131 protein-coding genes, 2 tRNA genes and 1 riboswitch (2 of these 134 only partly in view) are annotated in these 106,466 nt (G+C 64.0%); of the genes, 92 read left to right on the top strand and 41 right to left on the bottom strand.

Annotation, left to right across the window (positions count from 1 at the left end; translation table 11 throughout):
• The 5 genes from odhB to brnQ all read left to right on the top strand — a co-directional run.
• Positions 1-33: the end of a 2-oxoglutarate dehydrogenase complex dihydrolipoyllysine-residue succinyltransferase gene (odhB, locus tag CCZ28_RS23610; RefSeq protein WP_058762468.1), read on the top strand. The gene continues 1,188 nt to the left of window position 1, outside the view; only the last 33 of its 1,221 coding nucleotides appear in the window; the start codon falls outside the window, past its left edge; it ends in the stop codon at positions 31-33.
• A gap of 80 nt (positions 34-113) precedes the next feature.
• A complete protein-coding gene (gene lpdA, locus CCZ28_RS23615) occupies positions 114-1,550 on the top strand; it encodes a dihydrolipoyl dehydrogenase (RefSeq protein ID WP_058783748.1) in 1,437 nt (478 codons plus the stop codon).
• 183 nt (positions 1,551-1,733) lie between these two features.
• Positions 1,734-2,900, top strand: coding sequence for an ADP-forming succinate--CoA ligase subunit beta (sucC, locus tag CCZ28_RS23620; protein ID WP_058762466.1), 1,167 nt, complete (start codon positions 1,734-1,736; stop codon positions 2,898-2,900).
• Positions 2,900-3,787 (top strand): succinate--CoA ligase subunit alpha, encoded by an 888-nt coding sequence (sucD, locus tag CCZ28_RS23625; RefSeq protein ID WP_058762465.1) that lies wholly within the window; start codon positions 2,900-2,902, stop codon positions 3,785-3,787. Before sucC ends, sucD begins: the two co-directional genes overlap by 1 nt.
• Before the next feature lie 204 nt (positions 3,788-3,991).
• Complete coding sequence (gene brnQ / locus CCZ28_RS23630) at positions 3,992-5,335, top strand: branched-chain amino acid transport system II carrier protein (RefSeq protein ID WP_140221150.1); 1,344 nt, start codon at positions 3,992-3,994, stop codon at positions 5,333-5,335.
• Between the two features lie 57 nt (positions 5,336-5,392).
• Here the strand turns inward: brnQ and CCZ28_RS23635 are convergent, their stop codons facing one another.
• The gene (locus CCZ28_RS23635) at positions 5,393-5,674 is read right to left on the bottom strand and encodes a hypothetical protein (protein ID WP_140221151.1); all 282 of its coding nucleotides are present in this window, start codon (positions 5,672-5,674) and stop codon (positions 5,393-5,395) included.
• 201 nt (positions 5,675-5,875) lie between these two features.
• Between CCZ28_RS23635 and htpG the strand changes: the two genes are divergently transcribed.
• The gene (gene htpG / locus CCZ28_RS23640; protein ID WP_140221152.1) at positions 5,876-7,780 is read left to right on the top strand and encodes a molecular chaperone HtpG; all 1,905 of its coding nucleotides are present in this window, start codon (positions 5,876-5,878) and stop codon (positions 7,778-7,780) included.
• 198 nt (positions 7,781-7,978) lie between these two features.
• Positions 7,979-8,716, top strand: coding sequence for a dienelactone hydrolase family protein (locus CCZ28_RS23645; protein ID WP_058762461.1), 738 nt, complete (start codon positions 7,979-7,981; stop codon positions 8,714-8,716).
• A gap of 53 nt (positions 8,717-8,769) precedes the next feature.
• On the opposite strand, the gene CCZ28_RS23650 is transcribed toward CCZ28_RS23645, so the two are convergent.
• A complete protein-coding gene (locus CCZ28_RS23650) occupies positions 8,770-9,273 on the bottom strand; it encodes a SprT family zinc-dependent metalloprotease (RefSeq protein ID WP_437179182.1) in 504 nt (167 codons plus the stop codon).
• Positions 9,274-9,292: 19 nt separating this feature from the next.
• Entirely contained in the window at positions 9,293-9,913 is a 621-nt protein-coding gene (locus CCZ28_RS23655) for a DNA-J related domain-containing protein (RefSeq protein WP_140221154.1), read from the bottom strand.
• Positions 9,914-10,010: 97 nt separating this feature from the next.
• On the opposite strand from CCZ28_RS23655, the gene ttcA reads away from it, so the two are divergent.
• The 9 genes from ttcA to CCZ28_RS23700 all read left to right on the top strand — a co-directional run bounded on the left by ttcA (position 10,011) and on the right by CCZ28_RS23700 (position 18,281).
• Positions 10,011-10,835 carry a tRNA 2-thiocytidine(32) synthetase TtcA gene (gene ttcA, locus CCZ28_RS23660; protein ID WP_140221155.1) on the top strand — a complete coding sequence of 275 codons (825 nt, stop codon included), beginning with the start codon at positions 10,011-10,013 and terminating at the stop codon, positions 10,833-10,835.
• Positions 10,835-11,506 carry a DNA-3-methyladenine glycosylase I gene (locus CCZ28_RS23665; RefSeq protein WP_140221156.1) on the top strand — a complete coding sequence of 224 codons (672 nt, stop codon included), beginning with the start codon at positions 10,835-10,837 and terminating at the stop codon, positions 11,504-11,506. The genes ttcA and CCZ28_RS23665 overlap by 1 nt, the downstream gene beginning before the upstream one ends.
• Entirely contained in the window at positions 11,503-12,267 is a 765-nt protein-coding gene (locus tag CCZ28_RS23670) for an SIR2 family NAD-dependent protein deacylase (RefSeq protein WP_140221157.1), read from the top strand. Before CCZ28_RS23665 ends, CCZ28_RS23670 begins: the two co-directional genes overlap by 4 nt.
• A 69-nt stretch (positions 12,268-12,336) precedes the next feature.
• Positions 12,337-13,002 carry a C40 family peptidase gene (locus tag CCZ28_RS23675; protein ID WP_140221158.1) on the top strand — a complete coding sequence of 222 codons (666 nt, stop codon included), beginning with the start codon at positions 12,337-12,339 and terminating at the stop codon, positions 13,000-13,002.
• Between the two features lie 96 nt (positions 13,003-13,098).
• Complete coding sequence (locus CCZ28_RS23680; protein WP_140221159.1) at positions 13,099-13,632, top strand: C40 family peptidase; 534 nt, start codon at positions 13,099-13,101, stop codon at positions 13,630-13,632.
• Between the two features lie 54 nt (positions 13,633-13,686).
• Positions 13,687-14,007: a hypothetical protein gene (locus CCZ28_RS23685; protein WP_058762453.1), complete on the top strand. Its 321-nt coding sequence runs from the start codon at positions 13,687-13,689 to the stop codon at positions 14,005-14,007.
• A 316-nt stretch (positions 14,008-14,323) separates the two neighbouring features.
• Complete coding sequence (locus CCZ28_RS23690; RefSeq protein ID WP_140221160.1) at positions 14,324-15,550, top strand: c-type cytochrome; 1,227 nt, start codon at positions 14,324-14,326, stop codon at positions 15,548-15,550.
• Positions 15,551-15,552: 2 nt separating this feature from the next.
• Positions 15,553-16,038, top strand: a complete 486-nt coding sequence (locus CCZ28_RS23695; protein ID WP_140221161.1) for a (2Fe-2S)-binding protein — start codon at positions 15,553-15,555, stop codon at positions 16,036-16,038.
• The gene (locus CCZ28_RS23700) at positions 16,035-18,281 is read left to right on the top strand and encodes a xanthine dehydrogenase family protein molybdopterin-binding subunit (protein WP_140221162.1); all 2,247 of its coding nucleotides are present in this window, start codon (positions 16,035-16,037) and stop codon (positions 18,279-18,281) included. The genes CCZ28_RS23695 and CCZ28_RS23700 overlap by 4 nt, the downstream gene beginning before the upstream one ends.
• A 1-nt stretch (position 18,282) precedes the next feature.
• On the opposite strand, the gene CCZ28_RS23705 is transcribed toward CCZ28_RS23700, so the two are convergent.
• From CCZ28_RS23705 to CCZ28_RS23720, 4 genes are all read right to left on the bottom strand, one after another.
• Positions 18,283-18,900 (bottom strand): DedA family protein, encoded by a 618-nt coding sequence (locus CCZ28_RS23705; RefSeq protein ID WP_140221163.1) that lies wholly within the window; start codon positions 18,898-18,900, stop codon positions 18,283-18,285.
• 129 nt (positions 18,901-19,029) lie between these two features.
• A complete protein-coding gene (locus CCZ28_RS23710) occupies positions 19,030-19,863 on the bottom strand; it encodes a metallophosphoesterase family protein (RefSeq protein WP_140221164.1) in 834 nt (277 codons plus the stop codon).
• Positions 19,864-19,983: 120 nt separating this feature from the next.
• On the bottom strand, positions 19,984-20,352 hold the full coding sequence (locus CCZ28_RS23715; RefSeq protein ID WP_058762447.1) for a YggL family protein: 369 nt from the start codon (positions 20,350-20,352) through the stop codon (positions 19,984-19,986).
• Between the two features lie 142 nt (positions 20,353-20,494).
• A complete protein-coding gene (locus CCZ28_RS23720) occupies positions 20,495-20,824 on the bottom strand; it encodes a four-helix bundle copper-binding protein (protein ID WP_140221165.1) in 330 nt (109 codons plus the stop codon).
• Between the two features lie 99 nt (positions 20,825-20,923).
• Positions 20,924-21,118: riboswitch (cobalamin riboswitch) on the top strand.
• Between the two features lie 96 nt (positions 21,119-21,214).
• Between CCZ28_RS23720 and cobO the strand changes: the two genes are divergently transcribed.
• The 11 genes from cobO (at position 21,215) to CCZ28_RS23775 (ending at position 32,283) form a co-directional block, all read left to right on the top strand.
• Positions 21,215-21,841: a cob(I)yrinic acid a,c-diamide adenosyltransferase gene (gene cobO / locus CCZ28_RS23725; RefSeq protein WP_140221166.1), complete on the top strand. Its 627-nt coding sequence runs from the start codon at positions 21,215-21,217 to the stop codon at positions 21,839-21,841.
• On the top strand, positions 21,835-23,133 hold the full coding sequence (locus CCZ28_RS23730; RefSeq protein WP_140221167.1) for a cobyrinate a,c-diamide synthase: 1,299 nt from the start codon (positions 21,835-21,837) through the stop codon (positions 23,131-23,133). Before cobO ends, CCZ28_RS23730 begins: the two co-directional genes overlap by 7 nt.
• On the top strand, positions 23,130-23,780 hold the full coding sequence (gene bluB, locus CCZ28_RS23735) for a 5,6-dimethylbenzimidazole synthase (RefSeq protein WP_140221168.1): 651 nt from the start codon (positions 23,130-23,132) through the stop codon (positions 23,778-23,780). Before CCZ28_RS23730 ends, bluB begins: the two co-directional genes overlap by 4 nt.
• Positions 23,777-24,685 carry an adenosylcobinamide-phosphate synthase CbiB gene (gene cbiB, locus CCZ28_RS23740; RefSeq protein WP_140221169.1) on the top strand — a complete coding sequence of 303 codons (909 nt, stop codon included), beginning with the start codon at positions 23,777-23,779 and terminating at the stop codon, positions 24,683-24,685. Before bluB ends, cbiB begins: the two co-directional genes overlap by 4 nt.
• The gene (gene cobD / locus CCZ28_RS23745; protein ID WP_140221170.1) at positions 24,678-25,667 is read left to right on the top strand and encodes a threonine-phosphate decarboxylase CobD; all 990 of its coding nucleotides are present in this window, start codon (positions 24,678-24,680) and stop codon (positions 25,665-25,667) included. Before cbiB ends, cobD begins: the two co-directional genes overlap by 8 nt.
• On the top strand, positions 25,664-27,115 hold the full coding sequence (locus tag CCZ28_RS23750) for a cobyric acid synthase (RefSeq protein ID WP_140221171.1): 1,452 nt from the start codon (positions 25,664-25,666) through the stop codon (positions 27,113-27,115). Before cobD ends, CCZ28_RS23750 begins: the two co-directional genes overlap by 4 nt.
• Positions 27,116-27,637: a bifunctional adenosylcobinamide kinase/adenosylcobinamide-phosphate guanylyltransferase gene (gene cobU, locus CCZ28_RS23755; RefSeq protein WP_140221172.1), complete on the top strand. Its 522-nt coding sequence runs from the start codon at positions 27,116-27,118 to the stop codon at positions 27,635-27,637. It abuts the gene before it with no gap.
• Positions 27,634-28,692: a nicotinate-nucleotide--dimethylbenzimidazole phosphoribosyltransferase gene (gene cobT / locus CCZ28_RS23760; RefSeq protein WP_140221173.1), complete on the top strand. Its 1,059-nt coding sequence runs from the start codon at positions 27,634-27,636 to the stop codon at positions 28,690-28,692. Before cobU ends, cobT begins: the two co-directional genes overlap by 4 nt.
• The gene (locus tag CCZ28_RS23765) at positions 28,685-29,236 is read left to right on the top strand and encodes a histidine phosphatase family protein (protein ID WP_140221174.1); all 552 of its coding nucleotides are present in this window, start codon (positions 28,685-28,687) and stop codon (positions 29,234-29,236) included. Before cobT ends, CCZ28_RS23765 begins: the two co-directional genes overlap by 8 nt.
• Positions 29,236-29,967: an adenosylcobinamide-GDP ribazoletransferase gene (locus CCZ28_RS23770; protein ID WP_140221175.1), complete on the top strand. Its 732-nt coding sequence runs from the start codon at positions 29,236-29,238 to the stop codon at positions 29,965-29,967. The genes CCZ28_RS23765 and CCZ28_RS23770 overlap by 1 nt, the downstream gene beginning before the upstream one ends.
• A gap of 162 nt (positions 29,968-30,129) precedes the next feature.
• Positions 30,130-32,283: a putative bifunctional diguanylate cyclase/phosphodiesterase gene (locus CCZ28_RS23775; protein ID WP_140221176.1), complete on the top strand. Its 2,154-nt coding sequence runs from the start codon at positions 30,130-30,132 to the stop codon at positions 32,281-32,283.
• Here CCZ28_RS23775 and CCZ28_RS23780 read toward each other — a convergent pair.
• A complete protein-coding gene (locus CCZ28_RS23780) occupies positions 32,273-33,220 on the bottom strand; it encodes a LysR family transcriptional regulator (RefSeq protein WP_140221177.1) in 948 nt (315 codons plus the stop codon). The two genes, CCZ28_RS23775 and CCZ28_RS23780, sit on opposite strands and share 11 nt — an antisense overlap.
• A 103-nt stretch (positions 33,221-33,323) precedes the next feature.
• Here CCZ28_RS23780 and CCZ28_RS23785 point away from each other — a divergent pair, with 103 nt between their 5' ends.
• Positions 33,324-34,343: a zinc-dependent alcohol dehydrogenase family protein gene (locus CCZ28_RS23785; protein WP_205894617.1), complete on the top strand. Its 1,020-nt coding sequence runs from the start codon at positions 33,324-33,326 to the stop codon at positions 34,341-34,343.
• Between the two features lie 57 nt (positions 34,344-34,400).
• On the opposite strand, the gene CCZ28_RS23790 is transcribed toward CCZ28_RS23785, so the two are convergent.
• On the bottom strand, positions 34,401-35,708 hold the full coding sequence (locus CCZ28_RS23790) for an OmpP1/FadL family transporter (RefSeq protein WP_140221178.1): 1,308 nt from the start codon (positions 35,706-35,708) through the stop codon (positions 34,401-34,403).
• A gap of 286 nt (positions 35,709-35,994) precedes the next feature.
• Between CCZ28_RS23790 and rnd the strand changes: the two genes are divergently transcribed.
• The 4 genes from rnd (at position 35,995) to CCZ28_RS23810 (ending at position 39,823) form a co-directional block, all read left to right on the top strand.
• On the top strand, positions 35,995-37,149 hold the full coding sequence (gene rnd / locus CCZ28_RS23795) for a ribonuclease D (RefSeq protein WP_140221179.1): 1,155 nt from the start codon (positions 35,995-35,997) through the stop codon (positions 37,147-37,149).
• Positions 37,146-37,448 (top strand): YcgL domain-containing protein, encoded by a 303-nt coding sequence (locus CCZ28_RS23800; RefSeq protein ID WP_058783728.1) that lies wholly within the window; start codon positions 37,146-37,148, stop codon positions 37,446-37,448. The genes rnd and CCZ28_RS23800 overlap by 4 nt, the downstream gene beginning before the upstream one ends.
• The gene (locus CCZ28_RS23805) at positions 37,445-38,395 is read left to right on the top strand and encodes a D-2-hydroxyacid dehydrogenase (protein ID WP_140221180.1); all 951 of its coding nucleotides are present in this window, start codon (positions 37,445-37,447) and stop codon (positions 38,393-38,395) included. The genes CCZ28_RS23800 and CCZ28_RS23805 overlap by 4 nt, the downstream gene beginning before the upstream one ends.
• A 516-nt stretch (positions 38,396-38,911) precedes the next feature.
• Positions 38,912-39,823 (top strand): LysR family transcriptional regulator, encoded by a 912-nt coding sequence (locus CCZ28_RS23810; protein ID WP_140221181.1) that lies wholly within the window; start codon positions 38,912-38,914, stop codon positions 39,821-39,823.
• A 13-nt stretch (positions 39,824-39,836) separates the two neighbouring features.
• Here the strand turns inward: CCZ28_RS23810 and CCZ28_RS23815 are convergent, their stop codons facing one another.
• Positions 39,837-40,562 carry an EthD domain-containing protein gene (locus tag CCZ28_RS23815; protein ID WP_140221182.1) on the bottom strand — a complete coding sequence of 242 codons (726 nt, stop codon included), beginning with the start codon at positions 40,560-40,562 and terminating at the stop codon, positions 39,837-39,839.
• A gap of 755 nt (positions 40,563-41,317) precedes the next feature.
• Positions 41,318-41,914: a nitroreductase family protein gene (locus tag CCZ28_RS23820; RefSeq protein ID WP_140221183.1), complete on the bottom strand. Its 597-nt coding sequence runs from the start codon at positions 41,912-41,914 to the stop codon at positions 41,318-41,320.
• Positions 41,915-42,051: 137 nt separating this feature from the next.
• Between CCZ28_RS23820 and CCZ28_RS23825 the strand changes: the two genes are divergently transcribed.
• Positions 42,052-42,501, top strand: a complete 450-nt coding sequence (locus CCZ28_RS23825) for a YcgN family cysteine cluster protein (RefSeq protein WP_140221184.1) — start codon at positions 42,052-42,054, stop codon at positions 42,499-42,501.
• Between the two features lie 8 nt (positions 42,502-42,509).
• Here the strand turns inward: CCZ28_RS23825 and CCZ28_RS23830 are convergent, their stop codons facing one another.
• The 9 genes from CCZ28_RS23830 to CCZ28_RS23870 form a co-directional block, all read right to left on the bottom strand.
• Positions 42,510-43,499 (bottom strand): oligopeptide/dipeptide ABC transporter ATP-binding protein, encoded by a 990-nt coding sequence (locus CCZ28_RS23830; RefSeq protein ID WP_140221185.1) that lies wholly within the window; start codon positions 43,497-43,499, stop codon positions 42,510-42,512.
• Positions 43,496-44,479, bottom strand: a complete 984-nt coding sequence (locus CCZ28_RS23835) for an ABC transporter ATP-binding protein (RefSeq protein WP_140221186.1) — start codon at positions 44,477-44,479, stop codon at positions 43,496-43,498. Before CCZ28_RS23835 ends, CCZ28_RS23830 begins: the two co-directional genes overlap by 4 nt.
• Before the next feature lies 1 nt (position 44,480).
• On the bottom strand, positions 44,481-45,356 hold the full coding sequence (ddpC, locus tag CCZ28_RS23840; protein ID WP_140221187.1) for a D,D-dipeptide ABC transporter permease: 876 nt from the start codon (positions 45,354-45,356) through the stop codon (positions 44,481-44,483).
• 1 nt (position 45,357) lies between these two features.
• Positions 45,358-46,374: an ABC transporter permease gene (locus CCZ28_RS23845; protein WP_140221188.1), complete on the bottom strand. Its 1,017-nt coding sequence runs from the start codon at positions 46,372-46,374 to the stop codon at positions 45,358-45,360.
• Positions 46,375-46,422: 48 nt separating this feature from the next.
• Positions 46,423-47,946, bottom strand: coding sequence for an ABC transporter substrate-binding protein (locus CCZ28_RS23850; protein WP_437179183.1), 1,524 nt, complete (start codon positions 47,944-47,946; stop codon positions 46,423-46,425).
• A 147-nt stretch (positions 47,947-48,093) separates the two neighbouring features.
• A complete protein-coding gene (gene ddpX, locus CCZ28_RS23855) occupies positions 48,094-48,669 on the bottom strand; it encodes a D-alanyl-D-alanine dipeptidase (RefSeq protein WP_140221428.1) in 576 nt (191 codons plus the stop codon).
• A gap of 41 nt (positions 48,670-48,710) precedes the next feature.
• Positions 48,711-49,562, bottom strand: a complete 852-nt coding sequence (locus CCZ28_RS23860; RefSeq protein WP_140221190.1) for a MurR/RpiR family transcriptional regulator — start codon at positions 49,560-49,562, stop codon at positions 48,711-48,713.
• 208 nt (positions 49,563-49,770) lie between these two features.
• The gene (locus tag CCZ28_RS23865; RefSeq protein WP_140221191.1) at positions 49,771-50,526 is read right to left on the bottom strand and encodes an SRPBCC family protein; all 756 of its coding nucleotides are present in this window, start codon (positions 50,524-50,526) and stop codon (positions 49,771-49,773) included.
• Positions 50,527-50,585: 59 nt separating this feature from the next.
• Positions 50,586-52,607, bottom strand: coding sequence for a S9 family peptidase (locus CCZ28_RS23870; protein ID WP_140221192.1), 2,022 nt, complete (start codon positions 52,605-52,607; stop codon positions 50,586-50,588).
• Between the two features lie 89 nt (positions 52,608-52,696).
• On the opposite strand from CCZ28_RS23870, the gene CCZ28_RS23875 reads away from it, so the two are divergent.
• The 4 genes from CCZ28_RS23875 (at position 52,697) to CCZ28_RS23890 (ending at position 54,739) form a co-directional block, all read left to right on the top strand.
• Positions 52,697-53,170 carry an MFS transporter gene (locus CCZ28_RS23875; protein ID WP_140221193.1) on the top strand — a complete coding sequence of 158 codons (474 nt, stop codon included), beginning with the start codon at positions 52,697-52,699 and terminating at the stop codon, positions 53,168-53,170.
• A gap of 98 nt (positions 53,171-53,268) precedes the next feature.
• Positions 53,269-54,042, top strand: coding sequence for a class II glutamine amidotransferase (locus CCZ28_RS23880; protein ID WP_140221194.1), 774 nt, complete (start codon positions 53,269-53,271; stop codon positions 54,040-54,042).
• Between the two features lie 18 nt (positions 54,043-54,060).
• A complete protein-coding gene (locus tag CCZ28_RS23885) occupies positions 54,061-54,573 on the top strand; it encodes a DUF2937 family protein (RefSeq protein ID WP_058783715.1) in 513 nt (170 codons plus the stop codon).
• Positions 54,574-54,662: 89 nt separating this feature from the next.
• Positions 54,663-54,739 (top strand) — tRNA-Val (locus tag CCZ28_RS23890).
• Between the two features lie 457 nt (positions 54,740-55,196).
• Here CCZ28_RS23890 and CCZ28_RS23895 read toward each other — a convergent pair.
• On the bottom strand, positions 55,197-55,904 hold the full coding sequence (locus CCZ28_RS23895) for a YfdX family protein (protein WP_140221195.1): 708 nt from the start codon (positions 55,902-55,904) through the stop codon (positions 55,197-55,199).
• 445 nt (positions 55,905-56,349) lie between these two features.
• Here CCZ28_RS23895 and CCZ28_RS23900 point away from each other — a divergent pair, with 445 nt between their 5' ends.
• From CCZ28_RS23900 to CCZ28_RS23945, 10 genes are all read left to right on the top strand, one after another.
• Positions 56,350-56,631: a hypothetical protein gene (locus CCZ28_RS23900; protein WP_140221196.1), complete on the top strand. Its 282-nt coding sequence runs from the start codon at positions 56,350-56,352 to the stop codon at positions 56,629-56,631.
• A gap of 206 nt (positions 56,632-56,837) precedes the next feature.
• The gene (gene thrS, locus CCZ28_RS23905) at positions 56,838-58,760 is read left to right on the top strand and encodes a threonine--tRNA ligase (protein ID WP_140221197.1); all 1,923 of its coding nucleotides are present in this window, start codon (positions 56,838-56,840) and stop codon (positions 58,758-58,760) included.
• Positions 58,761-58,780: 20 nt separating this feature from the next.
• Positions 58,781-59,314 (top strand): translation initiation factor IF-3, encoded by a 534-nt coding sequence (infC, locus tag CCZ28_RS23910; RefSeq protein ID WP_140221198.1) that lies wholly within the window; start codon positions 58,781-58,783, stop codon positions 59,312-59,314.
• 61 nt (positions 59,315-59,375) lie between these two features.
• Positions 59,376-59,570: a 50S ribosomal protein L35 gene (gene rpmI, locus CCZ28_RS23915; protein WP_058762411.1), complete on the top strand. Its 195-nt coding sequence runs from the start codon at positions 59,376-59,378 to the stop codon at positions 59,568-59,570.
• 30 nt (positions 59,571-59,600) lie between these two features.
• Positions 59,601-59,957, top strand: coding sequence for a 50S ribosomal protein L20 (gene rplT, locus CCZ28_RS23920; protein WP_058762410.1), 357 nt, complete (start codon positions 59,601-59,603; stop codon positions 59,955-59,957).
• A gap of 96 nt (positions 59,958-60,053) precedes the next feature.
• Positions 60,054-61,055 carry a phenylalanine--tRNA ligase subunit alpha gene (gene pheS, locus CCZ28_RS23925; protein WP_058767129.1) on the top strand — a complete coding sequence of 334 codons (1,002 nt, stop codon included), beginning with the start codon at positions 60,054-60,056 and terminating at the stop codon, positions 61,053-61,055.
• An 18-nt stretch (positions 61,056-61,073) separates the two neighbouring features.
• Positions 61,074-63,452, top strand: coding sequence for a phenylalanine--tRNA ligase subunit beta (gene pheT / locus CCZ28_RS23930; RefSeq protein ID WP_140221199.1), 2,379 nt, complete (start codon positions 61,074-61,076; stop codon positions 63,450-63,452).
• A 3-nt stretch (positions 63,453-63,455) separates the two neighbouring features.
• A complete protein-coding gene (ihfA, locus tag CCZ28_RS23935) occupies positions 63,456-63,758 on the top strand; it encodes an integration host factor subunit alpha (RefSeq protein WP_007159196.1) in 303 nt (100 codons plus the stop codon).
• Positions 63,739-64,098, top strand: coding sequence for a MerR family transcriptional regulator (locus CCZ28_RS23940; RefSeq protein WP_058762407.1), 360 nt, complete (start codon positions 63,739-63,741; stop codon positions 64,096-64,098). Before ihfA ends, CCZ28_RS23940 begins: the two co-directional genes overlap by 20 nt.
• A 64-nt stretch (positions 64,099-64,162) precedes the next feature.
• A tRNA-Pro gene (locus tag CCZ28_RS23945) sits at positions 64,163-64,239 on the top strand.
• 87 nt (positions 64,240-64,326) lie between these two features.
• Here CCZ28_RS23945 and CCZ28_RS23950 read toward each other — a convergent pair.
• The 17 genes from CCZ28_RS23950 to CCZ28_RS25255 form a co-directional block, all read right to left on the bottom strand.
• Positions 64,327-65,436 carry a phage integrase Arm DNA-binding domain-containing protein gene (locus CCZ28_RS23950; protein WP_140221200.1) on the bottom strand — a complete coding sequence of 370 codons (1,110 nt, stop codon included), beginning with the start codon at positions 65,434-65,436 and terminating at the stop codon, positions 64,327-64,329.
• Positions 65,436-65,648, bottom strand: a complete 213-nt coding sequence (locus CCZ28_RS23955; RefSeq protein WP_140221201.1) for a hypothetical protein — start codon at positions 65,646-65,648, stop codon at positions 65,436-65,438. Before CCZ28_RS23955 ends, CCZ28_RS23950 begins: the two co-directional genes overlap by 1 nt.
• Positions 65,649-65,833: 185 nt before the next feature.
• Complete coding sequence (locus tag CCZ28_RS23960; RefSeq protein WP_140221202.1) at positions 65,834-66,142, bottom strand: hypothetical protein; 309 nt, start codon at positions 66,140-66,142, stop codon at positions 65,834-65,836.
• Positions 66,139-66,612, bottom strand: a complete 474-nt coding sequence (locus CCZ28_RS23965) for a hypothetical protein (RefSeq protein WP_140221203.1) — start codon at positions 66,610-66,612, stop codon at positions 66,139-66,141. The genes CCZ28_RS23960 and CCZ28_RS23965 overlap by 4 nt, the downstream gene beginning before the upstream one ends.
• On the bottom strand, positions 66,609-67,115 hold the full coding sequence (locus tag CCZ28_RS23970; protein ID WP_140221204.1) for a hypothetical protein: 507 nt from the start codon (positions 67,113-67,115) through the stop codon (positions 66,609-66,611). Before CCZ28_RS23970 ends, CCZ28_RS23965 begins: the two co-directional genes overlap by 4 nt.
• A gap of 60 nt (positions 67,116-67,175) precedes the next feature.
• Positions 67,176-67,349 carry a hypothetical protein gene (locus CCZ28_RS24530; RefSeq protein ID WP_167509276.1) on the bottom strand — a complete coding sequence of 58 codons (174 nt, stop codon included), beginning with the start codon at positions 67,347-67,349 and terminating at the stop codon, positions 67,176-67,178.
• A gap of 229 nt (positions 67,350-67,578) precedes the next feature.
• Positions 67,579-68,796: a hypothetical protein gene (locus CCZ28_RS23975; RefSeq protein ID WP_140221205.1), complete on the bottom strand. Its 1,218-nt coding sequence runs from the start codon at positions 68,794-68,796 to the stop codon at positions 67,579-67,581.
• A 44-nt stretch (positions 68,797-68,840) separates the two neighbouring features.
• Entirely contained in the window at positions 68,841-70,352 is a 1,512-nt protein-coding gene (locus CCZ28_RS23980) for a DNA cytosine methyltransferase (RefSeq protein WP_140221206.1), read from the bottom strand.
• A 16-nt stretch (positions 70,353-70,368) separates the two neighbouring features.
• On the bottom strand, positions 70,369-71,214 hold the full coding sequence (locus tag CCZ28_RS23985; protein WP_140221207.1) for a phosphoadenosine phosphosulfate reductase domain-containing protein: 846 nt from the start codon (positions 71,212-71,214) through the stop codon (positions 70,369-70,371).
• Between the two features lie 9 nt (positions 71,215-71,223).
• Positions 71,224-71,718, bottom strand: coding sequence for a hypothetical protein (locus CCZ28_RS23990; protein ID WP_140221208.1), 495 nt, complete (start codon positions 71,716-71,718; stop codon positions 71,224-71,226).
• Positions 71,672-71,983 carry a hypothetical protein gene (locus CCZ28_RS23995; RefSeq protein WP_140221209.1) on the bottom strand — a complete coding sequence of 104 codons (312 nt, stop codon included), beginning with the start codon at positions 71,981-71,983 and terminating at the stop codon, positions 71,672-71,674. Before CCZ28_RS23995 ends, CCZ28_RS23990 begins: the two co-directional genes overlap by 47 nt.
• Positions 71,980-72,531: a 3'-5' exonuclease gene (locus CCZ28_RS24000; RefSeq protein WP_140221210.1), complete on the bottom strand. Its 552-nt coding sequence runs from the start codon at positions 72,529-72,531 to the stop codon at positions 71,980-71,982. The genes CCZ28_RS23995 and CCZ28_RS24000 overlap by 4 nt, the downstream gene beginning before the upstream one ends.
• Positions 72,528-72,746, bottom strand: coding sequence for a hypothetical protein (locus CCZ28_RS24005; RefSeq protein WP_140221211.1), 219 nt, complete (start codon positions 72,744-72,746; stop codon positions 72,528-72,530). The genes CCZ28_RS24000 and CCZ28_RS24005 overlap by 4 nt, the downstream gene beginning before the upstream one ends.
• Before the next feature lie 435 nt (positions 72,747-73,181).
• Entirely contained in the window at positions 73,182-73,556 is a 375-nt protein-coding gene (locus tag CCZ28_RS24010; RefSeq protein WP_140221212.1) for a helix-turn-helix transcriptional regulator, read from the bottom strand.
• Positions 73,557-73,565: 9 nt separating this feature from the next.
• Positions 73,566-73,778: a hypothetical protein gene (locus tag CCZ28_RS24015; protein WP_140221213.1), complete on the bottom strand. Its 213-nt coding sequence runs from the start codon at positions 73,776-73,778 to the stop codon at positions 73,566-73,568.
• The gene (locus CCZ28_RS24020; protein WP_140221214.1) at positions 73,775-73,999 is read right to left on the bottom strand and encodes a LexA family protein; all 225 of its coding nucleotides are present in this window, start codon (positions 73,997-73,999) and stop codon (positions 73,775-73,777) included. Before CCZ28_RS24020 ends, CCZ28_RS24015 begins: the two co-directional genes overlap by 4 nt.
• A gap of 9 nt (positions 74,000-74,008) precedes the next feature.
• Positions 74,009-75,523, bottom strand: a complete 1,515-nt coding sequence (locus CCZ28_RS25255; RefSeq protein ID WP_437179184.1) for a DUF7666 domain-containing protein — start codon at positions 75,521-75,523, stop codon at positions 74,009-74,011.
• 259 nt (positions 75,524-75,782) lie between these two features.
• Here CCZ28_RS25255 and CCZ28_RS24030 point away from each other — a divergent pair, with 259 nt between their 5' ends.
• Entirely contained in the window at positions 75,783-76,067 is a 285-nt protein-coding gene (locus CCZ28_RS24030) for a DUF1654 domain-containing protein (protein ID WP_140221216.1), read from the top strand.
• 384 nt (positions 76,068-76,451) lie between these two features.
• Here CCZ28_RS24030 and CCZ28_RS24035 read toward each other — a convergent pair whose 3' ends face one another.
• The 3 genes from CCZ28_RS24035 to CCZ28_RS24045 all read right to left on the bottom strand — a co-directional run bounded on the left by CCZ28_RS24035 (position 76,452) and on the right by CCZ28_RS24045 (position 78,080).
• Positions 76,452-76,832 (bottom strand): hypothetical protein, encoded by a 381-nt coding sequence (locus CCZ28_RS24035; RefSeq protein WP_205894619.1) that lies wholly within the window; start codon positions 76,830-76,832, stop codon positions 76,452-76,454.
• Complete coding sequence (locus CCZ28_RS24040) at positions 76,829-77,095, bottom strand: hypothetical protein (RefSeq protein WP_140221217.1); 267 nt, start codon at positions 77,093-77,095, stop codon at positions 76,829-76,831. The genes CCZ28_RS24035 and CCZ28_RS24040 overlap by 4 nt, the downstream gene beginning before the upstream one ends.
• A gap of 157 nt (positions 77,096-77,252) precedes the next feature.
• Positions 77,253-78,080 (bottom strand): XRE family transcriptional regulator, encoded by an 828-nt coding sequence (locus CCZ28_RS24045; protein ID WP_140221218.1) that lies wholly within the window; start codon positions 78,078-78,080, stop codon positions 77,253-77,255.
• Between the two features lie 87 nt (positions 78,081-78,167).
• Between CCZ28_RS24045 and CCZ28_RS24050 the strand changes: the two genes are divergently transcribed.
• The 44 genes from CCZ28_RS24050 to CCZ28_RS24265 all read left to right on the top strand — a co-directional run.
• Entirely contained in the window at positions 78,168-78,383 is a 216-nt protein-coding gene (locus CCZ28_RS24050; RefSeq protein WP_140221219.1) for a transcriptional regulator, read from the top strand.
• A gap of 182 nt (positions 78,384-78,565) precedes the next feature.
• On the top strand, positions 78,566-79,366 hold the full coding sequence (locus tag CCZ28_RS24800) for a hypothetical protein (protein ID WP_240795199.1): 801 nt from the start codon (positions 78,566-78,568) through the stop codon (positions 79,364-79,366).
• Complete coding sequence (locus CCZ28_RS24060) at positions 79,347-80,150, top strand: ATP-binding protein (RefSeq protein WP_140221220.1); 804 nt, start codon at positions 79,347-79,349, stop codon at positions 80,148-80,150. The genes CCZ28_RS24800 and CCZ28_RS24060 overlap by 20 nt, the downstream gene beginning before the upstream one ends.
• A gap of 118 nt (positions 80,151-80,268) precedes the next feature.
• Complete coding sequence (locus CCZ28_RS24065; protein WP_140221221.1) at positions 80,269-80,607, top strand: hypothetical protein; 339 nt, start codon at positions 80,269-80,271, stop codon at positions 80,605-80,607.
• Positions 80,604-80,825 carry a hypothetical protein gene (locus CCZ28_RS24070; protein ID WP_140221222.1) on the top strand — a complete coding sequence of 74 codons (222 nt, stop codon included), beginning with the start codon at positions 80,604-80,606 and terminating at the stop codon, positions 80,823-80,825. The genes CCZ28_RS24065 and CCZ28_RS24070 overlap by 4 nt, the downstream gene beginning before the upstream one ends.
• The gene (locus CCZ28_RS24075) at positions 80,822-81,133 is read left to right on the top strand and encodes a Ref family recombination enhancement nuclease (protein ID WP_140221223.1); all 312 of its coding nucleotides are present in this window, start codon (positions 80,822-80,824) and stop codon (positions 81,131-81,133) included. The genes CCZ28_RS24070 and CCZ28_RS24075 overlap by 4 nt, the downstream gene beginning before the upstream one ends.
• The gene (locus CCZ28_RS24080) at positions 81,130-81,480 is read left to right on the top strand and encodes a RusA family crossover junction endodeoxyribonuclease (RefSeq protein WP_140221224.1); all 351 of its coding nucleotides are present in this window, start codon (positions 81,130-81,132) and stop codon (positions 81,478-81,480) included. The genes CCZ28_RS24075 and CCZ28_RS24080 overlap by 4 nt, the downstream gene beginning before the upstream one ends.
• The gene (locus tag CCZ28_RS24085) at positions 81,477-81,908 is read left to right on the top strand and encodes a hypothetical protein (protein WP_140221225.1); all 432 of its coding nucleotides are present in this window, start codon (positions 81,477-81,479) and stop codon (positions 81,906-81,908) included. The genes CCZ28_RS24080 and CCZ28_RS24085 overlap by 4 nt, the downstream gene beginning before the upstream one ends.
• Positions 81,909-81,963: 55 nt before the next feature.
• A complete protein-coding gene (locus tag CCZ28_RS24090; RefSeq protein WP_140221226.1) occupies positions 81,964-82,185 on the top strand; it encodes a hypothetical protein in 222 nt (73 codons plus the stop codon).
• Positions 82,186-82,189: 4 nt separating this feature from the next.
• Complete coding sequence (locus CCZ28_RS24095; RefSeq protein ID WP_140221227.1) at positions 82,190-82,480, top strand: hypothetical protein; 291 nt, start codon at positions 82,190-82,192, stop codon at positions 82,478-82,480.
• Positions 82,477-82,863, top strand: a complete 387-nt coding sequence (locus CCZ28_RS24100; RefSeq protein WP_205894620.1) for an antiterminator Q family protein — start codon at positions 82,477-82,479, stop codon at positions 82,861-82,863. Before CCZ28_RS24095 ends, CCZ28_RS24100 begins: the two co-directional genes overlap by 4 nt.
• Before the next feature lie 121 nt (positions 82,864-82,984).
• On the top strand, positions 82,985-83,338 hold the full coding sequence (locus CCZ28_RS24105) for a hypothetical protein (protein WP_140221228.1): 354 nt from the start codon (positions 82,985-82,987) through the stop codon (positions 83,336-83,338).
• A gap of 499 nt (positions 83,339-83,837) precedes the next feature.
• Complete coding sequence (locus CCZ28_RS24110) at positions 83,838-84,137, top strand: hypothetical protein (RefSeq protein WP_140221229.1); 300 nt, start codon at positions 83,838-83,840, stop codon at positions 84,135-84,137.
• Positions 84,134-84,496, top strand: a complete 363-nt coding sequence (locus tag CCZ28_RS24115) for a hypothetical protein (protein ID WP_140221230.1) — start codon at positions 84,134-84,136, stop codon at positions 84,494-84,496. The genes CCZ28_RS24110 and CCZ28_RS24115 overlap by 4 nt, the downstream gene beginning before the upstream one ends.
• The gene (locus CCZ28_RS24120) at positions 84,493-84,723 is read left to right on the top strand and encodes a hypothetical protein (protein ID WP_140221231.1); all 231 of its coding nucleotides are present in this window, start codon (positions 84,493-84,495) and stop codon (positions 84,721-84,723) included. Before CCZ28_RS24115 ends, CCZ28_RS24120 begins: the two co-directional genes overlap by 4 nt.
• 17 nt (positions 84,724-84,740) lie before the next feature.
• Positions 84,741-84,935, top strand: a complete 195-nt coding sequence (locus CCZ28_RS24125; protein ID WP_140221232.1) for a hypothetical protein — start codon at positions 84,741-84,743, stop codon at positions 84,933-84,935.
• Entirely contained in the window at positions 84,932-85,180 is a 249-nt protein-coding gene (locus CCZ28_RS24130) for a hypothetical protein (RefSeq protein WP_140221233.1), read from the top strand. Before CCZ28_RS24125 ends, CCZ28_RS24130 begins: the two co-directional genes overlap by 4 nt.
• Entirely contained in the window at positions 85,177-85,437 is a 261-nt protein-coding gene (locus CCZ28_RS24135) for a hypothetical protein (protein WP_140221234.1), read from the top strand. Before CCZ28_RS24130 ends, CCZ28_RS24135 begins: the two co-directional genes overlap by 4 nt.
• A 37-nt stretch (positions 85,438-85,474) precedes the next feature.
• Positions 85,475-85,660 (top strand): hypothetical protein, encoded by a 186-nt coding sequence (locus tag CCZ28_RS24140; RefSeq protein ID WP_140221235.1) that lies wholly within the window; start codon positions 85,475-85,477, stop codon positions 85,658-85,660.
• Positions 85,660-85,992 (top strand): HNH endonuclease, encoded by a 333-nt coding sequence (locus tag CCZ28_RS24145; protein ID WP_140221236.1) that lies wholly within the window; start codon positions 85,660-85,662, stop codon positions 85,990-85,992. Before CCZ28_RS24140 ends, CCZ28_RS24145 begins: the two co-directional genes overlap by 1 nt.
• 115 nt (positions 85,993-86,107) lie before the next feature.
• Positions 86,108-86,677, top strand: coding sequence for a terminase small subunit (locus CCZ28_RS24150; RefSeq protein WP_140221237.1), 570 nt, complete (start codon positions 86,108-86,110; stop codon positions 86,675-86,677).
• A complete protein-coding gene (locus tag CCZ28_RS24155; protein ID WP_140221238.1) occupies positions 86,674-88,359 on the top strand; it encodes a terminase large subunit in 1,686 nt (561 codons plus the stop codon). The genes CCZ28_RS24150 and CCZ28_RS24155 overlap by 4 nt, the downstream gene beginning before the upstream one ends.
• Before the next feature lie 2 nt (positions 88,360-88,361).
• Positions 88,362-89,579, top strand: a complete 1,218-nt coding sequence (locus CCZ28_RS24160) for a phage portal protein (RefSeq protein ID WP_140221239.1) — start codon at positions 88,362-88,364, stop codon at positions 89,577-89,579.
• On the top strand, positions 89,563-90,207 hold the full coding sequence (locus tag CCZ28_RS24165; protein ID WP_140221240.1) for an HK97 family phage prohead protease: 645 nt from the start codon (positions 89,563-89,565) through the stop codon (positions 90,205-90,207). Before CCZ28_RS24160 ends, CCZ28_RS24165 begins: the two co-directional genes overlap by 17 nt.
• On the top strand, positions 90,204-91,424 hold the full coding sequence (locus tag CCZ28_RS24170; protein WP_140221241.1) for a phage major capsid protein: 1,221 nt from the start codon (positions 90,204-90,206) through the stop codon (positions 91,422-91,424). Before CCZ28_RS24165 ends, CCZ28_RS24170 begins: the two co-directional genes overlap by 4 nt.
• A gap of 54 nt (positions 91,425-91,478) precedes the next feature.
• Positions 91,479-91,781, top strand: coding sequence for a hypothetical protein (locus CCZ28_RS24175; RefSeq protein ID WP_240795200.1), 303 nt, complete (start codon positions 91,479-91,481; stop codon positions 91,779-91,781).
• On the top strand, positions 91,781-92,080 hold the full coding sequence (locus CCZ28_RS24180) for a head-tail connector protein (RefSeq protein ID WP_140221242.1): 300 nt from the start codon (positions 91,781-91,783) through the stop codon (positions 92,078-92,080). Before CCZ28_RS24175 ends, CCZ28_RS24180 begins: the two co-directional genes overlap by 1 nt.
• Before the next feature lie 38 nt (positions 92,081-92,118).
• Entirely contained in the window at positions 92,119-92,451 is a 333-nt protein-coding gene (locus tag CCZ28_RS24185) for a phage head closure protein (RefSeq protein WP_140214954.1), read from the top strand.
• Positions 92,452-92,453: 2 nt separating this feature from the next.
• A complete protein-coding gene (locus CCZ28_RS24190) occupies positions 92,454-92,888 on the top strand; it encodes an HK97-gp10 family putative phage morphogenesis protein (RefSeq protein WP_140214955.1) in 435 nt (144 codons plus the stop codon).
• Positions 92,888-93,253 carry a DUF3168 domain-containing protein gene (locus CCZ28_RS24195; protein ID WP_140214956.1) on the top strand — a complete coding sequence of 122 codons (366 nt, stop codon included), beginning with the start codon at positions 92,888-92,890 and terminating at the stop codon, positions 93,251-93,253. The genes CCZ28_RS24190 and CCZ28_RS24195 overlap by 1 nt, the downstream gene beginning before the upstream one ends.
• 63 nt (positions 93,254-93,316) lie before the next feature.
• Entirely contained in the window at positions 93,317-93,811 is a 495-nt protein-coding gene (locus CCZ28_RS24200; protein ID WP_140221243.1) for a phage tail tube protein, read from the top strand.
• A gap of 9 nt (positions 93,812-93,820) precedes the next feature.
• Positions 93,821-94,195 (top strand): phage tail assembly chaperone family protein, TAC, encoded by a 375-nt coding sequence (locus CCZ28_RS24205; protein WP_140214957.1) that lies wholly within the window; start codon positions 93,821-93,823, stop codon positions 94,193-94,195.
• A gap of 29 nt (positions 94,196-94,224) precedes the next feature.
• Positions 94,225-94,503 (top strand): phage tail assembly protein T, encoded by a 279-nt coding sequence (locus CCZ28_RS24210; protein ID WP_346764005.1) that lies wholly within the window; start codon positions 94,225-94,227, stop codon positions 94,501-94,503.
• Positions 94,504-94,761: 258 nt separating this feature from the next.
• Complete coding sequence (locus CCZ28_RS24215) at positions 94,762-95,631, top strand: BRO-N domain-containing protein (protein WP_140221244.1); 870 nt, start codon at positions 94,762-94,764, stop codon at positions 95,629-95,631.
• 100 nt (positions 95,632-95,731) lie between these two features.
• Complete coding sequence (locus CCZ28_RS24220; RefSeq protein ID WP_140221245.1) at positions 95,732-96,175, top strand: hypothetical protein; 444 nt, start codon at positions 95,732-95,734, stop codon at positions 96,173-96,175.
• Between the two features lie 55 nt (positions 96,176-96,230).
• Positions 96,231-99,026, top strand: coding sequence for a phage tail tape measure protein (locus tag CCZ28_RS24225; RefSeq protein ID WP_140214959.1), 2,796 nt, complete (start codon positions 96,231-96,233; stop codon positions 99,024-99,026).
• 24 nt (positions 99,027-99,050) lie between these two features.
• A complete protein-coding gene (locus tag CCZ28_RS24230) occupies positions 99,051-99,635 on the top strand; it encodes a hypothetical protein (RefSeq protein WP_140214960.1) in 585 nt (194 codons plus the stop codon).
• Positions 99,635-100,234: a hypothetical protein gene (locus CCZ28_RS24235; protein ID WP_140214961.1), complete on the top strand. Its 600-nt coding sequence runs from the start codon at positions 99,635-99,637 to the stop codon at positions 100,232-100,234. The genes CCZ28_RS24230 and CCZ28_RS24235 overlap by 1 nt, the downstream gene beginning before the upstream one ends.
• Before the next feature lie 4 nt (positions 100,235-100,238).
• Positions 100,239-100,637, top strand: coding sequence for a DUF6950 family protein (locus CCZ28_RS24240; protein WP_140214962.1), 399 nt, complete (start codon positions 100,239-100,241; stop codon positions 100,635-100,637).
• Complete coding sequence (locus CCZ28_RS24245) at positions 100,637-103,555, top strand: phage tail tip fiber protein (RefSeq protein ID WP_140214963.1); 2,919 nt, start codon at positions 100,637-100,639, stop codon at positions 103,553-103,555. The genes CCZ28_RS24240 and CCZ28_RS24245 overlap by 1 nt, the downstream gene beginning before the upstream one ends.
• Positions 103,556-103,832: 277 nt before the next feature.
• The gene (locus CCZ28_RS24250; RefSeq protein ID WP_140214964.1) at positions 103,833-104,504 is read left to right on the top strand and encodes a hypothetical protein; all 672 of its coding nucleotides are present in this window, start codon (positions 103,833-103,835) and stop codon (positions 104,502-104,504) included.
• A gap of 37 nt (positions 104,505-104,541) precedes the next feature.
• A complete protein-coding gene (locus tag CCZ28_RS24255; RefSeq protein WP_205894621.1) occupies positions 104,542-105,525 on the top strand; it encodes a hypothetical protein in 984 nt (327 codons plus the stop codon).
• 101 nt (positions 105,526-105,626) lie between these two features.
• Entirely contained in the window at positions 105,627-106,100 is a 474-nt protein-coding gene (locus CCZ28_RS24260; RefSeq protein WP_140214965.1) for a hypothetical protein, read from the top strand.
• A protein-coding gene (locus tag CCZ28_RS24265; RefSeq protein WP_140214966.1) for a lysis system i-spanin subunit Rz crosses the window boundary here: on the top strand, positions 106,100-106,466 show its 5' portion. 182 nt of this gene lie beyond the right edge of the window; only the first 367 of its 549 coding nucleotides appear in the window; the start codon lies at positions 106,100-106,102; its stop codon lies off the right edge, out of view. Before CCZ28_RS24260 ends, CCZ28_RS24265 begins: the two co-directional genes overlap by 1 nt.

A 106,466-nucleotide genomic window follows, 5' to 3' on the forward strand; every position in this document is an offset into this window, starting at 1 on the left:
GAAGATCCGGCCCGTCTGCTGCTGGACATCTGATCCGGCTCTCGCGGTGCGGGGCAGGGGCCACGCACCGCTTCAAGTTTCCATGCCTGAAGCTGCTCCAAGGGGATTAGTGTATGAGCGACAAATTCGACGTAGTGGTGATCGGCGCCGGCCCTGGTGGCTACGTGGCCGCCATCCGCGCCGCGCAGCTGGGCCTGAAGACGGCCTGTGTCGAGCGCTACAAGGGCAAGGAAGGCAAGATCGCCCTGGGCGGTACCTGCCTGAACGTGGGCTGCATCCCATCCAAGGCGCTGCTGGACAGCTCCTACAAGTACCATGAGGCCCACGAGGGCTTTAAGGTGCACGGTATCGATGCGCCGAACGTCACCATCGACGTACCCACCATGATCGGCCGCAAGGACCAGATCGTGAAGAACCTCACCGGCGGCGTGGCTACCCTGTTCAAGGCGAACGGCGTGACCCTGCTGGAAGGTAACGGCAAGCTGCTGTCCGGCAAGAAGGTCGAAGTCACCGGCCTGGACGGCAACGTGCAGGTGGTCGAGGCCGAGAACGTCATCCTGGCCTCCGGCTCGCGTCCCATCGACATCCCGCCGGCTCCGGTGGACCAGAAGGTCATCGTCGACTCCACCGGCGCCCTGGAATTCCAGAGCGTGCCCAAGCGTCTGGGCGTGATCGGTGCCGGCGTCATCGGCCTGGAACTGGGTTCGGTCTGGGCCCGCCTGGGTGCCGAAGTCACCGTGCTGGAAGCCCTGGACAAGTTCCTGGTCGCCGCTGATGACCAGGTCTCCAAGGAAGCCTATAAGATCCTCTCCAAGCAAGGTCTAGACATCCGTCTGGGTGCCCGGGTGACCGGCTCTCAGGTCAACGGCGAGGAAGTCACCGTCAACTACACCGAAGGCGGTGAAGAGAAGCAGATCACCTTCGATCGCCTGATCGTTGCCGTGGGCCGTCGTCCGGTCACTACCGACCTGCTGGCAGCCGACAGCGGCGTGGAAAGCGACGAGCGTGGCTACATCTACGTCGACGACTATTGCGCCACCAGCGTGCCGGGCGTCTATGCCATCGGCGACTGCGTACGTGGCCTGATGCTGGCGCACAAGGCCTCGGAAGAGGGCGTGATGGTCGCCGAGCGCATCGCCGGTCACAAGGCCCAGATGAACTATGATCTGGTGCCCTCGGTGATCTACACCCACCCGGAAATCGCGTGGGTCGGCAAGACCGAGCAGGCCCTGAAGGCCGAAGGTGTCGAAGTCAACGTCGGTACCTTCCCCTTCGCGGTCAGCGGTCGTGCTCTGGCAGCCAATGACACCGCCGGCTTCGTCAAGGTCGTGGCCGATGCCAAGACCGATCGCGTCCTGGGCGTCCATGTGGTCGGCCCGAGCGCGGCAGAGCTGGTCCAGCAGGGCGCCATCGCCATGGAATTCGGCTCCAGCGCCGAAGACCTGGGCATGATGGTGTTCTCGCACCCGACCCTGTCCGAGGCGCTGCACGAAGCGGCTCTGGCGGTGAACGGTCATGCGATCCACGCCGTGAATCGCAAGAAGCGTTAAGAGATTGATAGAACCACGGGGTCGCCGACCGCCGTGGAGCCCTTGGGCTCCACCGCAGGAAGGCGCTCCGGACCCCTGCGCAGTAGGGGTCACAGGTGGCGCGGTGCCCGCGACCGTCCGGAGGACGGCTCGGAGAACGCACAGCGTCTAATGCGCAATACCCAACGAAGACGGTAGACAAGCATGAATCTCCACGAGTATCAGGGTAAGCAGCTGTTCGCTGAATACGGCCTGCCCGTTTCCAAAGGCTTCGCTGTAGACACCCCCCAGGAGGCCTACGAGGCTTGCGGCCGTATCGGCGGCGACGAGTGGGTCGTCAAGGCCCAGGTACATGCCGGTGGCCGCGGTAAGGCCGGTGGCGTGAAGCTGGTCAAGAGCAAAGAAGAAGCCAAGGAATTCGCCGCCAAGTGGCTGGGCCAGCGTCTGGTGACCTACCAGACCGACGCCAACGGTCAGCCGGTCAGCAAGATCCTGGTCGAATCCTGCACCGACATCGACAAGGAGCTCTATCTGGGCGCCGTGGTCGATCGTTCCAGCCGCCGCATCGTGTTCATGGCTTCCACCGAAGGTGGCGTGGATATCGAGAAGGTCGCGCACGACACTCCGGAGAAGATTCTCAAGGCCACCATCGATCCGCTGGTGGGCGCTCAGCCCTACCAGGGCCGCGACCTGGCTTTCCAACTGGGCCTGAAAGGTGACCAGATCAAGCAATTCACCCAGATCTTCGTCGGTCTGGCCAAGCTGTTCCAGGACTACGACCTGGCGCTGCTGGAAGTGAACCCGCTGGTGATCAAGAAGGACGGCAACCTGCACTGCCTGGATGCCAAGATCAACATCGACAGCAACGCCATCTACCGTCAGCCCAAGCTGCGCGCCTTCCACGACCCGTCGCAGGACGACGCCCGTGAAGCCCATGCGCAGAAGTGGGAACTGAACTACGTGGCCCTGGAAGGCAGCATCGGCTGCATGGTCAACGGTGCCGGTCTGGCCATGGGTACCATGGACATCGTCAACCTGCACGGCGGCAAGCCGGCCAACTTCCTGGACGTCGGCGGCGGCGCGACCAAAGAGCGCGTGACCGAAGCGTTCAAGATCATCCTGTCCGACAGCAACGTGAAGGCCGTTCTGGTGAACATCTTCGGCGGCATCGTGCGCTGCGACATGATCGCCGAAGGCATCATCGGTGCCGTGAAGGAAGTCGGCGTGAAGGTGCCGGTCGTGGTTCGCCTCGAAGGCAACAACGCCGAACTCGGTGCCAAGGTCCTGGCCGAAAGCGGCCTGAACATCATCGCGGCAACCAGCCTTACCGACGCTGCCCAGCAGGTCGTCAAGGCCGCGGAGGGTAAGTAATGAGCGTCCTGATCAACAAAGACACCAAGGTCATCTGCCAGGGCTTCACCGGTAGCCAGGGTACCTTCCACTCCGAACAGGCCATCGCCTATGGCACCCAGATGGTCGGCGGCGTGACCCCCGGCAAGGGCGGCACCACCCACCTGGGCCTGCCGGTGTTCAACACCGTCAAGGAAGCCGTGGAAGCCACCGGCGCCGATGCCTCGGTGATCTACGTTCCGGCTCCCTTCTGCAAGGACTCCATCCTGGAAGCCGCCTTCGGTGGCATCAAGCTGATCGTCTGCATCACCGAGGGTATCCCCACCCTCGACATGCTGGATGCCAAGGTGAAGTGCGACGAGCTGGGCGTACGCCTGATCGGCCCGAACTGCCCCGGCGTCATCACCCCCGGCGAGTGCAAGATCGGCATCATGCCCGGTCACATCCACCTGCCGGGCAAGGTCGGTATCGTGTCGCGTTCCGGCACCCTGACCTATGAAGCCGTGAAGCAGACCACCGACGCCGGCTTCGGCCAGTCCACCTGCGTGGGCATCGGTGGCGACCCCATCCCGGGCTCGAACTTCATCGACATCCTGAAGTTGTTCCAGGACGATCCGAAGACCGAAGCCATCGTGATGATCGGCGAGATCGGTGGCAGCGCCGAGGAAGAAGCCGCGGCCTACATCAAGGCCAACGTGACCAAGCCGGTGGTGTCCTACATCGCGGGCGTCACCGCTCCGCCCGGCAAGCGCATGGGCCACGCCGGCGCCATCATCTCCGGCGGCAAGGGCACTGCGGACGAGAAGTTCGCCGCCCTGCAGGACGCCGGTGTGAAGACCGTGCGTTCCCTGGCTGACATCGGCAAGGCCCTGGCCGAGCTGACCGGTTGGGAAGTCAAGAAGGCCTGAGCCTGACTGATTGGAAAGAGGCCGCCTTCGGGCGGCCTTTTTCGTTGTGGGCGCCTTGACGCCTCATCGCCTGCCGGCTGCCTTTTCGCCGGTAATTCGTTAGGATGACAACCTTCCGCTCCATCAGCCACGGCGTGGCGCTATCAAGACCTGCTCCCAAGAGGGCGGGCTGCTCCGTTTTCCTCATTGCTGGTACTGCCTTCCATGAAAGCTTTGCAAAGCCGGGACGTCCTGGCCCTCGGATTCATGACGTTCGCGTTGTTCGTCGGCGCGGGCAACATCATCTTCCCCCCCATTGTCGGTCTGCAGGCCGGCGAACACGTCTGGAGCGCCGCGCTGGGCTTTCTGCTCACCGCGGTTGGCCTGCCGGTGCTGACCCTGATCGCTCTGGCCCGCGTCGGTGGTGGCATGGATGCCCTCAGCAAACCCCTGGGGCGCACGGCCGCCCGGGTGTTGGCCATCGTCTGCTATCTCTCGGTAGGACCGCTGTTCGCCACGCCGCGAACCGCTACGGTGTCCTTCGAGGTCGGCGTCGCACCGCTGCTGGGCAGTGGTCCGGTTCCGTTGTTCCTCTACAGCCTGGTGTACTTCCTGGTGGTGCTGGTGGTGTCCCTCTATCCGGGGCGCCTGCTCGACACCGTGGGACGCTTCCTCGGCCCGCTGAAGATCCTGGCGCTGGCGGTGCTGGGTGGCGCCGCGCTGTTCTGGCCGGCAGGCGGGCCCGCCACCGCGGCGCCCGAGTACGCCTCGCGGGCGCTGTCCCAGGGCTTCGTCAACGGCTATCTGACCATGGATACCCTTGGCGCCCTGGTGTTCGGCATCGTCATCGTCAACGCCATCCGCGCGCGGGGCGTGACCGCGCCGCAATTGCTGACGCGCTACACCATCATCGCCGGCCTGATCGCCGGGGTCGGCCTGGTACTGGTTTATCTGAGCCTGTTCCAGCTCGGCGCCGGCAGCGGCGCTCTGGTGCCCCACGCCAGCAATGGTGCCGAGGTCCTGCATGCCTATGTGCAGCACACCTTCGGCAGCCTTGGCAGCGACTTCCTCGCGGTATTGATCACCCTGGCCTGCCTGGTCACGGCAGTGGGCCTGACCTGCGCCTGCGCGGAATTCTTCAGCGAATTCCTGCCGTTCAGCTATCGCAGCCTGGTGGTCCTGTTGGCGGCTTTCTCGCTGCTGGTCTCCAACCTGGGGCTGACTCAACTGATCCAGGTCTCGGTACCGATCCTGACTGCCATCTATCCGCCCTGCATCGCCCTGGTGGTGCTGAGCTTCTTCAGCTCGCGCTGGGCGGCGCCTGGCCGCATCATCGGTCCGGTGCTGCTGGTGGCGCTGGCCTTCGGTATTCTCGATGGTCTGCAGGCCGCTCACCTGGCAGTGCCCTATCTGAATGCCGCCGTGCAGTGGCTACCCCTGGCCGACTCCGGCCTGGGTTGGCTATTGCCAGCGGTAGTGGTGGGAGTTGTGGCCCTGGTGCTGGAAAGTCTGCGGCCAAAGGGTGTTGCGGAAGAGGTTGATGGCGAGGTGCGTCCCTCGCGCTCCTGACTCGGCACTCAGCCACAAAAAAGCCCGCATCAGCGGGCTTTTTCATAGCCAATCCAATTACGGCTTGGGCTGGGTAGCCGGGGCGGTGCCGTTGGTGGTGCCAGTGGCCGGATTCACCGAGGTGGCTTCGCCCTTGGACTGCTCCTTGGCAGCCTCGTTGGCGGCTTCGTTGCGCTGCTCAGCAGCCTTGTTGCTCTGCTCTGCGGCTTTGTTCAGATTTTCCTGGGCTTTCTGTTCGGTCTTGGCAGCATCCTGAGCCTTGTTTTCGGAAGGCTTGTCACAGGCGGCGAGGCCGAAGGCGGCAGTGAAGAGCAGGGCGATGGCGAAGGGCTTTTTCATGTGTTTTCTCCTTATGAACTACACGACAGCCGTTCGAACGCACCGGCAAAAGCTAAGTTCCTCGCCCAATGTAAGCTCTGTGCAAATTCCTACCTGTATCGCGAACCGGGTCGATGAAGGTTGAAATGTCGTGTGGCGCCCCCATCTCCGCGTCATCGCCAGAGCGGCTGGCGCGTATCTATCGATTGCGGAGTTCGTAGCATGAGTGTGGAGACTCAAAAGGAAACCCTAGGCTTCCAGACCGAAGTGAAGCAGCTGCTTCACCTGATGATTCACTCGCTGTATTCCAACAAGGAAATCTTCCTGCGCGAATTGATTTCCAACGCCTCCGACGCGGCCGACAAGCTCAGATTCGAGGCGCTGTCCAAGCCCGAACTGCTCGAAGGCGGGGATACGCTGAAGATTCGCCTGAGCTTCGACAAGGAAGCCGGCACCGTCACCCTCGAAGACAACGGCATCGGCATGAGCCGCGAGGAAGTCATCGCCCACCTCGGCACCATCGCCAAGTCCGGCACCGCCGACTTCCTGAAGAACCTCAGCGGTGACCAGAAGAAGGATTCCAACCTCATCGGCCAGTTCGGTGTGGGCTTCTACTCGGCCTTCATCGTCGCCGACCAGGTCGATGTCTATACCCGTCGTGCCGGCCATCCCGCGTCGGAAGGCGTGCGCTGGTCGTCCAAGGGCGAAGGGGAGTTCGAGGTCGCGACCATCGACAAGCCCGAGCGCGGTACCCGTATCGTGCTGCACCTCAAGCCTGAGGAAACCGAATTCGCCGATGGCTGGCGGCTGCGTAACGTGGTCAAGAAGTACTCCGACCACATCGGCCTGCCCATCGAGCTGCCCAAGGAACACCACGGCAGCGACGAGGAAAAACCCGCCGAGCAGGAATGGGAAACCGTCAACCGCGCTAGCGCGCTCTGGACCCGTCCGCGTACCGAACTCAAGGACGAGGACTACCAGGAGTTCTACAAGCACGTTGGCCATGACTTCGAGAATCCCCTGACCTGGAGCCACAACAAGGTCGAGGGCAAGCTCGAATACACCTCGCTGCTGTACGTGCCGGCCCGTGCACCCTTCGATCTCTACCAGCGCGAAGCGCCCAAGGGCCTCAAGCTCTATGTGCAGCGCGTCTTCATCATGGACCAGGCCGACCAGTTCCTACCGCTGTACCTGAGATTCATCAAGGGTGTGGTGGACTCCAACGACCTGTCGCTGAACGTCTCCCGCGAGATCCTGCAGAAGGACCCGGTGATCGACTCCATGAAGTCGGCACTGACCAAGCGCGTGCTGGACATGCTGGAGAAGCTGGCCAAGAGCGAGCCGGAGAAGTACCAGTCGTTCTGGGGCCACTTCGGCCAGGTGCTCAAGGAAGGTCCGGCAGAAGACTTCGCCAACCGCGAGAAGATCGCCGGCCTGCTGCGTTTCGCCTCGACCCACAATGGCGACGATGCCCAGAACGTTTCCCTGGCCGACTACCTTGGCCGGATGAAGGAGGGCCAGGACAAGATCTACTACCTGACCGGTGAGAGCCACGCCCAGATCAAGAACAGCCCGCACCTGGAAGTCTTCCGCAAGAAGGGTGTCGAGGTGCTGCTGCTGACCGATCGCATCGACGAATGGCTGATGAGCTATCTCACCGAGTTCGACGGCAAACACTTCGTCGATGTCGCCCGTGGCGATCTCGACCTCGGCAAGCTGGATAGCGAAGAAGACAAGCAAGCCCAGGAAGAGGTGGCCAAGGCCAAGGAAGGACTGGTCGAGCGTCTCAAGCAGGCCCTGGACGCCCAGGTCAGCGAGGTACGCGTGTCCCATCGCCTGACCGATTCGCCGGCAATCCTGGCCATCGGCGAGCAGGACCTCGGCCTGCAGATGCGCCGGATCCTGGAAGCCAGCGGCCAGAAGGCACCGGACTCCAAGCCGATCTTCGAGATCAATCCGCAGCATCCGCTGATCGAGAAGCTCGACGGCGAGCCCGATGAAGACCGCTTCGCCGACCTGTCGCACATCCTGTTCGATCAGGCCGCGCTGGCCGCGGGCGACAGCCTCAAGGATCCGGCCGCCTATGTCCGCCGGTTAAACAAATTGCTGGTGGAATTGTCCGCTTAAAGATGCAGAAGCCCGTTTAGGGCCTGTTAAAAGCCTCGCGAGCTAGAGACAAACAAGGCGAAAAGACCTGAGGAAGCGGAGTTTACGCATGGTAAATGAGCATTCCGAAGGTCTTTTCAACGCAGTTTGGCCGACGCGCAGCAGGCTTTGAACAGGATCTTAGGCGGGCTTCTTTCTATCTACGCTCCGGAGGACCCCATGGTCGATGTCACTGTAAAACCCGTTCCCTACGAAATCGACGGCCAGCCGTTCGAGAGCCAACTGGTGTACGCCACCAGCGGTCATCCCACCCGGCCGGGCGTGCTGTTCGCGCCGAATTGGATGGGCGTCTCCAATGGCGCCGTGGAGCAGGCCAAGCAACTGGCCGAGGCCGATGGCCTGGCCTATCTGGTGGTCGATTTCTATGGCCGGGACGTGCGTCCGCAGAATGCCGACGAAGCCCTGGCGGCCATGACGCCGATCCGCGGCGACCGTGGCCTGCTGCGTCAGCGCATGCAGGCGGCCTATGCCGCGCTGGTCGCCCAGGCGGAAAGCGCTGCGGTGGACGTCCATCAGATCGCCGCCATCGGCTTCTGCTTCGGCGGTTGCGCGGCCCTGGAACTGGCACGCGATGGCGCGGCGCTGAGCGCCGTGGTGACCTTCCACGCCAATCTGGATACGCCCACGCCCGCCGATGCAGCGCGCATCACCGGCCCGGTGCTGGTGCTGCACGGCGCCGCCGATCCGCTGGTGCCGGACGAGCAACTCGCTGGCTTCCGTCAGGAGATGGACGCCGCTCAGGTGGATTGGCAACTGCTGAGCTATGGCGGCGCGGTGCACTCCTTCACTGATCCCGCGGCCAACAATCCGGGCAAACAGCAGTATCACCCGGTGGTGGCCAAGCGTGCCTTCCTGGCGATGCACAACCTGTTCGATGAGGTCTTCGCGCGGGGCTGAGCCTTGGTCCGACACCTGCCGGGTTTTTCATTGACCTCGGCGGGCCAGCAAGGTCATTCGCTGCGGATGACCTCGTCGGCGTAGCTCAGCGGTGCCCGGCAACGCCGGCATAGATAGCGTCGGCCCTTGTGGACCAAGGCATGGCGCTGGGCAGTGAATTCGAAGCGCCCATCCGGGCAACTGCAGCGATACAGGTAGAGGGTGCGTGCCCGTTGCGGCAGTTCGTAGGTATGGCAGCGATCCGGCGGCAGTCCATAGACGCCGCGCATGATCAATTGCCATTCCTCGCCATGGGGGCGAATGGCCCCACCGAACAGTTGATGCGCCACCAGATGAGCCACCTCATGAGCGACGGTCTGCTCGAGGAAATGGCTGCGGTTCTGCTGATAGAGCAGCTGGTTGAATCTCAGCCGATTCTCGGTGAGATGAGCGACTCCGGCGCGTTGGCCACGTAGGGCCAGGCTTACCTCGGGACGGGGAAAGCGACGTTGGAAGAAGGCCTCGGCCTGCCGATAGCAGTCTTCGACCCGGTCTTTGAGTTGTTCAGGCATGGGCAACCTCTGGCGAGGAAGGGGATTATGCCGAAGCTCGTGCCTGCTCCCTAGCGTCCGCGGTCGGCTGGTGGCCGTAGTGCCGCCTCAGGGTATCCATGGCCGCATTGATGGCCTGCAGCCGTCCCGTGCTGCCGCCGCGGTCCGGGTGATGCCGACTGGCGAGTTGCCGATAGCGTCGGCGGATCTGGCCATAGTCGGCCGAACGATCGAGGCCGAGCAGGCGCAAGGCGTCCAGCAGTTCGGACTCACCATTCACCAGGGCCCAGAAATGATTGAGCAGATTGGCCACGTCTTCGGGCGTGGTCATTTCCAGGTGGGTGAGGTCCAGATAATAGGCACGTAGCGGATCGGCGACGGTCAGACCGGCCTTGGCCCTTAGGTAGGGGCGCAATTCGATGCGTAGCGCACTGATGAGCAATTCGGCGCGCTCTTCCGCGCGCAGCCGGTCGCGGAGCCGGTAGAGAGCATTGAAGACGCGAAAATGCAGGCGAAAGAGTTCGTAGTTGTCGGTGACCGGGCTGGGCGGCACCAGCGGCGAGCCGGCCCGGCGCAAGGCTTGCAGCAACTCGTATTCGGACAGGCTGGTCCGGGCTTGCAGCAATTCGCGGTGCAGCGCCGCCATGAGATCCTGGGCGTCGTTCATGGTCGCTGGTCGCTCCTGGCTGACGTTCGGGGTAGGGCGCGGGACGCTTTGCGCGTAAAATGCCGGCCTTTCGTTTTTTCCTTTCGCGGATTCATCCATGGGCACCCTTTCGGTCAACCAGAACAAGCTGCAGAAACGTCTGCGCCGTCTTACCGGCGAAGCCATCGCCGACTACAACATGATCGAGGACGGCGACAAGGTGATGGTCTGCCTGTCCGGTGGCAAGGACAGCTACACCCTGCTCGACATGCTGCTCTATTTACAGAAGGTCGCGCCGATTCGCTTCGAGATCGTGGCGGTCAACCTCGATCAGAAACAGCCGGGCTTCCCTGAACACGTTTTACCCCAGTACCTGCAGGAACTGGGCGTCGAATATCACGTTCTGGAACGTGATACCTATTCGGTGGTGAAGGAAAAGATCCCGGAGGGCAAGACCACCTGCTCGCTGTGCTCGCGCCTGCGCCGGGGCATTCTCTATACCTTCGCCGACGAGATCGGCGCGACGAAGATGGCGCTCGGCCATCATCGTGACGACATGGTAGAAACCTTCTTCCTCAATTTGTTCCATGGCGGCACCCTCAAGGCCATGCCACCCAAGCTGCGCGCCGACGATGGTCGCAACGTGGTGATCCGCCCGCTGGCCTATTGCAGCGAGAAGGACATCGAAGCCTACGCGGTGTTGCGCGAGTTCCCGATCATCCCCTGCAACCTCTGTGGCTCCCAGGAAAACCTGCAGCGCAAGGTGGTCAAGGAGATGCTGCTGGAATGGGAGCGCAAGACGCCGGGGCGTACCGAGATCATGTTCCGCGCCCTGCAGAACGTGGTGCCGTCGCAATTGGCCGATCGCGAACTGTTCGACTTCGCCAGTCTCAAGGTCGATGACAACGCGACGCCGCGCTTCGTCCAGGTGATGAATCTCTGATGCGGGATTACGCCTGGCTGCACGAGTACGCCCTGAATCGCTGCGGCTCCCCCGCGGCGCTGGAGGCGCGCCTGCCGCGCCCGGTGGACGCCGCGACCTTGAAAGCGGTCGGCGATGACCGCTACCTGTCGCTGCTGACCCGGCGGATCTTCCGCGCCGGGCTCAAGCACAGCCTGGTGGATGCCAAATGGCCGGCCTTCGAGGAGGTCTTCTTCGGCTTCGATCCGGAGAAGGTGGTACTCATGGGCGGTGAGCGACTGGAGCGGCTGATGCAGGACGCCCGGCTGATCCGGCACCTGGGCAAGCTGCGCAGCGTGCCGCTCAATGCCCAGATGGTGCTCGATTTTCAGCGTAGCCACGGCAGCTTCGGCCAATTGCTGGCCGAGTGGCCCGAGCAGGACATCGTCGGGCTGTGGGAGCTGCTGACCAAGCGCGGCAATCAGCTGGGCGGTCTGTCCGCCCAGCGTTTCCTGCGCATGGCCGGCAAGGACACCTTCCTGGCGACCGATGACGTGGTGGCTGCGCTCAAGGCGCAGAATATCCTCGACAAGGCGCCTACCGCCAGGCGCGACCGGCAGAAAATGCAGGAGGCCTTCAATCTCTGGCAGGAGCAGAGCGGTCGGCCGCTGTGCCAGCTGTCGGTGATGCTGGCCCTGACGGTGAATCATTGAGCGACACCCTGGCGCGCGCCCGGCGGCTGCTGGAGCGGGCCGAGCGCGTGCTGTTCATCACCGGGGCTGGTTTGTCGGCCGATTCTGGACTACCGACCTATCGTGGGCTGGGCGGGCTGTACAACGGCCTCACCGACGAGGGTGTCCCCATCGAGGCGGCGCTCTCGGGCAGCATGCTGCGGCAGCGTCCCGACATCTGCTGGCGGTATCTGGCGCAAATCGGGCGCGCCTGCGTCGCGGCTGCACCGAACGCGGCGCATCAGGCCATTGCCGACTTCGGTCGACGCCAGCCTGCCGCCTGGGTGCTGACCCAGAACATCGATGGCTTTCATCGTCAATCGGGCTACCCGCCCGAGCGGCTGATCGAGATCCACGGTCAGCTGGAGCCGCTGGCGTGCATGACCTGTAGCCAGGCAGTGGCGAATTCTCCCGCCTATCTGGATGGAGCGCTGCCACCGCGCTGCCCGGAATGTGGCGGGATCCTGCGTCCTCCCGTGGTGCTGTTCGAAGAAGCGCTGCCGGTGATGGAATTGCAGCGCCTGCGGCAGGCCCTGGACGGTGGCTTCGACCTGGTGATCGCGGTAGGCACCACGGCGGCCTTTGCCTATATCCAGGAACCCATCACCCGGACCCTGGCCGCGTACGGCCATCTCATCGAGATCAATCCCGACCGCTCGTCGCTTAGCGACTCGGCGACCGTTCAGATCGAAAAAAGGGCCGTAGACGTCCTTCCTTGGCTTTTGAGTCACACGGAGCGATAAAAAAACTTGCCATCTGTGACTCAGGTCGGCAAGGTGTCGAAACTTTGAAAAAACGACACGGTCGTGCCCATGCCAAGGATTCGCCTCGCACCCCTCGTGCCCCTGTCTCTGGTTTGCTTGCTCGCCGCTTGCGCGAGTGCACCGCAAAGCCCGGACTCCGTCGTCAATCAAGATCACACTGGCCCTTCCCGGACCTTCCAGACCGCCTCCTTGCATGGCTCGGCTGCGAATGGTCTCGAACCGGCCGCCGTGGAAAGCCAAGGCAATTCGCAACGCCCGGTCTTCCCCCATACCCAGTCGCCGTACCGGCTCGATTGGGAGCGTGAAGTCGGCCCGCGCCAGGCGCTGCCGAATCTGGCGGACCAAATCCTCAATCGCGCGACCCAGCTTGTGGGTACCCCCTATCGTCGTGGCGGCAGCACCCTGGCCGGTTTCGATTGCAGTGGCTTCGTCAATTACGTGTTCCGCGAGCGAGCCGGCATGACGCTGCCGCGCTCGACCCGCGAGATCATCAACCTCGAAGTACCGGTGGTGAGCAAGAACGATCTGGAACCCGGCGATCTGTTGCTGTTCAATAGCAACGGCCGTGGTCGGGTCAGTCACACCGGTATCTACATGGGCGACGGCAAGTTCATCCATTCCTCCAGTCGTCGCAGTGGAGGCGTGCGGGTGGACAGCCTGGACGAACAGTACTGGAAGGTGAGTTTCCTGGAAGGCAAGCGCGTACTGCGCTGAGACGTACCTAGGCGATCGTCGCCGGTGCGTCTCGAGGACCCGTCGGTGCTGCGTGGCAGGCCGGCGGTGATCGATGGATAACTAAGGATCTTCCCCATGCCGCATGCGGCTCGCCTAGGATTGTATTGCGCCTTTCTGTTGCTGGCCGCCTGCGCCGGCAGCCCGCCCCAGGCACCCGCTCCAGCACCGGTCGTCTCCCGGCCCATGCTAGAGAGCCAAGCCCAGGCGGCCAACGATGTGCTGTTCCGCGCCATCGGTCTAGTCGGCACGCCTTATCGCTATGGTGGCAATACCCCTGCGGGTGGTTTCGATTGCAGTGGTCTGATCGGCTACGTGTATCGCGATGCGGCGGGTGTGACCTTGCCGCGTTCGACCCGCGAGCTGATCAGCCTGGGGTCGCCCAACGTGGCGCGTAACGCCTTGCAGCCCGGTGACCTGATCTTCTTCGCCACCGCGGGCGGGCGCGAGGTGAGTCACGCCGGCATCTACGTAGGGGAGGGGCGTTTCGTCCATGCACCTCGTACCGGCGGTACGGTGCGGCTGGACAGTCTGGCCAAGCCCTACTGGCAGAAGAGCTACCTGCAGGCCAAGCGGGTACTGGTCACGCCGAGCCTCGCCGGCGGCTATTGAACCCCGTTCCGTCCGGACCGCTCGAATAGGCATCCAGCCCGAGCGGAGCCCCTCATGCCCCAGGCGATACGTCTGCCGCCCCAGCCGGCTCGTTGCGAGTTGTGCGGTCGGGCGGCGCCGCTCACCCGCCATCACCTGATCCCCCGCTCGCTGCATGACAAGGCCTACGTGCGCAAGAAGTTCGACCGCGTCAGCCGCATCACCGCCACCCTTTGGGTCTGCCGACCCTGCCACAACCATATCCACCAGACCTTCGACGAAAAGACCCTGGCGCTGGAATACAACAGCCGCGAACTGCTGCTCAGCGATGCGCGCATCCGCCAATTCGTCGACTGGCTGGCGGCCAAGCCCGATGGCTTTGTGCCCAAACGTTGAATAATACCACCCCTTTAGCATGGTCCTTTGGTAGGGTTTTTCCTGCATTTTCTGAGTGGGGTGGTAGGTGTTAATCAAGGCCGCGGGGAGTCTGCGTGGCTGCCGGCGCTCTGGATGAGGGTGCCTCTGCTGTGGGGGTTTGAAGTGAGTCGGCTGTCGGCGGAAATGTAAAGACCAGCGCAAGGGTCATGACCAAAATTGTCGCCTGCATCCCAGCTCCGGGGTTGTGCGCCACGGCTGGCTGTCGCTGCGATTAGGATGACGGCAAAGCTAAGGCAGAACCGGCTGGTCCGGTTCGACCTCATGAGGAGAGTCGATGAGATCCTTTGCCCTGCCGTGTCTGGCGGGGGTGCTGCTTCTGGGTTCCGCTGGGCTGGCCCGCGCAGACGAGGCTGAGCTGGCTCGTGGTGAATACCTCACTCGCCTGGGTAACTGCCAAGGCTGCCATACCCGTCCCGATGGCGCGCCCTTCGCGGGCGGGGTCGCTTTCGATACGCCGTTCGGCCGCCTCTATTCGAGCAACATCACGCCGGATCGTCAGCACGGACTCGGTGACTGGACGGCGGAGCAGTTTCGCCGGGCGCTGCACGAGGGGCTCGGCCGCGACGGCGAGCAGCTCTATCCGGCCTTTCCCTACACGGCCTATACCCGCCTGAGCGACGCAGACGTCGCCGCCATCTTCGCCTTCCTGCGGATCCAGCGGCCGGTGCCCTATGCGCCGCCCGCCAATGCGTTGCGCTTTCCCTTCGACCAACGGGCGCTGATCCGCGGCTGGAAGTGGTTGAATTTCACGCCGGGTCCGCTGCCGGCCGTTGCGGATGCGCAGGTGGCCCGGGGCGCCTATTTGGCCGAAGCGGTGGGGCATTGCCAGGAATGTCATACCCCTCGTACCTGGAGCCAGGGCCTCGACAGCGGCCGCGCCTATGCCGGGGCGACCCAGCAGGGCTGGACCGCCTGGAATCTTACGACCGACCCGCGCGGCCTAGGCGGTTGGAGCGATGCCAAGCTCGCCAGCTATCTGCGCGAAGGCCATCAACGTGGCGAGGCGGTGGCGGCGGGCCCCATGGCCGAGGTGGTGAGCGGTGGTACCCGCTATCTGAACGACGCCGATCTCGGCGCCCTGATCGCCTACCTGCGCACCTTGCCGGCTCAGCCTGGCGCGGTGCCGGCGCGGGCGGAAGTACAGCCGCCGGGCGAAGCCGGGACGCTCAGTGCCGCCGAAGCGGAGAGCGCCGCGTTACTGCAGTCGGCTTGCGCCAGCTGCCATGCGCCGGATGATCGCGGGCCGGCCGGGCCGTACCCGCGTTCCTTCAGTAATTATTCGGCGGTGCGCGATCCCACGGGGACCAATCTGATCCGGGTGCTGCTCGACGGACTCGACCGCCAGGGACGCACCGAGCATGCCTTCATGCCAGCCTATCGGGATCTGCTCAGCGACAGCCAGATTGCCGATCTGGCCACCTACATCGGCCGCCGCTTCGGCGGCCATGCCGCCGACATCCGTCCCGAGGACGTGGGGGCGGCACGGGAACGGGAGAAATAGCGGTGGCGGCCATTGAACTCAGGGTCAACGGCGAGACGCGCCCACTCGACGTCGATCCGCGCATGCCCTTGCTGGATGCCCTGCGTGACGAGCTGGGTCTCAAGGGACCGAAGTTCGGCTGTGGTCTGGGCGAATGCGGAGCCTGCACGGTGTTGGCGGATGGCAAGCCGGTGCGGGCCTGTCTGCTGCCGGCGGCGTCCTTCGTCGGTCGAGAGCTGCTGACCCTGGAAGGCTTGGGTACGCCCGAGGCGCCCCATGCCTTGCAGCAGGCCTTTATCGAAGAGCAGGCGGCGCAGTGCGGCTATTGCATCCCCGGCATGGTGATGACCGCCCGAGCGCTACTCGAGCGCGTGCCCGAGCCGAGCGATGCCCAGATCCGCCAGGCGCTGGCGGCTAATTTCTGCGGTTGTGGCACTCACTATCGCATCCTGCGTGCGGTGAAGCGGGCGGCTGTGTTGCTGCGCGACGGCGGGAAGGCTCCGGCATGACGCTGTCGCGACGCACCTTTCTCGGCGGCAGCGCGGTGTTGTTGCTGGGCTTCAGCCTGCAGCGACCGATCAGGGCCCAGGTGCTGCAGGCGCCCGTCGACCTGGCCGGCCTGGCCAAGACCCTCGATGAGCGACAACTGGATGCCTGGCTGGCGGTGGACGCCGAGGGCCAGGTCACGGTCTACAGCGGCAAGGTGGAATTGGGCACGGGCGTCAGCACGGCGCTGCGCCAGATAGTCGCCGAGGAACTGTGCGTGGCCTTTGCCGCCACCCGGTTGATCCAGGGTGATACCCGGCTGACTCCCGACCAGGGCATCACCGCCGGCAGCAAGAGTCTGCAGGTGGGCGGCGCGCAATTACGCAAGGCCGCCGCCAGTGCCCGGCAGTTCCTGTTCCTGGAAGGGGCGCGACGCCTGGGGCTGGATCTGGCGGTGGTAGACACGGTCGATGGCCGTGTGGTGTATCGCGGCGATCCCACCGGGCGTTTCGTCAGCTATGGCGAGCTGGTCGGCGGGCGACCACTGGGACGGCTGGTCAACCAGGGCGTGCGGACCCGGGCGGTCAAGGATTATCGCCTGGTCGGCACCTCGGTGCCGCGGGAAGACATCCCGGCCAAGCTGTTCGGTAGCTTCGCCTATGTCCACGACCTGCGCCTGCCCGGGATGCTGCACGGCTGCGTGGTGCGGCCGCCCTGTACCGGCTCGGCGCGGCTGGCCGGGGTGAGCATCCGTGGCATCGATGCCAGCGCGCTGCCCGCTGGAGCGCAGCTGGTGTACGAGGGCGCCTTCGTCGCGGTGCTGGCGGAGCAGCCGTGGCTGGCTCGGCAAGGAGCGGCGGCGTTGAAGGTCGAGTGGAACCTTGTGCCGGACCTGCCGTTGCCCGGCGAACTCTATGACCACCTGCAAGCCAAGGCCGGACCGGCCGAGGTGCAGCAGGAGGCGGGCGACGTCGAGCTGGAATTGCAACAGGCGGCGCAGCGGCTGGAAGCCGAGTACCGCTGGCCCTACCAGAATCACGACTCCATCGGCCCCTCCTGCGCGGTGGCCGACGTAAGTGCGGATGGCGCCACCGTCTGGAGTGGCACCCAGGGTGTCTATCAGCTACGCGCTGCCTTGGCGGAGTTGTTGAAACTGCCGGCAGACAGCATCCACGTCATCTACCAGCAGGCGTCCGGGTGCTATGGCCACAACGGCGCCGACGACGCGGCGGCCGATGCGGCGCTGCTGTCCAAGCTGTGCGGCCGACCGGTGCGGGTGCAATGGAGCCGGGCCGACGAGCACGGCTGGAATCCCAAGGGCCCGGCGATGCTCATGCGCCTGGCGGGTGGTCTGAGCGAAACCGGCGATCTGCTCGTCTGGCGCTTCGCCAACTGGACGCCGACCCATTTGACCCGCCCCAATGGCCAGACCGGCGCTGCGGCCCTGCTCGCCGGGCAACTGGCCTATAGCCTGCCGCTCAAGGGTGGTCGCGGTGGCGGCAATCGCAATGCGCCGCTGGATTACGACCTGGTCAATATCCAGGTAGCGACCCACTGGCTGGAGGCGGGTGATTCGCCGCTGCGACCCTCGGCGCTGAGGGCCCTGGGCGCGGTCGGCAATACCTTCGCCAACGAATCCTTCATGGATGAGCTGGCGCTGGCGGCGGGTGTCGATCCGCTGGAATTCCGCCTGCGCTACCTGCAGGACCCCAGGGCGCGGGCGGTGCTACAGGCCGCCACGACCAAGGCCGGCTGGCAACCTCCGCTGGCGCGCACGGGCAGCTGGGATGGCAGTCTCGTGAGCGGGCAGGGCATGGCCTTTCTACGCTATGAAAACGAGAACGCCTATGTGGCTGCCGTGGTCGAGGTGGCGGTGAGCCGGACGACGGGTGTGCGGGTCACCCGGATAACCGTGGCGCACGATTGCGGCTTGATCGTGAATCCCGATGGGCTGCGTAATCAGCTGGAAGGCTGTGTGGTGCAGGGGATCGCCCGTACGCTCAAGCAGGCGGTGCGCTTCGATCAGCAGGGGGTGACCAGCCTGGAGTGGGGCGCCTATCCGCCGCTGACCTTCGACGAACTGCCGGAACTGGAGCTGGAATTGCTCGACCGCCCGGAACAGCCTGCGGTGGGTGCCGGGGAGGCCACCACGGCGGCCATTCCCGCGGCCATCGCCAATGCCGTGGCCGCGGCGACCGGCTTGCGCCTACGCGAGGTGCCCCTGACCCGCGAGCGGCTGCGCGAGGCGCTGGCCGCTCGGGGCTAGCTCAGGCGCGTCTCAGGCGCTGCTTGAAGAACAGCACGCCACCCGCACCCAGCAGGGCCACCACCCCAGCACCGATCCACAGCGCCTCGTTGCCGGCGAAGCTGAAGTGGTTGGCGCCCTTGGCCGCCAGGTACCCCGGACCCATCATCAGCGGTGCCCAGACGATGGCGGAGAGCACGTTGGCCGATTGGAAGCGCAGCTGGTTCATGGCCATCATCCCGGCCACCAGGGGCACGGTGTTGCGGATCATGGTCAGGAAGCGACCGCCGAACACCGCGAAGAAGCCGTAGCGGCGGAAGAACAGCCGGGTCTTGGCCACCTGCTTGCGATAGCGGCGGAAGGGCGGCCGATGGACGATGCTGGGACCGAGCCAGCGCCCGATGATATAGGAGCAGATGTCGCCGACGATGGCGCCAATGATGGCCGCCAGGACCAGCGGCACCGGGGCCAGCACACCCGAGCCAGCCAGACCGCCGACCACCAGCATCAGCGCGGTGGCCGGGATGAAGACGCCGAGCAACACCAGGGACTCGCCGAAGGCGAGCAGGCCGACGATCAACGGCGCCCAGGCCTGGTGGGTTTCGATGAAGCCAAGCAATGATTGAGTCAAGGATTCCATGGGCCGCTCCTGCCGAAAATCCTAAGACTACGCGGCGCCCGTCAACCGTCAGCCGTTTCAACAGCTTGAATCAATTTCCATGGTCGAAAGTGCGTAGGAGCGCGCAATAGACGCGCCCAGGCGAGCGCCTCAGGTCGCTGCCAGGGCGTCCTGGGCTGCTTGCCAGCGCAATTCATGGCGTTCGCCGATCACGAAGCGATCGCCCTGAAAATCCCAGCGCTCCACATCCACGGTCTTTTCCGCGCCTTCGCCGACCAACAGCCGATTGAAGGAATTGGGTGAAGTGCCGCGAACCCGGGAGGAGAGGGCGGTACCGGCCTGGACGATCCAGACCTCGCGGGGCAAGGTGGGATATTGCCGACTCAGGGGCAGCACATAGGGCAGATGGATATGGCCACCCATCACCAGGTCCAGCCCCGCATCGGCCCAGGTGGCCAGGGCTTGGTCGGCGTTGTGCTGCAGGTTGCTCAGGTCGCTGAGTTCGAGGGCGCCGAAGGGCTGATGGGCGATGACGATGCGCAGCTTGCCAGGGCCGGCGCGGTGCAGGCGTTCGGCCACGCGCTCGATCTGCTCGAGACTCACCGCGCCATCCTTGTGGCGCCGGGGGGCGGTGGTGTTGAGGCCGACCAGCAGCAACTCGTCGTTCTCGAAACTGGGCTCGAGGTCCTGGCCGAAATGGCGACGATAGTTGCCATAGGGCGTAAGGAAGCGGGCGAAGACATTGTACAGCGGCAGGTCGTGATTGCCCGGGATCACCAGGGTGCGGGGAATGCCGTAGCTTTCCAGGCGTTCGACGAAGATCTTGGCGGCGGCGAATTGCTCGCGGCGGGCGCGCTGGGTGATGTCTCCGGAGAGGATGAGGACATCGGCGCCGTGTTCGCGGACATGGGCTTCCAGGGCCGCGACCACGGCGGGTTGCTCGGTGCCGAAGTGGGTATCGGAGATTTGCAGAAGGGTCGTCATGAGGACCTGGTTTCCAACGGATTCCCCTTTACGACCGCAACGGGCGCCAAGCTATCCGGCGAGGACTACTCTGGGCTTATCGGAAAAGTCGCCGATGCCCAGGCACCTTTCCGATAATGCTCAGACTTCGCCGTCGTGATGCCAGGCGTCATGCAGCTCGGAGGCATTGGCTTCGCCGACTTCGGCGCGGGCTTTTAGCCAATCCAGCAGCGCGGTGCGATCTTCCGCGGTGGGCGAGGTGTAGCGCTTGTTGGCCATGATGGTGCCTTCGACCCAGGCGTTGTCGAAGCCGCCGATGTAGTCCAGCTTGCGCTCTTCGACGTAGTCGATGAAGTCGCCGAGGAAGGTGTCCAGATCGTCTTCGCTGAGTTCGCTCTTGAAGCTCACCTTGATTTCGAAGGCCAGTTCCTGGAATTCGCCCAGGTACTGCTTCTTGCGCAGGCGACGCTTCATGCGGCTCAAACGGGGATCTTGGTTGGTATCGGTCATGGCGTAGGCCTGGATATCGATGAAAGGGCGGGCATTATCCCTGGCGTGGCCGGTTAATGCCAATGCCGCCCGCCCGGATGGGCGCGCGGCAGGGCGGATTCGCCTGCGACCCAGGCGCGCAGCTCAGGTCGTGGTGGCGATCTCAGGCGGCCATGGCCGCACAGGCCTCGGCGCAGGCTTCGCAGGCCCGGGCACAGGCCTGACAGTGCTCGGCCTTGTGCTTGCCGCACTCGGCGGCGCAGGCGCGGCAAGTGGCCAGGCACAGGGCACAGGCTTCGGCGATGCGGTCGCTGTTGCGTTGCATGAAGGTGGCGGCCAGGCAACAGGCGTCGGCGCAGTCGCGATCCAGGCGGATGCAGTCGCGCATCATGTCCAGATTGGCTTCACCCAGACAGGCACTGGCGCAGCTTTCGCAGGCAGCAGCGCAGTCGAGGCAGGCCTTGATGCAGGCGGCGAGGGTGGAATCGGTCATCCGGTATCTCCTGGCAGGTTAGGGGTTCAGGGTGGACCCAGACGCAGGGCGCCGAGTTCTAGCGGTGCGATCGATTGACGCTCTTCCGGGTAGTCCGTACCCTGCGCGCTTGCACGTGGTGCCCCGCCTTTGCCGGGGTGAAACAGGGAAGCCGGTCGAGCCGGCGCTGCCCCCGCAACGGTAGTTGAGTAGTAGCTGCGCGATACCCACTGGCCCCGGCCGGGAAGGGGCGCAGCGGATGCCCGCGGGCATCGCCTCACGAGCCCGGAGACCGGCCACGCTTGCGTTCATCTCGGCGATGCGGAGGGCGTCGTGCGGCGACGCCACCTGCCTTGCGTGGGCGGCGTCTCTGCACTTTTCTCCGCAGCGCCCGCACCCGGAGAAAACGCCATGACCGACACCCCCGATACCGCCAGCCCCGAGCGCGACGAGCGCCATCGCGCGCGCATGGTGCGCAAGAAGGCGGTGATCGATGCCCGCATCGCCGAAGCCCAGGACGAGCGTGGCCTGCTGCTGGTGCATACCGGCATCGGCAAGGGCAAGAGCAGCTCCGCCTTCGGCATGGCGGCACGCGCCCTCGGCCACGGCATGAAGGTGGGCGTGGTGCAGTTCATCAAGGGGCGCCGCGACACCGGCGAACAACTCTTCTTCAAGCGCTTTCCCGACGAGGTGCGTTACCACGTCATGGGCGAAGGCTTCACCTGGGACACCCAGGATCGCGCCCGCGACCTGCAATCGGCCGCCGCGGCCTGGGCGGTGGCGGTGGAGCTGTTGCGCGATCCGGCCATCGGCCTGGTGCTGCTGGACGAACTCAACATCGCCTTCAAGCACGGCTACCTGGACGTCGACCAGGTGCTGGCCGATCTGGCCGAGCGCCCGGCCCACCAGCACGTGGTGGTGACCGGTCGCGGCGCGCCGCCGGCGCTGATCGAAGCTGCCGACACCGTGACCGACATGAGCCTGGTCAAGCATGCCTTCCAGGCCGGCGTCCGCGCCCAGCAGGGTATCGAATGGTAGGCCAGGCGCGGCATTGCCCGGCGCTGCTGATCGCTGCGCCGGCTTCCGGCCAGGGCAAGACCAGCGTCACCGCGGCGCTGGCCCGCCTGCATGCGCGGCAGGGCCGGCGGGTGCGGGTGTTCAAGTGCGGTCCGGATTTCCTCGACCCCATGATCCTCGCCCGCGCCAGTGGCGCGCCGGTCTATCAGCTCGATCTGTGGATGATCGGCGAGGCCGAGAGCCGGCGGCTGCTGTGGGAAGCGGCGGGAGAGGCCGATCTGATCCTCATCGAAGGCGTCATGGGCCTGTTCGACGGCCAGCCTTCGGCGGCGGACCTGGCCGAGCGCTTCGGCGTGCCGGTGCTGGGGGTGATCGACGCTGCCGGCCTGGCGCAGACCTTTGGCGCCCTGGCCTATGGCCTGGCCCACTATCGCCCGAGCCTGCCCTTTGCCGGGGTGTTGGCCAATCGCAGTGGCAGTCCGCGGCAGACCCAGTTGATCCGTGGCAGCTTGCCGGATGGGATGACCTTCTTCGGCAGCCTGCCGCGCGATGCCGGTATCGAGCTGCCCAGTCGCCACCTGGGGCTGATCCAGGCCGACGAGGTCACCGACCTGGATCGCCGTCTCGACGCCGCCGCCGATGCCCTGGCGGCAAGTTCCGACATCGAGCTGCCACCTCCGGTGGTTTTCGCCGCACCGGAGCCGACGTCCGTCGAGCCCTTGCTGGCCGGGGTGCGCATCGGCGTGGCCCGGGATGCGGCCCTGGCCTTTATCTACCAGGCCAACCTGGATCTCTTGCGCGCCCTGGGCGCCGAGCTCTCTTTCTTTTCCGTACTCGCCGATAGCCAACTGCCCGAGGTGGATAGCCTCTACCTGCCGGGCGGCTATCCCGAGCTGCACCTGCAGGCGCTGTCGAACAACCTCGGCATGCGTGCGGCCATTCGCGCCCACCATGCCGCCGGCAAGCCGATCCTCGCCGAATGCGGCGGCATGCTCTATCTGCTCGACGAATTGACCGACAAGGGCGGTGAATCGGCCGCCATGCTCGGACTCCTGCCGGGCAGTGCGCGGATGCAGGCGCGGCTGACCGCCCTGGCGCTGCAATCGGTCGAGTTCGCCCAGGGCAGGCTACGCGGCCATACCTATCACCATTCCGCCCTGGAGTCGCCCGAGACGCCCTGGGCGCGCGGCCTGTGCCCCAATGGCAAGGCGGTCGCCGAGGCGGTGTACCGCGACGGTCGTCTGACCGCCAGCTATATTCATTTCTACATGCCGTCGGCACCCGCCGCGGCCGCCGCGATGCTTAAACCGTGACCACGACGCCCTATACCCCCGCCGAACGAGCCGCCGTCTACCGTGCCATCGCCGAACGCCGCGACATGCGGCATTTCTGCGGTGGCGAGGTGTCCCCCGAACAACTGACCCGCCTGCTGGGCGCGGCCCACCAGGCGCCCAGCGTCGGGCTGATGCAGCCCTGGCGCTTCCTGCGTATCAGCGATCCCGCCTTGCGCCAGCGTCTGCACGAGTTGGTGGAAGAGGAGCGCTGCGCCACCGCCGAAGCTCTCGGCGAGCGCAGCGACGAGTTCATGAAACTCAAGGTGCAGGGCATCCTCGACTGCGCCGAGGTGCTGGTGGCGGCGCTCATGGACGGCCGTGAAACCCACATCTTCGGGCGGCGTACCTTGCCGGAGATGGACCTGGCTTCGTTGTCCTGCGCCATCCAGAATCTCTGGCTGGCGGCGCGCTGCGAAGGCCTGGGCATGGGCTGGGTGTCGCTGTTCGAACCGGAAGCCGTGCGCAACCTGCTGGAGATGCCCGAGGGCTCGCAGCCGGCTGCCATCCTCTGCCTCGGGCCCGTCGAAGCCTTCTACGAGCGCCCCATGCTGGAAGAAGAGGGCTGGCGCCAGGGGCGACCGCTGGACGAGCTGGTCTTCGAGAATCGCTGGGGCCAGAAGCCATGATGCTGGCTTTCGCGGTCGTCTGCGGCATGCTGCTCGATCTGCTCTTCGGCGAACCGCGCCGGGCGCATCCCCTGGTCCTGTTCGGCCGTTTCGCCGACAGCCTCGAAGCCCGCTTCAATCCCGGTGGGCGCGGCTGGCGCAGCCACGGGGTGATGGCCTGGAGCCTGGCGGTACTGCCCTGGGTGTTGCTCACCGCCTTGCTCTGCCAGATCGGCTGGCTGGCCTGGATCATCCAGCCCCTGGCGCTCTACCTGGCCGTGGGACTGCGCAGCCTGGGCGAGCACGCCGAGCCAGTGGCGCGCGCCCTGCAACGCAACAACCTGCCCGAGGCGCGGCAGCGGGTTGGCTATCTGGTCAGCCGCGAGACCGGCGAACTGGACGAGACCGCCGTCGCTCGCGCCGCCACCGAATCGGTGCTGGAAAACGGTAGCGATGCCGTCTTCGCCGCGTTGTTCTGGTTCGCCCTGCTCGGCGCGCCGGGCGTGGTGCTCTATCGCCTGGCCAATACCCTGGACGCCATGTGGGGCTATCGGACTCCACGCTTGGAGCGGTTCGGCTGGGCTGCGGCGCGGCTGGACGACGTCCTCAACTATATTCCGGCCCGCCTGGTCGCCCTGACCTATGCCGGCCTTGGTCGCTTCTGGAATGCCATCGAATGCTGGCGCACTCAGGCGCCGCTGTGGGACAGCCCCAACGCCGGTCCGGTGATGGCGGCGGGTGCCGGCGCCCTGGGGGTGAGCCTGGGTGGGGCGGCGCGCTATCATGGTGAGTGGCACGAGCGTCCCTTGCTCGGCCGCGGCCCGGCACCGACCTTTCTGGCCATCACCCGCGCGCTGAAGCTGGTCCGCCGGGGCGCCTGGCTGTGGACTGCCTTGATCGCCCTGGGAGGATTGCTACTTGCTTGAGCATGGCGGTCGCCTGCGGCGTGCCGCCCGCAGCTACGACATTCCCCTGGGCGACTGGCTGGACCTGTCCACCGGCCTGGCCCCCTGGCCCTGGCCGCTGCCCGAGATTCCCGCCAGCGCCTGGGCGCGCCTGCCGGAGCCCGACGATGGCCTGGTGGAGGCCGCCTGCGCCTACTACCGCGCTCCCGCAGTATTGCCGGTGGCCGGCTCCCAGGCCGCCATCCAGGCGCTGCCGACCCTACGCGCGCCTGCTCGCGTCGCTGTGCTCGCACCCTGTTATGCGGAGCACGCCCAGGCCTGGCGCCGGGCCGGTCATGAGGTCGTGGAGTGTAGCGAGGCAGAGGTTGCGGCTGGTCTCGAGCAATTCGATGTGCTGGTGGTGGTCAATCCCAACAATCCCACCGGTGAGCGACTACCACCCGCGCGCCTGCTGGACTGGCACGCACTACTCGAACGCCGCGGCGCCTGGCTGGTGGTGGACGAGGCCTTCATGGACCCCACGCCGGGCGCCAGCCTGGCGCCTTTCAGCGATCTGCCCGGACTCATAGTGCTGCGGTCCTTCGGCAAGTTCTTCGGCCTGGCCGGAATGCGCCTGGGCTTCGTGCTCGCCGCGCCAGCCCTGCTGGAGCGCCTCGACGAGCACCTCGGCCCCTGGACGGTGAACGGCCCCAGTCGCTACCTGGCGCGACGGCTGCTGGCCGACCAGGAGGCCCAGCAGCGGCAGCGCGAGGCCCTGCTGCAGGCCGGCGAACGGCTGGCGGCGCTACTCGCCGGGCACGACCTGCCGCCCAGCGGTGGCTGTGCGCTGTTCCAACTGCTGCGGCGTCCGGATGCCGTAGCCTTGCACGAGCACCTGGCGCGCCAGGCCATCTTTACCCGGCTGTTTCCCAACCTCGCTGCCCTGAGATTCGGCCTGCCGGCCGACGAGTCGGGCTGGCAACGCCTGGACCGGGCCCTGGCCCTTTATCGGAGTCCGCTATGAGTACCTTGATGGTGCAGGGCACCACCTCCGACGCCGGCAAGAGCACCCTGGTGGCTGCCTTGTGCCGCTGGCTCCATCGCCAGGGCGTGAGCGTGGTGCCCTTCAAGCCGCAGAACATGGCGCTCAACAGCGCCGTGACCGCCGACGGCGGCGAGATCGGCCGGGCACAGGCGGTCCAGGCCCAGGCCTGCGGCCTCGCCCCGCACACCGACATGAACCCGGTGCTGCTCAAGCCCAATACCGATGTCGGCGCCCAGGTGATCATCCACGGCCGCGCCGTCACCAGCATGGACGCCAAGGCTTACCACGCCTACAAGCCGGTGGCCCGGGAGGCGGTGCTGGCTTCCCATGCGCGCCTGTCGGCGCAGTATCGGGTGGTACTGGTAGAAGGCGCCGGTTCACCCGCCGAGATCAACCTGCGCCAGGGCGATATCGCCAACATGGGCTTCGCCGAGGCGGTGGACTGCCCGGTGCTGCTGGTGGCCGACATCGATCGTGGCGGCGTCTTCGCCCATCTGGTCGGTACCCTGGACCTGCTCGAGCCCAGCGAGCAGGCGCGCGTCGCCGGCTTCATCATCAATCGCTTCCGCGGTGACCTGGCCCTGTTGCAACCGGGGCTGGACTGGCTGGAAGCCCGTACCGGCAAGCCGGTACTCGGCGTGCTGCCCTATCTGCACGACCTGCACCTGGAAGCCGAAGACCGCCTGGCCACCGGCCAGGTCGCCAAGCAGGGACCGCGCCTGCGGGTGGCGGTGCCGGTGATGCCGCGGCTGAGCAATCACACCGATTTCGATCCCCTGCGCCTGCATCCCCAGGTGGAGCTGCTGTTCGTGCGCCAGGGCGAGGCGCTGCCCGCCGCCGATCTGGTCATCCTTGGCGGCTCCAAGAGCGTGCGTAGCGACCTGGCCTTCCTGCGGTCCCAGGGCTGGGACACGGCCATCGCCCGTCATCTGAGATACGGCGGCCGGGTGCTGGGTATCTGTGGGGGATTCCAGATGCTCGGTGAGCGGATCGCCGATCCCCTGGGTCTGGAAGGCGCCCCTGGCGAGAGCGCCGGCCTCGGCTTGCTGGCCATGACCACCGAGGTGGCCGCGGAAAAGCAGCTACGCAACGTCCGCGGTCGGCTATGCGCGGGTGAGGCTGACGTGGCTGGCTACGAAATCCACGCGGGCGTCAGTCAGGGACCGGCGCTGGAGCGTCCGGTGGTAAGGTTCGACGATGGCCGGGTCGACGGCAGCCTCAGCGACGATGGCCAGGTGCTAGGTACCTACCTGCACGGCCTGTTCGAGTCGCCCGCCGCGAGTGTCGCCTTGTTGCGTTGGGCTGGTCTGGCCGAGCCGCAGCAGCTGGACTACCACGCCCTGCGCGAGCGCGATCTGGAGCGCCTGGCCGATCTGGTCGAGCAACATTTGGATACCGGGCGTCTGCGCGCCCTCTGCGAGCTCTAGATGCGCGAACTCATCCTTGGTGGCGCTCGCTCCGGCAAGAGCGCCCTGGCCGAGCGCCTGGCCGCCGAGTCCGGCCTTGCCGTCACCTATATCGCCACGGCCGGCGGCAGCGATGCCGAGCTGGCCCGGCGCATCGAGCGCCACGCGGCGCGTCGGCCGGCGCACTGGGCGCTGGTGGAGGAGCCGCTGGCGCTGGCCGAGCGGCTGCAGGCCCTGGCCGCGCCGGATAGCTGTCTGCTGGTGGATTGCCTTACCCTCTGGCTGACCAACCTGCTGTTGCTCGATGACCCGCAACGTCTGGACCAGGCCTGCGCGGCCCTGCTGGACGTCGTGCCACGGTTGCCCGGACGGCTGATCTTCGTCAGCAACGAGACCGGCCTGGGCGTCGTCCCCCTGGGCGAACTGACCCGCCGCTACGTCGACGCCGCCGGCGAATTGCACCAAGCCCTCGCCATCCGCTGCGACCGCGTGGTCCTGACCGTGGCCGGGCTGCCTCTCACCCTCAAAGGAATACCGCTATGAGCATGCCCTGGTGGCAAGGACCCTGCCGCCAACCCAATACCGCCGCCGCCGAGGCCGCCCGCCAACGGCAGACGGTATTGACCAAGCCGAGCGGCTCGCTCGGCGACCTGGAGGTGCTGGCCATCCAGATGGCTGCCTTGCAGGGCACTCCGTGTCCCTTGCTCGAGCGCACCGCCATCGCCGTCTTCGCCGGAGACCACGGGGTGGTGGAAGAGGGCGTCTCGGCCTATCCCCAGTCCGTCACCGCGGAAATGGTGCGCAACTTCGTGAGCGGTGGCGCGGCCATCAGCGTGCTGGCGCGGCAACTCGACGCCATGCTGGAGGTGATCAGCCTGGGTACCGTAGAACCGCTGGAGCCGCTGCCCGGCGTACTCGATCTGTCGCTCGGCCGCGGTACCGCCAACTTCACCCTGACCCCGGCCATGACCCACGAACAGTGCCAGGCAGCCCTGCAAGCCGGTCGCGACGCGGTGCTGCGTGCCTGTGCCGGGGGTGCCGATCTCTTCATCGGCGGCGAAATGGGCATCGGTAACACCACCGCCGCCAGCGCCCTGGCCAGTGTATTGCTGGACACCTCACCGCTGGCCCTGGCCGGTCCGGGAACCGGGCTGGATGCCAGCGGCGTGGCGCGCAAGGTAGCAGTCATCCAGCGCGCCCTGTTGCGCCATGGCGATGCCTTGCAAGACCCCTATGAATTGCTGCGCCGGCTGGGCGGCTTCGAGTTGGCCGCCCTGACCGGTGCCTACCTGGCCTGCGCCCAGCAGGGACTACCGGCCCTGGTGGACGGCTTCATCTGCTCGGTGGCGGCGCTCTGCGCCCAGCATCTGCAACCCGAGACGCGCGATTGGCTGCTGTTCGCCCATTGCGGTGCCGAGCCCGGCCATGCCGCCGTGCTGCTGGCCCTGGGTGGCGAGCCCATGCTGGACCTGGGTCTGCGTCTGGGCGAGGGCAGTGGTGCGGCGCTGGCCGTTCCCTTGCTGCAACTGGCCTGTCGCCTGCACAGCGAGATGGCCACCTTCGCCGAAGCCAGCGTCTCCGACCGCGCCCATGACTGACTGCTGGCTGCTGCGCCACGGCGCGACCGAGGGGCCCGAAGGCTTTCGCGGTCGCCTCGATCCGCCGCTGTCGGCCCAGGGCTGGACCCAGTTGCGCGAGGCGGTGGCCGCCCAGCCGGCCTTCACGCTGATCCTGAGTTCACCGCAGCAACGCTGCGCCCGCTTTGCCGAATGGCTGGCGGCGGAGCAGGGCGCCGAGTTGGCGTTGGAGCCGGATCTACGCGAACTGGATTTCGGCGACTGGGAGGGCCGCAGCGCCGCTGACCTGATGCAGGATCAGGCCGAGGCCCTGGGGCTGTTCTGGGCCGATCCCTATGCCTATACGCCGCCCGGTGGCGAGCCCGTGGTCCGCTTCGCGGAACGGGTGCAGGCAGCCGTGGCGCGCTGGCGCCCACGCTTGCAAGGGCAGCGCAGCCTGATCGTCACCCATGGCGGCGTGATCCGGCTGCTGCTGGCCCGCCAACGCGGCCTCGCACCCAAGGATCTGCTGCAGGTCGAAGCACCCTATGCGACCTTGCAGCCGCTGTCGCTGGAGCACCCCTGATGCCCTTGCCGCTGCTGATCGCCGTACAGTTCCTCACCCGCCTGCCGATTCGTCTGCCCGGCTTGCCGCCCCCCGAGGCCGTCGGCCGTTCCGTGCTCTGGTACCCGGTGGTGGGGCTGTTGTTGGGCGGTTTGCTGAGTGTGATCGCCTGGTTGGGCGCGTCCGGTGGTGTCTTGCTGCAGGCGGCCCTGGTGCTGGCCGGCTGGGTGATCCTCACCGGCGGCCTGCACCTGGATGGCCTGGCCGACACCGTCGATGCCTGGGTGGGCGGCTATGGTGACCGCGAGCGCACCCTGGCCATCATGAAGGACCCGGCCTGCGGACCCATGGGGGTATTGGCGCTACTGCTGACCCTGCTGCTCAAATGGAGTGCCTTGGTCGTGCTCCTGCCACAGGCGTCCGCCAGTCTATGGCTGGCACCCGTGGCCGGTCGCCTGGCACTACCCTGGTTGCTGCTGACCACGTCCTATGTCCGGCCGGGCGGCCTGGGCGACATCCTCAGTCGGCACCTGCCCCGGACGTCACTCGGGCGAGTGCTGCTGATCGGCGCACTGCTCCTGGTGCTGCTGCCCCAAGGCTTTACCGCTCTGTTGGTGACGGCGGCTGTCGCGCTCTTGGTTCGCCGGGCGCTGCGGCAACGCCTGGGGGGCACCACGGGCGATACCGCCGGGGCGCTGCTGGAGCTGAGCGAAACGGCGGTGCTGGTCGCCTTGGCACTGCGCATGGCGTGAAAATCGGCGGCAAGCGTGAGGCGGCTGCGGTTTTGCGGCCCTCGTCCTTGAACGCTTCTTGTTAAACCGTTAAGAAGACTCGTGGAATCGCCCCCATGGCGATGTCACCTCGGCGTGCGCGAATCCAAGGAGGAGTCGTCGTCTGCTGGACAAGGAGCTCCAATGCCCGATGCGTCCCAACGCGTGGGTTCGGCCCAGGAGATCGACGCCGAGCCCCGTCTTCAGTTCAAGCCGCGCAGCCTGTTCGCCAAGTTCCTGTTGGCCTTCATTCTGGTCGATGCGCTGGGGACCACGCTGTTCACTCTCCACAGTTATCAGCAGGCGCGCAGCGCCAGCAGCCAGAGTATCGACTACCGGCTGATGAGCGCGGCGCTGGCGCTGCCCGAAATCCTCGGCGAGGACTATCTGGCGCAGCTGCAGGACCCTGCGCAAGCCGATCCGCAGCGCTACCGGCGCACCCTGGTCAGCCTCGATCGCTATGTGCGGAAGGCCGGCTTGGCGTCGCTCTATGCCTTCGTCGAGGAAGGCTCGGATATTCGGTTCATCATGGATTCGGCCAGCGAGGAAGAGATCCGTGTCGGCTATTTCGGCGACTATCGCCAATACTATGATCAGGCGCCGCCAGAACTGGGTGCGGTGTTCGCCGATCACAAACCGCGGTTCGCCGAGTACCAGGATGGCTTCGGCAATTTCCGCTCGCTGTTCCTGGCCATTCCGGGCCAGCACGGGCAGGTCGTCGTCATAGGGGCGGATATGTTCATGGAAGGAATCGAGGCGGCAGAGCGCTCGGCACTGTTGGACTCGTCACTCATCGGCGCCTTGATCTTCACCCTGGGCGCCCTGGTCAGTCGCATCCTGGCCGGGGCACTCAACCGCTACCTCGGGCGGCTCGGCCAGGCGACCGAGCGCATCGCCGATGGCGACTACCAGCTCGGCCTCAAGGAGGGGCAGGATCCGGTGGGTCGCCTGGGGCGGGCCATGAATCAGATGGGCGCGGCCCTGGCGGCGCGTGAGCGGCGCATCAGTCAGCTGGCGTTTCGCGACATGCTCACCCGCTTGCCCAATCAGGTCCGGCTGGTGATGGAGATCCGCCAGCGCCTCGAACGTGCGGCGGCCGGTCGCTTCGCCGTGCTGCTGCTGGACGTCGCCAATTTTCGCACCATCAACGAACTGCTCGGCCAGGAAGGTGGTGACAAGATCCTCCGCCACCTCGCGCGTCGGCTGCGCGTCGCGGCGCCGGACGAGAACGGCGTGGCACGGGTAGGCGCCGACACCTTCGTCCTGCTGCTGCCCTGGTTCGACGAGGGTTCCGCCAACGCTGCCTTGGCGTCCCTGCGCAACCTGGTGGAAAAGCCCTTCGTCAGCGGCAACCAGCGACTCTCGCTGCACATCACCTTCGGCATCGCCTGCTATCCCGAACACGGTGCCAGCGCCGAGGCCCTGCTGGCCCATGCCGAGACCGCTATGCAGGACGCCCGGCGGCGGCAACTGCCCTATGCCTTCCATGATCCGGGTCAGGAGCGTCAGCGCCAGCAGGGCATCGCCTTGCTCGACGCCCTGGACCTCGCCATGGATCACGACCAATTGCGGCTGCATCTGCAACCCAAGGTCGGCTTGCCGGACGGCCGAGTGATGGGCGCCGAGGTCTTGCTGCGCTGGCAGCATCCGGAACTGGGTCTCCTGGGGCCGGAAGCCTTCGTCGGTCTCGCCGAGCAGAGTCGCAAGATCTGCGACATCACCCTATGGGTGCTGGAACGCTGCATGCGTTTGCAGCGCGAAGGTCAATTGGGCGCCCTCAAACTCAACGTCAATCTGTCGCTACTGGACCTGGAGCATCCGGCCTTCATCGCTCGCCTCGGTCGGCTGCTGGACGAGACCGGGGCCTTGGCACGCCACTTCTGTTTGGAAATCACCGAGTCCCGGGCGATGAGCAATCCGGTACAGGTGCTCGATTGCCTGCGCCAGCTCAAGGCCATGGGCTTCGAGTTATCCCTCGACGATTTCGGTGCGGGGCATTCCTCCTTGGCCTGCCTGAGCAGCTTCCCCATCGACGAGCTGAAGATCGACAAGCAATTCATCGAGCATTGCCAACTGCCGCGCGATCAGGAAGTGATTCGACTGCTGGTCCAATTGGGTCATTTGCGTGGGCTACGCGTGGTGGCCGAAGGCGTGGAGACGCCCGAGGCGCTGCAGGTGCTCACGGAGCTGGGTTGCGATCAGATCCAGGGGCAACTGGTGGCCGGCGCCCTGGCGCTGGAAGACTTCCAGCACTGGTATGCCGAGCAGGAGCAGGGGTACTGGCAGCTCAGGGCGTGAGGGTCGTGGCTGTACCCGTGATGGCCATCCCGGCGAGCAAGGGCGGTAGCCGCTCGACCAGCTCTTCCAGCACCAGGCGCACCCGGTAGGGGAGGTGCCGGGTGTCGGGCCAGATCGCATGCAGCACTATGGGTTGGGCGCGCTCGGCAAATGTCAGCGCGACCAACTGGCCACTGCGTAGCGCCGTATCGACCAGCCAATTCGGCAGGCGGGTCACCCCCAGTCCACGACAGGCCGCCAGCCGCATGGCGTCGAGGTCGTCCAGCAGCAAACGGACTGGCGGACGTATCTCGTGGAAGGCGCCCTTGGCATCCTGGAACACCCAGCTGGCTTCCTGAACGCTCCGGCCGTAGAGAATGGCCGGCAGTTCTGCCAGTTGCTCCAGGGTATGCGGCGTTCCATGGCGGGCCAGCCAGGCCGGCGCCGCGCAGACCACCATGAGATGTTCGCCCAGGGGGCGGGCGCGCAAGCCGGGTGTGTCGTCCAGTGAGCCGCTGCGGATGGCCAGGTCGATGCCTTCCTCGAGCAGGTCGACCTTGCGATCGTTGAAGGACAGTTCGAGCCGCAAGTCGGGCCAACGCTCGGCCAGCTCCAGCAGGATCGGCGCCAAGCAGCGTTGGCCGAGCAGGACCGGCATGCTCAGTCGCAACCGGCCACGCGGAGTCTGGCGATCACCTGCGAGTTCGTCTTCCGCGCCCTCCAGTTCGGCCAGGATGCGCAGGCAGCGCTGATAGAACAGCTCACCTTCCGCGGTGAGCTTCTGGCTGCGCGTGGTGCGCTGAAACAGCGGCACGCCCAGTTGCTCTTCCAGACGGGCAACCGCCTTGCCGACCGCCGAACGTGACAGGTGCAACCGTTGCGCCGCCACACTGAAGTTGCCTGACTGCACGGCCTGGACGAAGGCCGCGATAGCGCCGAGGGCATCCACTCTGAGCATAGTTATTGTCGCGTCTGGCTATTCGATGCTGCGAATTTATCGCGCAACCGGTGCGTGAGGCTATTCAATAAGCTCTGGGGACATCCCTCATCGAGAAATCCCCATGCTCCCCCTCTCCATTCGACAATGGCAACTGAATGACTATGGCACCAGCAACCTGCAACTGGTCGAGGTGCCCGTCCCCCAGCCAGGTCCACGCGAAGCCCTGGTAAGGGTCGCCGCGGTGTCCCTCAACTATCGCGACCGCCTGGTGCTGGAAAACGGCATGGGTAGCTCCTTGCGCTTTCCCCTGGTACCGGGGTCGGATCTGGCTGGCGAGGTCGTGGCACTCGGCCCGGCGGTCAGTCGGGTCCGGCTGGGCCAGCGGGTGATCAATACCTTCTGGCGTGATTGGCTCGACGAGCCGCAGCCAGGTCCGGCGCCCGACGCGGCCTTCGGCAGCGCGGACCTACCTGGAGTACTCAGCCAGTACCGGGTACTGCACGAGGACAACCTCGTCGTCGCGCCGGTGACCCTTGATGCCGGTTCCGCCAGCACCCTGGTGTGCGCGGGGCTTACCGCCTGGCACAGTCTGGTCGAGGTCGGCAGGCTCCAACCCGGCCAGTGGGTGCTGGTACAGGGCAGTGGTGGGGTGGCGCTGTTCGCCGCCCAGCTCGCCCTGAGCCTGGGCGCGCAGGTGGTCTTGACCAGCGCCAGCGCCGATAAGCGCGAACGGGCGCGGGCCCTCGGCATCCAGCACGTGGTGGATCGTAGTAGGCCCGATTGGCCTGCCCAGGTCTGGCAGGCGACCGGTGGCCGTGGGATCGACCTCGTCGTGGAGCTGGCGGGAGGCGATCTGAGCCTGAGCTTGGATGCCCTGGCGCCGGGCGGGACCATCGCCGTGGTCGGAGTACTGGAAGGCTTCGAGTTGCAGGTACCCTCCCTCACGCTGTTAACCAAGCGCGCCCGCATCCAGGGCGTGGCAGTGGGCAATCGGCGGGCCCTGGAAGACCTGGTGCGCTGGGTGGACCGGGCCGGTTTCACCCCGCAGGTGGATGCTGAGTACGGCCTGGCCGATCTGCCCGCCGCCCTGGACCATCTGGCTCGCGGTGCCTTTGGCAAGGTGGTGGTACGGATGGAGTGAGCACCCCGCAAAGCAAGAAGCCGCCCTGCGGCGGCTTCGAGCGGCGAACCCCGTTGCTTAGAAGCGGTAGGTCAGCTGGGCACCCAGGCCATGGGCGCTGTTGTCGTATTTGGCGCTGTAGCCACCGCGCAGGGCATCCGGGGCACGGTTGACCTTGACGTTGTCTTCCCACAGGTAGGCGTAGGCCACGTCGATGGTTACGTCCTTGGTCGGGGACCAGCCCGCGCCCAGGGAGAAGGTCTTGCGATCACCCACCGGGACGCGCACGTTGCGGTCGGCGTTGTCCACCGGCGAGGGGTCGATGGCCATACCGGCGCGCAGGACCCACTGCGGATTCAACTGGTAGGAGGCGCCGACGGCGTAGGACCAGGTGTCCTTCCAATTGAATTCTTCGGTGACCTCGCCAAGGCGATTGCCCAACACCGGCAAGGTGGGGGTGCCATCGTTCTCGACGGTGATGGATTGCAGACGGCTCCAGCGTGTCCAGGTCGCCCCGGCGTACAGCGTCCAATCGTTGTTCAGCCGATAGGTGAAGGAGGCGTCGCTGCTTTCCGGCAGGGTCAGGTTCAGGCTGGCGTCGTACTTGCCGTTGAGCCGGCTGAGGATGGAGTTGAAGGCCGGAACGGCGCTGCCGGCACCGCTGACTTCGGTATTACCCTTGAGCTTGTAGCTGACCTTGGAGTGGTAGGTCAGGCCGAAGGTCAGGTCGTCGGTAAGATCCGCCAGGACGCCGACGTTGAAGCCATAGGCGGTATCGTCGCCGTCGATCTTGACCTGGGCGTCGCCGCCGCCGAACTGATTGGCCGTCAGGTTGCTGTTGAGCTTGCCTTCGATACGGTTGATGGTCGGACCGAAGCCGATGGAGACCTTGTCGGTGATCTTATAGCTGACGGTGGGCTGGATGGTAATGACTTCCACCTTGCTCGCCTGGCCCTGGTAGCGCCCCTGGAAGGCATGTTCGTAGTTGCTGATCAGGCCATAGGGCACATAGACGCCCAGGCCGAAGTGCAGGCGATCGTCCACCGGGGTGACGAAATAGCCGAACGGAATCACCGAGTTGGGCACCATGTCGCCGTCGTTGCTGCCCGGTACCTGCCGGCCGTTGGCATATTGCGCATTGGCGTCCTTGATATCCACCTTGGCATGGACATAGGCGCCGCCGAAGGAGACTTCGCGACCCAGGCGGGACATGCCGGCCGGGTTGCCGTAGATGGTGGAAGCGTCCTGCGCGGAGGAAGAGCGTCCGGCGAAGGAGGTGCCCATGCCGCTAATGCTTTGCTCGTTGATGGCCAGGCCGTTGGCCAGTGCATAGCCGGAAGTGCTCGAAACGGCTAAGGCAAGTAGGGACAGTTTTATTGTTTTCATGCTCTTGCAGCTCCATTGAAAGGCGAGAAGCGCTTACCTCCGCGGATCCCCATGTCCGAGTGAGTACTTGCGCACACAAGAGCTTTTAGCAGGCCCAGCGGGCGAATACAAAAAAAACTATTCGGTCACGTTTGGTTCGGCGTAGTCAGCCAGCGTTCATCCGACGAACCCGCCTGGAAAGCCGCTGAATGCCCCGCACCGAAGCGGCCGACCGCTGTCGCAATGGGCGCCGATGCTCTGCGGCCGGGTGGCTTATACTGTCGGCTTCCCTGTTCGGAGTGCGCCCTTGACTTCTGCCCCTCATTGGATCCGCGACGACGCGGCGTTGGCCGCCCTCTGCCAGCGTTGCCAGAGCTTGCCCTTTATCGCGCTCGACACCGAATTCATGCGGGTCGACACCTTCTATCCCAAGGCCGGCCTGATCCAGATCGGTGACGGTGAGCAGGCCTATCTGGTCGATCCCCTGTGCATCAGTGACTGGACGCCCTTCGCCGCCTTGCTGGAAGACCCCAAGGTGGTGAAGGTACTGCACGCCTGCAGCGAAGACCTGGAAGTGTTACTGCGTTTGACGGGCAGCCTGCCGCAGCCGTTGTACGACACCCAGTTGGCGGCGGCTTATCTGGGGCTGGCGCACTCCATGGGCTATTCGCGCCTGGTGGCCGAGGTGCTGCAGATCGACCTGCCCAAGGACGAGACCCGTTCCGACTGGCTGCAGCGGCCGCTGACGCCCTTGCAGGAGCGCTATGCTGCGGCTGACGTCACCCACCTGGCGGAGATCTATCGCCAGCTCGATGCGCGTCTGGACGAGCGCCGGCGCGCCTGGCTACTGGAGGATGGCGCCGACCTGGTGGCCAATCTGCGCCGCACCAGCGATCCCTGGGAGGCCTATCGCGAAGTCAAGCTGGCCTGGCGCCTGTCGCGCCAGCAACTGGCCGTGCTGCGGGTACTCTGTCACTGGCGGGAGCTCACCGCCCGGGAGCGCGACCAGCCACGCAACCATGTGCTGCGCGAGCGTTCGCTGTGGCCGCTGGCGCGCTTCCAGCCCACCGACAAGCAGGCCTTGGCCCGCGTCGACGACATGCATCCGCGCACCGTGCGCCAGGATGGCGATACCCTGCTGGCGCTGATCGCCGAGGGTGCGGCCACGCCTGCCGAGCAGTGGCCCGAGGTGCAGTCCGAGCCCTTGCCCCACGAGATCTCGCCGTTGCTCAAGGCCCTGCGCGCCATCGGCGAGCGCGACGCCGAGGCGCTGGGCATGGCGCCGGAGCTGATGCTGCGCAAGAAGGTACTCGAAGCCCTGCTGCGCACCGGCTGGCCCGACGGCGACTACCGCCTGCCCGATAACCTCCGCGGCTGGCGTCGCGAACGCTTCGGCCAGGCCCTTCTCGATCACCTGCAGGCGCAGCGCAGCACGCCTGCGCCCCTGGAAGACACCCCATGAAATTGCTCTGCTCCATCTACCGCAGCCCGCGCAAGCCGGAAATGTACCTCTATGTCGACAAGCTCAAGGGCCTGACCCGCGTTCCCGAGGGCCTGCTCACAGCCTTCGGCCCCCCGGCACTGGCCTTCGAGTTCGTGCTGACCCCCGAGCGCAAGCTGGCCCGCGAAGACGTCGCCAAGGTGCTCGAGAACATCGACAAGCAGGGCTATCACCTGCAGATGCCGCCGCCGGAGCTGGAGCGCGACGACTACATCGAGCACCTGCCCGAAGAACTGCTGCGGCTCAACGATCCGCTATGACGGCCGTCCTGCTGCTGGAAGACGAGCCGTCAGCCTATGTGCAGGCCTGGCGCCAACTGGCGCCGGATCTGGAACTGCGGGTGCCGGCGGACCCGGCCGAGGCCGAGCGGATGGCAGCCGGGGAGAGCTACTGGCTCGGCCAGCCAGATCGTGCCGCGGCGCTGCTGCGCCGGGGCTTCAAGCCGCGCTGGCTGCAATCCACCTGGGCGGGCTATGCGCCGCTGCTGGCGCCGGACCTGCCCAGCGACTATGACTTCAGCCGCGCCGTTGGGCTGTTCGGCCAGAGCATCGGCGAATATGTGCTGACCTACCTACTGCAGCACGAACGCCAGGTCACGCAACGCCAGCTCAGCCAGCGTCAAGGTCATTGGGATACCCGAGCGCCGGGCACCCTGGCCGGACGGCGCCTGCTGCTGGTCGGGGCAGGCGATATCGGCCAGGACGTGGCGCGGCTGCTGGCGCCCTTCGGCATGCTGGTCACCGGTGTCGCTCGGAGCGCGCGTGAGCTACCCGGTTTCGCCCGGGTTGTGCCTTTGGTGGACCTGCATCTCGCCGCGCGGGACGCGGACTTCGTGGTCAACTTGCTACCGGACAGCGCCAGTACCTGGGATCTCTACGATGCGGCCTTCTTCGCGGCCTTGCCCGCGGGGGCGCTGTTCATCAATGCCGGGCGTGGCACCAGCGTAGTGGATGCCGATCTGGTCGCCGCGCTGCAGAGTGGACACCTGGCCGGTGCGGTACTGGACGTGTTCCGCCAGGAGCCGTTGCCCGCGGAGCATCCCTTCTGGCAAACGCCCAATCTGCAACTCACCGCCCATGTCGCCGGGCCTACACCGCCAGCGGCGGCGGTACGCCTGTTTCTCGACAACCGCGCGCGGCTGGCCATTGGCGAGCCACTGCGCGGCGCGGTGGATCTTTTTCGGGCAAAGCGTCAGTTGCAGCACTAAGTTCTGTACGAAAAGCCGCCGAGCGAAGGTCAGGCGAGGCCTAGGCGGCCCCGCGAAAAAGGCTGAGGAAGCGGATCGGAGTCGCGCTCGACCGGGCTCGCGAACGAGTTTACGAGTGGTAAATGAGCATTGCGACGGGGCCGCCTAGGCGGGGCTGGCTATCCAGGCCTTTTTCAACGAAGCATCACCGAGCGCAGGCGTTTTTCGTACAGACCCTAGAGGTAATAAGGATCCAGCAGTGCCCATGTGTTGAGGCGGCAGTGCTTGCGGTGCGAAAGACCAGAGGCTGCCCTTGGTAGCTCGTGTGAGGAGAGCGCAGGTACGCGTCTGGCGTCTTGTAGAAGGGGCGAGACGCTGACTCTGGCCCGGACTGTCTGCCTCTGCGGTCGACGAAATGCCGCCAAAGTTGTGCAGATAGTGTCTGAAAGACCACGCTAGAATCGAGAGGCCAGGCCTTGCGAGCGGCAGGTGAGTCAGGGTACGGGTTGACCTTCAGTTCTTAGTGGAACGGCGAAAATGCGCTTCAATAAGCTCGATCTCAACCTACTAGTAGCGCTCGATGCGCTTCTGAGTACTAAGAACGTCAGCCGTGCGGCCGAGCGATTGCATATAACTCAATCCGCGACGAGCAATGCTTTAGCGCGGCTGAGGGAACACTTCGACGACGACTTGTTGGTGCCGCTCGGACGGCAGATGGAGCTGACAGCGCGCGCTCATGAGATGGCGGACGCTATTCGAGATATTCTCGTTCGTATCGAAACGACGGTCGAGGCGCGACCGGTGTTCGTACCCGCTGAATCGGAGCGGTTGTTCCGCCTGCTCATCTCCGACTACACCCTGATGACACTGATACCGAAACTAATCGCCCGGGCGTTCGCAGAGGCGCCTGGCGTGCGATTCGAATTCGTACCTCAGGTCGCGCATCCTCAGAAGATTCTGGAACGTGGCGAGACCGACGTGCTGATCGTTCCGCAAGAGTATTGTTCGACAGAACATCCGTCCGAAATTCTCTTTCAAGATTCCTATTGTGCAGTTGTCTGGAAGGAGAGCGAACTGGCGCGCGGTGTTCTGACCGCGCAGCGTTATCTCGCAGCGGGGCATGTTGTCATTCAGCCAAGAGACGGGAAGCCGGCCTTGGATGATTGGTTCGTACAGCGGCTGGGTCTCGTGAGGCGCGTCGAGATGAGCACCTTCATGTTCTCGTCTGCCGCACATCTGGTTGTAGGGACCGAGAGGATCGCGACGACTCATCGCCACCTGGCAAGCCAGGTGGCGCTTGAGCATCCTGTGGTAATGCGAGAGCTGCCGTTCCAGATGCCCGTCATTAACCAGGCGTTGCAATGGCATACCTATAGGACTGCAGACCCCGGCGTCGCTTGGCTGCGGGATTTGCTGCGTTCTGCCGCCAAAGACTTGGTAGTTGACTAGGTCCTGTGGGTGATCAGGTGCCTTTGGGCAGATTGCCGGCGTAAACAACATCCTCCAAGGCGAGCAACGCGAGCAGACTGCCCTCTATAACGAGGTCGTCGGCAATGAAATGGGTTTCGACCTCGTTGCACCACTCTCTGAGAACGGATCGCGCCGTGGCTTTGTCGTAGGTCCAGAACTCGTCAATAGTATCAACGAGCAACTGGGTCTGGCCGGGGATCGGCAGCACGGTGTTTTGCACGTGGCGTAACGTGGCGCGATTGATTCGCTTCGCCGCGTCCACACAATGTCTCTCGAAGTCTTCTGAGGTACTCTCCTTAGTACGTCGATATAGGACGAGAACCTTGTAGCGCCCCTGAGACACTTGACTGCCAGGGTTCAGAATTCGCTCGTGGCACGGAAGGAAAACTACGTTAGCCTGGTCGACGAAGGCGTCTTCGTCGTCACGCAGCCGGGTATTGTAGAACTCGGTGTTCCGGGAGTGTTCGAGCGCGGCAAAATCCTCCACCCAAACCTGTGTGACGAAATCCCTGTTGAGTGCCAAAGGATCATCCGCGACACGGGATGCACGATACCTTCCATCTAGCACAACGTTCTGAACGTAGCGAAGCGGAGCATTCTTCGGGTCAGTCTCGATGTAGCGAAGGACTTCTTCCCCATGAAGCATCCGAATGTGCTTGCGATGTTCCTCAAGGGTCGTGCCGGGCTTACGCCTACCGATAATGTTCAACTTGATCAATTTTCGTCTCCCGTTGTTGAGTCGTTCTAACAGATGGCACCTTCGCCCACGGCCCGGACTAGCGATCGAGCGTCGGTTGGGAGCCCATGCGGGTCTCCCTTCGCCGTATATTCGATAGGGAGCTGCGTGCAGAGCCTGTTCATGGTCTTTTGCGCGTCGGCCAAGCAGCGTTGACAGTCTTGGGGCGCCGGCCCTGCCTGGGCATCCCTGTAGCAAGGCTTATTTGCCACCTGTATTCGAGCGCGCGCCCGAACTGTCTCTTCAGGCCTTTCGACTCGTTTGACTTTAGCTCTCGAGATTATGAACCGGCTCTTAGAGTGTCGTGCTTGAGAGGCTAGAACGACGTTCGGTGGGAGCCAAATTGATACTTGTGATACCAGGTATTCAGTAGGGATGACGGTTCGTGCTTACGGGGACAGAGACAGCTCGTACGTAATGCCGCGACAAGTAGCAGATGCGCAAAGGCTGTCTTAGCGCTTTGAGCAATGCGCGCTCTGGCATCCCTATGCCTGCTGCAGAATAGTAGGCAGGTCGCTTGGCCTAGTGTGGTGTTTCAGAAGTTCGCACAAGAATTGGCGAGTGATTTTTGTTCCTGGGCCAGGCGCCGGGACGAGTCATAGCAGGGCTATGGCAGGAATGGCAACGCCGCCCAGGCCCAAAAAGCGCCGCCAAAATTGTGCAGTTAACTTCTGAAACATCACACTAGGCAGTACGCAGGCGGTTGGGGTTGCGACTGTACCGCCTAGGCCAAAGCCTCACCCCAGGCGATAGGGCCCGGCTACCGCCAGCTCCTCGACCAACAGCCGCGGGCTGGGTAGCTCGCGCCCCTGCAGCGACTCCGGCAGGCTGGACTTGTCGCCCAGCTTGCCGATGGCCACGGCCAGCTCGACCTTGAACGCGGCCGGTACCTGCAATTCACGCTGGATACCCTCGCGGTCGATCCCGGCCATGCCGTGGGCGTGCCAGCCGGCGTTGGTCGCCTGCAGCGCCAGATAGGCCCAGGAGGCACCGGCGTCGAAGCTGTGGCTGGGGAAGGGCACTTCCTCGCCGCTGCCGGCGCGGGTGTGGGTGGTCTTCGACAGGATGATCACCAGCGCCGAGGCATGCTGGGCCCAGCCGCGGTTGAATTCGGCCAGCAGGCTCAGGAACAGCTCCCAGTGGGCATCGCCACGGCGGGAATAGAGGAAGCGCCAGGGCTGGGCGTTGAAGGCGGACGGCGCCCAGCGCGCGGCTTCGATGAAGCCGAGCAGGGTTGCTTCTTCGATCTCGACCGGCGCGAAGGCGCGCGGCGACCACCGCTGCACGAATTGTTCGTCGACGGGGTATTGGGGGGTACGGCTGCTATGGGTCATGGCTTCACCACGGTGGGAAAGGGGAGTCCCGCACGGTAATCCGGCCGGGCGGAACCGACAAGGGCGCGAACGGTGCTTGGCGCTCGCCGCCGGCGGCACTAGACTGCGCGCCCTCTCTTCAGCTCCGACGACTCGCCATGGCCGCCATCACCCAGCCGTTCTGGAAGCGCAAGACCCTCGATCAGCTCGATGCCCAGGAATGGGAGTCGCTGTGCGACGGCTGTGGCCTCTGCTGCCTGCAGAAGCTGGAAGACGAGGAGGACGGCGCCGTCTACTACACGCGCATCGCCTGCAAACTGCTGGACCTCAAGACCTGCCAGTGCAGCCGCTATGCCGAACGGACCCGTTTCGTCCCCGACTGCATCCAGCTCACTCCGGCCCAGGCCGACCAGTTCGCCTGGTTGCCGCCCACCTGCGGTTATCGCCTGGTGGCCGAGGGCAAGGACCTGCCCGAATGGCACCCGTTGATCTGCGACGACCGCGAGGCGGTGCACAAGGCCGGCATCTCCCAGGCTGGCCGCATGCTCAGCGAGACCCAGGTGGCCGAGGACGACTGGGAAGACTATCTGATCTTCCGCGCCGGCTGATCTTCCGTTCAGGCCAGCGCAGTCGTCCCCCGCGCCAGCGCCATCAGACCGGTGACACGATGGCAACGGACCTCCACCAGAGTTGCCGGCAGTAGCTGCTGGGGCCTTTCGCAGCCGGCCCCTGCCTGGGGGCAACGATCCCGGAAGAAGCAGCCGCTCGGCAGCACCCGGTTGCCCGGCAGCTCGGTACGCTGGGCAGCGGCGTCACCGGTCAAGGGCTGGTCCAGGCGTGGCACCGCTTCCAGCAAGAGCCGGGAATAGGGGTGGCTGGGTCGCTCCAGCACCTGCTCGGCGTCACCGAGTTCGACGATCTGCCCCAGGTACATCACTGCTACCCGCTTGGCCAGATGACGCACCACCGAGACGTTGTGGGAGATCAGCACGAAGGTCAGACCGCGCTCGCGTTGCAGCTGGGCCAGCAGGTTGAGGATCTGTGCCTGTACCGAGATGTCCAGCGCCGAGGTCGGCTCGTCGAGAATGATCACGTCCGGATCGGACGACAGCGCCCGGGCGATGGCGATGCGCTGGCGCTGGCCGCCGGAAAACTGGTGCGGGTGACGATCCAGGTATTCCGGGCGAATGCCCACCTGCAGCGCCAGGCGTTCGGCGACGGCGCGCAATTCCGTAGCGGATGTGCGGCCCCGTACCACCAGGGGTTCGGTGATCAGTTTCCACACCGGTAGACGCGGGTCCAACGAGGACTGCGGATCTTGGAAGACGATCTGGATATTGCGCTGGCCGTTGGCCGAGCCCGTGGCCGCGAGGGTGCCGCTCACCGGTTCCACCAAGCCCATCAGCACCTGGGCCAGGGTGCTCTTGCCACAGCCGGATTCGCCCAGCACCCCCAGGGTTTCACCGGGGAACAGTTGCAGGTCGATGCCATTGAGCGCATGGGCCTGACCCTTGCTGCGGCCGAGCCAGTCCCGGCCCACTGGATAACGCACCTCAACGCCCTGGAGTTCCAGCAGCGGCGCGGCGGAAGGAGAAAGAGAAGTCATGCCGGGGCGTCCTCGGCCTGCAGCCAGCAGGCGCTCAGGTGATCGGGGGTGTCGGTGGGCAGCAGCCCGGGCCGCGTCTCGCAGCGTTCATGCCGCCGGGCGCAACGGTCCTTGAAGGTGCAGCCGCTGGGCAGTTGGGCCAGGTTGGGCACCTGTCCGGGGATGCTGGCCAGGTCGCTGCCCGGCACCGCCTTCTCCGGCAGGCAGGCCAGCAGGCCCTGGGTATAGGGATGCCGTGGCGCCTGCATCACCGCGGCGGTAGCGCCCTGTTCGACGATACCGCCGGCGTACATCACATAGACGCGGTCGCAGAATTGCGCGACCAGGGCCATGTCGTGGGTGATCAGCAGGATGGCGGTACCCCGGGCCCGCGCCTTTTCGCGGAGCAGCAGCAGGACCTGGCGTTGTACCGTCACATCCAGTGCCGTGGTCGGCTCGTCGGCGATCAGCAGTTGCGGATCGCAGGAGAAGGCCAGGGCGATCATGATGCGCTGGCGCATGCCGCCGGAGAGTTCGAAGGGATAGCGGTCGAGGATCTGCTCGGGATCGGCGATGTGCATGTCCTTGAGCAACTCGATGGCCCGGGCGCGGGCCTGGGCAGCGTCCAGTGCGGTGTGGCGGCGGATCACGTCCAGCAATTGCTGGCCGATGCGCCGGGTCGGATTGAGCGCGGTCATCGGCTCCTGGAAGATCATCGCTGCCTCGCGACCGCGGACTTCCATCAGCTGGCGCTCGCTGAGCGCCAACATGTCGTGGCCCACCAGCTCGACGCGGCCGCCGGTGACCTTATAGCTGCCGCGCGGCAGCAGGCCCAGGGTGAGCATGGCGGTGACCGACTTGCCCGAGCCGGACTCGCCCACCACGCCGACGATCTCGCCGGGCGCCACGCTCAGGCTGACGCCATTGAGCGCCTTGGCGCTGCTGCGAAAGCCAGGGAATTCCAGGTTCAACTGGTCGATGTGCAGAACGGCCTGGCCCATGTCATTTGCCCTTTTGTCGAGGATCGAGCAGATCGCGGATGCCATCGCCCAGCAGATTGAAACCGATCGCCGTGATCAGGATGGCCAGGCCCGGAAAGGTCGAGTACCACCACTGATCGAGGATGAAGTTGCGGCCGCTGGCGACCATCACGCCCCATTCGGCGGTGGGCGGCTGGGCGCCCAGGCCGATGAAGCCCAGCGCCGAGGCCATGAGGATGGCGTTGCCGATGTCCAGGCTGAATTGCACCAGCAGTGGCGGCATGGCATTGCGCGCCACGTGCCAGTGCACCAGGTGCCATTTGCTGGCACCGAAGGTGCGCGCCGCCTGCACATAGGCCAGCTGGCGAATGCTCAGGGTCTGGCCACGGGCCAGGCGCACATAGAAGGGGATGCGCACCAGGGTGATGGCCAGCATGGCATTGAACAGGCTCGGCCCGAGCGCGGCGGCCAGGGCCATGATCAGCACCAGCGAGGGCACCGAGAGGATGATGTCCATCAGGCGCATCGTCAGGCGGTCGAAGGCGCCACCGACGATGCCCGACAGGCAGCCGAGCAGGCCGCCGCTGGCGCAGGCGGCGAAGGCGACAAACAGGCCGACGCCCACCGATTGGCGGCTGCCGTAGATCACCCGGCTGAGCAGGTCGCGACCCACCTCGTCGGTGCCGAACCAGTGCAGGGCGCTGGGCGCCTGTAGTCGCGCGGTGAGTTTCAGGGCGTTGGGCTGATAGGGTGCGAGCCAAGGCGCGGCGACCATGCACAGCAGCACCAGCAGGGTGATCAACAGGCCGGTGAGCATCAGCGGATTACGGCGGATGCGCCAGGCCAGCCAGGCGAGTTGCTCCTGCCAGGCCGGGCGTGAAGCGGTCAGGGTCGTCATGCTAGTTCACCTTGCCGATGCGCGGGTCGACCAGTTGGTAGAGCAGGTCGATGAAGCGGTTGAGCAGGACGTAGATGAAGGACACCACGATGGCGAAGCCCATGACCGCCGGAAAATCCAGCGCCTGGATCGACTTGACCACATAGGCGCCCATGCCCGGCCAGGCGAACACCGTCTCGGTCAGCACCGCGCCGTAGAGCAGATCGCCCAGCGCCAGGCCGATCACCGTGATGGAAGGGATCAGCGCATTGGGCAGGGCATGGCGCAGCACCACGGTGGCTTGCGACAGGCCATAGGCGCGGGCGGTACGGATGTAGTCCTCGCCCAGCTGTTCGAGCATGGCGCCGCGGATCTGCCGGGTGATCACCCCCAGGTTGACGAAGGCCAGGGTCACCGCCGGCAGCAGCAGGTGCCTGGCCGCGCTGACGAAGCCGGTGAGATCCCCTGCCAGCAGGGTGTCGATCAGATAGAAGCCGGTCACCGTGGGCGGTGGCGTCAGCCCTTGGTCCAGGCGTCCGCCGCCGGGCAGCCAGCCGAGGTGCCCGTAGAACAGTACGATCAGACCCAGCCCCAGCCAGAACGCCGGGGTGGAGATGCCCGCCACCGCCAGGGTGCGACTGATGTGGTCGATCCAGCGATTGTTGTAGACCGCCGAGAGTACCCCCAGGGGCACGCCGATCAGGATCGACAGCAGCAGCGCCACCAGCGCCAGTTCGAGGGTGGCTGGGAAGAACGTCCGCAGGTCTTCCAGCACCGGACGATGGGTGCGGATCGATTGCCCCAGGTCGCCGTGCAGCAGGTCGCTCATATAGCGGAAGTACTGCTGGTACAGCGGCAGATCCAGGCCCAGTTGATGGCGGATGTTGGCGACGATGGCATCGCTGGCCCGCTCGCCGGCGATCAGCCGCGCCGGATCGCCGGGGATCAGGTGCGAGATGACGAAGGTGATCAGGGAGACCCCGATGACCACGATGAGGATATCGGTCAGCTGCTTGCGCAGCAGGTGGAAGAAGGCCATGGCTTACCTCGCGAGGCGGGCGCCGGAGAGGACCGGCGCCCGTCGCCCTTACTTGGACATTGCAGCGAAATCGAAGACCTGTTCGAGCATGGGGTTGAACACGTACCCCTTGACCGTATCGCGCATCGGCACCGTATAGGCCTTCTGATAGAGGTAGGCGTAGGCGGCATCGCCCACCACGATCTTTTGGGCGTCCTGGTACAGCGCCTTGCGTTTGGCCACGTCGCTGACGCTGGCGGCTTCGCGTACCAACTGGTCCACCTTGGGATTGCTGTAGAAGGAACGATTGCCGGCCAGGCCCGCGTTGGTGCTGTCGAACCAGAAGTTCATGAACATGTAGGGGTCGGCGAAATCCGGGCTCCAGTTGCCGATGGCCACATCGAAGTCACCGCTGCCCAGGCGCTCGCGGAAGGTGGCATTGGCCAGCTTTTCCATCTTCAGATTGACGCCGAGCGCGCTGAGGCCCGCCTGCAGGGTCAGGCCGATGGGTTCCCAAGCCGGGTCCTTGTCCGAATAGAGGAATTGCAACTCGCGCAGCTTGGGCGCCTTGCCCAGCTCGGCCTGGGCGGCTTCCATGTCCTGCTTGGGCAGTGGCAGGCTCGGATCGTGGCCCCACATGCCGTCCGGGATCGGCCCATTCATGAGCTTGGCCTTGCCCATGGCGATGCCCTCGACGATGCCCTGGTAATCCAGGGAGTCGACCACCGCCTTGCGTGCGTGCACGTCGTTCATGGGCGCGCGTTTGTTGTTGAGGTAGAGGTAGGTCACCCGCAGCGAGGGGTAGGCGGTGGTGACGAAGCCGGGCTTCTGCGCCAGGGCCTTGACCTGGTCTTCCGGCAGGTCCTCGATGATGTCGAGGTCGCCCTGTTCCAGTTGCAGGCGCCGCACCGAGGGCTCGGCGATGATGCGCACCACCACCTGCTTGAGGGCCGGCGCCTTGCCGGCGTAGTGCGGATTGGGCTCCAGGGTCAGCGACTGGCCCTTCTGCCAGGCGGCCAGGCGGTAGGCGCCGGAACCGGCGGTATGGCCGGCCAGCCAGGCGTCCACGTCCTTGCCATGCTCGCTGGCCACCTTCGGGTTGATCACGCTGGCGCCATCGTGGGCCAGGGCGAAGAGGAAGGGCGCGAAGGGCTTCTGCAGGGTGAATTTCACCGTATGGGGATCGACCACCGCTACCGTCATGTCCGCCGGGAAGATGCTGGACGGCCCCTGCTTGAGCTTCATCAGGCGTTCGATGGAGAACTTGACCGCCTCGGCGGTGACCTCGCTGCCGTCGTCGAATTTATTGCCGGGCTTCAGGGTGAAGGTCCACACCAGGTTGTCGGGGGAAACGGTCCAGCCGCTGGCCAGGTCGCCCTCGACGTCGGTACTGCCCTTGCCGTCTTCCACCTTGTAGCGCATCAGGCGCTGGTAGGCGGGGTAGGTCACCGTCCAGTCGTTGTTGTCGAAGGTCACGCCCGGGTCGACGGTCTGCAGGTCGGCTGGCTTGCCGATGACCAGGGTGTCGGTCGCGGTGGCAGCGCTGGCCGGTTGCCAGGCACCCAGGCCCAGCAGGGAAACCAGGGCGAGCATTCGGGACGCCGATGAAACGCAGGTGCGCGAAGACGAGAACATGCCGGTACCTCGGATTGTTTGGTTTTAGGGTGTTTCGGCAGAGGGCAAGACGGTCGAGCCTTGGGCTCGCGGCGCCGGATTCGAACGATCCGGTCGCCGGCTGGATCAGTTCAGCAGGGCGGTGAGTTCATCCTGGCCGAGGTGGTGGTAGTCGATCAGCGGATAGCGGCGGGCATCGGGTAGTTCGAAGTGCCACCATTCACTGGTGATGAAGGTGAAGCCGGCGCTCTGCATCACGCCCAACAGCAGCAGGCGGTTGCGCTGGGCCGCGGCGGGCACGGCCGGATTGAACAGGTGCGACAGCTCGCGCATGTCGTCGAAACCGGTCCCCATGTCCAGCGGCATGCCGGCCTCGTCGAGCAGGGTCACGTCCACCGCTACACCGCGGCTGTGGTGCGAGCCCTGGGCCGGGTCGCTCACGTACTGGGCATCCGGCAACACCCGCCAGAGCAGTTGCTGGGCATAGGGCGGGCGATAGGCGTCCAGCACCTGCAGGCGCAGTCCGGCCTGTCGGGCCAGTTCGCTGGCTCTGTGCAGACGGATCGCGGCATCGCGGTGCAGCAGGCAGTGGGCATCCTGGTAGAGGACCTTGCCCGCGAGATTGTCGGCGGTCGCATAGACGAGGTGGATGTCCACGCCGTAGCGGTGGGCGTCGATCTCGACGAGTTCTGGGTGGTTCACGGTATGGGGTGCTTCCTTGAGGTAAAGAGGGCGGCCTGGACTCATTCGAATTGACCGAAGCGCTGCTGCAGGACGCGGTTGCTGGCCAGGCGCTGCTCCAGGGCATCGCCCGAGCGATCCGCCACCGCCGACACCAGCAGGTTGAGCAGGCAGGCCAGGGGCGCCAGGGAGTCCCAGAACTGGTCGACCTCCAGGCGCAGTTGCAGCAGGTCGGCCGGATAGTCCCGCGCCCAGGGGCAGTGGTAGTCGGTGATCAGCGCCATGGGCAGTTCGGCATCGCGGGCGGCCTCGCAGAGTTTGCGGGTCACGCTGGAATAGGCGCGAAAGTCGGCTACCACCAGATAGGGGCGGGTGAAGCCGCTGTTGAAGATGTCCGCATAGGTGCCGGACAGGCCGTCGACGTAGAAGGCCTTGGGGCGGATGTATTCCAGCAGGCTGTGGAAGCTGCCGAGGACGCCACGGGTGGTCTGGATACCGGCGATGAACACCGCGTCGGCATTCGTCAGCTGTTGCACCACCTGCTCGAACACCGGGCCGCGAGCTAGCTGGTAGACGTCCTCGATGGCGGCGAGCTCGGCGGCCAGGGAGCGATCCAGGGCGTCGCTGCGCCCGCTCTGCTGGCGGAAGGCGCTGAAGCGATCGGTGATGCGCCAGGCTTCCAGGCCTTCGTTTCTCAGGCTCTGCTTCACGTCGTCGAGGTTGCGATAGCCCAGGGAGCGTAGCAGTCGGCCCACGGAGATACCCGTGGTATTGGTGCGTTGGGCGATGCTGTCGGCGGTCTCGAAGGGCAGCTTCTCCGGATTGGCCAGCAGGTAGCCCGCCACGCGCTTGCCGGTGGGCGTGAGGTCGGCGAAGGCGCCTTCGAGGGCTTGGAAGAAGAGGGGTTTGCTCACGCGGCCGACCTGCGATGTTATCGAGCTGTCATTATGCGCTCTGTTGTTCAAAAACTAACATCGCTGTTCCAAAGGTCGCAAGCGGTCGGATGCCGGTTGTCATATAGGTGTCGCAAAGGCGCGCTGGAGGTCGCTAGGAGATAAGCCAGTCGGGGTCGGCCGGCTCGGGGAAGGCGGCGTCTCGGGCGAGACGCCGTGCAGGCCGAGGTCAGCCCAGGGGGGATTCCATGTGGGAGGCGCGCTCGACGGCGCTGTATCTATCGCTGACCGCATGGGCGCGTTCCAGCAGCACCTTGAGTTCGGCCAGATCCTGAGCGATACGGGTGCCGGGATCGCGCCGCAACACGCGGGCGAACAGATGCCCCAGGCGTCCGGCCGGAGGCTCGTAGGCCATCACCGCCGTCACCTCGGTGCCGCCCGGTACGTCGGTGAAGGTCACCCAGCCGAGATTGTTCAGCCCGGCATAACCGCAGGAACGCCAGCCGATCAGCTGGCCGGGCACGTCGTCGGTGACCTCCGCATCCCATTCGAAACGACCCATGGGTGCCTTGACCACCCAGTGGGAATAGCGGTCGTTGAGTACGTCCACCCGCTCGATATGGCGCATGAAGATCGGCAGGTTGGAGAAGTCGCGCCAGAAGCGATACAGCTCGTCGCGCGGGCGAGCGATGACTACCCGCCGTGTTTGGGAAGCGGCCGAGCGCCAGGCCAGCGAGCGGCGCACGTCCCTTTCGAAGCGGGCATTGGCCACGGCGCGGCGCACCGCGCAGCGCCCGCGCAGGCCGCGGGTCAGCAGCCAGGCGCCGGTCGCTCCGCTGAGCAGACCGAGCAAACCGCCGCGCGCCAGCCCACGCGTGAGCAGCAGGCCGCCGCCCGCCAGCGAGGCCAGGCGTTCCACGCCACGTACGGCGGCGTCATCGCGAGTCGGGGGGACGAGCGGGGGAGTGGGGGCATCTAGGTGCATGTCGAATTCTCCAGTGGCTGTGGAAAAGACCTGCCCAGAGCCCCCGCCGTTCCCTCCGGCTAGCCGCTTAGGCCCAGCACCTTGAACACGAAGGCGTATTCAAGAGCCACGTCGCGTAGCGCCTGATAGCGCCCGCTCATGCCACCGTGCCCGGCACCGAACTCGGTTTTGAGCAGCAGCAGGGGCGCCGGGTCGGTACGCCGCTCGCGCAGCCGCGCCACCCACTTGGCGGCCTCCCAGTATTGCACCCGGGTGTCGTGATAGCCCGCCACCGCCAGGATCGCCGGATAGGCTTGGGCCTTCACGTTCTCATAGGGCGCATAGCTGGCGATGCGCTCCCGCACCTCCGGCTCGTTGGGATCGCCCCATTCGTCGTATTCGGTGACGGTCAGCGGCAGGTCCGGCTTGAGCATGGTATTGAGCACGTCGACGAAGGGCACCTCGGCGATGGCCGCAGCATAGAGATCGGGACGCTGGTTGAGCACCGCACCGATCAGGAGACCACCGGCGCTGCCGCCACTGATGACCACCTGCTGCGGGGTGCTCAGACCCTCGGCCAGCAGATGCTCGGTGCAGGCGATGAAGTCGTCGAAGGTGTTGTGCTTGTGTTCCAGCTTGCCGCTGCGATACCAGGCCTCGCCCAGCTCACCGCCGCCACGTACATGGGCGATGGCGAAGCGCACGCCGCGATCCAGCAGGCTCAGGCGCGCATGGGAGAACCAGGGGTCAAGGCTGTGGCCATAGGCACCATAGCCATAGAGGTAGAGCGGGGCACTCTGCGGCAGATCACGCCGCCCGACCAGGCTGATGGGGATGCGGGTGCCATCGGCGGCAGTTGCCCAGAGGCGCCGGCTTTCATAGGCATCGGCATCGAAGGGGCCTTCCACCGGGACCTGCTTGAGCACCCGTTGGCTGCCGCTGACCAGGTCCAGCTCGCGGATCTCTGCTGGGCGATTGAGTGCTTCGTAGCGCAGTCGCAATACCGGGCTCTGGAATTCCAGTACGTCCATCGCATCGAGGCTGTAGACCTCGTCCGGCAAGTCGACGCGGTAGGGCGCCTGGCCATAGGGGCGGACCTCCAGGATCGGCAGTCCGGCACTGCGCAGACTGAGCACCAGTGCCTGGGCGCTCAGGCTCGCGTCCTCCAGCATCACCGCCGGATCGTGGGGGACCAGCAACTGCCAGTGAGCGCGCGTGGGAGTGGCCTCAGCGGCCTGGTACAGCGCGAAGTTGATGCCGTCCTGGTTGCTGCGCACGTACCAGCCGTCGACGCCATGGTCGGGGAAATACTCGTGGCCTTCCTCACGCGGTGCCAGGCAGACGAAGGCCTCGTCCGGCCGATCCGCATCCAGTACCCAGGCCTCGCTGGTGGTCTTGCTATGGGAGAGCAACAGCAGCTTGCGCTCGGAACTCGAGCGATAGCAGCCGAGGAAGAAACGCCCATCGGTCTCATGGAAGACCAATTGCGGTTCGGCCTCGCCCAGGTGATAGCGATAGAGCTTGTGCGGACGATGGGATTCGTCCCGCTCGCCGAAGAACAGGGTACGGCTGTCGTTGGCCCAGGTCAGACTGCCATCGCATTCGTTGAAGGGCAGTTCGGTCACAGTACCGGTCGTCAGGTCTTTCACGTAGAGGCGGTAAGTCTCGTCACCCACCTGATCCAGACTGTAGGCAAGCTTGGTCTGGTCAGGGCTGATGGTGAAGCGACCCACGGAGAGAAAACCACCGTTGGCGATGGCGTTGCCGTCGAACAGCAGCTCCTCGCTCGCGGGGTCGGGCGACAGGCTGCCATCGGCTGGGCGGCGGCAGCGATAATTGCGGCCATATTCGTCACCGGCCTGGGTGCGTTGATAGTAGAGATAGTGACCCCGTGGGACCGGCAACGACAGATCCGTCTCGCGAATGCGCGCGCGGATCTCTTCGAACAGTCGCTCACGCAAGGCGGCCTGGGGCGCCAGCTGGGTTTCCAGATAGGCGTTCTCGGCTTCCAGGTGCGCCAGCACCTCGGGCGCATCTCGGCTTTCCAACCAGACGTAGGGATCGTCGCCTGGGGCGCGGCGGGCAATGGGGGCTTGGGTCATGCGGGCTCCTTGGCTGCCGCGCAAAAGCACGCGGGCGGGGCAAAACCGTTATCATAGGCTTCCCCTCTCATCTATCGCCATGGATCGCAATGACCGACCAAGAGTACCTGATCGCCTGGGCCATCTACGCCGTCGCCGCGCTGCTGTTGTTGGTGGTGACCTTCAAGGCTACCGGTTGGCTCTGGCGCTGGCTGCGCGAGCCCATCCGCCTGGTGGCGGCCGTGCTCATGGTGACTCCCGTGCTGGTGGACGCCGAGCACGGCTTCTATGCCCCGGCGATCGCCGTGACGGTACTCGATCTGGTGTTCAAGGTCGGCAACAGCGCCTGGTCGGCCGTGGCCAATCTGGCGGCGGCCGGCGTCATCGGCGTGGTGCTCTATCTACTCTTTGTGCTGTGCCGCTGGCTGTACTGGCGCTCGCACCCCCGGCCGGTGCCTGTTACTGCCCAAACCCCAGCGGATGACCCGTTGCCGGAATCGCCTACGACCCGGCAAGGCGCGCCCGCCCCGGTCGAGCAGCGGGACGTCCGCAGTCGCGGCGAGCGCATCGAGCCGCGCCTCTAATCCAGGCTTGCGCCCAGGGCCTTGCGCCTGCAGCATGATCGTCATGGGCAGCGGCTGCAGCCGCGAGTGAATCAGGCAGCCACCCCGGAGGAAGGGACATGTGCGAATTGCTGGGCATGAGTGCCAACGTGCCCACGGATCTGGTCTTCAGTCTCCAGGGCCTGATGCAGCGCGGTGGCCGTACCGGGCCGCACCGGGACGGCTGGGGCGTGGCCTTCTACGAAGGCAAGGGCCTGCACCTGTTCAAGGATGCCCTGCCGGGTTCCGACTCGGAGGTGGCCAAGCTGGTCCAGGGCTACCCGATCAAGAGTCATACGGTGATCGGCCATATCCGTCATGCCAACGTCGGCGGCGTCAATCTGGCCAACACCCATCCCTTCGTCCGTGAGCTGGGCGGTCGCTACTGGAGCTTTGCCCACAATGGTCAGCTGCAGGATTTCCGTCCCGAGCCACGCTTCTATCGTCCGGTTGGGGATACCGACAGCGAGACGGCCTTCTGCAGCCTGCTGGACCAGGTCCGCGAGCGCTTCCCCGAACCGGTCCCGGTGGAGATGCTGCTACCGCAGCTGGTGAATGCCTGCGATGGCTTTCGCCAGCGTGGTGTATTCAACTGTCTGCTCAGCGACGGCGACTGGCTGTTTAGCTTCTGTACCACCAAGCTGGCCCATATCACCCGTCGCGCACCGTTCGGGCCGGCGCATTTACGCGATGCTGAGGTCCACATCGACTTCAAGGCCGAAACCACCCCCGACGATGTCGTCACCATCGTCGCGACCGAACCCCTGACCACGGACGAGCTCTGGACGTTGCACCAGCCGGGTGAATGGCACCTCTGGTGGAATGGTAAGATCGTCACCCAAGGCCGCCTCTGAACAGGAGCCTCTCCAGCGATGTTGCGCAGCTATATCCGTCTGCTGTTGTTCACCCTGGCCTTGTTGGTAGGGGTGCAGATTCCTGGATTCATGCTCGACTACGAGCAGCGTGTGGATGCCCACCGGCTGGAATCCGACCAGGCCTTGAACGGCTTTCGCAAGACCGCACAGCAATACTTCAACGGTAGCCTCGACGGCTTGCTGGCGCACTACCAGGCCAGTGACGACCCGGTCTTTCGCAGCGATGCCGACAGCCTTGGCGTGCTGATACGCCGCAATGCACTCTTCAACGAAGAGTGGCAGGCCCTGCAGGGGCCTTGGTATCAGCGAGCCTGGCACATTCTCGTTCGGCCCAACGCCGAACTGCGCGACGAGACCCTGCGGCAGTATCGCTATCAGGTGGTACTCACCCCGGAGGCCATCGCCTGGGGGGTAGGGCTGGGCCTGGCACTGGCGGTGACCATAGAAACCCTCGCGCTCTGGCTTTCGATCCTGCTCTATCCGCGGCGCCCGGCCCGGCGGATTTCCTAGTCTCGATAAAAAAATTCACGTTTTCAGGCGTTTAGCTGAAAAAAGGGCTTGACGCTCTGGTGCCGGTCTGTAGAATGCGCACCCACAGCAGGCACGTAGCTCAGTTGGTTAGAGCACCACCTTGACATGGTGGGGGTCGTTGGTTCGAATCCAATCGTGCCTACCAAACAAAACCCGCACTGCTGGCGGGTGACGAAAAAGGGCGATCCGAAAGGGTCGCCCTTTTTCGTTTTGGGTGTTCTGAAGGTCTTCTCGGGAGATGGCCGGTGTCGCTCATCGAGCGCGAGGTCCAGTGGGTTATGGGATCTGCTGGAAATCTTCAAGAGATGCCTGTTGCTTCCAGGTCAGGAGCTAGCCAAGAGGTTTCGCTGCGCTGGATAGCCTTCGCCGAACCTCGGAAACTTCAGAGGCCCACCACCTTCGCGCCGCGCTGATAGATCACTCGGCCAGGAGCTGAGGGCGGTACCTTGGTTCGTACCTATGAATCGCGCGTTCCCCTTTACCGGCTATTGGGTGCCCTCTATATCGATGGTGAACTTCCAACTCATTCTTTAAAGAGGAATAAGTAAAAGGGAGCGACCCCTTGGATCGCCCCCTTTTGCTTCTAAGCTAAGTGTGAGTGGTTATTTGCTCGGGGTGACGGTCTCGGTGAAGGAACCCACCGGTTGCAACCCGTGTGCATTGGCCGCGAAGTTCACATCGGTTGAGGCGAAGCGTACTTCGTCCTGAACCTTCTTGAGTGCCAGGTTGGCTTCATAGTACTTGTCGCTGGCCAGGAGTTTGGCGGCCTGATCGACATCGGTTACGGTTTGCTTGAGCGGGGCCAGGGCGATGGACGTGTCGACATCGACACCGGCCAGGCGCAGAACTTCCGCAGCACCCTTGGCATCGCCATGCTTGAGTTTCGCATTGGCGTCGGCGACCGCCTTGACCTTCTGCGGGCTGGCGAGATAGTTGTCCTGGATAATGGTGTCACCCCAGATGGGTAGCCAGGCCTTCGGAGTGGTGTCGGTATCGGCCTTGCCCTGGCTGTCTTTGACCTGCAGGTCGTTGGCTGCTTTGGTAAAGGCCGTATTGTCTTTCTCGGCAAGCTTCAGCGCATGCTGAGCCTCCTTGACTTGCTCCAGTGCTTTTTTCGGTTGTCCCTGGAAGATTTCTAGGCGTGCACTGGAAATGTCCACAAAGGCGCGTTGGCCTTGGGTCGAAAGGGCTTGGAAGCTGCTCAGGGCGCTTGGGCTGAGAGCTTCGGTGGCGGCATAAGCCGCAGATGTGCAAGCAGCTACAATGGCGGCGACCAGCATGCTTTTTGCCAGTTTGTTTTTGACGTTCATTTGCTACCTCCATGGAACATGCATTGAAGTGAGTTGCTCAGGTACCAGAACTAGGTCGGTGTTAACTAGGTTCTGTAGTGCCTGGTGTCGATGATTCATCAAGCTGTCTTAACACTTGGTTAAGAGGGTGAAGAACTTTTTAAGTGGGGAAAGAGATTTTCTATATGCAGGGGCTCTTTTGCGCGAAAGGTCTTTCTGTGTTTTCTTTTCTGGTTGTTTGCTGGTCGAGGGTGTTCTGGTTTTAATAAGTAAAGCTTAAGTTTTTATAGGGCGAGTAATGTTGAATGTTGGCTGAATGCTTGCCTGTTGAATGGTGTGGCTGGTCGGGTGCGCTATCCCGTGCTCGTGATGTTTTGGCTTTTAGCGTAGAATATCAGGCCATTTTATGTTGCCTGGCCACGGTGGCCCAGGCGAAGGTTTGGCACGAAATCACGAGGAGAGGGCAATGACTCAGGGTGACGAAGGGCGGCAGATCGGCAAGGGTGGCTGCCTGGGGTTGGTCTTGTTGTCGCTCTTGTTCGCAGTGGTGGTCTTCGGCTCCATCATCTACGTCTATCTCCACAACGCGACGCCGGCCAATAGAGCCAATGAGCAGCAGGCCATCGATCAGTGCCTGGCGCGCGCCAATGCCCCGGAAACCACCCCGGCCGATCGGCAGGCGCTGATGGAGAATTGCCAGGAAATGCAGAAGCAATTCCTTAAAAAGTATCCCGACGCCGCGCGCTGATCTGGTCGAAAGCCTTCGCGCAGTTGCGTCAGGTGTCCGTTTCTGAAAGGATTTCCGTCCCCAAACTTCCAGTGAACCTTTCGCGTCGCCCGGAATGCCTTGCGGCCCTGCCACTGTGCGGCGGGATTTCCAGCGGTGCGGCTGCTTACTGGCCAATCCCACCATGTGGCCCTTGGTATGGGTCACCACTGAGTTGAGGAGGCGCCATGCCTGTCATTACTCTCCCCGACGGTAGCCAACGTCCATTCGACAAGCCCGTCACCGTAGCCGAAGTCGCCCAGTCCATTGGTGCCGGTCTCGCCAAGGCCACCATTGCCGGTCGTGTCGACGGCCAACTGCGTGATGCCAGCGATCTCATCGAGCAGGACGCCAACCTGCAGATCATCACCGCCAAGGACGAGGACGGCCTGGAGATCATCCGCCACTCCTGCGCCCACCTGGTCGGCCATGCGGTCAAGCAGCTGTTCCCGACCGCCAAGATGGTCATCGGTCCGGTGATCGACGAAGGCTTCTACTACGACATCTCCTTCGAGCGTCCTTTCACCCTCGACGACCTCTCGGCCATCGAGACGCGGATGCGCGAGCTGATCGACAAGGACTACGACGTCATCAAGAAGATGACGCCGCGCGCCGAGGTCATTGAGGTGTTCAAGTCCCGGGGTGAGGACTACAAGCTGCGCCTGATCGACGATATGCCCGAGGAGCAGGCCATGGGCCTGTATTACCACGAGGAGTACGTCGACATGTGCCGGGGCCCGCACGTGCCCAACACGCGCTTCCTCAAGGCCTTCAAGCTGACCAAGCTGTCCGGTGCCTACTGGCGTGGCGACTCCAAGAACGAGCAGTTGCAGCGCATCTATGGCACCGCCTGGGCCGACAAGAAGCAGTTGGCCGCCTACATCCAGCGCATCGAGGAAGCCGAGAAGCGCGACCACCGTCGCATCGGCAAGCAACTCGATCTCTTCCACCTGCAGGAAGAAGCGCCCGGCATGGTGTTCTGGCATCCCAATGGCTGGACCGTCTACCAGGTGCTCGAGCAGTACATGCGCAAGGTCCAGCGCGACCATGGCTACCAGGAAGTGAAGACGCCCCAGGTGGTGGATCGCATCCTCTGGGAGCGTTCCGGCCACTGGTCCAACTATGCCGAGAACATGTTCACCACGTCCTCAGAAAACCGCGACTTCGCGGTCAAGCCGATGAACTGCCCCTGTCACGTGCAGGTGTTCAATCAGGGACTGAAGTCCTACCGCGACCTGCCACTGCGTCTCGCCGAGTTCGGTGCCTGCCATCGCAACGAGCCGTCCGGTGCCCTGCACGGCATCATGCGCGTGCGCGGCTTCACCCAGGACGATGCCCACATCTTCTGCACCGAGGAGCAGGTGGAGAAGGAAGCGGCTGACTTCATCAAGCTGACCCTGCAGGTCTATGCCGACTTCGGCTTCACCGACGTCGCCATGAAGCTTTCTACCCGGCCGGCCAAGCGGGTTGGTTCCGAAGAGCTATGGGATCGCGCCGAGAAGGCTATGGCTGATGCCCTGGATGCCTCGGGTCTGCCTTGGGAATACCAGCCGGGTGAGGGTGCCTTCTACGGACCGAAGATCGAATTCACCCTCAAGGACTGCCTGGGGCGTAACTGGCAGTGTGGTACCCTGCAGTACGACGCGAACCTGCCCGAGCGCCTCGACGCCAGCTACGTTTCGGAAGACAACAATCGCCAGCGTCCGGTGATGCTGCACCGTGCCATCCTTGGCTCCTTCGAGCGCTTCATCGGCATGCTCATCGAGCATTACGCCGGCTTGTTCCCGGCCTGGCTCGCGCCGACCCAGGCGGTGGTGCTCAACATCACCGACAAACAGGCCGATTTCGCGCAGCAGGTCGTCGGCGAATTGAACGCCGAGGGCTTCCGCGCCAAGGTCGACTTGAGAAACGAGAAGATCGGCTTTAAAATCCGCGAGCATACTTTGCTCAAGGTTCCCTATCTCCTGGTTATTGGAGACCGGGAGGTTGAGACACGATCCGTTGCCGTGCGTACCCGTGAAGGCGTTGATCTGGGCTCCATGCCCGTCGAGCGTTTCCGCGAGCTGCTCACGCAAGCGGTTTCCCGGCGTGGCCGGCAAGAATCGGAGTAATCACTATCAAGCAGCGTGACATGAGACAAGACAAGCGAGCCGCACCTCGGGCACCGATCAACGAAAATATCACCGCCCGGGAAGTTCGCCTTATTGGCGCCGATGGTCAGCAAGTAGGCATCGTCTCCATCCAGGAGGCCTTGCAGGCTGCCGAAGACGCCAAGCTGGATCTGGTGGAAATCACCGCCGACGCCGTACCCCCGGTCTGCCGGATCATGGACTACGGCAAGCACGTCTTCGAGAAGAAGAAGCAAGTCGCGGCGGCGAAGAAGAACCAGAAGCAGGCTCAGGTCAAAGAAATCAAGTTTCGTCCAGGGACGGAAGAAGGGGATTACCAGGTAAAACTACGCAACCTGGTACGTTTCCTAACCGAGGGGGACAAGGCCAAGATCTCGTTGAGATTCCGCGGCCGGGAGATGGCCCACCAGGAGCTGGGCATGGAGCTGTTGAAGCGGGTCGAAGCCGACCTTGCCGAACATGGCGCCGTTGAGCAGCATCCTAAGATGGAAGGACGCCAACTCATCATGGTCATCGCCCCCAAGAAGAAAAAGTAACCACCAGGGCACTGGCAGGCCTTGCGGTTATGCGTAATCACTCAATGCGGAGTATCCGAACATGCCAAAGATGAAAACCAAAAGCGGCGCTGCGAAGCGCTTCATGAAGACTGCTGGCGGCATCAAGCACAAGCACGCTTTCAAGAGCCACATTCTGACCAAGATGACCACCAAGCGTAAGCGTCAGCTGCGCGGTACGTCGCTGATGCATGCATCCGACGTCCAAAAGGTCGAGCGCATGCTGCGCCTTCGTTAATCCTGGTCAAGAATCTAGAGGAAGTTACTCATGGCTCGTGTTAAGCGTGGCGTCATCGCTCGTCGCCGTCACAAGAAAATCCTGAAGCTCGCCAAAGGCTACTACGGTGCCCGTTCGCGCGTCTTCCGCGTCGCCAAGCAGGCGGTGATCAAGGCTGGCCAATATGCCTACCGTGACCGTCGTCAGCGCAAGCGTCAGTTCCGCGCTCTGTGGATCGCTCGTATCAACGCTGGTGCTCGTATCAACGGTCTGTCCTACAGCCGTCTGATCGCCGGCCTGAAAAAAGCGGCCATCGAGATCGACCGTAAGGTACTGGCCGATCTGGCCGTGAACGAAAAAGCGGCGTTTGCTGCGATTGTCGAGAAAGCTAAAGCTTCGCTGGCTTAAGCCCCCCGGCAATCTCGCGCCTCTGGCGCGAAGCAACGTCATCGATAGGGGAAGAGCCTCATAGCTCTTCCCCTATTTTGTATCTGGAGTCCCTAGATGGAAAACCTGGATGCGCTGGTCTCCCAAGCCCTGGAGGCCGTGCGGCTCACCGAAGACACCAATGCCCTGGAACAGCTCCGGGTCAATTACCTGGGCAAGAAGGGTGAACTGACCCAGATCATGAAGACCCTGGGCCACCTCACGGCGGAGGAGCGCCCTCAAGCGGGTGCCCTGATCAACGCCGCCAAGGAACGTGTCCAGGACGCAATCAACAGCCGCAAGGCGACGCTGGAGCAGGCCGCATTGGCCGCTCGCCTCGCCGCGGAACGCATCGACGTGACCCTGCCCGGGCGGGGCCAGGCCTCCGGTGGCCTGCACCCGGTCACCCGCACCCTGGAGCGCATCGAGCGCCTGTTCGCCAACATCGGCTATGGCGTCGCCACCGGTCCCGAGATCGAAGACGACTACCATAACTTCGAGGCGCTCAACATCCCCGGCCACCACCCGGCACGGGCGATGCACGATACCTTCTACTTCAATGCCAACATGCTGCTGCGCACCCACACCTCGCCGGTGCAGATCCGCACCATGGAGAGCCAGCAGCCGCCGATCCGCATCATCTGCCCAGGGCGCGTCTATCGTTGCGACAGCGACCAGACCCATTCGCCCATGTTCCACCAGGTCGAAGGCCTGGTGATCGACGAGGAAGTCAGCTTCGCCGATCTCAAGAGCACCCTGGTGAGCTTCCTGCGCGAATTCTTCGAGGAAGAGCTGGAAGTGCGCTTCCGTCCGTCCTACTTCCCCTTCACCGAGCCGTCGGCCGAGGTGGACATCCGTCGTCCTAGCCGCGACGGCGAACCGGCTTCGCGCTGGCTCGAGGTGCTGGGCTGCGGCATGGTCCACCCCAATGTCCTGCGCATGGCCGGCATCGATCCGGAGAAGTACCAGGGCTTCGCCTTCGGCATGGGGGCCGAGCGCCTGGCCATGCTGCGCTACGGGGTCAACGACCTGCGCCTCTTCTTCGACAACGATCTGCGCTTCCTGGCGCAATTCCGCTAGCCGCCAGACGGGAGTCCTATGAAATTCAGTGAACAATGGCTGCGTAGCTGGGTGAACCCTGCGGCTACGCACGAGGATCTGGTTGCCCGGCTGTCCATGGCCGGCCTGGAAGTGGACGGCGTCGAAGCGGCGGCTGGCAGCTTCCAGGGCGTCATCGTCGGCGAGGTGGTCTCCGTCGAGCGCCATCCCGATGCCGACAAGCTCAACGTCTGCCAGGTCAGCAACGGCCAGGAATCCTTCCAGGTGGTCTGTGGTGCGCCCAATGTGCGGGCGGGCCTGAAGGTGCCCTTCGCCACCGTCGGCGCCACCCTGCCCGGTGACTTCACCATCAAGAAGGCCAAGCTGCGCGGCGTGGAATCCCACGGCATGCTCTGCTCGGCCAGCGAACTGCAGATCAGCGACGACAACAGCGGTCTACTGGAACTGCCCGCCGGTGCGCCGGTGGGTGAGAACATCCGCAGCTACCTGCGGCTGGACGACGCCATCATCGACGTTGACCTCACCCCGAACCGCGGCGACTGCCTGTCCATCGCCGGTCTGGCGCGGGAAGTCGGTGCCCTCTACGACACCGCGGTCGAGCCGCTGCAGGTCGAGCCGGTGGCCCCTGTGCACCAGGAGACCCGCTCGGTCGAGGTGCTGACTCCCGAGGCTTGCCCCCGCTACCTGGGGCGCGTGGTCAAGAATGTCGACCTGTCCCGTCCGACCCCGGACTGGATGGTCGAGCGCCTGCGCCGTAGCGGCGTGCGCAGCATCGACGCCGCCGTCGACGTCACCAACTATGTGATGCTCGAACTGGGTCAGCCCATGCATGCCTTCGATCTGGACCAGATCAAGGGCGGCATCCGGGTACGCCTGGCCGATGCCGGCGAGCGCCTGGTGCTGCTGGACGGCCAGGACATCAAACTGCGTAACGACACCCTGGTGATCGCTGACCACGAACGTGCCCTGGCCATCGCCGGCGTCATGGGCGGCGAGCACAGTGGCGTCGCCGCCGGTACCCGTGATCTCTTCCTGGAAAGCGCCTTCTTTGACACCATTGCCGTGGCCGGCAAGGCCCGTTCCTATGGTTTGCACACCGATTCCTCCCACCGTTTCGAGCGGGGCGTGGACTTCGAGCTGGCGCGCAAGGCCATGGAGCGCGCTACTCGCCTGCTGCTGGACATCGTCGGCGGCGAACCGGGTCCGGTCATCGAGGCGGTCAGTGCCGAGCACCTGCCGCAGGTCGAGCCCATCCTGCTGCGCGCCGAGCGCATCGAGCGCGTCCTGGGGCTGACCCTGGACGACGCCCAGGTCGAGCGTCTGCTCAGTGGCCTGGGTCTGGCCGTGGCCCGCCTGGAAGCCGGTCGCTGGCAGGTGGGCGTGCCCAGCCACCGTTTCGACATCAGCATCGAAGTGGACCTGATCGAAGAGCTGGCCCGCCTCTATGGCTACAACCAGCTGCCGATCCGCTTCCCCCAGGCTCGCCTGGCGCCGCAGCCCCTGCCCGAGAGCAAGGGCGAGCTGAGCCAGCTGCGTCGCCTGCTGGTGGCCCGCGGTTACCAGGAAGCCATCACCTACAGCTTCATCGACGAAAAGACCTTCCGTCTGTTCGCCCCCGAGGCCCAGCCGGTGATGCTGGCCAACCCCATCTCCACCGACATGGCCGCGATGCGCTCTTCGCTGTGGCCGGGTCTGGTCAAGGCCGTGCAGTACAACCTCAACCGTCAGCAGGACCGCGTCCGGCTGTTCGAGTCGGGGCTGAGATTCGTCGGTCAACTGGATAACCTGGTCCAGGAAAACGTTCTGGCCGGTGCCGTCTGTGGTTCCCGTCTGCCGGAAAGCTGGTCCTCCGGCCGTGAAGCGGTGGACTTCTTCGACGTCAAGGCCGATGTCGAGGCGTTGCTGGCCCAGTCGGGTGCGGGCACTGACTTCCGCTTCGTGGCAGGCGAGCATCCGGCGCTGCACCCGGGGCAGACCGCGCTGATCGAAAGGGCAGGGCAGCCGGTCGGCTACCTGGGCGCTCTGCATCCGGAAGTGGCGCGTGAGTTGGACGTGGACCGTCCGGTGTTCCTCTTCGAGTTGGTGCTGGATGCCCTGACCACCGGCAGCCTGCCGCGCTTTGGCGAGCTGTCGCGCTTCCCGGAAGTGCGGCGTGACTTGGCGCTGGTGGTGGACGAAACCGTCGCCGCCGGAGACCTCTTGGCCGACATCCGCGAAAACGCCGGAGAAGGCCTCAAGGAGCTGCGCCTGTTCGACGTCTACCAAGGCAAAGGCATTGATCCACATAGAAAAAGCGTCGCTATCGGCTTGACCTTGCAACATCCATCGCGCACATTAACCGATGAAGAAGTCAACGAAACGACGCAGAAAATCCTCGTTTCTCTGGAAAGAAGGTTCAACGCCACGTTAAGGAAATAGCGCATGGGGGCCCTGACGAAAGCTGAGATGGCCGAACGTCTGTTTGAAGAGCTCGGTCTGAACAAACGTGAAGCCAAGGAATTGGTCGAACTGTTCTTCGAAGAAATTCGTCATGCGCTCGAAAGCAACGAGCAGGTCAAGTTGTCCGGTTTCGGCAACTTCGACCTGCGCGACAAGCGCCAGCGCCCCGGACGCAATCCCAAGACGGGGGAGGAGATACCCATCACGGCGCGCCGTGTGGTGACCTTCCGCCCCGGGCAAAAACTCAAAGCCAGGGTCGAGGCCTATGCTGGAACCAAGTCATAACGACGAGCTGCCGCCCATACCGGGCAAGCGCTACTTCACCATCGGTGAGGTGAGCGACCTTTGCCTGGTCAAGCCGCACGTGCTGCGCTACTGGGAACAGGAATTTCCCCAGTTGAACCCGGTGAAGCGCCGCGGTAATCGGCGCTACTACCAGCGCCACGACGTGCTGATGATCCGCCAGATCCGCGCACTGTTGTACAACGAAGGCTTCACCATCGGCGGGGCGCGGCAGCGTCTCACCCAGGGCGACGAGACCCGCGACGAGGGTTCGCAATACCACCAGCTCATCCGCCAGATGATCAGCGAACTCGAAGAAGTCCTTGTCGTACTGAAGAAGTGAAAAAAAGCTTCCATTAATCAAAGCGTTGCAGTAAGATGCACGCCGTTCCCTAGGGGAACACAGTCGGGGCGTAGCGCAGCCTGGTAGCGCACTTGCATGGGGTGCAAGGGGTCGAGTGTTCGAATCACTCCGTCCCGACCAAATTAACGAGAAGGCTCAAGCACTTAGTGGCTTGGGCCTTTTTCGTTTCCAGGCTTCAATCAAAACAGAATCAAAATCCAATCAAAATCAGCTAGCGATATCGCTGATATCCAGGTCCGGCACGGCGTCCACCCAGACCACCTCGTCGTGGTCGCGCTGGTAGTTCTTAGTCATGTCCGCGCTGGCGTGCCCGGCGATCTGCTGAGCCTCCCGACCGGCACGCTGGTACAAATGCAGCGACAGCGCCCGCACCTCGTGGAAGCCCGGCATTTCCTCCTCGCCCCACCCCTTGTAGCAGCCCGCCGCATCCCTCGCGTCCTTGAATGCCCGGGTCAGGAACCGCTCCTCGATCGCCGTCCAGTGGTCCTTCCTCTGGGCCTGCTTCTGCTTCAGCCGCTCCGGCTTACGGTGGATCAGGTAGGGCGATAGCACCTCGTCCCGGCACCTGGTCAGCACGGCCTGCAGCTGCGGCGTCACCTGGAAGCGGATCCAGGCGGCGTCCGAGGCCTTCGAGGTCTTCTGCTGGACCACGTATAGGAAGCCATCCCGCACGTCGTCGAACTTCATCCCGAGAATATCGCTGCGGCGCTGGGCGGTGATCAGGGCCAGGTCGATAGCGTTCTGCAGCCAGCGCGGCGAATTCGCCCGGATCGCCTTCAGCCCTTCGATGGTGTGCCGCCGGCGCGCCTTCTTCTCGATGCGCGATATGGTGTTCTCGGCCGGGTTGTCCGGCACGAGGCCCTTGGCCGCGGCGTGCTTGAAGACGTCGACCAGGATGGCGCGCGCCTGGTTGGCCGCCCGCGGCGTCATCGGGTCCAGGAAGTCGGCGATCATCTTGATGGTGATCTGGTCCAGGGGCTTGGCGCCCATCGCCGTGTCGATCTGCCGGATGCGGATGGTGTAGAGCTCCAGCGTGGCCTTGGCCAGCTCACGTCCCGGCAGGATGTTCGTCACGTAGGTGACCAAGAACTGGTGCATGTTCACCGTCTCTCCCAGCACTCCGGCTACCAGGTCGGAGCCCGCCATCAGGCGGCTGTTCAGCTGCTTCGCCGCCTGGATAGCCCGCTGCCTATCGTTCCCCATCCCATGCCACGTCCCTGTGTCCGGCCGGCGGTACTTGAAGCTCACCCCGCCGTTGTTCTCGTAGAGGTTGGGCGGCAGGCCCCGGTTCTTGATCTTCCTCGGCCTGGCTGCCATCACGCGGCTCCTCGTAGGACTGCATCCACCAGATCGTCACCGGTGCGCTGCTGGTAGGCGGCCCAGTCGACGTACCAGAGCTTGCCAATCTGCTCGCCTGGCAGCTTGTCGTTCCGGAGCTGCTGGCGGATAGCCTGGGAGCACATAGGGGTGCCGTTCTCGCCCCAGACCCGGCGCTGGAACTCGCTCACCTTGATCAGCTCTCGCTTCATGGGTCACTTCCTCTTGAACTCGTTGCACCGGACCGCTGCTACGCCGTCCGGATATCGCTGGATGACTGGCATTTGCCCGAAGGGCAGGGCGGAGCAGTCGCGCGCCGCGTGCTGGCAGGCAGCGCACATCGATCCCTTCGGCTGGTGCGGCTCATCAGGTGAGCCGATTGCGGGCGGTGTGCGGGTCATGGCTTCACCCTCACGCCGGCGGCTTCGATGGCTGCGCGGCAGTCGTCTATGGCTTCGTCGTACTGCTCGGCTTCCGGCAGGACGAACCCGTTGCCTACCTGGCAATGCGGGAGATGGCTGATCTTCGCCGGCAGCTCGACCACCAGCGCCTGGCGCGATGCCTGCCATGTATCCCAGCGCTCCTGAATGGTTCGAAATACGTACCCGTCGTTCTGGTCTCTGGCCAGCATGTCCAGGTCTGGCTCACGGCCTTGCCAGAAAGTGGCTAGGTACCACGCCTCAAACTGCTCTCTCGAATCGCTCATTGCATTGCTCCCGCTAATTGACGGGCGAAGGGGGCCTGCTCGCCCAGGAGCCGCTCGCGGTTACGCCGGTTCTCCCGCTCGCGATCCAACTCCACGGCCAGCCGTCGGGACCGCTTGTTGGCCTCGCGTAGGCGCGATAGGACCTCCATCGGGTCCCCGGCGTTGGCCATGACGCGCACCAGCAGCCACTGCTCCCGAGCGTGGTCGGCCTCCTGGCGCCAATCCGCGTAGGCGCGCTCAAGCTCGTCGTACCCCAGGCGGAAGAACTCAGCCAGCTTTTCCGATTCACCCTGGTGTCCATAGGCGTCGGCCTCGATGCGGACGACTGGGTATTTTTGGTCATCTTCGTCTATACACCCGACGATCCACATGTAACTGGCCTGAGAGCTCACCCACGTATCGGTCAGCGACCCGCTCCAGTTTGCGATTTCACGGGCCGCATCGCGCAGCTGCTGTACGAGGATGGTCATGGCTGGGCTCCTTGAGCAGAGCGGCGAAGGTCAGCGAGCACGTCAGGCAGGGCAGCCAGCACGTCGCGGGTCGTGGGCAGGTGGCGCAGGCAGATCCATGGGCACTCCAGGTAGCCTTCATCACCCTCGGTCATCTGGTCCAAATCCACGTCCATGTAGTGATCGCGCACCAGGTCCTTGAGCGAGTCCCAGGCGGTGCATTCGTGCCACTCAGGCTCGTAGTAGCCCTCCATGGCGCCGACCATCACGGTGCCGGCCCATGGGTGGATGTAGCTCTCACTCAGATGCACGATCGCATCGCCCCTGCGGTTGCGGTACTCGATGTCGCCCTTCCAGCCAGAGAAGTGTGGGATGGTCGATCGCCGCCAGTGCTTGCGCTCGAATCCGAGAGTGTTGGTGTAGCTTTCCTCGGCATCGGCCCGGAACTGCTTGCGGCTGTCACCGAGGGCGGCCAGGTGCGGTGCGGCGCGCTTCGACAGCTTCTTCAGTATTCGAAGATTCATGGGCATGACTCTCTAATCCCGCGCCAGGGCGCAGGTTCAATGGGTGGAGGGGTTAGGGGATCAGGCGGACTTGCGTGGCCTGCCGCCCTTGCTGAAGGGAGGCAGGTTCAGCTGGCGGCGATAGTTCAAGACGGTGTACTCGGAGCAGCCGGTTACCTGCATGATCTCGCGAGGCGCTGCGCCGGCCAGCAGCATTTTGATCACGGTACTTTTGTGAATTGGCTTGCCACTCATGGCGCCACCCGCGGGCGATCAAATCCGTCCTCACCGGCGCGCCATCGGTCATGGCCGATGCACCGGCTTTGCTCAGTTGCGCCAGGGCCTTCGTCGAAGACGTGATCGGTGCCGACGACCGCATGGCAGCTCGGCTCCAAGCCGCCAGCTAGGCATTCATCGGCGAACTCGTCGTATGCCAGCGGCGAGTCTTTGCGGAAGGGGCATTGCTTGCATGGGCGTCTGCACATCATCGCACCTCCTTCTTGTCGTCGCCCTGGGCGCGCATGGCGGCGTCGATGCGGCGCACCGGCATCAGTCCAGCATGCCACCCCCAGCCGATACCGAGTTGGCGACCCTCGCTCATCGGCGTCCAGGTGGTGCAGTCGTCCCGCAGCAGCTCGTCCGTTGCCTGGATGATCTCGCCGACACGCAGCAGCCGGTACTGCACCGCCTCATCCCCATGCGCGGCTGGGCCGATCCGTTTGAGGATGCGCTCAGCCCACCAAGCCGGGTCACCGATTACCGTTCCGGCTGGCATTTCGGCAGCCAGCCAGGTTCTGAAGCTATCCCCATGCGCGGCGGCAGGTGTGGCGGTGACAAAACAAACTGCGGACGATCCTTCCACCGCATGCGAATAGAAGTGATAGCTAGCGGTCTCGTTGTCGTCGGGCTCAAGTCGCAGCCACCCTATCGGCTCACCAGCGGCGGGCTGGGTGGCGAGGGCGGCGCGGGCCTGCCAGGTTAGCCAGCAGCCCTGGACATCTCGCTTGAAATAAATAGGGTCGCTGCAATCGGTCTTCTCAGTCGAGCACCCCTGGGAGTGCATGAACTTTTCAAACGCCGCCCGATCATCCCCGGCCTGCGCGCCCTTGCCAGTCATGCGGGCTTCGATAGCGGCCCAGGTCGGCTCGTACTCCGGCCAGTCGCTTTCGATGACCAGATAATCGCGACGCGGCAGCTCTGGTCCTAGTTGGGACATAGCCTGGATGAACGGCACACGCACCACTGGGGGGAGTTGATCCAGGTCCTTCCGCTTGATGACGATGTAGCGGTCCTCGCGCTTGAACTCGCCGGCCTGCGCGCCCTGGGCGTCCCGTCTGGCTTTGAACGCTGCGGACATCTCGTCCCACCATGACGGCATCCAATCCTGCGGCCTGGCTTCCTGCTGCTCGGCCTGGGCGGTATTAGCGTGCATTGCCAGGAAGCTGCTGGTCAGCCTTACACATTCCGCTGCCGTGCTCAGGTAGAACGCTCCACCCTCTGCGATGTAGCGGAATTTCTGCTGGTAGATCCGGATCTCGCCAAGCGCTTCCGCCAGCTCTGCCTCCATTCGCGCCAGGGCCTCAGTCAGGCTCGGCAGCGCGTGATCCAGGATGGCCGCAGCCTGTTCTTCCGTGCAGTGACGGCCGTCCAGCTCGCCCTCAATGGCGCAGATCAGCGCCTTGCAGCTCTGTTTCAAGTTCATGGGTCAATACTCTGTCGGCACGCCAGATGGCGTGAGGGGAGGGGTTAGGGCAGGGCGGCGAGCAGCCGGCGGCCGATCCAGCGCACGACCGGGACGGCCTTGCTGTTGCCGATCGCCTTGTAGCGAGGGCCGTCTGGGCATTCGGAAGCCGGGCGACCGCGCCAGGGGATCAGCGTGTGGTCATCGGGGAAGCCCTGCAGCCGCTCGCACTCGCGAGGAGTGAGGCGTCGAACACCGCTTTCGGCGGGCACCATGGGCTGTCCGCGCCCGGTGCCGTCCTCGCTGGCGTCAAAGCCTTCGGCCTTCAGGGTATGGGCGATGTCGCCGGTCACGCAGACCCCATGCTGCGCACCAGCTTGGAGGGTGAACATCGGATCGGCTGGGTTTCCGATTCCTATACCTGCCCGAGGGTCATTGGTGCTCGCACCGGTCCGCTTTCCTACTTCCAGCAATGGATACGCGACTGCAACTTGGCCGCCGGCGTTGGCGTGGCTTTCACCGTGCCCCATGGCCCGCAGCGTGGGCGCGATGTGGCCAACGTCCGCACCATGGTCCTTGCAGCTGAAAGCCAGCACAGCGTTCTCCTGTCCCTGGTTCCTGCCCAGGGCATGGGCCAGGCCCTGGGTGACGTCGGGATCCTGGGTGCCATGCACCACGAACGTCTCGGTCTCGGCATCCATGCGGGTGCCACCCGGGTGAGCGCTGAGTGCCGTGCTCACGTCCGTAGCTTGGCAGTTGGCGCCGCCGCCGAACACCAGCAGGGATTCTCGAGATTCGTGGTCGCCATACTGGTTCGTGGTCAGAGGAGCCGCTACGCAGGGCAGGTCGTCGGTGCTGTACCCGCCGTGCTTGCGAGCGCCGCCAGTAAGGGTCCCGGCAACGTTCGGCGTCTCGCCTCGGCTCGGCGGATGATCCCGGCGCAGGCCTTCGCGCTCAAAAAGTACCGATGCGGGATCGAAGTCGCTTCGAGCACTCGCCACAACGAACACACGGCGGCGTCGTTGGGCCAGGCCGAAATATTGGGCATCCAGAATCCGCCACGCGACTGCTCGCCGGGGTCCATACACACAACCAGCGTCCGCCCATCTCTTCCCTGGCGGCTGGAGTTCTTCGGATTCGCCCACCAGGGCCCCGAGGAAGCAGCCGAACGCGTTGCCCTTGTCGCTGAGCACTCCTGGGACGTTTTCCCAGACGTCGATGCTCTCTGGCAGTCCGCGCTGGACTCGAACATGGTCAATTGCATCTGCGAGCTCCACGTATTTGATGGTGAGGGCGCCGCGCGGATCGGCCAGGCCTTCGCGCATGCCCGCCACGCTGAAGGCCTGGCAGGGCGTGCCGCCGACCAAGACGTCAGGCGCCTCGATCTTGCCGGCCAGCACCAGGGCGGCGAGACGGGTCATGTCGCCTAGGTTCGCGGTCTCTGGATACCGGTGCGCCAAGACGGCGCTGGGAAAGGCTTCGATCTCGGCGTACCAGGCGGCACGCATACCCAGCGGGTGCCAGGCGACCGTAGCAGCCTCGATGCCGCTACAGACTGATCCATAGCTGACGGTCATGGGTGCTCCTGATTGTTCAATCGCCACAGAAGCAACCAATGGCTTCGTCCACCTCTTCGGCGAACAGCACCTGCTGCTGGCGGGCGTAGGCCTGCATCTCGGCGTAGCTGGGACGGTCTTTGCGGAAGGTGACCGCACGGCCACCGGACTCGACTAGCGTTTCCAGCCGGGCCCACCAGTCCGCGCTGCGGAGATCAGACTGGATGATGCTGTAGGTCTGCTGCCTGCCCTTCAGGAAGCACAGGTCGCAGTTACCCAGGAGAGTCTTGCCGTTGACGGTTGGCAGCTCGAGGCGGAACGGCTGCTCTGCCCAGAAGCTATCAATGTCGGCCAGGGTCACTCCTGCGTCTGCCAGCGGCAGCCGCATTTGCTCCCGTGGCGTCTCGGTGCTGGTGCCGCGCTTTCGGATCTTAGCCACCCGCCGATGCTCATCGGCGCGGATGCCTACCATCTGATCCCACTCGCCATCGCCATCCGCCCAGCCGATAGACTTCAGGTACCGGTGCATCGCGCGGATCTTCAGCTCGACTGTGCAGTAGCGTGTCACCGGGTTCGGCAGGTAGCGTCGCTTGCGGATCGCCGCCTCGAAAGGCTCTCCCTGGCGGCTGGCGGTAGCGAAGTCGACCAAGGCATATCCGGCGTCAGAGTCTCGAAACTCTACCCAAATCACCCCCAGGCCCCACTCTTGGTCGCAGCGCTGAACGAAACGCAGAGTTTCCTCGCGCTCCTTGCCGGTATTGGCGAATAGGTAGGTGATCTCCTTTCCTGGGTTCGCCAACTGCACTTGGCGCGCCATGTAGGCGCTGGTGCGTCCGCCGGAAAAGCTCAGGGCCGTTCGGCCGTCGACGTGGTAGGGGTTCATGGATCATCCTTACGCCGCGCCGCGGCTCTGCTCTATGTGGGCCCAGGCGCCGAACTTCTCGAACAGCTCGTAGGCCCGCGCTTCGTCAAGGCCGATGCCGCTGGTGTTGGCTATCCAGCCGCTGCTGACCAAGTGCCGGGTGTTGCAGCCGTCGCGTAGCTCGCGGCAGAAATGCTCGAGCACGTCGGTCAGCTGATTGGCGCGGTAGATGCTGCTCAGTGCGATCTCTTCGGCCTTGATGTACTGGGCGCCTTGCTGGTCGCGGCACATGACCGCGAAGTAAACCGTCCAGGGGTAGGCGAAGTCGCAAAAGGCATCGGCGACCATCCGCACCTGGCTCAGGGCAATCGGCTTGCCATCGCGCAGGCTGATGAGGCGCTGATCCACCAGATCGGGATGGGCCGGGCGGTCGATGTTCATCACCGCCACCTGGCTGTTCGCCAACAGGGCGCGGCAGTTACGGGCCAGGCGTGCTTGCGTGTTGTTCGGCTTGCGCTTCTTCATGGGGGCGCTCCAGGGACCGGAGTAGGTCGGAGAACGTGGTGGCGTGCTTGTCGGCGGCTCGTTTCTTCGCCCGGGACTCTGCAGCGATACCCCGCACCCGGGGCGCCTCGCTCTGGTAGTCCTTGGGCATACGCGGCTGGCTGCGCGCCAGATAGGGCAGGATTGCGACACGGCCGCCGGCGGTCAGATGCTTCCGCACGTGCTCCGCCAACTCCTCCCGGTCATCGACCTTCCGCGCCAGGGCACTGGTGTGATGGGTCATCATGTTGCTGGCCTCGACTCGTGCAGGGTCAGCGCCATGATCAGCTGGGCCGCCTCGTGCCGGGCGTCGTGCAGCGCGTGGTGCCGGATCCCCTCGAAGGGCAGGTCAGCGGCTTCCCAGTAGAGGTCCAGCAGCGTGCGCATGCAGCGCTCGTTGCGGAAGAACCAGGGCGCGTCCCGCCTGAAGGCTCGATAGGCGCTGGTCAGGATGGTGCACTCGAAGCTCGGGCCTTTGCCCCAGACCAAGAACCGGTCGCCGGCGGCGGTCTGCTGCAGCCAGGCCTCAAGGTCTGTCAGCGCCTGGTACAGGCTGCCGGCCTCCTGTGAGCCGTCGACCTCCTGGCGCGCGTCCACATCCTGGCGCATCCACCATTCCATGGTGTCGCCGTCGACAGCGCAGCCGACGTCCAGCGCCGTCTCCAGCTGCACACGGACGTAGAACTCGCCCACTGGTACTCGATCCCGCACCGCCACCGCGCCGATGCTCACGATGGCAGCATTGGGCAGGGTGCTCATGGTCTCGAGGTCGATCACGACGTCCAGCCGGCTCATGCCGTCAGCTCCCGATCAGCCGCGACGAGCTTGTCGGCCAGACCGTGGGCTGCCTGCCACTTCGCCAGGGCGTCACCATGCTTGGTAAGGCTGCGGCAGTGCACCAACTCGCGACGGTGGCCGCTGTGGACAATCCGGCGGCCGGTTTCGAGCTGAACAGTGGATACCTGCGCGCAATCCACAACGGCAGGGTGAAGCAGAACCTGTGCGCTCATGGCGAAGGCCTCGATGGGGAAGGGGGAGAAAAGGGCCAGGCCGCGCCGCTGGGGAAGCGGTGATGGTGCGACCTGGCGAAAAGGGTGCCGGCGGCAGGGTTTCCCCTGGGCCGGCGGTGATGCAGTGCCAGCTCCTGTTGGCGCTTGCCAGCTGGCGCGACGTCCGGTCTTCTGCATCGGAAAGGGGTGGCCGGTGCTGATCTCCGGCTTTGTGGTCCTCGCCGCAGCAGGCACCACGCTCTCTGCGGCTCTCCGTTGCCCGTCAGCCCGGGCGTCTCACCCCTTTCCGATACAGTCCCCGTGACGTGGGGAATACGGCCAGGCCCTCGGCGGAGGTAGAAGCTGGTTACCAATGCCAGGCTGCCGGTGATGTGCGCTCCGCCGGCTGGCGCTCCTGGATATCCGCGCGCGGCGGCCCGCCAGGTCGGGGCTAGATCAAACGGTAATTTCTGGTTGTTCGGCGCGGCGCGTCATCCGAACTTGGGCGGTCCGGCGCTCAGGCGCTCGGCGGTCGCGGCGCATGGGGTCTTCATCGAGTGCGGCATGGGCCAGCACCAGGGCGGCCAGGGCCACGCATAGTGGGCTGATCAGCTGCCGCTTCATGGCCTCGGCCACGAGCTGGGTAGCTCGGTTGACGCCCAACTTGTACATGGCGCTGGCCTGGCGCTTGCGCACTCCGCCGATGCTGATCTTCATGTCCCGCGCCAGCTCTTTTTGGGTTCGGCCCGATGCCAGGCCAATCACGCATTCCAGCTCCCGTGGAGCCAGGCCCATACCCAGCCGGCCCTTCCATTCGCCGATAACGATCATGAGTTTTCCTTACGCCGGGTTGGCGTACTGCTGGATGAGGTCTTCGAAGCCGGCCAGCGTTCGCTGGAAGTAGAGCCGAAGGCCGGGACTTTCCGCTTGCTGCATCTCGCGGCGGTACATGGCGGCCATGTCCTGGGCGTGCGGCAGCATCACGGTGGTGCGGATAAACGGGTCGGGACAGGCTTCCATCGTTTCGCGAAGCCAAACGGAGTAGGGGGTCATGGGGTGGCCCTCACTAGGCGAATGCCGCGGGAGATACCCGGCAGCAGCTTCAGGAATCCTTTCTTCTCCAGCGCCGCCAGGTGCTCCTGGGCGCCGTTGTGCGATGACATACCCATGGCCTTGGCCAGTTCAGCACGGGTAGGCGGGTATTCGTTCTGGCGAATGAAGGCCGCGACCGCCTCCAGCACCTGCCGCTGTCGCGGCGTCAGCTCGTCGGCCATGGCGGCCTCCTATTCGGCTTCAATGAACTCACCTTCAGCGTTCAGCGAGTACCAGACGTCAGGCAGGATGCCGTTCTCGCCGACTTTGCTTGCTCTAATGTTGATCAGGGCGCCTTCGTCATCGCGGTAGCAGAGAACAATCGCGCCGCCCGCCGAGGCACGAGCTCTTCCCTCTGCGCCGAATACAGCCGCTACAGACTCGCGGCCTGACACCTCGGCCGCCGACTGGTACCCGGTGTTCGTCGCGGCGGACCGGTGCCCGGTGTTCGTCGCGGCGGACCGGTGCCCGGTGTTCGTCGCGGTCGACTGGTCCCCGGTGTTCGTCGCGGCGGACCGGTGCCCGGTGTTCGTCGCGGCCGACCAGTTCCCGGTGTTCGTCGCGGCGGACCGGTCCCCGGTGTTCGTCGCGGCGGACCGGTCCCCGGTGTTCGTCGCGGCCGACCAGTTCCCGGTGTTCGTCGCGGCGGACCGGTCCCCGGTGTTCGTCGCGGTCGACTGGTCCCCGGTGTTCGTCGCGGCCGACCAGTTCCCGGTGTTCGTCGCGGCGGACCGGTCCCCGGTGTTCGTCGCGGTCGACTGGTACCCGGTGTTCGTCGCGGCGGACCGGTCCCCGGTGTTCGTCGCGGCGGACCGGTCCCCGGTGTTCGTCGCGGTCGACTGGTCCCCGGTGTTCGTCGCGGCGGACCGGTCCCCGGTGTTCGTCGCGGCGGACCGGTCCCCGGTGTTCGTCGCGGCGGACCGGTCCCCGGTGTTCGTCGCGGCGGACCGGTGCCCGGTGTTCGTCGCGGCGGACCGGTCCCCGGTGTTCGTCGCGGCGGACCGGTCCCCGGTGTTCGTCGCGGCGGACCGGTGCCCGGTGTTCGTCGCGGCGGACCAGTCCCCGGTGTTCGTCGCGGCGGACCGGTGCCCGGTGTTCGTCGCGGCGGACCGGTCCCCGGTGTTCGTCGCGGCGGACCGGTGCCCGGTGTTCGTCGCGGCCGACCAGTTCCCGGTGTTCGCCTGCTCAAGCGTCTTGTCTAGCCGAGAATTAATCCATTCAACGGCCCGCATGACCATCGTAGGAATGCTGATCTCAGCTTCGATAGTGATTCTGCCGCTTGCGATCTTGCTGTCCGACTCATGCCGGCTAAGTTGACCACCTGCGGTTACAAGGGCGAATCGACTTTCGGACGGAGCGTAATAACTGAAGACGTCAAGCGGATACTCGCAAGCGTGAAAGCCAGCGGCGCAAGCCTCTACATCGCCAGCGTGCTCGAATGTCTTTCCAACTTCGTATTGGTATCCACGGCATTTCCAGTCTTTGTCGAAGCCCTTGTAGGCCACGACGTTTTCTTCGGTAGATTTTTTCTTGCGGGTCATTTGGTTCGTTCCTTGTCGGTTGTCTTCCCATCTGGCCCTGTCTCCAAGGCCAGCGAGGAAAACTGCTATGCCGGTGTTACGCGCCACCGCCGGCTGGGCGACTACTTGTTCGGGGGATCTGAGATCCCAACAGCCACCCGCGCTGGTATGCCGGTGGCTCTCCATTTCGGTGCTTTACGCTGCACACCTTGGGGGAGGCGTCCCATCTCAGGAGGTTGGCTTTAAGCCCTGGGTCTCCTGATCGCTACCCGGGGCTGCCCGTGGGCTGCCTGGCAGTTGTCGCTGCCGATGGGTGAAATATAGGAATACCCGTAAAACTAGTCAATGGGTGTTCCCATATTTTTTTATGGGCGAACCCGTTGAAAGACCGCTTCGCTTGGGATACTGTTTATTTGTACAGTATAATTGCGAGGGAGGTCACACCATGTCTAAGTCCGCCAAACAGTCGATTTCAGCTCAAGAGCGCCTATCCATCCGCATCTCAAACATGATCACGTCACCCAAGGCTCAGCTCGAGCGGCGGGTGCGGGTGCATCAGCTTGATACCGATCCGGACGAGGTCTGGGAGCTGGTGTTGGAATCGCTGGCGGAGTCTCCCGAGCTGGGCGTGACCTTCGAAGACGATGGCGACGTGACGATCAGGTGGGAGCCCGAGTCGCGGGAAGTGACGGACGAGGGCGAGACGAGTGTGGAGCAGATCGACGGCTGACCTGCCGAACGGAAAGGCCCTGGGCGCCCCGCGCAGTATCATGGCGCCCGCATCAGCTCAGGAGACGCCCCATGCCCCACAATCTCGCCAACCGATCAGCAGACGAACGCCGCGCCATTGAGGCCCGGAAGGCCGAGCTGTTCCGGTATTAGAAGGAGAACAAGGACCGCAGCTACGCCGAGGCGGCGCGGATTTTTGCCGGGAAGGAGAAGAAGGGGAATGCTTGGGTAGAGAAGGAGTTAGCCAGCTTGCAGCCAGACCAGTTCAGGAACATGGTGCGGTCGGAGATCAGCCGTCTGCAGAGCGGGAAGCCGAGGGAGTAGTGCAGATACAGAAAGCCCGGCGCGGGGCCGGGCTACGGAGCTTTGTCGGCGCTATGAATCTTCAACTCGCAATCGGAAGGTGCGGGATGAAGCGCGCCGCAGCAAAAGCTAGGCCGGCAAGAACGACAGCGGTACCAATGAACCACTTAGTCTGAGCATGGAATGAATCAGATATGGTCACCTTCAGATCGGACAGATCCGACTTGGTCACCATCTGCTTCTCAATGCCATCAAGTTTGGTTTCGACACGAGCCAGCCTTTCCCTGATGTCAGGGATCGCTTTTTCCAGCGCCGCTACACGAGATTCCAAGGCATCGCCTCCAGGTGGTTGACCGCCAGTATGGCCCCCTCCGGACCCATTGTCATTCCCACCCGAGGAGTTGCGCTCCTTGCGCAGCTGATCAACCTGACGCTGGAGCAGTTCCAAGCTGATATTGCTCATGATCGGTCCTTGAAGAACTGCTTGATATCAGCTTCGGAGATGTTCTTGATCGATTTGTCGAGATATTCAATCATCTCGTCTACACGCGCCAATGACTCATCGGCAAGCTTATGGGTTTCTTCGCTTACGTTCGGCTCGTTCTTCAAAGCCTTTGATAGCAGCATGATGGTTCTCAGCTGCATCGTCGACATTATGAATAGGCTTCCCAGGTTTTCACTGATTAGCTCTGGAAAGCTTTTGTCCTTGCCACCTTCTTCCGCCATGTTTTCTCCTAATCCAGCCAATTCGCCAGCTGGCAAGTAACAGACACTGCCACGAACACAGCGATAAACCAGGCAATCGGTCTGGCGCCAGGCCGGCCATGCCAGACGTCTCTCCAGAATCGAATCGCGTTCATGGGCACCTCCTGTGCCTATAGAGTCAGACGCGGTGGGCGTTCCAGACGAGCAGGATTCGCCCCTTGATGTAGATGTCATCCCGCGTCACGTAGCGCGGATCGTGATGCCGATTGTCTGAGATGACCTTGAGCTGGGTCTCGTCTTCAAGCTGCAGGCGCTTGATAAAAAGCATGTCGCCCTGGGTGAACAGATAGATTCCGTCGCCGATGAACTCGTCAATGCTGACGTCGATGAGTAGAGGGTCCTTATCCTGGATCGTCGGTTCCATCGACTGGCCCCACCCTGTGATCATCTTCAGGTGGAACGGACTCTCGTAATCCACGCCTAGGCGGCGCAGATGCTCCTGACTGACCGTTACGTCGCGCAGCAGCTCGATGTAGTCAGCCGGGATCTGACCGCCGCCCATTGCCGCCCGGACGTCGTAGTGGGGGATGTGGATCTCATCGCCCACGGCGCCAGGCCGGGAGAAGTCTGCGCTAATCACGTTGCCGCGCTCGGCAGTGACCACTGGCTGATCCTCGGCCGCGGCCTGGATGCGCTGGCGAGCCTCTTCGGATAGCCCCTTGCCATGCTTGCGCAGCATCTCCCGAACGATGTCTGAAGAGCTCGCCCCCATGCTGGCAGCGGCTTCTCCCAGTAGGCCCGAAATCATCTCGCCCTTGCCCTCAGCAAGCCACATCGTGTCCACGCCACAGGCGAGCGCGAGCTGAGCTACGAAAGCGGTCCCTTTGGACTTTCCGCGCTCTAGGTCTGAGATTGAGGTCTGGGTAAGGCCGGATGCTTTCGCGAGCTCTGCCTGATTGAGCTGAGCGTGCTTTCTGGCTGCCTTCAGGCGGTCCTTGAATTCCATCCGCCGAGTATTACGGGCACGCCCATATCCTTGCAAATCGGCATTCCCATAATCTAGGATATGGGAATTCCCGTAAGGAGGGACAGCATGGACAACATCTTCCTGCGCCTGGTGAAGCACTTTGGCACCCAGGAGCTGACCGCCGAGGCCCTCGGAGTCGACCAAAGCACTGTTTCTGGATGGGTTCGCGGCAAGCACGGCATGTCTCCAGTGGTCGCCAAGCGCGCTGAGAAGCTCACCGGCGGTTCCTTCAGCAAGGAGCAGCTGTGCCCCTCGTTCCCTTGGTCGGCGTTTGCCGCCTGACCATGGAACCCATTATCCGCGTCATGGCGTTGCGCCATCAGTCATGCGGAATAGCTGTAATTCCGTCCAGTACGCGAATCGCAGGCACAAAAAAGCCCGGCTGCAACCGGGCTTCGAAGTAACGCAACAGGTGAACATTATGAATCGTTTCGCTGCAGATGCAAGCGGCAAGGCTGGGCGACATGGCCGGTGACTGGATCAAGTTCGAGCTGACCACCCTGGACAAGCCCGAGGTGTGCCAGATCGCTGATGACGCCAATATCGATCCAGACGCGGTGGTGGGCAAGCTGCTCCGCGTATGGGGTTGGTTCGACCAGCAGACCTCGGAAGGTAACGCTCCGAGCGTTAGCAAGCGGTTACTCGATCGCCTAGTAGGCGTTACTGGCTTCTGCGATTTGATGCGCAAGGTCGGCTGGATGGTTGAGGCCGACGGCGTCATCAGCATCCCCAACTTCGAGCGCCACAACGGGAAAACCGCCAAGAACAGGCTTCTCACGGCCAAACGCGTTGCCAACCACAAGGCCGCTAACGGTAAAGGTAACGCTCGCAGCGTTAGCGATGCGTTACCTAGAGAAGATGTAGAGAAGAGAGAGAAAGAGCAAGAGCCAAGAGCTGGCGCCGCAGCGCCGCAACACCAGGCCGAAACCGCTCCCGAGGCCGATCGGGCCAAGACCCGGGCAAGCCGCCTGCCGAAGGACTGGTCGCTCCCTGACGACTGGGCCGCCTGGGCTCTAACCGAACGTCCTGAGTTCACCGAACAGCAGGTCCGTGCCATCGGCGCCACATTCGCCGACTTCTGGCACGCCAAGGCCGGCAAGGACGCCTGCAAGCTCGACTGGCTCGCCACCTGGCGCAACTGGATCCGCAACCAGAAGTCCCCAGCCGGCAACGTCCGTCAGCTGCCCAGCCGCCACGTCGGCCTGAACGACCAAGACTATTCCCGCGATCTGGAGGCCAACGGCGATGGCACCTACCGGTTTTAACTCGATCCTCGAACGCACCCAGCGCCTGGCGGGCATCGTCGGCCAGGAACAAGCCACCTGCGATCGCCATGGCGCCTACGAGGCCCAGGTCTTCCGCGATGACCGCCGCTCCGGCTGCCCGGCCTGTGCCGAGGAAGCCCGGGAGAAGCGCGAGGCGGAAGAGTGGGCTGCTCAGCGCCGACAGGGTGCCGTGGCCAAGCTGGAGCGACGCCTGGGCAGCTCGATGATCCCGCCGCGCTTCACCGGCAAGACCTTCGAGTCCTACCGGGCCGAGACCCCCGAGCAGAAGAAGGCCCTTGCCTCCTGCCGCCGCTATGCCGAGCAGTTCACCGAGAACGCCCAGGGCGGGCGCTGCATGCTGCTGCTGGGCAAGACCGGCACCGGCAAGACCCACCTGGCCGCCGCCGTCGCCCAGCACGTCATCCGCGAGCACGGCGCCACGGCGATCTACACCACCGTCAGCCGTATCTGCCAGCACATCAAGGGCAGCTTCGGCAGCGACGCCAGCTACACCGAGGCCCAGGCCATCGAGCTGTTCGCCCAAGCCGACCTGCTGGTGATCGACGAGGTGGGCGCCAGCCGCGACAACGACTTCGAGCGCATGAGCATCTTCGAGGTGGTGAACAAGCGCTACGAGGAGATGAAGCCGACCGTGCTGGTCTCGAACCTCTCCGCCGCCAAGTTCGAAGCGAGCGTGGGCGACCGCACCGCTGACCGCCTGCGCGAGGGTGGCGGGTTCGTCCTGCTGTTCGAGTGGGAAAGCGCCCGGCGAGGTGCTGCATGAAGGCCTGCTGGATGGTCCTGCTCCCCAATCGCGCGCCTTTCGCAATGGTCGGCGCCCAAATCAACCGCGACGAGGCGCTGACATGCGCTCGCATCATTTGGCCGGAGGCCGACGTAGCATGAATCACAACTTCAAGCCGGGTGATCTGGCAATCCTCCTGACAGATGTTGGCCCTTTGGTTTCAGGGGCGGTAGTGACTCTGGTGTGCCTGGTGCCCGCTGGCTACCGGTTCGAAGCATTGATCAGCAACGTAAGCAAAGGCGAGGCGGTTCTTGATCGGCCCATGTGGAGGCTGGACCACCAAGACATTCCTCAGGGTGAGGGTGCTATGGCTCCAGAGTCCAAACTGATGCCGTTGCGCGGCGATCGCCGGCAGGAGCAGCAGCAGCCGCAAAGCAAATACGAGCTGCTCGACGATCTTGAGGCCGACTTCGAGATGCGAGGCATCCCCGTATGATGTTCACCCAAGAGGAATACGACGCCGCGCGCCGCCTGGCATACGACCAGGGTTTCAACCGTGGCTCTGGCATGGACCCCGCTGTCCAGCACACCGAGGCCTACATCCACTTCCGCGAGCAGGAGCTGGCCCGGCCGGTGAAGCGCGAGCGCAAGGCCCCGGCACCGCGCCGGCCGATGGGTGACTTCCTGGGCGATGGCGAGGGCCGCGGACTATGAAGGGCCGAAACCCGAGCGCGGCAGAGAAGCGCTTCCACACCGCTCTGGCCGGCCTAGGCTGCATAGCCTGCCGGATGGATGGGCGCCACAACCCCATCGTCAGCATCCACCACATCGACGGACGCACACGGCCTGGCGCCCACATGCGCGTGCTGCCGCTGTGCGCTGGGCACCACCAGGATGGAACCGGCATGCCAGGCCTGATCGCCGTCCATCCCTGGAAGCGCCGTTTCGAGGATCGCTATGGCAGTCAGGACGAGCTACTGGAGCGTTGCCACGAGCTACTGGCTCAGGCTGGTGCCGCATGACCGGAATAGTCCTGCCGTGGCCGCCGAGCAACAACACCTACTACCGGAGGGTCGGCGCCAAGACCCTGATCAGCGAGAAGGGCCGCCAGTACACCCGCGCTGTCACGCAGCTCTGCGCTGTGGCCAGGTTGGCCCGTAGGGAAGGGCGCCTTCAGGTGGTCATCACAGCCTGCCCGCCGGATCGCCGCCAGCGCGACCTGGACAACATGCTCAAGGGCCTGCTCGACGCGCTCACTCATGGCGGCGCCTGGATCGACGACAGCCAGATCGATGACCTGCGCATTGTCCGCGGCCCGGTGACTGCCGGCGGGACGGTATCCATCGAGATTGAGGAGATCCCGGTATGAACCACCCAGCACAAGACCTGGCCGGCCTGGCTCGGCAGATCCTCGGTCACTCACTGGTTGTCTTCCTTAGCCGCCACGACGAGGCCCATCAGGCGGCACCGGAGAATGCCCGCGAGCTGATCGCCGAGATCAATGCCCTTGCTGCCCAGCGCCTGGCCGCCGCCAGTGACGAAGACCTACGCCGCCGGCGGATGGTGCTCCAGTCGCTCTATACGAACGCCGCCGGCACCGCACACGCCTGCCGTGGCTACCAGTCGGCCCGGCGCCCTGGTTCTCGTCTCGGTGGCCGCATCTGGAAGGACCGCTCCAGCGTCAACAAAGCAGGCGAGCAAAAGGCCCAACGTGACATGTCACGCGCCTTGGGCGAGATGGAAGACATCCAGAAGGAGATCGACCGGAGGGCCAATGCGCAAGCAGCACGGGCCTGAGCTCAAGCGGCGCCAGGTGCCAATCACCCGGTGCCTTGACTGCCGAGGCCGGTGCGTGACCGCAGGGCTGTTCCATGAGCTGCCGTGCGCCAGCTGCAACGCCACCGGCTGGGTCGATCACACCACCGGCCAGGCGCTGCCTCTGGAAGAGATCGTCTTCACCCTGAACCACCGCCTGCTGCATCTGGAACAGCAGCTGGCAACCCTGCAGCGGACGCAGCCGACCCAAGAGAACAACCGCCGCGGGCCTGGCGCCTCGCACCGAACTGGAGATTGAACCGATGAGCAACGTAACCACCATCGGCCCGCGCAAGGCCATGACACCCGCAGAGCGGGAGTTCCTGAAGAAAGCGAACCGCCACCTACTGGACCAGAAGGACGGGCGTATCGGCGCCGCGTCGTTCATGGACCTGGTGGCCGACTGGCTGGGCTCCAAGGCCGACATGCGATTCCAGGCCTATGCCGAAGCCTGGATCAAGCAGGGGGGCGCCAAGAACAAGATCGCCGAAACCATGCTCAGGGAGCTATTCGGCCTGGACGACAACGAACCGGAACCGAGGAAGCGCGCATGATGACCCGTAAGCCCCTGGGCAGACCGCTGGGTGATACCGAGTACCTGCTTGAGCAGTGGGGCTGGTGGAGAATGGACGGCAAGGGCGTGCCAACCTGCATATCGCCGGCATACGCGATGATCCGTGACAACGTAGGGGTGCCGAAGACGGTGACCTATCGCATCACGGACGACGTCGCGGTGCTGGTGGATCATGCTGTGGCCAGGCTGACGGCCCGCAACCAGCTTATGGGCGACCTCATCTGGCTGTACTACGGCGAGAAGTGGCCGGCGCTCAAGATCGGGCGCCGGAACAACATTGGCGAGGCCAAGGCCAGGGAGCTGATTAAGACCGGCGTAGGCTGGATCGACGCCAAGTTGGAGAATCTGGTGCAGGCTGCATAAAACACTTTTCCACGCGGAAAGAGTGTGTTTTTATGGCAGCGTGTTCCAGTTAACAGTGAGCACGAAGCATCCCGAAGCCCTGGCCTTGTGCCGGGGCTTTTCGTTCTGACCGAGGTCAATCATGCGCATCGTCAATCGTGAAGCCTTCCTGGCTATGCCGGCTGGTACGGTGTTCTGCAAGTACGAGCCTTGTGTCTTCGGCAACCTGGAGATCAAGGGCGAAAGCACTGTGAATGCTCAGGGCGAGCACATCGACTACTGGTCGCAGGATCTTGCTGGTGCACTCAAGGCCGAAAACTCTGGAGATTACTTCGAAGCAATTGAGGCTGCAGAAGCCGGCCAGAGCGTGGCTATGGACTTTGATTGCCAGTCTCGCGATGGGCTATATGAGCAAGACCAACTGTTCGCCGTCTGGGAGCCGCATGATGTCCTTGGTCTGATCCGAAGATTGCATCAAGCAAACCTAGGAGCTTAGCTATTGCGCTAGGCTTTTTCGTTTCAGGGGAATGCGCAGTGGTGATGCGCTAATCAGGTGAGCGAGAGCCACGCCGGTCCGTGAAGTGGCACACCGTGCCGGTCACTTCTGCTGCGGTTAGGTAGCCGAGAATTTCGGCTAGCTGGTCTAGTGGGTAGCGCGAAAGCGAGTAATTAAAACGAGGCGTCGGTACACGCCTATCGCCACTAAGCCGGATAATCCACCGCCGGCCCCCTGATCCAATCCCGCAAGGGTAAGTCCTGGTCCGCCAGGCCGCGAAGCAAGAAAGCCTAGCGAGATGCGTGAGCCCTGTATTGGCAGCATCTAGGCAATGTCGAGTGCTGAAACAGTTCCCCGGCCGGTCGGGCGTCTTGATGAACCGGATAAATTCTCAAGGCTCGCTTCGGCGGGCCTTTCGCATTTCTGGAGTATCGAAATGGAGCCAGCGGCACTAGCGACGAGCGGGCTTGGCGTGGTCGGGCTTGCCGCTGGTGCGTTCATGTCCATCCTGCTGTGCTTCAACAAATGGCTGGAGATGCGCAGGGCCGACCAAACCCAGGTTGGCATCCTCGAGACCGACCGCAAGTTCCAGCAGGAGCGCGCTGAGAAGGCTGAGGCAAAGGCTGAAGAAGCCTGGAAGGTGGTCACTCAGATGCGGGATGAGCTGATCGCAGTGAAGATCCAGAACGCCACTCTTATGGCCCAGTCGGCGGCCCTCGCCGAAGAAGTGCGCCACCTGCGCGAAGAGAACCACAGCCTTAGCGCCAAGCTTGAAGAGATGGCCGGGAGACTCAGATGACGACTCGTGAGCGAGTGCGGACCGCATGGGACCGTTCTGGCGTGGCGGTTTATGCGACCCTGGCCGTGCTGCTGGCCGGCGCCTGTGGGTTCTCGGGCGGCATGTGGTCGGCGAAGAGCGACATCCTTCAGTTGGTCGCTGCACACCGTGTCGAAAGCGACGTTGACGACCAGGCTTGCCGAGCGGACATCAGCTACATGCGCGGGCTGCTCGACGAGTCGAAGCAGATCATCGCCAGGCAGTCGGACCAGTTGGCCGCCGCCCGTAGTGACACCAGTAAGATAGCCATCAAGGCCAGCGATACCGCCGCCAAGGCGGCCGAGATGGCGGGCCAGGCGCAGGACCAGGTGAAGCCATGAATCAGCAGCAGATCAAGCAGGCCCAGGTGCTGTTCTACGAGCGCGACCGTTTGCAGAAGCTGCGCGACGATGCAGAGAGCAAGGGCGGGCTCAAGGTCGCGGTCCTCGGGACCTACCAGGACGAAGAGGTGGAGGAGGCCGCTCGCGCCCCTGTTCTCAAGCTGATCGGTGACCGGCTTCGTCGCATCGAGGGCGACCTCAAGCAACTGGGATGGGATGGCAAATGACCGCTGAAGGGTTATCCGTGAGCAACGAACAGACTATCGAGCAGCTGGGTGACCAGATCGAACGCCTGCTTAACCTAGCTGCGGCCCTTGAAATGCCACTACCTGATCATCTTCATGTCGATCAGCTTAGGAAATCGCTACCAGAAATCACCGCTGACCTCCGAAAGGTATATGCGGATCTGGCAGGAGAAGATCCTTGGGGTGACGCATGATCGGCTACACGACCAAGGCCCAGGCCATCGCCGCTGGCTGTACCCATTACGGCAGCTACTACGGCATCCCCCTATGGATGGGTGACGTCGATAGCGACTGCCCACTGGTGTTCGCCAAGTGGGCGCCGCTGGATTGGCTGATGATGGGGTTCACCTACATCGAGTGCCTTGTGTGGCCTCTGGTACATGGCCCGGACGTGCCGCCTGGCTTCTTGTTCAAGGTGAAAGGGAAGATCACGCCATGACTGCCGAGCAATTCGCTTACTGGCTCCAGGGCTTCGTGGAGCTGAACCCTTCGATGGCTCAGCCATCGCCCGAGCAGTGGAAGGCCATCGGTGAGCACCTGCAGACGGTGTTCAAGAAGGTGACGCCACCAGTGCAAGCGCCGCGCTGCCCGAATGTCGCCTCGCCTGCCTTGCCAACCTATCCGCCGCTCCCGCAGATGCCTCGCCTTGGCGATATGGCATGGCCTGGTGGTATCGCCCCTGTGGTCACCTGCTGAAGCGTGACATGTCACGAACCCTATTCGAGTGGATGCCATGACTGAGCACCAGGAGCTGATGGCAGCGCTGGCACGCCAGACCCAGGCGATGCTGGAGCTGGCCGAGAGCAACAGGCTGTTGGCCGAGAGCAATCGCGAGATGGTGGACTACCTGGCCGACCAGCATGGCGAGGAAGCTGGTGACGAGGTGCCGCGCCGTGACCTGGCAGGCAGGCCGCTCTGATGGGCAAGCTGACTACGCTCAAGCCAAGGCTCGGCACCCAGAGCGCCAGGGTGGCAGTCATGCAGCCTGGATCGTGGCGTACCGACAAGCAGACGTCTGCTCAGCGCGGCTACGGCTACAAGTGGCAGAAGGCTCGGGAGCGACACCTGGCTGGCCATCCGCTGTGCGTGTACTGCCAGCGCCAGGGGCTGGTTACGGCAGCGACCGTCGTCGACCACGTCGTCCCGCACCGAGGCGACATGGCCCTGTTCTGGGATAGCTCGAATTGGCAGAGCCTGTGCGCCAGCTGCCACAGCTCGGTCAAGCAGGCCGAAGAGCAGGCCAGCATGTAGCACGTCACTGCCGCCATTCCTTGCCCAGGGGGCGGTCAAAATATTGGGAAGGCCGCGGCTCTAGACCGCGCCCCTCGCACGCACAGATTTTTTTCCTCCCACAGGTTTCTGTTAAATGGCCCTCACCCCCAAGAAGCGCGCCTTCATCGACGCGGTCAGGGGAGGTGCGTCCAATAAGGATGCGGCAATCGCCGCTGGGTACTCCGCGAAAACCGCGTCGGCAGCGGGTTCGCGCCTGGCTGCTGATGACGACGTGAAGCTGGAGCTGCACAAGCTCAACGCCCTGTTCCCAAATGGCGGCGGTGTTAAAACGGATGTTAAAGCCGGTGTTAAAGCCGAGCGCCCCAAGCGCGCACCAAAGGCGGCGGCCGAGCCCGCCCAGCAGCCTGAAGACAACGCCGAAGACGAGCAGGGCGATGAGGATGAGCCGGCCGGCTTCGACCTGGCCAAGGCGCTGACCCATTCCGACCCCAAGGACTTCCTGCTGGCGGTAATGAACGACGTCGGAACTGAGCCGAAGCTTAGGGTCGACGCGGCGAAGGCGCTCATGCCCTTCATCCACCAACGTCGCGGCGAGGGCGGCAAAAAGGAGCAGGCGAAGGAGAAGGCCGGCCAGGTCGCGGGTGGCAAGTTCGGCCCGCGCCAGCCGCCGCATCTAAAGGCGGTGCCAGGCGGTAGGCCGTGAAGTGGTCGACCTCGTGCCCAGACTGGGAGCGCCGGATCGTCGCTCGCGAGTCGCTCATCCCGCAGGGTCCTCTCTTCCCTGACCAGGCCGCCGAGGCGCTGGAGGTGTTCGGCCAGCTGCGCATGGTGGATGCCACCGGCAGCCCGCTGATGTGCGAGACCGTCCGCCCCTGGGTGAACGAGTTCGTTGCCGCGATCTTTGGTGCCTACGATGCCGAGACCGGGCGCCGGATGATCACCGAGTTTCTCCTGCTGATCAGCAAGAAGAACGGCAAGTCGACCATCGCCGCGGGGATCATGCTGACGGCACTGATCCTCAACTGGCGGCCCTCCGGCGAGTTCGTGATCATCGCGCCGACGAAGGAGATCGCCGACAACAGCTACATCCCGATCCGGGACATGGTCAACGCCGACGACGAGCTGAAAGAGCTCCTGCAGGTGCAGAACCACATCCGGACCGTGACTCACCGCGTTACTGGCGCCACGCTCAAGGTGGTGGCGGCCGACAGCGAGACGGTGTCTGGCAAGAAAGCTATCGGCGTCTTCATCGACGAGCTCTGGGTGTTCGGTAAGCGCAACAACGCCGAGGCGATGCTGCGGGAGGCCACCGGCGGCCTGGCGTCGCGTCCCGAGGGCTTCATCATCTGGGCTACCACCCAATCGGACGACCCGCCGGCCGGCGTCTTCCGGCAGAAGCTGCTGTATGCCCGCCAGGTGCGGGACGGCTTGATCGACGACCCGTCGTTCCTGCCAGTGCTCTACGAATTTCCCAAGGCCATGCTCGATGCCGGCGCCCATCGGGACGCTGCGAACGCCTACGTGACCAATCCCAACCTGGGGCTGTCGGTCGATGAGGCCTTCATCGAGCGCGGCTATGCCCAGGCACAAGTGGACGGCGAAGAGTCGTTCCGCGGCTTCCTGGCCAAGCACCTGAACGTCGAGATCGGCCTGGCGCTGCGCTCGGATCGCTGGGCTGGCGCTGAGTTCTGGGAGCAGCAGGCGGTTGTGCACTGCCAGTCTCTGGACGACGTGATCGAGCGTTCTGAGGTCATCTGCGCCGGCATCGACGGCGGCGGCCTCGACGACCTACTGGGCGCCGCCTTCATCGGCCGCGAGCGCGGCACGCGCCTCTGGCTCACCTGGACCCATGCCTGGGCCCATCCCTCCGTACTGGAGCGGCGAAAATCCGAGGCGCCGCGCTTCCGCGACTTCGCCAACGACGGCCACCTCACCCTGGTGGAGACCATCGGGGATGACGTCGAGGAGCTGGCGGACATGGTCGCCCAAGTCGAGCGCGCCGGGCTGCTGGACAAGGCCGGCGTCGACCCAGCGGGTATCGACGCGATTCTCGACGCCCTGGCCGCCGCGGGCGTGCCGGCGGACAAGATCATCGGCATCTCGCAGGGCTGGCGCCTGGGCGGAGCCATCAAGTCCACCGAGCGCCGCCTGGCCGAGGGGACGATGGTGCATGGCGGCCAGCCGATGATGGCCTGGTGCTGCGGTAACGCCCGGGTCGAGCCCCGGGGCAACTCGATCCTGATCACGAAACAGGCCAGCGGCTCGGCCAAGATCGACCCGCTCATGGCGGTCTTCAACGCTGTATCGCTGATGTCGCTCAACCCCGAGGCCAAGGGCGGGATGGATGACTACCTGAACAACGGCTTCTTCGGACTCGTAGGCTGACTATGGCATTTCGTTGGTACAACCCGCTCAGCTGGCGGTTCTTCGGCTACACCGATCCTGCGACCGGCGACTATGTCGAGGTCGATATGGAGGTAGGCGGCCGGCGCACCCAGTCCGGCGTGCGCGTCACGGCGAAGACCGCGCTGTCGGTGGGCATCGTCTGGTCGTGCGTGAAGATCCTCAGCGAGTCCGCCGGCGGCCTGCCGCTCAAGCTCTACGAGGACGGCGGCGAGCGCCGGAAGCTGGTGACCGGAAGGGATCGGGCGCTGCGCCTGCTGCGCAAGCCAAACCCCTACATGACCCGGCTAAATTTCCTGAAGTCGGTGGTGGCCAACATGGCGCTGCGCGGCAACGGCTTTGCCGTCATCGAGCGAAGCGAATCGACCGGCGAGCCCATCGGGCTCATCCCCTTCAACCGGGACCAGGTAGAGATCAACACCGATGCCGAGCTGATCTACTGGGTAACGGCCGGCGGAGAACGCTTCCCGGTATCCCCGGAGAACATGCTGCACTTCAAGCTCTTCAGCCTGGACGGAATCACCGGGCTTTCGCCAGTCGAGCACCAGGCCGAGACGATGGGCCTGGCCAAGGCCGCGCAGGACTGGTCGGCGCGCTTCATGCGAAAGGGCGGCTTCACCGGCGGCTATGTCATCTACGAGCAGTTCCTGACCAAGGAGCAGCAGGCGCAGGTGATGGAGAAATTCCCCGACGTGCGCAAGGGCGACGTCGAGGACATCGGCAAGATGGCAATCCTCCAGGGTAATCCCAAGATCATCCCCGCCGGTCTGTCGCAAAAGGACAGTCAGTTCATCGAATCGCAGCAGTTCCAGGAGGAGGCGCTGGCCGGCATCTGGGGCGTCCCGCTGCCGCTGGCAAACCGGGCCAGCAAGACCTCGATCATGGGATCGAACCTTGAGCAGCAGCTGAGCTTCTTCGTCACCTTCGGGCTGATGCCCTACCTCCACGCCATCGAAGACGAGTTCAACGACAAGCTGTTCGGCGATTCGACGCGCTTCGTCGAGTTCGTGGTGGAGGGTCTGCTGCGCGCCGACAGTACGGCGCGTGCCAGCTACTACCAGGCCGCGCTCGGCGGCTCCGGCGGCTCCGGGTGGATGACCACCAACGAGGTCCGCGAGAAAGAAAACCTCACGCCCCTTGAGGGCGAGCAATACAACCGGGTGACCCGGTGGGAGATGCAGACCAATGCTCAGCAAAGTTGAGTGCCCCTTCGAGCTGAAGGAGGTCACCGATGCCGGCTATTTCGAAGGCTACGCCTCGGTCTACAACAACGTGGACCTGGGCGACGACGTCATTGTCCCGGGCGCCTTCGTCAAGGTGAAGACCACCCGGGCCGGAAAGCTCAAGCTGGCGCTGTTCCATGACCTCACCCGCCTGATAGGCGCCGGCGACTTCGAGTCGGACGACCATGGCTTGTTTATCAAGGGCCAGATCAACCCCCGCGTCAGCTACGCCCGCGACGCCCTGGAGCTGATGAAAGACGGCACGCTCGACAGCATGTCCATCGGCTTCAACACCCTGCAGGACAACATCGAGGAGCGCGCCGGGCGCCGCGTGCGGATCATCAAGCAGGCTGAACTCTGGGAGGCCTCGGTGGTGCCGTTCGGCATGAACCCGGCCGCCCAGATTACCAGCGTGAAATCAGACATCAGGCTTTTCGAGAGCGCCCTGCGCGAACGCATGGGGCTCTCGCAGAAGGAAGCGGCGGCAGTCGCTTCGCTCGGCTATCCCGCGCTCCACCGTGACGGTGGCAGCGAGGCCACGGCGATCGTGGATGAGCTGAAAGACATTTCCCATCTGTTCACCCACCATTTCGGAGTATCGCCATGAGCGAAGTGAAAGAACTGCGTGAGTCCCTGGACAAGCAACTGTCGGAAGGCTTCCAGGGCCTGCAGAAGAAGTACGACACCGTCATCCAGAACCAGGAGAAGGGCGAGACCGTCTCCAACGAGATGAAGCGTCAGATCGAGAACCAGAAGGGCGAGATCGAGCGCGTCATCGAGCAGGTCCAGAAGCTCGAGGAAAAGGGCGTGCGCCTGCGCGCTGGCGCCGGCGAGCAGAAGTCCTTTATCGACATGGTCAAGGGCAACGACGCCTACAAGGCGTTGACCACCAAGCAGCAGAACTCCGCCGAGCTGGAGATCACCAAGGGCGACATGGCTGCCATGTCCGAGACCAAGGTGACCAGCGCCGGTCTGGTAGCTCCGGAATACGATCCGGTCATCCAGGAAGCGCCGCGCAAGAGCCTGGTGATCCGCGACCTGATCCCCACCACTCCCGCGAGCGGTCCGTCCTATAGCTACTATGTCGAGAAGGTTCACACTCTCGGCGCGGGTATGGTGGCCGAGGGCGGCCTGAAGCCGTCCAGCGATGTCACCTTCGAGCTGAAAAACGATCTCGTCCGCAAGATCGCGGTGTGGATGCCGGTCACCGACGAAGCCCTGGACGACGTACCGCAGCTCTACAGCTACATCCAGGAGCTGCTGCGCTACGACCTGAAGCTGAAGGAAGAAGGCCAGATCCTGAAAGGCGATGGCACCGGCCAGAACCTGAACGGCCTCATGACCCAGGCCACCGCCTTCAATACCGCCCTGACCAAGAATGGTGACACCGCCATCGACACCGTTCGCCGGGCGATCTACCAGGTGCGCAAGCAGTCCCAGCGGCCGGCCGATGCCATCGTCATGTCCGATCTGGACTGGATGAACATCGAGCTGCAGAAGGACGGCCAGAACCGCTACCTGTTCGCCAACCTTCAGGGCCTGGCGACGCCCATCCTGTGGGGCCGTCCGGTGGTGGTATCCGACAGCATGGACGAAGGCTCCCCGGCCAGTGGTGGCAACGCCGCTACGGGTGGCGAGTACCTGATCGGCTCCTTCGCCCAGGGCGCGCGGCTGTACGACCGCATGGCCTTCACCGTCAAGGTCGGCATGATCAATGACGACTTCGTGAAGAACCAGCGCGTGATCCTGGTTGAAGAGCGCCTCGGCCTGGCCGTGCGTCGTCCCTTCGCCTTCGTGAAGGGCCGCTTCGCCGCGGTGTCCTGATAGTTGCCAACCATCACAGGGGTCTTCGGGCCCCTTTCTCGCTCGAGGTGACCCATGAACATCCGCACTCTATGGAGCTTCGACGGCGATGCCGAGAAGCTGAAGCACACCAGCGCCCGCATCCCTGCCTTCACCGTCTTCCAGGACGTCGACAAGGACTACGCCCATCAACTGATCGGCAAGGGCCTGGCCGAGGAAGTGAGCGCCGACAGCAAGCAGACGGCGCCCAAGGAGAACAAGCAGGCCAAGCCCAAGGAGAACAAGGGCAAGACCGACAAGCCAGAAGGCGCTGAAGGAGCTGACGATGCTGGTGCCGCCGCCGCCGATGCCGCCGCTGGCCAGGGCGAGGGCGCGTGATGATCGAGCTATCCCGGGTGAAGCTGCACCTGCGCGTCGACCATAGCGACGAGGACAGCCTGATCCAGGGGTATCTCGCCGCCGCCCTGGCGCATGTCGAGCAGCATTGCGACCGGACCCTGGTGGAGGCCAATCCCACCGGGCCGGAGCAGATGCTGCTCACCAAGGACGTCGAGCAGGCCATTCTGCTGCTGGTAGGTCACTGGTACGCCAACCGCGAGGCGGTGGTGGTGGGCAATGCCCCAAGCGCCGTGCCGCTGGCTGTAGATCGACTGCTCTGGTACCGCAAGCGCTTCTAACACCCACTGAAGGATGAGCAGCATCCCCTGGAGCAGTTGTGCAGGCAGGAATCATGCGGCAGCGGGTAACCCTGCAGAAGGTCGCGCGGACCCAAGACCCTGACACCGGTGAAATGGTCGACGGCTGGTCTGATGTTGCCTCGACCTGGGCCTCCGTCGAGCCGGTGAGCGGCCGCGAGTTCATTGCCGGACAGGCCACCCAGAACGAGGTCACGGCCCGGATCGTGATCCGGTACCGCGCTGGGGTGACCGCTGCCATGCGCGCCGTGCACCGCGGCGTGATCTACAACATCGAGGCCGTCCTGCCTGACCCACGGTCCGGGCGGGAATACCTCACCCTGATGGTTTCCGGCGGACTCGACGAGGGCTGACCATGATCACCTTCACCCTGAAAGGCGTGGACGATGCGATCGAGCGCCTGACCCAGCTACCCGACAAGATCCAGAAGCGCTCGGTGCGCCGGGCGGCGCGGGCGGCGATGAAGATCGTGCGTGACGATGCGATCGACCGGGCCAACCAGCAGGACGACCCGGAAACCCCGATGAACATCGCCGACTTCATCGTCACCCGTGAGGGCACGATCAAGGGTCGGCGCGAGGGCGGCATCGTCATGCGGGTCGGCGTCATGGGTGGCGCCCGCTATGACAAGAACTCACCAAACCCGACCTACTGGCGCTTCGTCGAGCTGGGCACCGAGCGATCCCGGGCCAGGCCATTCATGCGGCCGGCGCTGGACAACAATGTGCCTGATGTCATCCAGACCTTCATCGATGTGCTCGACGACGAGCTGAACAAGGAGCTGGTCTGATGTTTCCCCCTCTGTTCAAGGTCGTGGCGGGCTCCGCCGCCGTCAAGGCGCTGTTCGGCGCCGATCCGGTGCGGGTCTATCCCTTCGGAGAGGCTGAGGAGGGCGCCGCGCTCCCCTATGCCGCCTGGCAGGTCATCAGTGGAAGCCCGGAGAACTTCCTGAGCGGAGTTCCTGATGTGGACGGTTTCCGCACCCAGGTGGACGTCTACGCCAAGACCGGAAGCGAGGCCGTGCAGGCGGCAATGGCCCTACGCGACGCGCTGGAGCAGGTGGCCTACGTCGTGGCCTACCACAGCCAGAATCGGGACCCTGACACCCAAAATTACCGCGTCGGCTTCGACGTGGAGTGGACGCTGCTCCGCTGACCCTTCAACTACTCACCCCCGACCCGCTCCGGCGGGTTTTTTCATGCCCGCAGGAGACGCTCCATGTCCATCAAGACCCAAGGAACCCAGGTCTATGTCCTGGTCCCGCCCGCCAGCGGCACCGGTGCCAACACCGTGCTGGAGATCGAAGGCCTGACCGCCTTCAACCCAGGCGGCGCCCCGGCCGACCAAATCGATACCACCACCCTGAAGGACAAGGCTCGCACCTTCATCAAGGGGCTGCGCACCCCTGGCAGTGCCTCCGGTACCGTGCAGGCCGATCCCACCAACGCCAGCCACGTCCGCCTGGCACAGCTTGCCGCTGACGATAGCAACGCCAACCTGAAGTTCGCCGTGGGCTTCTCCGACGGCACCGCGGCGCCGACCGTCGCCAGTGGCGGCAGCGATTTCACCCTGCCCACCAGCCGCACTTGGTTCACCTTCGACGGCTACGTCTCCGACTTCCCGTTCGATTTCGCCACCAACACCGTCGTGAGCACCGCACTGGCCATCCAGCGGTCGGGCCCCGGCGCCTGGACGCCCAAGAGCGGCAGCTAAGGAAAATCCATGAAGCTGAACGACCTGAAAGCCGCCGGCGCCTTTGTCGAAGCGGCGCCGGTGAAGAAGACCATCCAGTGGGACCGTGGGCGGCTCGATTCGAAGAAGAAACCCGTGATCGACGAGTTCACGGTGCTGGTGAAGCGTCAGTCCTTCGGCGTGATCGAGAAACTCTACGCGCCGGCCGAGGGTGAAGACGAAGCCGCCGTGGCCAAGAGGAGCCGCAATGCAAAGCTGATCAGCGAATGCGTGCTGCTGGGCGAGCAGGGCGACGAGCAAATTCCCTACGAGGACGCTCTGAACCTTGAGCCCAACCTGGCCTTCGCGCTGCTCAACGCGGTGCATGAGGTCAACGGCATCGGGAAAGCCTCCGCAAAAAACTGACCCCCGCCGATGAGATGTGGCACGAGCTTGTGCTGCACGGCATCGGCGGGCGCACGATCCTCGAAGCAAAGGCGCGGCTGACCTACGCAGAGGCTATGGACTGGTACGCCTACATCCGCCGGCGCGGCAGCCTGAACCTAGGAAACCGCCTGGAGCACGGCTTCGCCATGCTGGCCACGGTGCTGAGCCGTATCCATGGCGGCGAGGTGGAGATGGAGGCGTTCATGCCATACGAGGCGGCTCTGGCGCGTGAACAAGACGATTGGGCGACCATCTCCGTCGAGCGCGCGCGGGAAATCTGGCATTGACGGGATATCTGCGCTCGCGGCATGATTCTCTTGCCGCTGCAAATTCAGTGGCCTGGGATTGGCCTCCCGGAAACAGTTGGCGGACACGACCGCCTTGAGCGGTTTTTTTGTGTCCACTGCATGGCATGCCCGTTATGGGTGGGCCGTGCGGGCACTCGCAAGAGTGGCCGGTGCCAACGACCGGTAGGCCAACCCGCACGGTTCCGCCCTCCATGTGGCCTTGAGGGGCGGAGTCTCACCTATCGTTGGAGACTCATCATGCAAGCAGCCCAAGTAATCCACTTCAGTTTCGAAAATCGTCCGGTCCGTACCATGCGGATCGCCGGCCAGCCATGGTTCGTCGCCGCCGACGTCTGCGGATCGCTTGGAATTGCGAACGTATCTCTGGCTGTCAATGGTCGTGCAGACAGGGACACTGATGGGTTGGACGATGATGAGAGGGGTATTGCCACTGTCAACACCCCCTCCGGCGATCAGGAAATGCTAATCGTCAACGAGTCCGGCCTTTACTCTCTGATATTCAAGAGCAGGAAAAAGGAAGCCAAGCGTTTCAGGAAATGGGTCACCGCCGAAGTATTGCCGGCAATCCGCCAGCATGGTCGCTACGAAGACGAGCAGGGCAAGATGGAAACCCTCATCGGGCAGACCATTGGTACTGACGGCTTCCATGTGCTGAGCGCTGTTGTCGCAGGGAAGGTCCGATCGCTGCCCAGGGAATTTCAGCGCCGCGCCACCATGAAGATGTGGGCCCAGGTGCATGCGGCGTTCAACGTGCGTAGCGCTGAGGACATTCCGGCGGCGCAGCTGGACAGTGCCCGCAACTTCATCGCCGCCTATGCGCTGGAAGGCGAATGGATCGAAGCCAAGAAGTCTGCCGCCGTGATCGGCCTTAACGACTATGAGGCCCAGGCCGTGCATCTGCTGATCTGCCACTCGAAGCAGCTCGTCAAGATGGTGGACGAGATCTACCGCGCAGGGGGAGCGCTCCGTTCCGATTTACTGATCAGTGTGGCCAGCCATCTTTGGGAGATCCGAGCGTTCCTGGGCATGCTGGATAGACAGAAATCCGCTGAGTTGGCCAAGCTCCATGCGGCTCGGTGCGCTCCTGCCAGGAAGGCCACGGCTTAGCTTGTGAGCAGGTAAGGCGACCAAACCCAGAGCCCAGCCTTGTGCTGGGTTTTGGTGCTGATGTACCTTCAATCCAATAAAACAGGGATGGGAGGTATAAATGCGCGCGCTAATTATTGTTTTGTTTACAGTCCTGATGTCGGGATGTGCTCAAGATGCTCTGAAAAAACAAACTGCATCTGGATATCCAGAAGGAATTTTTAGAAACTCCAATCTATCTGATGTTAGAAGCAAATTGGTCAGTGGCTGTATGGATAAGGGTCTCCAGATAGAAGATGGAGGCTCTGGGCAAATTGTATGCTCAAAGGAAATGGATGGGCTTCAAGGATCTTTGACGCAACTGGCCTTGGCAAACAGCTACAGCACCACTCCGCAGATGAAAGTGAAGTTTGTTTCTGCTCAGGTTGGAGCAGATGTTAGGGTAATTGCTTATCCATGGATTGAAAGCACTATGCCTCTCGGTCAAGTTAGAAAAGCTGAGGCAAAAAGCAATAATGATATAAACGCGATTCAAGGGTTTTTAAACTCCCTTGGAGCAAATTGATATTAAAGCTAGACATAACCCGCTTCGGCGGGTTTTTTTATTGGCTGGAGAAAACATGGCAACCCGCTCCCTTGGCAGTTTGACGCTCGATCTGATCGCAAAGACCGGCGGCTTCGAGCAGGGCATGGACCGTGCCGCGCGCTCCATGCAGCGGTTCGAGGCCGAGACCACCAAGCAGCAGAACGACCTGGAAAAGCTGCTGGGCAAGATTGACCCAGTGGTAGGGCGCCTTGGCGAGCTGGACAAGATGGAGCAGCAGTTGGCGGCCCATCGAAAAGCCAACCGCCTGCCGGCAGACGACTATGCCGAGTACCTGGGCAAGCTCAATGCCATGCGCGACGGGCTGACAAAGGCGACCGGCGCGAACGAAAAGTACGTCATGAGCGCTAGGGCTCAGGCCGCGGCTCTGCGTGGTGTACCGGCGCAATTCACCGACATCGTGGTCAGCCTGCAGGCCGGCCAACAGCCGTTGACCGTGCTTCTCCAGCAGGGCGGCCAGCTCAAGGACATGTTCGGCGGCATCGGCCCGGCGGCTCGCGCGCTGGGCGGCTATGTCGCCGGGATGATCAATCCCTTCACCTTGCTTGCCGCGGCAGCAGCTGCCCTGGCGGTGGCTTACTACGAGGGCTCCAAGGAGCAAGAGGCATTTCGCGTGTCCCTTGTGTCTACGGGCAACCTCGCTGGCAAGAACACTGGCCAGTTGGCGGACCTGGCCAAGGAAGTTAGCGGTGTGACCGGTACCACCGGCGCCGCCGCTGATGCCCTAGCGCAGCTGGTGGCCACGGGCTCGCTCACCAGCGACCAATTCAAGAACATGGCCGTCGCCGCGGTGGCCTGGGAGTCTGCCACCGGCAAAGCTGTCTCCGACACGGTCGCCGAGTTCAAGCGGCTGGCCGACGAGCCGACCAAGGCCTCGGCCGCTCTGAACGAGCAGTACAACTACCTCACCGCCGCGGTCTACGACCAGATCCGCGCGCTTGAGGAGCAGGGCAATAAGACCGCCGCCGCCAACCTGGCAGAATCGGCCTACGCCAGTGCCCTGCAGGAGCGCGCGAAGACCATCAAGGAGAACCTCGGCGGCCTGGAGTCGGCCTGGAAAAGCCTCACCACCGGCGCCAAGGCTGCCTGGGATGCGATGCTCAATATTGGGCGCGAGGACACCCTGGCGCAGCAGATCGAGAAGGTGCAGAAGCAGCTGGATGAGCTGCCGGCGCGCGGCTCGCTGACGGGCCGACAGGCAGCCCGCGAACAGGCCGCGCAGGATCAGCAGCGCGCCGCTCTTGAGCTACAGCTCACCTACCTGAAGCAAAACAGGGACACGAGAGCTGCTATCTCCGCTGCTGAAGGGTTGGCAGCGGAAAACGAACGGGCGGCCATCGCCGCCAGCACCTCCATGCACCAGAAGTATCTGGCGGGCTTGGATAAGGAGGCCCAGAAGAAGAACGCCATCGCCGAGCTGGATCGGGAGCGCGCCGCACGGCTGCGTGTCAGCGGCGCTGATGCGGCTGCCATCCAGCGCGAGTACAACGTAGCCCTGGCCGGCATCGAAGATAAATTCAAGGAGAAAAAGGCTCCGCGGGCCAAGGCCTATACCGACGACGAGGCGACACGCCTTCTGCTGACGCTGAAGCAGCAGGGTGCTGCCCTGGAGGAGCAGCTCAGCACCACCGGCAAGATCGGGCCCAAGCAGCGCGAGCTGCTGGAGTTCGAACAGCGGATCGCCGACCTCAAGGAAAAGAAGACTCTCACGGCGGATCAGCAGAGCCTGCTGGCCTCACAGGACAAGCTGCGCACTGAGTACCAAACCAATGCCGCCTTGGAGAAGCGCATCCAGCTCCAGCAAGAGGATGCGAAGATCGCGGCCTATCGGAACAGCCTGAGCAACCAGCTGCAGTCCGAGCAGGACGGGTACGCTCAGCAGCTGGCCGGTATGGGCTTGAGCGACAAAGAACAACAGCGCATCCGGGAGCGCCTGAGAGCTGAGCAGCAGTATCAGCGGCAACTGAGGGAGCTGACCAGTAAGGCCGAGTTGGGAGAGGGTAATGGCGGCATCGGCCAGCGCCAATACCAGCAGGAGCTGGCCGACCTTCAGGAATATCACCGAAAGTCCTTGGCTTCCTGGGAGGACTTCTACAAGCAGCAGAGTCAGTTCAACGCTGATTGGACTAACGGAGCGAAGAGCGCCTTCGCTGACTACGCTGAGAGCGCCGCGAACGTCGCTGCTCAGACGAAATCGCTGTTTAACGATGCGTTTAGCGGCGCCGAGGATGCTCTGACCAACTTCGTGAAGACCGGGAAACTGGACTTCAAGAGCCTCGCTGACTCGATCATCACCGACCTCATCCGCATCCAGGTCCGCCAGGCGCTGGTGGCTGGCATTTCCTCGTTCACCGGTAGCGCCACCGGCCAATCCTTCATGTCGCTGTTCAGCAAAACCCAGGCAATGGGCGGCGCCTGGGGCAACGGTGTGCAGATGTTCGCCAAAGGCGGTGCCTTCACCAATCAGGTGGTTTCGACGCCCACGGCCTTCGGAATGGCTGGCGGTCGAAGCGGCATCATAGGTGAGGCTGGTCCGGAGGCGGTCATGCCGCTGACAAGGACTTCGGACGGCTCGCTGGGCGTGAAGGCTCTGGCTGGTAGGGGCGTAGGTGGCGCTACCAATATGGCCGCGAACTTCAGTGCTCCCCAGCAGGTATTCCACATCAACGGCGACGTGAGCCCTGAAACGGTCCAGATGATCCAGAGCGCTAGCCAGCAGGCCTACGCCCAGGCAATGAGGGACATCCAGAAGGACATCACGAGGAACGGCCCCCTGACCCGGGGCATGCGCGCGGCCATCGCCGGCCGGTAACCAGCACTTTGATTTGGAGGCCCTATGGCCATAGAGTGGCCCGCCGATCTCGTTCCCAGCGAGATGACCTGGGGCATCGTCTACAACAACCGCGCCTTCACCTCGACGCTGTCCAACGCCCAGCAAGTGGTCGGCTACCCGGGTGACTATTGGCAATGCCAGCTCTCGTTTTCGGGCCTGACCCGTGACCGCCACCGGCTGCTTACGGCAATGCTCGGCCGGTTGCGCGGCATGACCGGCACCGTCCGGGTTCCTGCCTGGGATCGTCTGCGCACCGACGACATCGGCTCGCCGACGGTAGTCAGCGGCCCAGCTTTCGCCACCAGCATGCAGCTGCAGGGCATGACCGCCAGCAAGAGGGTCTTCAGCCAGGGCGACTACCTGACCGTCGCCGGCGAGATGTTCGAGGTGGTGCAGGACGCCACCAGCGACTCCTCCGGCAAGGCCACCGTCTACGTCAATAAGCCGATCCGCAAAACCCTGGCGGCGGGCACTGCGGCCGAGTACCGCAACCCCTACTCGGAGATGCGCCGGATGGACAACACCAACAGCTCTAGCGTGCAGCCCATGGTGGCCAGCCTGAGTCTGCAGTTCCGCGAGGCCTTCTGATGGCGACCAGCTTCCCCTTCAGCCAGGCGGTGGTGAACATCATCGCCAAGGGCAACTTCCTGGCGGTTTTCGCTGTGCAGCTCGATTTCGTCGACGGCATGGTCTACGCGCACACCGGGCTCGGTGACCTGGTGATCGACGGCATCACCTACAAGGGCGTCGGCCATTTCGGCCAGGTTGGCCAGTCGCAGGAGAGCGGGAACAGCAGCTCGCCGATGACCATCGACCTGACCCTGGATGGCCTGGACATGGAGATCCTCAGCTCGACGACGATCAAGGGCTGCCGCGGTCGGCCCGGCCGGCTGCTCTTCATCGTCATGGACCAGGCTGGCAACTACGCCGCCGATGTCCTCTTCTCCGGCCGGATGGATGCCGCCCAGATCAACTATGGCGGCAACTCCGAGGCCGGCAACTCCATCACCGTGAACCTGATCGACCGCATGGCCGAGTGGAGCCGCACCGGCACCGAACGCTGGACCGACGAGAGCCACCGCGCGCGTCATGACGGCGACCGCTTCTTCTTCGCCGTGGCCCAGCTGGCTAGCTGGCCGGTGTACTGGGGCGCCAGCAAGGACGCACCTTCCTTCACCTACGAGTAGCGCTATGCGACATCCCGACTGGGCTCTACAGCTGAGCAACACGATCAAGGCCGCCACCGAGCGGCCTTTTTCATGGGGCGAATTTGACTGCTGCATCTTCGCCGCCGACTGCGCCGTGGCTGTGTGCGGCGTAGATCCGGCCGAAGCCTACCGAGGCAAGTACAAGACCGAGACTGGCGCGAAGCGGGTCGTGGCCAAGGGGCATGGCAGCGTCGAGGCGATCCTCGATGCCTACTTCAACCGGGTGAACCCGGCCTTCGTGCAGCGCGGCGACCTAGCCACCTACCAGGGCGCGAACGGCCTGGGCGTGGCTGTGCGCTGGGCCAATGAGTACTGGACCCCCTGCGAGAGCGGGGTGGCCCGAATTGATTGCGAACCCTTGGCGGTGTGGAGAGTTGAGTAATGGCTAAGGGCACGAACAAGATCGCCTCGACGCTCATTGGTGCTGTCGTCGGCCTTTACCAAGGTGGACCCGGCGGTGCCATTGTGGGCGCTGCGGCGGGCTACTACGTCGCCGACCAGCAGGCCAAGGCCGCCAACGTCAAGGGCGCGCAGCAGCAGGAGCCCTCGGCGCAGACCGTCCGCAGCTCCAAGGCGGCGTGCCGCTACCTGCTCGGCCGGGTGAGCACCGGCGGCCTGCTGGCCTGGGCACAGGAGCAGAAGGGCGACCAGGGCGATGGCGAGTGGCTGCACCTGGTCTACGTGCTGGCAGAGGGTGCGATCGCCGGTGTCGACCAGATCCTGCTGGGCGAGGAGGACATCAGCGCCTTCGGTGATCAGGTCAGCTACGAGGTCGTGATCAACCCGACCCAGCCCAACGCTTTCCTCAAGGCCAACTGCCCAGACTGGAAAGACAGCCAGATCGGTCGCGGCCTGAGCTACGTGCGCCTGTCGCTGCGCTACAGCGCCGAGCGCTTCCCGTCGGGCATACCCGACGTGCGCTTCATCGTGCGCGGCCGGACCGACATCTACGACCCGCGCAACGGCAATACCGGCTACAGCGCCAACACTGCGCTGCACCTGCTCTGGTTCCTGCGCAACCGCTGCAACGTGCCGGATGACGAGATCATCTTCTCCACCTTCGCCGACGGCGCCAACGTCTGCGACGAATCGGTGAGCAATGCTGACGGCTCATCGAGCGCACGCTATCGCACCGCCTGTGTCATTGGCGCGGACGAGCAGCGCACCCAGGTACTGCAAAAGCTCGAGCAGGCGTGTGGCGGCCAACTGATCCGCGTGGGTGGCAAGTGGTCGCTGCAGGTAGGCGCCTATTACGGCCCTTACGACTTCACCATCACCGAGGACATGGTGATCGGTACCCTCAGCGGCTGCACCGAGGTCAGCAACGACTCGGCCATCAACGTCATTCGCGGCACCTTCGTCGATCCCGCACAGGCATGGGCCGACACTGACTACCCAGAGGTGCGCGTCGAGCAGTGGGTCACCGCGGACGGCGGCGAGGCGGCGGAATCACTGTCGTCCACCTATGTGACCGACCCCTACCAGATGCAGCGCCTGGCCAACATGGAGCTGCGTCGTCGCCGAGCCGGGGGCTCGCTGTCGATCCCGCTGAACTTCAACGGCTACAACTGCCGGCCCGGGCGGGTGGTGCGCGTCTACCTGCCCAGCCTGAACATCGATGGTGAGTTCATCGTCGATGACTGGTCCATGGCCGGGGCTACCGGCTGCAGTGTCGTCGTTTCTCAGTACGACGCCGAGATGTTCGGCGATGCAGTGGGCAAGCCCTACAACCCGCTCGGCTTCATCAGTCTGCCCACCGGTGGCATCGGATCGCCGACCAATCTGGTCTGGACGTCGGCAGAGCGCGCCGAGGTCAGCCAGGGCGTGCTGTCGTGGGCGCCGCCGTCCCAGGGCAGCGTCCAGGGGTACGTGGTCACGGTGCGCCAGGGCACCAAGGCCGTGCAGTCCAAGACCCTGGCCGCCGACTCGCTGCAGATCTCGTTCAACGATCTGCCGTCTGGTAACTACACCATGAGCGTGGCCGCCATCGGCCCGCTGGCGCGCTCCGGCGAGGTGTCGATCACCGTCAGCATCAACGGCCCGCCGATCCCGGAAGCGGTAGCCGTGTATGCGACCCTGGATCAGATCACCCTGGTACCGAGCAACCCGACCCACGGCCTGAACGGCGGCACCTACGAGTACTGGTTCAGCACCAGCAGCACGGCCTCGGCTGCCCAGGCGTCGTACCTGGGCCAGGGCCTGAGCTTCACCCACACCGGCCTGGCGTTCTACACCAACTACTTCTACTTCGTGCGCAGCCGCAACGCATACGGGCTGAGCGACTTCCTGAAGGTCAACGCCGCCACCAGCAACGACGTGTCAGCCTATCTCCAGGGCATGACCGGCAAGATCACCAAGACCCAGCTCGGGCAGGATCTGCTCGCGCCGATCAACGCCGCCGAAACTCTGGTGCCCCTGGTATGGAAAGCCGATGCCACCTACAAGAAGGGCCAGACAGTCGTCTACACCGACGGCCGCCTCTATGCCTGGAACAGCGATACCGACGGCAACGAGACGCCGCCCGGGGCGAACTGGCTGGACGCAGGTGCGGGCATTGCTCAGGCCGGCGCCGTGTCCGCGCAGGTCAATAAGAACACCCAGGGCATCAGCGACCTCGATGGCCGGGTGAAGGCGCAGGCCGAAAGCGTCAGTGGGCTGGTGGCCAGCATCACGCCCGACGGCGCTGGCGACACCGATTGGGGCGCCGGCAACGCCAACGTTTACGCCGGGACGATCACTGTCCAGTCCGTGGCGGCTGATGCCACGCAGGCTCAGGCGCAGCGCATCGATACCCTGAGCGCTACGGTAGGAACCTACGCTGCGTCTATCCAAACAACTCAGGCCGCCGTGGCGACGCTTGATGGCCGGGTATCTGCTGCCTACTCGGTGAAGACGGAGGTTACCGTCAATGGACAGCGCTACGCGGCCGGCATAGCGCTGGGTGTGGATGCGAATGGTGGGACGGTCACGAGCCAGTTTCTGGTGATGGCCACACGCTTCGCAGTACTCAACTCGGATGGTTCGACGACAACTACGCCGTTCCTGATTCAGAACGGCCAGACCATTATCAACGTGGCGATCATCGGCGACGGCACCATTACCAACGCCAAGATTGGAGACACCATCCAGTCCTCGGCGGTCGGCTCCAACGGCGCACCGCTATGGGTCTTGAGCAAGACGAGTGGTTTCACCATGAACAGCGCCGGTGGCGGCGGTCGGATGCAGCAGACGGCCGAGGCCATCAAGATTTGGGACCCCAATGGCGTCCTTCGCATACAACTTGGGAATCTGAGTGCATGAGTTACGGCCTTCAAATCCGCGATGCAGGTAGCGCCGTTTATTTCGATAGCGGCGCTAACTCCCTGCGGACTATGAGCTACGCAGAAATTACTGTTTCGGGCCCAGGGGCAACCTACGAGCTTGGAGCGGGATTCGATCCTTACACTGAGCTGGTGTTTGTGTGTGAGAAGTCTCCCTCAAGCAGTGGAACACCATTCTACAGCGTCAGCGGTACCAACTTAATATTCGATATTGGCACTGGTGACAGGGTATTAATCGTCCAGCGAGTTAGGTTCAAATGAGCTTCGGCGCGCTGTTCACCGGCGATCAGGGGCAGACGATCATCGATGACACCAACAGCCTGTGCCATGTCATGGCGGCTGGCATTATCGACTCGTCAGGTTCGGTCAACTATCCCGCACCAATCGCCACCAGCCAGCCGCCCCTTGTATGGATCAACCTGGACGGTGCGGGCTACCTGAGTTATTTCATGCACACCGGATCGGCCGGTAATTGGACAGGCTTCACCTTCCAGTGGAACACCTACGATCTGACGGAGATCTCGCGCTCTGGCCGGTACATCGCGACCGGAACATTTCCGCCCGCCCGGGCCGGCTGGGGGCTTCGCGTGCTCGATGCGAACAGCAGAGTGCTGGCCGACACGGGCTACAAATTCTTCCGCTTTTACGGCGGCACGCAGGCCTGGAGTTATGTGGGGGGAGGTCGAGCAGGTCAGAACTACTACTACCACTTCAACGCGAACTGGCCTTCGACCGGATACTACTTCCTGGCCAGCCATTTCATGCGCGGAATATACCGCACAGTTGTAAATGGCGTGACCACTTACAATAGTTGTTCGTTATCTATAGGGCATCGTTCAAATGATAGGTCTCAGGTTTTTGCATCTATGGAGACCATTTCTCAGGCGCCACCGAATTCTCTGCAATTTCCCCTTATCTATGGCGAATAGCGCTTTCTAATCAAGAGGTATGCGTATGGCTCAGAAAATGATCGATACCACCACGAACAATGGAAGTTATATAGGCGATGCTGCCAAAAATGCATTTGGCAAAGCGAACGATAACTTCACCGAGCTTTACGCGGCCAAGGACGCGGCTAGATCAATCGCCACAGGAGGTACAGGAGCTACGGACAAAGCCGGCGCAATTGCAAGCTTAGGAGTTCTTTCGGCTAATGGGTCTAACTCAAGTAGTGGTTTGGCTCTTTCCTCAACCGTTGTTCCGCCATTTCCCAACGCTAACGGCTCTAATACTGTTAGAGCTAGTTCTGTCACAATCAGTAATGGCGGCAACTCTGCTGCCAGTGCTTGCATGGCTTTTATTCGCGAAGGAAGTTACGGCGTTCTGGTCGGTCTGGATTCCGGGTATGGCAATAGCTTCTGCATCGGCGGCTGGTCAATGGGGAACGTCAGCTACAGGTTCTACCATGAAGGCAACACCACCCGCTCCAGCTCAGGCGTGTTGTCGGCAGCGTCCCCTATTGTACGTATCGTACAGGTGGAAAAGAGCGAGCGCCGCGACCTACTAGAAAGCAGCTTTGAGGCCGCCGGGGAGTATGGGGTCTGCAACTTCGAAGCGAGAGGCGTGCTTGTCGAGCGATTGGGTGTAGGCGTCTACCAGATCACCGGCAGCCTCGGCCTGGCCAGAGAGGGCTGGCGCATTCAAGACCCGTGCTCGCCTGACGGCGGCCGGACTCTGGGGATCACCCAGAGCCAGCAGGACGAGAAGGGCGTTGTGACGGTCAAGCTGTTCAAGCAGCGCTGGACCCTGGACGACGATGGAGAGCTGCACCTGAGCTTCGGCGCGCCTATGGACGTGCCGGCCAATAGCTGGATCGATGTCCGTCTGGAGATGCCAGTGCCGGAGATCATCGTGCCGGAGATGCCGCTCGAGGTCCTCGAAGCCACTCCGGAGCAGCCGCAGGTCGATACGAGCCAGGAGTCGGCTGCGTCTGAAATCCTCACGAGCTAGCGGAAACGCTCAGCCTGTCACCTGATGCCTGACTCATTCCTCGCAGTCGTTAGGACAACCAGCCCGCCGCCGTGCGGGCTTTTTTTCGCCTGGAGAAAACCATGGCCCTCGACACCACCCAGACCGGCGCCATCGCTCCGGCCTTCGCCCTGCTGCCCGCCAAGATGGCCGGCAAGCGCGCCACCGTCATGCTGCTGGCCATCGGCCTTCAGGAGTCCCGTCTCCAGTTCCGTCGCCAGATCGGCGGCCCGGCGCGGGGCCTATGGCAGTTCGAGCAGGGCGGGGGTGTGCGTGGCGTGCTAACCCATCCAGCCAGCCGGCCGTATGCCCTGGACGTATGCGCCGCCCGTGGCGTTGAGCCAACCGGCCCGGCGGTTTATGAGGCCCTGGAGCGCGACGACGTCTTGGCCGCGGCCTTTGCCCGGTTGCTGCTGTGGACCGATCCCAAGCCGCTTCCGGCCCTGGGTCAGGTAGAGGAAGCCTGGGACCTATACGCCCGCGTGTGGCGGCCGGGAAAACCGCACCCGCAGACCTGGGAGGTGATCTATGCCCAAGCTCTGGCGGCGGTGCAGTGATGGTCGTGATCGAGCAGTACAGGACGGCCGTGCTCGCGGTCGCCGCTGTCTTCTTGCTCGCCATAGGGATCGGCATCGGCTGGTCCCTGAACGGCTGGCGACTCTCCGGCCAAGTAGCCGAAGCCAAGACCGAGGTCGCGAACGAGCGCACCGCCCACCAGGCGGACCTGGCCGCCATCTCGAATGCCGCAACGCGCCAGGTCTCCCAGGCGCTGGCGCGGCAGCAGGCCGCCCAGCAGGCGCTAGCGGCCCTGGACCAGAAATCAACCGAGGAACTCAAGAATGCGAACGCCGAAAATGATCGTCTGCGGGCTAGCCTTGCTGCTGGTGGCCGGGTGCGGGTTGCGGGCTCCTGCCCAGCCGCTA

The sequence above is a fragment of the Pseudomonas oryzihabitans genome (assembly GCF_006384975.1).
Taxonomy (GTDB): domain Bacteria; phylum Pseudomonadota; class Gammaproteobacteria; order Pseudomonadales; family Pseudomonadaceae; genus Chryseomonas; species Chryseomonas psychrotolerans_B.

Coding starts and splice junctions, on each gene's coding strand:
- CCZ28_RS24165 (WP_140221240.1), top strand. CDS start 89,563: ATGCTCAGCAAAGTTGAGTGCCCCTTCGAGCTGAAGGAGGTCACCGAT.
- rplT (WP_058762410.1), top strand. CDS start 59,601: ATGGCTCGTGTTAAGCGTGGCGTCATCGCTCGTCGCCGTCACAAGAAA.
- CCZ28_RS24080 (WP_140221224.1), top strand. CDS start 81,130: ATGACCGGAATAGTCCTGCCGTGGCCGCCGAGCAACAACACCTACTAC.
- rpmI (WP_058762411.1), top strand. CDS start 59,376: ATGCCAAAGATGAAAACCAAAAGCGGCGCTGCGAAGCGCTTCATGAAG.
- CCZ28_RS24235 (WP_140214961.1), top strand. CDS start 99,635: ATGGCGACCAGCTTCCCCTTCAGCCAGGCGGTGGTGAACATCATCGCC.
- thrS (WP_140221197.1), top strand. CDS start 56,838: ATGCCTGTCATTACTCTCCCCGACGGTAGCCAACGTCCATTCGACAAG.
- CCZ28_RS24255 (WP_205894621.1), top strand. CDS start 104,542: ATGATCGATACCACCACGAACAATGGAAGTTATATAGGCGATGCTGCC.
- CCZ28_RS24170 (WP_140221241.1), top strand. CDS start 90,204: ATGAGCGAAGTGAAAGAACTGCGTGAGTCCCTGGACAAGCAACTGTCG.
- CCZ28_RS23655 (WP_140221154.1), bottom strand. CDS start 9,913: ATGAACGACGCCCAGGATCTCATGGCGGCGCTGCACCGCGAATTGCTG.
- CCZ28_RS24800 (WP_240795199.1), top strand. CDS start 78,566: ATGGCCGGTGACTGGATCAAGTTCGAGCTGACCACCCTGGACAAGCCC.
- CCZ28_RS23985 (WP_140221207.1), bottom strand. CDS start 71,214: ATGAACCCCTACCACGTCGACGGCCGAACGGCCCTGAGCTTTTCCGGC.
- CCZ28_RS23875 (WP_140221193.1), top strand. CDS start 52,697: ATGACCGACCAAGAGTACCTGATCGCCTGGGCCATCTACGCCGTCGCC.
- CCZ28_RS23960 (WP_140221202.1), bottom strand. CDS start 66,142: ATGAGCGATTCGAGAGAGCAGTTTGAGGCGTGGTACCTAGCCACTTTC.
- CCZ28_RS24140 (WP_140221235.1), top strand. CDS start 85,475: ATGACTGAGCACCAGGAGCTGATGGCAGCGCTGGCACGCCAGACCCAG.
- CCZ28_RS23885 (WP_058783715.1), top strand. CDS start 54,061: ATGTTGCGCAGCTATATCCGTCTGCTGTTGTTCACCCTGGCCTTGTTG.
- CCZ28_RS23685 (WP_058762453.1), top strand. CDS start 13,687: ATGCCCCAGGCGATACGTCTGCCGCCCCAGCCGGCTCGTTGCGAGTTG.
- CCZ28_RS23720 (WP_140221165.1), bottom strand. CDS start 20,824: ATGACCGATTCCACCCTCGCCGCCTGCATCAAGGCCTGCCTCGACTGC.
- pheT (WP_140221199.1), top strand. CDS start 61,074: ATGAAATTCAGTGAACAATGGCTGCGTAGCTGGGTGAACCCTGCGGCT.
- CCZ28_RS23835 (WP_140221186.1), bottom strand. CDS start 44,479: ATGGGCCAGGCCGTTCTGCACATCGACCAGTTGAACCTGGAATTCCCT.
- cobU (WP_140221172.1), top strand. CDS start 27,116: ATGCGCGAACTCATCCTTGGTGGCGCTCGCTCCGGCAAGAGCGCCCTG.
- CCZ28_RS24020 (WP_140221214.1), bottom strand. CDS start 73,999: ATGGCCGACGAGCTGACGCCGCGACAGCGGCAGGTGCTGGAGGCGGTC.
- CCZ28_RS24085 (WP_140221225.1), top strand. CDS start 81,477: ATGAACCACCCAGCACAAGACCTGGCCGGCCTGGCTCGGCAGATCCTC.
- CCZ28_RS24145 (WP_140221236.1), top strand. CDS start 85,660: ATGGGCAAGCTGACTACGCTCAAGCCAAGGCTCGGCACCCAGAGCGCC.
- CCZ28_RS23805 (WP_140221180.1), top strand. CDS start 37,445: ATGACGGCCGTCCTGCTGCTGGAAGACGAGCCGTCAGCCTATGTGCAG.
- CCZ28_RS24010 (WP_140221212.1), bottom strand. CDS start 73,556: ATGATCGTTATCGGCGAATGGAAGGGCCGGCTGGGTATGGGCCTGGCT.
- CCZ28_RS24180 (WP_140221242.1), top strand. CDS start 91,781: ATGATCGAGCTATCCCGGGTGAAGCTGCACCTGCGCGTCGACCATAGC.
- CCZ28_RS23690 (WP_140221160.1), top strand. CDS start 14,324: ATGAGATCCTTTGCCCTGCCGTGTCTGGCGGGGGTGCTGCTTCTGGGT.
- CCZ28_RS23850 (WP_437179183.1), bottom strand. CDS start 47,946: ATGCTCGCCCTGGTTTCCCTGCTGGGCCTGGGTGCCTGGCAACCGGCC.
- CCZ28_RS23635 (WP_140221151.1), bottom strand. CDS start 5,674: ATGAAAAAGCCCTTCGCCATCGCCCTGCTCTTCACTGCCGCCTTCGGC.
- CCZ28_RS24035 (WP_205894619.1), bottom strand. CDS start 76,832: ATGAGCAATATCAGCTTGGAACTGCTCCAGCGTCAGGTTGATCAGCTG.
- CCZ28_RS23715 (WP_058762447.1), bottom strand. CDS start 20,352: ATGACCGATACCAACCAAGATCCCCGTTTGAGCCGCATGAAGCGTCGC.
- CCZ28_RS24150 (WP_140221237.1), top strand. CDS start 86,108: ATGGCCCTCACCCCCAAGAAGCGCGCCTTCATCGACGCGGTCAGGGGA.
- CCZ28_RS24050 (WP_140221219.1), top strand. CDS start 78,168: ATGGACAACATCTTCCTGCGCCTGGTGAAGCACTTTGGCACCCAGGAG.
- pheS (WP_058767129.1), top strand. CDS start 60,054: ATGGAAAACCTGGATGCGCTGGTCTCCCAAGCCCTGGAGGCCGTGCGG.
- CCZ28_RS23845 (WP_140221188.1), bottom strand. CDS start 46,374: ATGGCCTTCTTCCACCTGCTGCGCAAGCAGCTGACCGATATCCTCATC.
- CCZ28_RS23675 (WP_140221158.1), top strand. CDS start 12,337: ATGCCAAGGATTCGCCTCGCACCCCTCGTGCCCCTGTCTCTGGTTTGC.
- CCZ28_RS23790 (WP_140221178.1), bottom strand. CDS start 35,708: ATGAAAACAATAAAACTGTCCCTACTTGCCTTAGCCGTTTCGAGCACT.
- ttcA (WP_140221155.1), top strand. CDS start 10,011: ATGGGCACCCTTTCGGTCAACCAGAACAAGCTGCAGAAACGTCTGCGC.
- CCZ28_RS24105 (WP_140221228.1), top strand. CDS start 82,985: ATGCGCATCGTCAATCGTGAAGCCTTCCTGGCTATGCCGGCTGGTACG.
- CCZ28_RS23975 (WP_140221205.1), bottom strand. CDS start 68,796: ATGAACTTGAAACAGAGCTGCAAGGCGCTGATCTGCGCCATTGAGGGC.
- CCZ28_RS24240 (WP_140214962.1), top strand. CDS start 100,239: ATGCGACATCCCGACTGGGCTCTACAGCTGAGCAACACGATCAAGGCC.
- CCZ28_RS24245 (WP_140214963.1), top strand. CDS start 100,637: ATGGCTAAGGGCACGAACAAGATCGCCTCGACGCTCATTGGTGCTGTC.
- CCZ28_RS24120 (WP_140221231.1), top strand. CDS start 84,493: ATGAATCAGCAGCAGATCAAGCAGGCCCAGGTGCTGTTCTACGAGCGC.
- CCZ28_RS23700 (WP_140221162.1), top strand. CDS start 16,035: ATGACGCTGTCGCGACGCACCTTTCTCGGCGGCAGCGCGGTGTTGTTG.
- CCZ28_RS24015 (WP_140221213.1), bottom strand. CDS start 73,778: ATGACCCCCTACTCCGTTTGGCTTCGCGAAACGATGGAAGCCTGTCCC.
- htpG (WP_140221152.1), top strand. CDS start 5,876: ATGAGTGTGGAGACTCAAAAGGAAACCCTAGGCTTCCAGACCGAAGTG.
- sucD (WP_058762465.1), top strand. CDS start 2,900: ATGAGCGTCCTGATCAACAAAGACACCAAGGTCATCTGCCAGGGCTTC.
- CCZ28_RS24135 (WP_140221234.1), top strand. CDS start 85,177: ATGACTGCCGAGCAATTCGCTTACTGGCTCCAGGGCTTCGTGGAGCTG.
- CCZ28_RS24040 (WP_140221217.1), bottom strand. CDS start 77,095: ATGGCGGAAGAAGGTGGCAAGGACAAAAGCTTTCCAGAGCTAATCAGT.
- CCZ28_RS23895 (WP_140221195.1), bottom strand. CDS start 55,904: ATGAACGTCAAAAACAAACTGGCAAAAAGCATGCTGGTCGCCGCCATT.
- CCZ28_RS23770 (WP_140221175.1), top strand. CDS start 29,236: ATGCCCTTGCCGCTGCTGATCGCCGTACAGTTCCTCACCCGCCTGCCG.
- CCZ28_RS23710 (WP_140221164.1), bottom strand. CDS start 19,863: ATGACGACCCTTCTGCAAATCTCCGATACCCACTTCGGCACCGAGCAA.
- CCZ28_RS23880 (WP_140221194.1), top strand. CDS start 53,269: ATGTGCGAATTGCTGGGCATGAGTGCCAACGTGCCCACGGATCTGGTC.
- CCZ28_RS23820 (WP_140221183.1), bottom strand. CDS start 41,914: ATGACCCATAGCAGCCGTACCCCCCAATACCCCGTCGACGAACAATTC.
- CCZ28_RS23800 (WP_058783728.1), top strand. CDS start 37,146: ATGAAATTGCTCTGCTCCATCTACCGCAGCCCGCGCAAGCCGGAAATG.
- CCZ28_RS23780 (WP_140221177.1), bottom strand. CDS start 33,220: ATGCTCAGAGTGGATGCCCTCGGCGCTATCGCGGCCTTCGTCCAGGCC.
- CCZ28_RS24260 (WP_140214965.1), top strand. CDS start 105,627: ATGGCCCTCGACACCACCCAGACCGGCGCCATCGCTCCGGCCTTCGCC.
- CCZ28_RS23750 (WP_140221171.1), top strand. CDS start 25,664: ATGAGTACCTTGATGGTGCAGGGCACCACCTCCGACGCCGGCAAGAGC.
- CCZ28_RS24030 (WP_140221216.1), top strand. CDS start 75,783: ATGTCTAAGTCCGCCAAACAGTCGATTTCAGCTCAAGAGCGCCTATCC.
- CCZ28_RS25255 (WP_437179184.1), bottom strand. CDS start 75,523: ATGGAGAGCCACCGGCATACCAGCGCGGGTGGCTGTTGGGATCTCAGA.
- CCZ28_RS24205 (WP_140214957.1), top strand. CDS start 93,821: ATGAAGCTGAACGACCTGAAAGCCGCCGGCGCCTTTGTCGAAGCGGCG.
- CCZ28_RS23665 (WP_140221156.1), top strand. CDS start 10,835: ATGCGGGATTACGCCTGGCTGCACGAGTACGCCCTGAATCGCTGCGGC.
- ddpC (WP_140221187.1), bottom strand. CDS start 45,356: ATGACGACCCTGACCGCTTCACGCCCGGCCTGGCAGGAGCAACTCGCC.
- ihfA (WP_007159196.1), top strand. CDS start 63,456: ATGGGGGCCCTGACGAAAGCTGAGATGGCCGAACGTCTGTTTGAAGAG.
- cobO (WP_140221166.1), top strand. CDS start 21,215: ATGACCGACACCCCCGATACCGCCAGCCCCGAGCGCGACGAGCGCCAT.
- CCZ28_RS24130 (WP_140221233.1), top strand. CDS start 84,932: ATGATCGGCTACACGACCAAGGCCCAGGCCATCGCCGCTGGCTGTACC.
- CCZ28_RS24175 (WP_240795200.1), top strand. CDS start 91,479: ATGAACATCCGCACTCTATGGAGCTTCGACGGCGATGCCGAGAAGCTG.
- CCZ28_RS24220 (WP_140221245.1), top strand. CDS start 95,732: ATGCGCGCGCTAATTATTGTTTTGTTTACAGTCCTGATGTCGGGATGT.
- CCZ28_RS23950 (WP_140221200.1), bottom strand. CDS start 65,436: ATGGCAGCCAGGCCGAGGAAGATCAAGAACCGGGGCCTGCCGCCCAAC.
- CCZ28_RS23900 (WP_140221196.1), top strand. CDS start 56,350: ATGACTCAGGGTGACGAAGGGCGGCAGATCGGCAAGGGTGGCTGCCTG.
- CCZ28_RS24115 (WP_140221230.1), top strand. CDS start 84,134: ATGACGACTCGTGAGCGAGTGCGGACCGCATGGGACCGTTCTGGCGTG.
- CCZ28_RS23870 (WP_140221192.1), bottom strand. CDS start 52,607: ATGACCCAAGCCCCCATTGCCCGCCGCGCCCCAGGCGACGATCCCTAC.
- CCZ28_RS23965 (WP_140221203.1), bottom strand. CDS start 66,612: ATGACCATCCTCGTACAGCAGCTGCGCGATGCGGCCCGTGAAATCGCA.
- CCZ28_RS23645 (WP_058762461.1), top strand. CDS start 7,979: ATGGTCGATGTCACTGTAAAACCCGTTCCCTACGAAATCGACGGCCAG.
- CCZ28_RS23955 (WP_140221201.1), bottom strand. CDS start 65,648: ATGAAGCGAGAGCTGATCAAGGTGAGCGAGTTCCAGCGCCGGGTCTGG.
- CCZ28_RS23990 (WP_140221208.1), bottom strand. CDS start 71,718: ATGAAGAAGCGCAAGCCGAACAACACGCAAGCACGCCTGGCCCGTAAC.
- brnQ (WP_140221150.1), top strand. CDS start 3,992: ATGAAAGCTTTGCAAAGCCGGGACGTCCTGGCCCTCGGATTCATGACG.
- CCZ28_RS24095 (WP_140221227.1), top strand. CDS start 82,190: ATGAGCAACGTAACCACCATCGGCCCGCGCAAGGCCATGACACCCGCA.
- CCZ28_RS24160 (WP_140221239.1), top strand. CDS start 88,362: ATGGCATTTCGTTGGTACAACCCGCTCAGCTGGCGGTTCTTCGGCTAC.
- CCZ28_RS24530 (WP_167509276.1), bottom strand. CDS start 67,349: ATGAGTGGCAAGCCAATTCACAAAAGTACCGTGATCAAAATGCTGCTG.
- CCZ28_RS24250 (WP_140214964.1), top strand. CDS start 103,833: ATGAGCTTCGGCGCGCTGTTCACCGGCGATCAGGGGCAGACGATCATC.
- CCZ28_RS24065 (WP_140221221.1), top strand. CDS start 80,269: ATGAATCACAACTTCAAGCCGGGTGATCTGGCAATCCTCCTGACAGAT.
- CCZ28_RS23830 (WP_140221185.1), bottom strand. CDS start 43,499: ATGACTTCTCTTTCTCCTTCCGCCGCGCCGCTGCTGGAACTCCAGGGC.
- cobT (WP_140221173.1), top strand. CDS start 27,634: ATGAGCATGCCCTGGTGGCAAGGACCCTGCCGCCAACCCAATACCGCC.
- CCZ28_RS24070 (WP_140221222.1), top strand. CDS start 80,604: ATGATGTTCACCCAAGAGGAATACGACGCCGCGCGCCGCCTGGCATAC.
- CCZ28_RS24195 (WP_140214956.1), top strand. CDS start 92,888: ATGTTTCCCCCTCTGTTCAAGGTCGTGGCGGGCTCCGCCGCCGTCAAG.
- infC (WP_140221198.1), top strand. CDS start 58,781: ATGAGACAAGACAAGCGAGCCGCACCTCGGGCACCGATCAACGAAAAT.
- CCZ28_RS24200 (WP_140221243.1), top strand. CDS start 93,317: ATGTCCATCAAGACCCAAGGAACCCAGGTCTATGTCCTGGTCCCGCCC.
- lpdA (WP_058783748.1), top strand. CDS start 114: ATGAGCGACAAATTCGACGTAGTGGTGATCGGCGCCGGCCCTGGTGGC.
- CCZ28_RS24230 (WP_140214960.1), top strand. CDS start 99,051: ATGGCCATAGAGTGGCCCGCCGATCTCGTTCCCAGCGAGATGACCTGG.
- CCZ28_RS23825 (WP_140221184.1), top strand. CDS start 42,052: ATGGCCGCCATCACCCAGCCGTTCTGGAAGCGCAAGACCCTCGATCAG.
- CCZ28_RS23995 (WP_140221209.1), bottom strand. CDS start 71,983: ATGATGACCCATCACACCAGTGCCCTGGCGCGGAAGGTCGATGACCGG.
- CCZ28_RS24045 (WP_140221218.1), bottom strand. CDS start 78,080: ATGGAATTCAAGGACCGCCTGAAGGCAGCCAGAAAGCACGCTCAGCTC.
- CCZ28_RS23785 (WP_205894617.1), top strand. CDS start 33,324: ATGCTCCCCCTCTCCATTCGACAATGGCAACTGAATGACTATGGCACC.
- CCZ28_RS23970 (WP_140221204.1), bottom strand. CDS start 67,115: ATGAATCTTCGAATACTGAAGAAGCTGTCGAAGCGCGCCGCACCGCAC.
- CCZ28_RS23705 (WP_140221163.1), bottom strand. CDS start 18,900: ATGGAATCCTTGACTCAATCATTGCTTGGCTTCATCGAAACCCACCAG.
- CCZ28_RS24005 (WP_140221211.1), bottom strand. CDS start 72,746: ATGAGCGCACAGGTTCTGCTTCACCCTGCCGTTGTGGATTGCGCGCAG.
- CCZ28_RS24215 (WP_140221244.1), top strand. CDS start 94,762: ATGCAAGCAGCCCAAGTAATCCACTTCAGTTTCGAAAATCGTCCGGTC.
- CCZ28_RS24190 (WP_140214955.1), top strand. CDS start 92,454: ATGATCACCTTCACCCTGAAAGGCGTGGACGATGCGATCGAGCGCCTG.
- CCZ28_RS24225 (WP_140214959.1), top strand. CDS start 96,231: ATGGCAACCCGCTCCCTTGGCAGTTTGACGCTCGATCTGATCGCAAAG.
- CCZ28_RS23980 (WP_140221206.1), bottom strand. CDS start 70,352: ATGACCGTCAGCTATGGATCAGTCTGTAGCGGCATCGAGGCTGCTACG.
- CCZ28_RS24075 (WP_140221223.1), top strand. CDS start 80,822: ATGAAGGGCCGAAACCCGAGCGCGGCAGAGAAGCGCTTCCACACCGCT.
- CCZ28_RS23810 (WP_140221181.1), top strand. CDS start 38,912: ATGCGCTTCAATAAGCTCGATCTCAACCTACTAGTAGCGCTCGATGCG.
- CCZ28_RS24060 (WP_140221220.1), top strand. CDS start 79,347: ATGGCACCTACCGGTTTTAACTCGATCCTCGAACGCACCCAGCGCCTG.
- CCZ28_RS23940 (WP_058762407.1), top strand. CDS start 63,739: ATGCTGGAACCAAGTCATAACGACGAGCTGCCGCCCATACCGGGCAAG.
- sucC (WP_058762466.1), top strand. CDS start 1,734: ATGAATCTCCACGAGTATCAGGGTAAGCAGCTGTTCGCTGAATACGGC.
- CCZ28_RS24000 (WP_140221210.1), bottom strand. CDS start 72,531: ATGAGCCGGCTGGACGTCGTGATCGACCTCGAGACCATGAGCACCCTG.
- cbiB (WP_140221169.1), top strand. CDS start 23,777: ATGATGCTGGCTTTCGCGGTCGTCTGCGGCATGCTGCTCGATCTGCTC.
- CCZ28_RS23775 (WP_140221176.1), top strand. CDS start 30,130: ATGCCCGATGCGTCCCAACGCGTGGGTTCGGCCCAGGAGATCGACGCC.
- CCZ28_RS24110 (WP_140221229.1), top strand. CDS start 83,838: ATGTCCATCCTGCTGTGCTTCAACAAATGGCTGGAGATGCGCAGGGCC.
- CCZ28_RS23680 (WP_140221159.1), top strand. CDS start 13,099: ATGCCGCATGCGGCTCGCCTAGGATTGTATTGCGCCTTTCTGTTGCTG.
- CCZ28_RS23765 (WP_140221174.1), top strand. CDS start 28,685: ATGACTGACTGCTGGCTGCTGCGCCACGGCGCGACCGAGGGGCCCGAA.
- CCZ28_RS23730 (WP_140221167.1), top strand. CDS start 21,835: ATGGTAGGCCAGGCGCGGCATTGCCCGGCGCTGCTGATCGCTGCGCCG.
- CCZ28_RS23865 (WP_140221191.1), bottom strand. CDS start 50,526: ATGCACCTAGATGCCCCCACTCCCCCGCTCGTCCCCCCGACTCGCGAT.
- CCZ28_RS24100 (WP_205894620.1), top strand. CDS start 82,477: ATGATGACCCGTAAGCCCCTGGGCAGACCGCTGGGTGATACCGAGTAC.